The sequence below is a fragment of the Flammeovirgaceae bacterium SG7u.111 genome, assembly GCA_034044135.1.
Classification (GTDB): Bacteria; Bacteroidota; Bacteroidia; order Cytophagales; family Flammeovirgaceae.
Map to the genome: position 1 here is coordinate 1,478,259 of CP139021.1, position 115,343 is coordinate 1,593,601.

Below are 115,343 nucleotides of genomic sequence, written 5' to 3' on the forward strand. Positions count from 1 at the left end.
TGCTGCGGAGTCAATCGCACATCAATAGGGTAGTGCTTTCGGGAGGAGTATTCCAAAATAAACTCTTGCTCGAGTGGGTGGAAGATGCCCTTTCGGAAAATAATTTTGATGTGTACAGCCATAGCCAAGTTCCCTTCAACGACGGTGGGCTCGCACTTGGGCAATTAGCCATTGCATCTAAGCGTTTGGCTGAAATTGAACGCTTGAAAGAGGTAGGAAATATTCAACATGCTTAGAGGCTTTTGAATGGATAGAGTGATTTTACAAGGTCGGAAAACTATAGCTTTCCGACCTTGTATTTTTCAATTAGCACATCGAATAATTGGAATATCTCATTATCACTCTTTCATTACCAAATAGCTTGTTTGGTCCGATATATAAAAAATCGCTTGTCAGCTAGCATGACTTAATTGGAAATAGTTAGAACTAGTATCCAGCGACCAGTAACCGTCAGCAATGGTTAAAGGTGGAAGAATTGAGTGTCATTAAAACAATTGGTCATTTGTTTATAATGTGTTTACTTCATCCTGATGTAAATATCCCCATGCATATTTTTGAACATACACTCAGGACCGCCGCCGTTCACATCTCCATAAATCCATTTGTCTACTACATATTTTGTGTAGTTTTTACCTGATTTTTTCTCCACCTTGGGTTCCGACTTTTTCACCTCCATCTTAAAGTCGCTATACACCTGCCCCCAGTCCGATTTTATTTTGGTAGTAAGTTTTGTGTCTTTGGGTAGCGTCACATCAATTTTTCCATTGAGGCTCACGAAGGCCATGGGCGTTTCGGCAGTCACACTTTTGAGCGTAGCTATCACAGGTCCGTTCACCGTGTTGGCCACCACCGAGCCCGAAACATCTTGAATATTTATACCGCCGTTTACATTTCCCGCTTCTATTTCCCCTTCAATGTTCGTGATTTCGATATCCCCGCCATTTACCGTATTCACATCTAAGTCAAATTTTCTGGGCACCATTATATCAAAAATCAACTTTTGCTTTCTCGCTTCGCTATTCACTCTCACTTCGTTGTTTTCTTCGTACACCGTCATGGCGAAGGTGTTGTTCTCAATTTTGTAAAATCCAGTTGGCGCCTCGTCCTCTTGTTCCTCCTCTTCAGCTTCGTCTACGTTTTTTCGGGTAGAAACTTTGATCAAAACCTCTTGTCCATCATAACCTGTCACTTTTATAGAGCCATAGATTAGGTCAACCTTGAGCTTGCCTGCTTCGCCCGGTTTGGAAAGGGGAATGGTCAGTTCCTCTATTTTTTCATCTTGGGCAACTGCCATCAATTGCATTGCCACCATAGCTAGTATCAAAAAAAACTTGTTCATGTTTATTTGTTTTTAAAAGTTGATTATCAATGTTTTGTGGTTTTTAATGCTTTGTTTTTAAAAACCATTATGTATTTTTCTATAAAATACGAACTAGGGCTTCGAGCTTGTGAATGGAATCAATATCGAATGAACCAGTAATCAGAAACAAGAAACCCGCATCACATATATATTTCCATGCTGCTTTTTACCTTGGCTTTTACCGCCTCATTTACCCCTTCCTTCTCCAACAACCTTTTGAGATATTTGGGCGATTTTTCTGCCTCCATCAGCAAAATGGCATCCACCAGTGCCGACTGCACAAGGGGCGATTCTTGCTGTTCCAGCGCTTTTATCAGCCCCAGGCGCACTTCGGGAAACTCTGTCATGGTCGTGAGCATTTCCACCGCTGCCAACCGCACATTGGGGTTGGGGTCTTTGTCCAGTGTATGCAGCATTGCCTTCACCACTTTCAAGCTCTTGTCATCTATGTCATAAACAATATTGATTGCTTGTAGCCGCTTGCTAGCCGACTGCTGCTCCAGCATGCTCAAAAACACCATTTCCTTCATCGACTTTATCTCTTCCGAAAGTACCACCACCGTTTCCTTATTGCTTTTCATGGTGAGGGAATGTCCCAAGTGCAAGCCCACAAAAAAGATGGTGATACCTGCCACCAGTTGCAGGGCAAGTTTGTTTTGCCATATGCTCCAAACGCCTTGTAACAGTTTGCTAAAACCATTTTCTTTTTTGGAAGCAACCCCTTCTTTGTATCCATTGAGCATGGCGTAAAACCCATCGCCCATCGCCTGTGAGGGCTCGGGAGTTTTTAGGTTTTCCATACCTTTCCACGTTGCTTTTAGGCTGGAAAATTCTTGCTTAAATTCAGGGTGGCTGTTGAGGTATTCATCAAATTCAGCCAATTCTTTCTTATTGAGCTCGCCATTTAGCCAGGCTACCGCTTGCTCTTTTGCCTTTTCATAAGTCATAATCCTTATTGATATTTAGTTGGCAATAAATCTTTTTCAATTCTTTGAGGGCTCGGAAAACTTTCACCTTCACGTTGCCCACCGAGTCGCCTGTTATCTCTCCTATTTCTTTGTATTTGAGCCCTTGGTACTTGCTCAGTACCAATATTTCCCGCTTGTCTTGGGGTAGCATGCCCAGTGATTTATTGAGTAGGTCAATGTCGTCTTGGTCCGAAATAGTATCCACTACGTTCGACATATCGGGCAATTTATCTTGCCAAAAGTCGATATCTTGATGGTGCGAGGCGCCATTTTTCTTCAGGTAGTCGAAGCCGTTGTTTCGGGCTATACTGTACATCCAAGATGAAAAAGCCCCTTTTCCATTGAATTTCTTCCTGTTTTTCAAGATTTTGTAAAACGTATTTTGTACCAAGTCTTCACTTGCCTGCGCATCGGCGGTGAGGTGATAGAAATAGGCAAAGACCTTGCGGTTGTACCGCTCAAAAAGCAGCCCTAACTTGTTAAGGTCGCCTTCCTTCACTTTGGTCATCAGGGCTATGTCAGACAATGAATCCAATGAATCGTTTTCTAGTTTATAGTTAATCGCTTATTTCTAAATTGCTGCTAATCAGGCTTGGCTCTTGCTAAAAGTTAATAGCTGTAACAACATTTATTGAGTGTTGTATATTGATGGAAGAACCCCAACTGGCCTATGCGAAACCTCTACAATATTTCAACATCAACAGTAAGACTGGGGGTCGCGCAAAAGGTTACAACTTTACCAAGAAAATATTTTTGTAAAGCAATAGAGTAGCGGTTAAAAGGGGGGAAATGCATGCTGGGAGAATCGCCAAGTTTTTGTGGTTATATTTTTTACAGCCGATTTATTTAGTAAATTTGGTAAGGAAAATCAGTGCTCCTAAATTGATGACCACATCAGAGAGCCTTTTTACAGCTTAGATTCCCTATGTTTCCATTTTTTTATAAGTGCTGCTGCTCCCATTTAGTTAATCTTTAAATTTTTAAATTCTTTTTTCAAGATGGATATTTATGTTGGAAACCTTAGCTTCAAAATGGCTGAGGACGATTTGGCATCGCTTTTTGGCCAGTATGGTAATGTAATTACCGCAAAAGTAGTTTCTGATAGAGAAACAGGTAGATCTAGAGGTTTTGGTTTTGTAGAAATGGACGACGAAGATGGAAGGGCGGCAATAGAAGGCCTACATGAAACTGAAGTAATGGGAAGGCAAATTATTGTAAACCAAGCTAGGGAGAAAAAGCCTACGCAAAACAGGGGGAGATATTAATGGAGTTGACTACAAAAGGAACAGTAAAGTTTTTTAATGAAAGTAAAGGTTTTGGTTTTATCCGAATAGATAACTCGACCGACGAGCTTTTTTTCCACATTTCGGGCATGTCATCAGAATCTTTAGATGCAGATGATAGGGTAAGTTTTGAAACTGTGCAAGGAAAAAGAGGCCCTCAGGCAACAAACGTGAAGCTTATACGCAACTAGTGGTAAAAATATTTTATGGAGAAGCCTTCCCGCCAAAGTGGGAAGGCTTTTTTATGCAGAACTTGTTTTTTGTCGATTGATTCCTAACTTTGGTGCTGTAAACTTTAGGGGTGCTGATATGTTTCGGCTGAGATAACACCCTTCGAACCTGATTTAGGCTAGTACCTGCGCAGGGAAAAGTTCAAGTGTCTATATTGTGCCATTTCCTATGGTTCAATTTTTCGCGGTTCACTTTTCGAATAGGATTCCTCCCCCTTCAGTTTACAGCTATTAAAGCCCTTAAAAATATGATAACTGTAGACGTAAACAATCAGAATTATTCCTTTGAAGAACCCGTAAGCCTTGGTAAACTACTTCAAGAGTTGGAAATCAGTGCCAGCGGAATTGCTGTTGCTGTCAACAACCGCGTGGTTGCTCGTTCCAATTGGCAAGAATTCTTGCTGGAGGAAGGATGCAAGGTGCTGGTGGTTCAGGCTTCGCAGGGAGGTTGAGTTACGTTGAGTTTGTTCATGAATAGCAACAAAGAATTACTCGATAAAATAGTGAAAACTCATAAGCGAAAACACCATGAAAACCGAACAGATTCCTGCTACAAACGCAATTAGTAGAGACCCATTTCCCAATTCAGAAAAAATCTATGTAAATGGAACATTGCATAAGGACATAAAAGTGCCTATGCGCAAAATTAGTCTGAGCGATTCCGTTGATAAGTTTAACGGCACTCGAACTTCCAACGAGCCTGTGTTGGTATATGATACCAGTGGTCCTTTTACCGATCCGCAGGTGGAAATAGACGTTCGGGAAGGGCTTGAGCCTATTCGCCAAAAGTGGATTACGGACAGGGAAGATGTAAGGCAGCTCGACGGCTTGTCTTCAGAGTATGGAAGAATGCGTGAAGATAACAAGGAGTTGGATAAGCTGCGCTTCAACCGTATAAGAAAGCCTTTGAAAGCAAAAGAAGGTAAGAATGTATCGCAAATGCATTATGCGAAGAAGGGGATCATTACTCCAGAAATGGAGTTTATTGCCATCCGCGAAAACCAGAAGTTGCAGGAAATCAAAGAAATAGCTTCCCAACATCCGGGCGAGAGCTTTGGGGCAAATATCCCGAAGGAAATCACTCCCGAATTTGTACGAGAAGAAGTAGCGAGAGGCCGGGCGGTTATTCCCAACAACATCAACCATCCTGAAAGTGAACCCATGATCATTGGGCGAAACTTCCTCGTAAAAATCAATGCAAACATTGGAAACTCGGCAGTGACCTCTTCTATAGAAGAAGAAGTGGAAAAAGCCGTGTGGGCTTGCCGCTGGGGAGCAGATACCATTATGGATCTTTCAACAGGTAAAAACATCCATGAAACCCGGGAGTGGATTTTGAGAAATTCCCCTGTGCCTATTGGTACTGTACCTATCTACCAAGCGCTAGAAAAAGTGAATGGCAAAGCGGAAGACCTTACGTGGGAGATTTTTAGAGATACCCTGATAGAGCAAGCCGAGCAGGGAGTAGATTATTTTACGATCCATGCTGGGGTTCGCCTAAAATATGTGCCCCATACTGCCAAAAGGGTGACGGGAATCGTTTCCCGAGGAGGGTCAATTATGGCAAAATGGTGCTTGGCTCATCACAAAGAAAGCTTTTTGTACACGCACTTTGAGGAGATATGCGAGATAATGAAAGCCTACGATGTAGCATTTTCCCTTGGTGACGGATTCCGTCCAGGAAGCATTGCCGATGCAAACGACTATGCACAATTTGCGGAGTTGGAAACATTGGGAGAGCTGACAAAAATAGCGTGGAAGCACGATGTGCAATGCATTATTGAAGGGCCTGGCCATATTCCTATGCACATGATAAAAGAGAACATGGACAAGCAGTTGGAAGAATGCGGCGAAGCGCCATTTTACACCTTGGGACCACTGACTACCGACATTGCACCGGGTTATGACCACATCACCAGTGGAATTGGTGCAGCGATGATTGGTTGGTACGGATGTGCCATGCTTTGCTATGTAACCCCCAAAGAACACCTGGGCTTGCCAAATAAAAAAGATGTGAAAGACGGGGTGATCACCTACAAAATAGCCGCCCATGCAGCCGATTTGGCGAAAGGCCACCCGGGTGCGCAACATAGGGACGATGCCATGAGTAAAGCAAGGTTTGAGTTTAGGTGGGAAGATCAGTTCAACTTGGCGCTTGACCCAGATACAGCAAGGGAATTTCACGACGAAACGTTACCTGCCGAAGGTGCTAAAGTGGCACATTTCTGTTCTATGTGCGGCCCTAATTTCTGTTCCATGAAAATCACGCAAGATGTGCGAAACTATGCCAAAGAGCATGGATTGGAAGATCAGGAGGCAATAGAGGAAGGCATGAAGAAGAAGTCGGAGGAATTTAAGGAGAAAGGAAGCGAAGTTTATTTATAAAAGAGCAAATACATGTTGGTTTTGTTTACAGCTGAAAAGCTTTTTGAAAAGGAAGGTGCTCAAATAAAAGAAATACTGGAAATGGGTGCTGCGGTATTGCACGTAAGGAAACCTGGTATTTCTAAGGAGGAAATGTATGCTTGGTTGCAGCAGTTTCAGCCTGAGCACCTTGCTCAAATGGTTCTTCACCAGCATCAGGAGTTGGCCGATGAGTTTGTTGTGAAAGGAGTGCATTTGCCAGAATATACAAGGAACTCTCTGGCAGGCTCGCTTGAAGAATATATGGACAAGTACCAAGGAAGAGGGTTTACGGTGAGCACTTCTTTCCATGAAATAGAAACATTGAAGAGCTTCTCAAACTTCGATTACTGTTTTTTGAGCCCTATTTTTTCTTCTATTTCCAAAAGCAACTACGAAGGTAGACACTTTGAAGTAAAAGGTTTCGCCCAAAAAATAATTGCACTTGGAGGGATTACGCCAGACAAGTTTTCCCTGATAAAGGAGATGGGATTTGCAGGGGGAGCAGTGCTTGGGGCAGTGTGGGGAAGTGAAAATCCTGCCTTAAGTTTTGAGGAGATTTGGAAAGGATATAAGCTTGTGTTTGATTGATATTTTAGAAAGAATGATAGAAAAAGCGATGATTTCAACAGTACATTATATCTCGCAAGGGGCTGATGGTGAGATGCATTTGGGGAATATAAAGCGAATGCTTGGTGCAGGTGCAAACTGGATACAGCTAAGGCTAAAGGACGTGCCCAAAGCGGAAGTATTGGCAACGGCTATTGCAGCGAAAAAACTGTGTAAAAATGCGGGTGCAACACTCATTGTCAATGATTTTCCCGAAGTGGCTAAAAAAGCGGATGCAGATGGGGTGCATTTGGGAAAGTCCGATATGAGCCCTGCCGAGGCTCGAAAAATACTGGGGAAAAACAAGATTATTGGAGGCACGGCAAACACCATTGAAGACTGCGAACGGCTCTTGGAACAGCAGGTGGACTACATGGGTGTTGGACCTTTTCGCTTCACTACTACAAAGAAAAACCTGAGCCCGATTTTAGGAATAGAGGGCTATCAACAGCTGATGGCACAAGTATTGGCAAATCCCAAAGCTGTTCCCGTAATTGCCATTGGAGGGTTGCTTTTGGACGATATGCTTGGCCTAAAAGAGTGTGGGGTTCATGGGGTAGCTATTTCAGGAATGCTGACTAATTCGGAAAAGCCCGAAGAGGAAATAAGTAGGATTATGGAGTTATTCGGATCATTATAAGTTTACTTGGTAATTCAAGTAATAGGAGGTTTTAAGATTGATAGTTAGGAGGTTAGATGCTAGAAATTAGAGGTTAGAGAACTGACATGCTAACTTAGGGTCAGTATTAACGTTTTCTCGCCGTGTAGGACAAGCAACTTGAGACGGTCTTTTAAGAGTTTAGGGCAAAGAACCCCGTGAGGGGTTCCATTATTGTAGAAATGTGAATTCAAATAGAAACCAACCCCGTATGGGGTTGCAGAAACCTAAATCATCGCAAAAATCCTGCAACATCCCGCTGAAATACGGTACAGGCTCTACGGCGTTGTTTGATGACTTGGTTACCAAAAACATACAATAGTGAAACCCATACTGGGTTTTACCTAAGTTTATTAATAGCTTGACCTCAAGTTACATTGTCAGTTCAGAGTTAGAAAAAATTCAAAAAGAGTGTTTTTTCTAACTTATAGCCTCCAGCTTCTAACTTCTTTTAAACTATTAAAATCACCAATAAATTTACGTTTTTCAGAGGTTGCAAGTAGAGTCATAAAGAACCACTTATTCAAACCAGAATAATTTATGGAAACATTAAAAATTGCAGATAAAACTTTTACATCGAGGCTATTTACCGGAACTGGGAAGTTCAGTAGTTCGGAGCTGATGCAGGAAGCCGTGTTGGCTTCGGAAAGTGAGCTGGTTACCGTAGCGCTAAAAAGGGTAGAGGCTGGCAACCAAAGCGACGATATGCTTTCGGTGCTCAAGCACGAGCGGATCAACTTGTTGCCCAATACTTCTGGGGTGCGAAATGCCGAGGAAGCAGTTTTTGCTGCCCAAATGGCAAGGGAAGCGTTGGGTACAAACTGGGTAAAAGTGGAGATTCACCCAGACCCGAAGTATTTGCTGCCAGACCCCATTGAAACGCTCAAAGCCTGTGAAGAATTGGTGAAATTAGGTTTTGTGGTGATGCCCTATATCCATGCCGACCCTGTGCTTTGCAAACGCCTAGAGGAAGTAGGGGCGCAGTGCGTGATGCCACTTGGAGCACCCATAGGTACGAACAAAGGGCTCAAGACCTTGGATTTTCTGGACATCATTATAGAGCAAAGCAACGTGCCAGTGATAGTAGACGCAGGCATTGGAACTCCTTCCCATGCTGCGCAGGCAATGGAAATTGGCGCCGATGCCGTGCTGGTGAATACGGCAATAGCAGTTTCGCCAACTCCAGTACTGATGGCCAAAGCATTTAAACTAGCCGTGGAGGCAGGGAGAATGGCTTTTGAAGCAAAATTGGCCGTGGTCGGAAAAGAGGCCGAGGCAAGTAGTCCGCTAACCCAGTTTTTGTATGATTAGTATTAATGAAATAGTTGATTCTCAGGATTGGGAGGGCGTTTTGGAAAGTATCTTTTCCAAAACGGAAAGGGATGTGCAGGCAGCTTTGGCAAGTTCCAAACTAAACTTGGAAGATTTTAAGGCGCTGATTTCCCCAGCGGCTCGGCCTTACCTTGAGCAAATGGCGGTAAGAAGCAGGGCGATTACAAGAAAGCGCTTTGGCAATACCATGCAGATGTACGCACCTCTGTACCTCAGCAATGAGTGCCAAAATATTTGTACCTATTGCGGTTTTAGTTTAACCAATAAAATTCCCCGCCGAACCCTGTCAGACCAAGAAATTTTGAAAGAAGCGGAGTTTTTGAAGGCAAAAGGGTTTCAGTATATTTTGCTGGTAACGGGAGAGGCTAACCAAACCGTGGGGATAGATTACCTTGCAAATGCAATTCGCTTGCTTAGGCCACATTTTGTCAATATCTCTATTGAAGTGCAGCCTTTGAGCCAAAGCGAATACGAACTGCTCATTGCCGAAGGTTTGTACGCAACGTTGGTCTACCAAGAAACCTACCGCAGGGAGACCTATAAAATACACCATCCCAAAGGGAAGAAATCTAACTTTGACTACCGCTTAGAGACGCCCGATAGGTTGGGAAGGGCAGGTATTCATAAAATTGGTTTGGGAGCACTTTTTGGCTTGGAAGATTGGCGGGTGGATAGCTTTTTTACCGCATTGCACCTGAAGTACCTCCAAAAAGCCTATTGGAAAACAAAATATTCCATCTCTTTCCCCCGCTTACGGCCCTTCAGCGGAGGCTTAGAGCCCAAAGTAGAAATGACCGATCCGGATTTGTTACAACTGATTTGTGCCTACCGGATGCTGGACGAAGACGTGGAACTTTCCCTCTCTACACGGGAGAATGAAAAGTTTAGAAACCATGTAGCCCAGTTGGGGATTACCTCTATGAGTGCCGAGTCCAAAACGAATCCTGGTGGGTATGTGATAGAGCCACAGTCGTTGGAGCAGTTCGAGATTTCCGATGAGCGAAGCACCGAAGCCATCGCCAGCATGCTGAAGGAAAGAGGGCTAGAGCCCGTGTGGAAAGATTGGGAAAAAACGTGGTGATAAAAGATTGATATACTGTAAAATAAATAACCGAGTATTTTAATGGGAATCATTATTTTGATTTTTAGACCCTGCTAACGGTTGCAAGTTACGGGTTTTAAGAAATAAAGCTTCTAGTTTTAACTAGGTAATTTGTTCGGAGGGTGAGTGGAATTAAAAGGCTCTAAAGAGTAAATTTCCACTAGCTTTGTACCTTCATAAAGGAGTGGCCTAAACCGAAAGACTATCTATCGATGAATTTAAAAAAACTAATTCCTGAATTAGTGTCAGGACTCAAGGATGCGGGATTTGATGCAAATCCAAAAGAGATACAGAGTACGAGTATCCCTCAAATTAAATCTGGGGCTGACCTTTTTATTGTCTCGCCCGAAGGGTCCGGTAAATCAACCGCCATTGTAATAGGTGTAATTCAGCAGCTAAAAGAAGCATTCGAAGATGTTCCCCGGGCTATCATTATGGCAGCTACAAAGGAAAAAGCTTTTGAGCTAGAAGCACAGTTTGAGCTTCTTGGCAAGCATACCAACTTAAGGACATTCACCGTGTTCGACAAGGGCATTTTGCAGTATCAGAAAGATACTATTTACGAAGGGCTGGATGTACTTATAGGAACACCAAGGCGTCTGAACGAACTGTTAAAGGCGACAGGAATCCCCCTTTCCCAAATCAAAATGTTTGTGGTGGACGATGTAGCATCTTTTACCCTTGATAAGTACACCATGATCTATCGGATAGCAGACAACATTGAGAAATCACAAATGATCTTGGTGGCAAATGCCTGGGATAAAAAGTTTGAGAAATTGACGGACAGGATAATGAAAAGCCCGAGAATTATTGAGGTTGGGTAAAGAACCTGCAAACTTTTGAAGCCTTGTAGCGAAGTAACAACGTTACTCCTGAACCATCTATAATCCAGCTACAGTAGGATTAATAAATCCTACTGTAGGGCTTCGTGATTGCAAATCACGAAGAGCGGGTTGTTCAATTAACTTTAATTGCTGTTCCAACTTCGGGAAGTCGAAATATATTGATAGGAAGTGCAACCCGACTCTTTTTTGGATCATAATAGTTATAGCCTCTTGTTTTTAGCTTTTAATTGTTATATAACGTTTTGGCGTATAGGAGTGTGCGCGTATTACAGAGGATTTATTAATGACTTATAATTGAAATGTAAATGAAGAAATTATCAACACTTTATAAAAAAGACCCTAACGATTTAGGGCGAGTAATTAATGAGGTTAACCCACAAAATGAATGGGTATTTAAATATGGAATACCAACACGAAAGTTTGACGGAACTTCTTGTGCCATTATTGATGGTGAACTTTACAAAAGGTTTGACTTAAAGAAAGGTAGAACTTTACCACCAAACGCAATACCTTGTCAAGAACCTGACGAAAAAAGTGGGCATCATCCATATTGGGTTAAGTGCGAGCGAGAGGATAAAAGCAATAAATGGCACTTTGTAGCCTTTGACGCTTTAGAAAATAAAGAAGAAAGTACTTATGAACTTTGTGGTAAAAAAGTGCAAGGAAACCCTGAGAAGATAGAAGGGCATCAACTAATAAAGCACGGGTGTGAAGTGTTGGACATAACAGATTTTACTTTTGATGGGTTAAAGTCTTTTTTGGAAGTAACCGATATTGAAGGAATTGTATTTCACGATTCTAAAAGTGATAAAATGTGCAAGATTAGAAAGTCTGATTTTGGAATACGCAGGAAGTAGTATGCCTAATGGTCTAGTAAAAGAATAGTGCGGTTAAGCAACTAACCCAATGTTTTCTTGTTGTTTTGGGCTATACTTAAAAAATCCCTACCCCTCAAACAAAAAGCCTAGCGCATTCTGTAGCGAGGCATTGTGGTTATCGGTTTTCCAGATGGCGAAGAGATGGGTGCGCTGCGGTATATTCACAAGCTCTATGGCTTTGATGCGGAGCTGGTAGCCTTCTTGAAGAGAGGTTCCTGAAATGTGCAGTTGCAGCGAAATATATATCCAAGCAGCTTTTGGGTACATGAAAAAATCGCCATTGCCAGTGGCTTACAGCCAATAGTGCAATTCAACAAGCTTGGAGGTGTTTATTATGGTCTGTGCGCCACAGACCAAGGGGTTGGAAATTGGGAACAGGAGGTCATTGCCAATAAGCTGAAGCAGAAAATCCCGATACAGTGAGCTATTTTCATTTCTATGATTCTTTCTGGTTTTCACCACCTGTCCATTGAAGTAGATGGTTTGCCCCGATTTGGAAAATTCTACCTTGCCAATCCAAGCAGCTCCTCTGTCGCTTTGATTGCTGCTTATCTCTTAAGTATCTTGCGAGTGATGTTTGAATTAGTACCAATTACTTTAATAAAATAAAGTCCAGATTGGAATTCTGAAATATTTATTTCTGTATTGTCACTGGTGATGAATCCTGTTTTCACTTCATACCCATTGATATTGAAAATCTTATAAGTGGTATAGCCTTCCCAATTATCAGTATTAGCTACATGAACAGTAATTGTATTTGTTGTTGGGTTTGGGTATATGATAATTCCATTTGCTACATCAGTAATGATTTTATTTTCATTATTTAAACTCTTTGCTTTTCTACTTCCACTACTGCTTAGATCACTCAAGGAAGGGTTTAATATTCTCAATTCATTAGTAGTTGAAGCATTTCGAATACATAATCTAACCCAATGGGCTTCTACTGGAATATCAAAAAGTTTTTGATGCTTACTCCATTTATCTCTATACCAGTCAGTTCCACAATCATCAGAAGTTACATTACTAAAATAGGAATACCAATATTTATAGTAGCTAGACCATGACAAGTTTATATTTTGATCAACTTCTTCATCAGTGAGCATATTGAAATTATCATCTAGGAACTCGATACCTAAAATACCATAGTAGGTATCTGTTTCAGTAGTTTTCAATAATGCAGAAAATGATAAATTATCAATATCACTTACATTAATAAGATCATTATAATATACAGGTTCATTAATTGTAACGGTCATAGGGTAAGGCTCTCCCCAGTTATATTTATCTAAAATATTATTGGGAACATCGTCAATAATCACTGGGACATTATCTGTGTGATCAGTTTTTAATGACAAGTTATCAAATAGTAGTTCATTGTCGTATCCCCAATTTCTGATATATATTTTAATTGAAGCAACTGAGTTTTGAAAGCTAAACTCTCCAATGTGTTTGTACCAATTGTGATCTATTTCACTTATATAGAAGTAATTCATATTCAAAGCGGATGAATAAGCAATATTGTTAACGACGTCTTTCGTAAATGCTATTCCATCTTCATTGAAACACTGTATTCCTATTAAGGCTTTGTTATGTCTTGATGGGTCTATTATTGGAAGTTGCTCTTTGGCACTTACCTCAAAGGTATAATTAATGTTTGTAGTGACGGGTATTCTTTTAGATGTGTTGATGCTTTTATTGTTACCAAGCTTCACTGAAAAGTTTCCATTGATCATTGGAGCATCTGATATCAAATAGTTTGAATTGTAATTATAAAATAAAGTTGATTTCGAACTAGTCAAATTATTATTATCCAGATAAATGTTACGCCAAAGTATTGTATTTTGAGTATTCCAATTCCTGAGGAAGTATTTGACTTTTACAGTTCCTAAAGGAGGTATAAAATTAATACTGAAGTTTTGGTATTCTGTATTGGGTGTTAAATAAGAATACCAACTATTGAAGTATGATGAGTAATTTAGTTGAGTTGAATATGGAGGTGTATTGATTACATTGCCATCATTGTCATAAAAAATGATCCCAAAAAGGGCACTATTGTTATAGTTATCGTTTTCAAGTTCCTTTACCTGAAATCTCATTGTATAACTATCGCTTTCCTGAACAGGAATAAATTCTGAGAAAATAGAGTGTTGATTCGATGTTTGAATCTCTATTTCTCTATTACGAGACTGTGAAAATAAATTATTCACCACTTCATGATTTCCTTCCCAAGCAAATAGTGATCCATCGGATTCACTTAAGTTTTCGAAACCTCCATTAATGATTACCCCTCTCCTGCTACTTTTAATAAACCCATATAAATTGTTATAATCTTGGCGTTTTGAAGGGTTTGAGGAATAACAGTTATTATAATGTGCGCCCCCATCGTCATAATATAATTTAGAGAAGTTGACATAGCCCAGCTTGTATCCGTAATCAAAGTAATCGTTTATCCTACTGTAAATTTCATTGTTTTTAGTATCTAACTCTCTTGACTCAATATTGAATCCGAAATTAGAGGGTTCAGCTATTGAAAAAGCTCTTTTTATATGGTCACGACCTTGATTTATTAACTTAGTCTCATCATTTGGTTTGGTATCAAAAAAAGCATTCGGTTGAAACCATAAAACATCAAAAAGGTCTACTATATCATTACTGTTATAACTATTAAATATTTTCTTACATTCATTTGAATCTGCCCTGATGTGTGGAGAGCTAAAAAACTTCCAATCTTTTGATTTTATAGCGCTAGCTGCATAACTTAAGAAATAATCATAAGCTTCTGCATCTACATCTTCATCTATAAAATAGATACCGGCAAGCTCTATTTTTGAATTAGGATTATTTGATTTCCACCTATTGAATTTTACTTCAATCGAATCCAAATACCATTGTATTGTACTTTGAATAGTTTCTTTTTGTTCAGGGGAGTTTTTGTAAAGTGATTGATCTACTTTTGGTAACGTTAATATTACTTTTGTTTGCGGAATAGGTAGTCCAAAAGTACTAGAAACATAAGTTTTAGCATTATGTAACTCATCTAATAAAGCGGTTCGATCATCGTACAAAAACGTATCTGCCCCTTGAGCTCTTTCGAATGAACCTTGTTCCAATAAGTTATTTTCTGGTCCTCCTTCAAATTTTGAATTGCTATCAGGTATAAGAGCGCTGTCTCCCTTGTTGAAATAATAGTTGTCAATTAGAACTTTATTTCTTTTATCATAATTGATGATGTGAACATGCATATATACAGCCTTTGAAGGTGGCTTTATCTTCACTAAGAAGTTTTTTTTCCAACCGTTGGTTAGAGGCACATCAATAAAGTGATAGTTGTAGCTAAGACTGAAATGTAATGTATCAGCTAATGAATTGGTTGGTTCTATTTTTTCTCCTATATAAATTTTTTTATCATTATCATCGAAAAACTCAATAGCTACTCTTAACCCTTTGGGAATAGTGCCGATAATCACGTCATTTAAAGGCTTATAATCAAAAGTAAGTTGATATAAATAGGTGGAGTCTGTTTCAATATTTTTATTTGATATCGCATAATGACTTCTGTTATCAAGTAATCCGCAAGTGTCCCCATTATACGTTGTAGTCGAAATAATTTTTGTTTTTGTAAAAATATTATCGAGATAATATTCCATATCAGACCGGTCATAGCTTTCAGAAAAACTACCTGTATTATAATACAAATCAGTAAGTACAAAAGCATCGATCAATGTATCTTTTGGTGTACCGTCGGTATCCAAATAATAAATGTATGGGATAAAAGCCTCCCGAGCGCTCTTTTTGTTCGCACGATGTGTAAATAAATGGAAGTGCGCATTAGAGATTCCTAATTCCGTTCCTATATTAGTTCTTTCAGGGCTTTGACCTGTAACAGGAATAGGAAACAAAATAATAATTGATAAAACACAGCTTAGGACTAGCTTTATAATAGAATGAAGCATCTTGTTAGAATAAAAAATTAAAAATATGATATGCAATATGCTTAAATACTTTTAAGTAACTGAGCTTTCGCTCGGATAAAATTTTGAATTGATTAAAATCTGATTAGGCGGCTATCTTTGTATTTATGGAAAGACGAGATGCATTTGAACTTTACACCGATTATTTGGTAGCTAACCAAGGTTTAGCTACTTCTACTGGCTTGTCAGCCCTATTAGATGAAAACCTTAAACATGATTACATCAGTGACAGTCTCGCACAGCAAGGTTTAGATCAAAAAGCCTTTTGGAAAGAGGTCAAACCTTTTGTCCGCAAAATTGAAAACGAAGAAAGTGTTATTTCCATTGATGACACCATCATCAAAAAGCCTCACAGCACTGAAAACGAGGTGATCAATTACCATTTTGACCATACCACCGGTAAAAGTACAAAGGGCATCAATTTACTTAACTTTCTGCTCAGCAGTGAATATGAGCAGCAAATTGTCAATAGCCCTTTAGCTTACCATGTTGTGCGCAAGTCACAGGCTTACAAGGATAAAGATGGAAAAACCAAGTATAAGAGCGAAGTCTCCAAGAATGAAGTTGTATTAGAACAACTCAGGTGCCTGACTTTTCTCAACCAAGTCAAATACAGGTACATCTTGTTTGATTCTTGGTTCTCTAGCTCAAAAAGCTTGAAATACATCCACACCAAACTAGAGAAGGTATTTGTTTGCCCTCTCAAGAGTAACCGTTTGGTTGCCTTGGATTTACAGGACAAGAAAGAGGGTAAGTTTGTCAATGTGTCTACACTGTCATTTGACTCCCAAGAGCCTCTACAGGTCTATGTCAAGGGCTTGGAATTCCCTGTCAGCCTAGTTCGAGAAGTCTTTAAGAACAAAGACCGCTCAACAGGAGTACTCTATCTGATTAGCAATGACACCTCACTCACTTACGATCAGCTCACTACAATCTATCAGAAACGATGGAAAGTAGAGGAGTTCCATAAATCACTCAAACAAAACACCTTGCTCGGTAATTCCCCCACTAAAATGGAGGTGGGCCAGTGTAACCATATTTTTGCCTCTATGCTTGCCTACGTGCAGTTAGAACGCCTAAAAGTTAAAGAACGACTGAACCACTTTGCCCTAAAAGCAAAGTTTCATCTTGTGATGCTTAAAGCAGCTTTTGACCAGTTACAGGTACTTAAAGCTGCCTAGGTCTTAATATAAATCTTCACCTTCGCAAATATTGAATAAGCGAAAGGTCAGTTAAGTAAAAAGTTATATAAGCAAATGTAATAACAATGATTTGAAAAATAATGCCCTATCTTATTCAATCTTTCCCCTCACTAATGGTGTTGAAGCGCATTTTCCTTAACTTCTCACTTTCTTACAAAAAACGAATTATGATTTCAGCAAATAATGTATCTCTTCAGTACGGAAAGCGCGTGCTGTTCGAGGATGTAAATATCAAGTTTGTGCCGGGCAATTGCTATGGTATCATCGGTGCAAGCGGGGCGGGAAAATCCACGTTTCTCAAGATTTTAGCAGGTGAGACTGATCCGCACACGGGCTCGGTTTCCATTGAGCCGGGCAAGCGGATGGCGGTCTTGTCCCAAAGCATGCCTTTGACGAAACTCCCGTGTTGCAAACGGTAATCATGGGGCACAAGGTGTTGTGGGACGTGATGCAGGAAAAGGATGCAATTTACGGCAAGCCTGATTTTCGGAAGCAGATGGCCTCCTTGCTTCGGAGCTAGAGGCAGAATTTGCGGACATGGACGGATGGAATGCTGAGCCAGATGCAGCAGCGCTCCTCAGTGGTAGCGAAAAGGTAAGGGTATTGCTTGCCCAAGCTTTGTTTGGCAACCCGGATATCCTCATTCTCGATGAGCCTACCAACGACTTGGGTGTGCAGACCATTTCTTGGTTGGAAGATTCCCTCTACTAACTCCAAACGTAGCTTCCCCTTTAAGTTATACTGAAAGATAACTTACAAACCTAACTTTTTCAACTTAATAACAATGTTTTGTGATTATTTAGGGCTATACTATAAGAAAGTTTGCCCCTCAAACAAAAAGTCCAAAGCATTCTGTAGCGAGGCGTTGTGGTTATCGGTTTTCCAGATGGCGGAGAGCTTTGTGCGCTGCGGGATATCCACAAGCTCTATGGCTTTGATGCGGAGCTGGTAGCCTTCTATCAGGGTAGTGGGGACAATGGCGATGCCCAAGCCGTTTTCCACCAGTTTGAAAATAGTGAAAGCATGCACCGACTCGTGGGAAACTACGGGGTCGAAGCCTTGGTCTTGGCAAATACTTGTTACCATGTTGTAGTATTCATTGCTATAGTCGCTGGAAAACAGGATAAACTTCTCGTCTTTGAGCTGCCCAATGTGCTCAAACTTCTGGGCAGTCATAGGATGTGCAGCGGGCAGCACTACCGAAAACGAATCCTCATGCACCACTTTCGATTGCAGCCCTTTGGGGAAAGAAGAAATCCGCACAAAACCCAAGTCTAGTTTGTCCTTGAGTAATAGCTCTATTTGCTGTAGGTTGGCAAGCTCTTGCAGCGAGGTGTGGATATCGGGAAATTGGCTATTGATCCGCAGGATAAGCTCGGGCAACACATGATGGATGGCAGAGCCTACAAAGCCAATCCTTACTTCCCCAGAGTCTCCCTTATGAATTAATGAGGTCTGCTTTTTGGCAAACTCCAAGCGGTTGAATAGGTAATCGACCTCCGTTTTTAAGTACGTACCTGCTGGTGTCAGCTTTACTGATCGCTTGGTTCTTTCGAACAGTTGCGCATCAAGTATTTCCTCCATTTGCTTTATCTGTCGGCTCAATCCCGGCTGCGCTATGAACAGCCTTTCCGATGCTTTTCGGTAGTTCAATTCCTCTGCCAAGGTCTTAAAATATTTGAGGTGCCTAAGTTCTATCTGATAACTCATGGTTATTAACTAATGATTTAAATGGTATTTAGAGGTATTAAAAATACAGCTTAATTTTGGGATAACGATAAACAAGAAAAACTTTACTATACATGCAACCACCCTTTGAATACGGAAGTCAGCGTTTGACCTCGGGCATCGCACTTAAAATTGCCCGAGGAACGCTCGCTGGCGTAATTACGCCGGCAGTAGCCTCACGTGTGCAGGCTAGCTACAATCATGTAAAGCAAATTGCGGCAGGCGAACAGGCTGTTTATGGTATCAATACAGGTTTTGGCCCGCTTTGTACCACCCGTGTTTCTGCTACCGATCTTACCCGTTTGCAAAGTAATATTCTAAAGAGCCATGCCGTGGGAGTAGGAAAGCCGCTCGAAGCAGAAGTGGTAAAGCTCATGATCATCCTGAAAATCCATGCTTTGGCACAGGGCTATTCGGGCATTGCCCTCGCCACGCTAGAGCGCATGCAATGGCTGGTGGAAAATGAGGTGCTTCCCCTCGTGCCTTCCCAAGGTTCGGTAGGGGCATCGGGCGATCTTGCGCCTCTTTCCCATTTGTTTTTGCCCCTCATCGGGCTCGGAATGGTCACTTTCGAAGGAAAAACTGTGGAGGCAAAAGAGGTGCTGGCCAAATTCGGTTTGCAGCCCATCGAGCTTTCTCCCAAAGAGGGGCTTGCCCTCATCAACGGAACGCAATTTATAGCGGCTCATGCGGTGAAGGTGGTGGAACGCTTGCACACACTTATGATGTGTGCAGATATTACCGGGGCAATGATGATAGAAGGCTTGAAAGCTTCGGTGAAGCCTTTTACGCAAGTGCTTCATGAATTAAGACCTTTTCCTGCCAACCAATATGTAGCAGGTTCTATACGCCAATTATTGCAGGGTTCGGAAATTTTAGCATCGCATGCGGGCTGTGCCAGGGTGCAAGATCCGTACAGCTTGCGTTGCATTCCTCAGGTTCATGGCGCATCGATAACTAGCTGGCTGCACCTAAAAGAAGCGGTGGAAATTGAGCTCAATTCTGTAACGGATAATCCGGTGATCATCGACCGAGCCAACACCATCAGCGGTGGCAACTTCCACGGGCAGCCTTTGGCATTGCCCATCGATTATGCCTGCTTGGCAGCTTCGGAAATAGGGAATATCTCTGACCGTAGAGTCTACCTTGCTCTCGAAGGCGATACGCCGGGCGTGCCCAAATTGCTGATGAAAGAAACGGGTACAAATTCTGGTTTTATGATTGTCCAATACACTTCCGCTGCCTTGGCAAGTGAAAACAAAGGCTTGTGTTTTCCTGCAAGTGCCGATAGTATTCCTACCTCGCTAGGGCAGGAAGACCATGTGAGCATGGGCTCGATAGGGGCAAGAAAAGCGCTTCGAGTGATTGAAAACACGGAGAGGATAGTGGGAATAGAACTTATGTGTGCTGCACAGGCTATGGACTACCACCGCCCGCTCCAGTCAGGAAAAATCATGGAAGCGGTGCATGCCCATGTGCGAAGCAAAATTCCCCACATAGAAGAGGATCAATTGATGTCAGGCTTTTTGGAGGCGGCAGTGGAAATGGTACGAAACGGAGAGCTACCCAAAATTGTCCAGTCTGTAGCTGCTCAAGAACAAATTGATTTTGAAATTCCTCATGTTTCAATTTATGAGGAGTATTAATTAGTTGCCAGTGATAAGATATACTTTTTCTAAATAGGCGGGGCTTCCTGTGCAGCTTTAGCGGTATTAAGCCCCGTTCAAAAGCAAAACGATTTGGCTTTAGCCTAAACTAAAAACTAGTAAACAGCAATCTCAGCTTCGATCCGTAAGAAAAAATAGGTAGAAAAGAAGCCGAAATTCTTACAAAACATAATTAATAAAGCACAAGGCATGAAAAAACTAATAGGTCCTTTCAGGCAAGTATTAACCATGAGGCATCTGCCGCTACATGGCAAACTGGCGGACGCTCAGCTGGAAATTATAGCAAGTGCAGGAATTTTGGTGGAGGGAGAGATGATCGAACAAATCGGTAATTTCCAAACCTTGCAGTCTTCTTTGAAAGAAGGGGAGTATGAGCAAGTCGAAGTACCAAAAGAGGCTGTTGCACTTCCCGGTTTAATCGATGCGCATACCCATCTTTGCTGGGCAGGCTCTCGCGCCGATGATTATGCTCGCAGAAATGGTGGCATGTCCTATTTGGAAATAGCTGAAAAGGGTGGTGGCATTTGGAGCACTGTCAAAAAAACACGGTCTGCAAGCCAAGAAGAGTTAGTCAAGCTGATGCTAAAGCGGGAATGGGAGCACCTTTCTCAGGGCATCACCACTATAGAAGTGAAAAGTGGCTATGGGCTATCCGTAGCCGAAGAATTGAAACAACTACGGGCTATAAAAACAGCTACCAAGCATTGCAAAGCCGATTTAATACCCACCTGCCTTTCCGCACACATCAAACCAAAAGACTTTGAGGGGACGCATTCGGAATACTTGGATACCATCAGCAAAGAGGTTTTCCCCCTTCTAAAAGCAGAAGGCTTGGCTCAGCGTATTGATGCATTTGTGGAGCAAGGGGCTTTTTCCTCCGAAGACATCGCTCCATATTTTGAACTAGCAAAAGCTGAAGGGTTTGACTTGGTGGTGCATGCTGACCAATTTCATGTGGGCGGAACGGAAGTAGCAGCCAAGTTTGGGGCAAAAAGTGCCGATCATCTGGAAGCAAGCACCGATAAGGAAATTGAGATTCTAGTAAAGTCAGGTGTAGCAGCGGTTGCCCTGCCCGGTGCATCTATGGGCTTGGGCTGTGCCTTTACCCCGGCTAGGAAAATACTGGATGCAGGAGGCATACTTGCCATCGCCAGCGATTGGAATCCGGGTTCTGCCCCCATGGGCGACCTCATGATGCAAGCAGCAGTGTTAGGGGCTTATGAAAAACTTTCCAATGCAGAGGTGCTGGCAGCTTTGACCTACCGTGCAGCACATGTGCTTAGCTTGGAAGACAGAGGCAAATTGGAACAAGGCTTTCTTGCAGACTTTGTCATTTATGAAACCGCTGATTTTCAAGAAATACTTTATCAGCAAGGCAGAATGCGACCTGCACAAGTGTGGAAAATGGGAGAGTTAGTGATGTGTTAATTGTTTGAGGTGTTGATATGCTAATGTAGAGACGCAATTCATTGCCTCTGTGATGAGAGAATGAGGAAATTTGATGATGAGAGGATGATTTGATCGTCAAGCTACCAGTAACTAGAAACCAGAAACAAGCAACGGTCAAAATATTATATCGAGAAATAAAAGTGTCTAGTAAGAACTTAAAGCTCGTCTAAAACCAGTTATATCATGAACTTCAAAGAACAAATCCTTCAAGGAATACCGGCTACTTTACCACCAAAGCAAAGCCCTGATCCTTCGCTGAGCCATGCGCCCAAGCGGAAAGATATTCTATCCTCCGAAGAAAAAATATTGGCTATTCGAAATGCATTGCGCTATTTTCCCAAAGCTTGGCATGCCGTTCTTGCAGAAGAATTTATGGAGGAGCTAACCGCTTACGGTCGCATTTACATGTACCGCTTCATGCCAGAATATGAAATGTACGCTCGCCCAATTGATGAATACCCAGCCAAATGCAGGGCAGCGGCATCCATCATGTTGATGATCCAAAACAACCTCGACCCAAAAGTGGCGCAGCACCCACAAGAGTTGATTACTTACGGAGGAAATGGGGCAGTTTTCCAGAACTGGGCACAGTACCTGCTCACCATGCAGTACTTGGCGGAGATGGAGGAAAACCAGACCTTGCACATGTATTCTGGGCATCCCATGGGGCTTTTTCCATCCTCGGTAAATGCGCCCCGTGTAGTGGTGACCAACGGAATGATGATCCCCAACTATTCCAAACCGGATGATTGGGAGCGGTTCAATGCATTGGGCGTGACCCAATATGGGCAGATGACCGCAGGCTCATACATGTACATCGGTCCGCAAGGAATTGTGCACGGAACCACCATCACGTTGATGAATGCCTTTAGGAAAAAATTGGGTGGCGGATCGCCAGCGGGGCATGTTTTTTTGACATCGGGGCTGGGTGGAATGAGTGGTGCTCAGCCGAAGGCGGGGAACATCGTTGGTTGCATCACGGTCTGTGCCGAGGTGAACCCCTTGGCAGCAACCAAACGACATGAACAAGGCTGGGTAGATGAGCTCATAAATGACTCCGATGCGTTGGTTAAGCGAGTACGGACAGCGCAGCAAAAGAAGGAAACGGTGTCCATTGCCTATGTTGGAAATGTGGTGGATGTGTGGGAAAAGTTTTTGGAAGAAAACATAGAAGTAACGATTGGTTCAGACCAAACTTCCTTGCATAATCCGTGGTCGGGCGGATATTATCCGGTAGGGCTTTCTTTTGAAAAAGCCAAGGAACTTATGGCAACTTCGCCAAGCCAATTTAAAGAAGCCGTGCAGCTTTCGCTTAAAAAGCAAGTTGAGGCGATCAATGCGCATAGCGAGCGAGGAACATATTTCTTCGATTATGGGAATGCATTCTTGTTAGAAGCCTCTCGTGCTGGGGCAGCCGTGAAGGGCGAAGGAGGAAAGGAATTTAGGTATCCTTCTTATGTGCAAGACATTTTAGGACCGATGTGTTTCGACCTCGGTTTCGGACCTTTCCGCTGGGTATGCACTTCGGGCGACCCAAAAGATTTGAGGAAGTCAGACCAAATTGCAAGAACGGTTTTGAGTGAAATTGCCGCTACTGCTCCCGAGCAAATCCAGCAGCAAATGAAAGATAATATCCAATGGATTGAAGAAGCAGAAGCTAATCAGCTGGTGGTAGGTTCACAAGCACGGATTCTTTATTCTGACACCGAAGGGCGTACCAAAATTGCCCTAGCGTTCAATGCTGCTATTGAAAAAGGAGAAATTTCAGCCCCAATTGTACTCGGCAGGGATCACCACGATGTGAGCGGAACGGATTCTCCTTTTAGGGAAACCAGTAATATTTACGATGGAAGTCGCTTCACGGCAGACATGGCTATCCACAATGTAATTGGCGATGGATTCAGGGGTGCTACTTGGGTGTCTATCCACAACGGCGGCGGAGTAGGCTGGGGCGAGGTGATCAATGGAGGCTTTGGAATGTTATTAGATGGTTCAGAAACGGCAAGTGCCAACATCCGCAATATGCTGTTCTTCGATGTGAACAACGGGATTGCCCGTAGGAGCTGGGCCAGAAATGAAGAAGCACTGTTTGCTATTGAACGGGAAATGGAGCGTTCCCCAGGCTTGAAAGTAACACTTCCCAAATTAGTCGACGATGATGTACTTAAAAAGTTGAAAATCTGATGAGCTATTATTCACCAGCAACACCTGAGGTTTGGTCGGGCAGGACAAGTGGGCAAGGGTATTATTACCACGAGCGTATTACCTGCGCTGATTTGGAAACGTGGATCGCAACTGAAGAAACTGAGAAACCAGTGGCAATTCTCGGTTATGCTTCCGACGAGGGAGTGCGGAGAAACCAAGGCAGGGTAGGGGCGAAAGAAGGACCTGCGGTGATCCGTGAGCGACTGGGAAAATTTGTTTGCCATGCCCCAGTTCAAAAGCCCATAATCGACTTTGGAGATGTAGTTTGTGAAGGGAATGAGCTGGAAAAAGCCCATGAGTTGGTAAGTGAAAAAGTACAGCAACTATTGGCTGCCGGTTGCTTTCCCATCTTGCTTGGTGGCGGGCACGATTTGGGCTATGCTCATTGCCGAGGCATCTTCGAGTATTTGAAAGCTGAAAAGCCAACTGCTAAAGTAGGGGTAGTCAATTTGGATGCTCATTTTGACCTAAGAGCTGTATCAGGCGAGCGTAACTCGGGCACGCCTTTTTACCAACTCAGCGAGGAATATCCCAACATCGATTACTTATGCCTAGGAATCCAGCCCCAAGCCAACGATCCTGATTTGTTTGCCTATGCTCACTCAAAAGGCCATGAATACTTGACGGAAGAGGAGTGTAAAATAGCCAATTGGAAAGCAGTCAACGAAAGGCTAGAGAAGTTTGCCACAGGGGTAGAGTTTCTGTACCTCACCATCGATTTAGACGGATTTTCCTCTGCTTATGCTCCTGGGGTAAGTGCGCCCTCACCCGTAGGCTTGGAACCTAACTTTGCCAGAAAAGTCATTGAAGCTTTGCAAAAGACAGAAAAGCTCATAAGTACAGACATCGTTGAATTAAACCCACTTTTTGATCAGGATTTGGCAACAGCTCGCCTTGCAGCTTGGTTGGTGAATGGGTTGGTGGTGGGAAATAGTCTATCTCCTAGGGTAGATCCTATCTCGAATTCCTAGAAAATACCCTTCAATTTTATAGGTCATAAACATGCCTAATGAAATGCTGATAGAAGAAGTAAGGACGAAATACAGGTAATCATTATAATACAAATCGTATTTTACCTGAATATCCGACACGCAAATATTTACAAGGCTGTGAATGATATAAATAGAGTAGGAAAATAAACCAACCTTGCTTACAGCATCTACCAGCTTTCGGGAGAGAAATTTGTCCAAGTAGCTGTTGATATTGGGCGTGAGCAGGAAGAAGGAAAGTACGATGGAAAATGAAATATAAAGCAGGCTAAAGCCTACGGTTTTCACAAAGAAAGAATAGTCTCGGTTGATAAATCCTGTCCAAGAAAAACCTGAAACCGCTAGTATGATGAGTAGGTATTTGTGCTTTTTTATAAATGCCCTAAACGGTTCTTTTTTAAAATAATAAAGATAAGAAACGAGGACTCCTGTCAGTAACGAATCGATCCTGAGGTGGGTCATGGTTGTGTTTCTTGCCCACTGCTCGGGGTACAAAAGGTTGCTTGCCACCCTCAGCATTATAAAAAACAACATTAGTAAAAAGGAGAATGCTAAAACCCTTTTCAGGTACCGATCTTGTTTTTTTTCAATGAGCTGTTTTAAAAAACCAGTACTGATTCCTTTCCAAAAAACGAAGGCTATACCAAAATAAAAATGTTCTTCTACAGCTAATGACCAACTTGCCCCGTATGCCCAGCCCCAAGCCGAAATATAATTTTGCAGAAAGAACATGTCCCCTAAAAATGGGACGAAAGCGAAGCGGTCGAGGTCTATAAGTAAAATAAAATAGAGGCTGTAGGTGAGGTAATAAATGGGATAGATTTTAAAACCACGTCGAATAAGAAACCTAGGAAAATCAATATTCCCGTATTTGTCATATTCTTTGAACAGCAATTGGGAAATGAAAAAACCACTTAAAACAAAGAAGAGATCTACCCCAATCCAGCCCATTGTCTTCAGCCATTTGTTTGGTCCAAAATGTCCGCTGAGAACTAAGATAATTGCCAGCCCCCTTAAAAAATCAAGTTCCCTAAGCCGTTGTTTCATTCTTATCTAAATGTTAGAAATTGGGTTGCCGATTTTTTGTAATTGAATTTTGGTGAGGAGAAAGGTCGCCTGCAAGTTAATGAATTAGGATTAATAACTATTCCTGCAATGTTTATAGCACTAAGCTAGGAAAGAGAAGGTTTTAACGAACTATTTACTTTGAGGCTTGATGTATAAATAAAACTGAAAGTATAGGACTGGACAATGCTGATGAGCAGCATTTTACTTAACTTCGCACTTCGTTTAAAAAAGAAGCTATGATTTCAACAAATAATATCTCCCTCCAGTACGGTAAACGTGTGCTGTTTGATGAAGTAAATATCAAATTTGTCCCGGGCAATTGTTATGGAGTAATTGGTGCCAATGGTGCTGGAAAATCTACGTTCCTCAAAATTTTATCGGGTGAGATCGATCCTAACTCGGGTTCGGTCACGATAGAGCCGGGTAAAAGGATGGCGGTGCTTTCGCAAAACCATTTTGCCTTTGACGAAACTCCTGTTTTGCAGACGGTGATTATGGGCCACAAGGTGCTTTGGGAGGTGATGCAGGAAAAAGATGCGATCTATGCTAAGCCTGATTTCTCGGAAGCGGATGGTCATCGTGCCTCGGAGCTAGAAGCGGAGTTTGCCGACATGGACGGTTGGAATGCTGAATCTGATGCAGCAGCGCTCCTTAGCGGGCTGGGAATTGCCGAAGAGAAGCATGAAAAATTGGTAAAAGACCTCACCGGTAGCGAAAAAGTAAGGGTACTTCTTGCCCAAGCGTTGTTTGGCAACCCGGATATCCTTATCCTCGATGAGCCTACCAACGACTTGGACGTTCAGACCATTTCTTGGTTGGAAGATTACCTGTTGGATTTCAAAAATACCTTGATAGTGGTGAGTCACGACCGTCACTTCTTAGATACGGTGTGTACCCACGTGGTCGATATCGATTTCAAACAAGTGAAGCTTTTCACGGGTAACTATACGTTCTGGTACGAGTCTAGCCAGTTGGCGCTCTCTCAGCGTTCGGCTGCCAACAAAAAAGCAGAGGACAAGAAGAAAGAACTTCAGGAATTTATTGCCAGGTTTAGTGCCAATGCTTCTAAGTCGAAGCAAGCGACGGGAAGGAAAAAGTTGTTGGAAAAAATCAACTTGGAAGATATTCAGCCTTCTAGTAGGAAATATCCAGCCATTATTTTCAACCAAAATAGGGAAGCTGGTGACCAGATCCTCGAAATGCACGATTTCAGCAAAAAAGGGGAGAAAGGCTATCTTTTTAAAAACCTAGATTTGTTTGTGAACAAAGGTGATAAGATTGCCGTGGTGAGTAATGACAGCTTGGCGGTAACTACTTTTTTCCAAGTGTTGATGGAAGAAAAAGAAGCTGACGAAGGCGAGTTCAAATTTGGACCGACTATTACCAAAGCCTATTTGCCTAACGATAACTCTTCTTACTTCGAATCGGACGACAACCTCATCGATTGGTTGAGAGAATACTCGGAAGGTGAAAAAGACGAAGCGTATATCCGTGGATTTTTGGGTAAAATGCTTTTCTCAGGGCAAGAGTCGTTGAAGAAATGTAATGTGCTTTCTGGAGGGGAAAAGGTGAGGTGTATGGTCTCTAGGATGATGTTGCAAGGAGCAAATTTACTCATCTTAGACGAACCTACTAACCACCTTGATTTGGAATCTATCACTGCATTCAACAACTCTTTGGAAGAATTTCCAGGTACGGTTTTGTTCACTTCGCATGACCACACCTTTACGCAAACCATTGCCAACCGAGTGCTTGAGTTGAGACCAGACGGTTTCACCGATTTCCTAGGCACGTACGATGAGTTTTTGGAAAAAAAGAAACTAGAAGCAGCGAAGTAGGAGGATTTCTTACTTCAATTATTTACCGATGACATCGCCTCAAAGCGATGTCATCGTTTTTTTTATCCAATCAGTGCCCCTCCCTTCCTCAACCAAATATCGTTTGTTTATGCACACAGGTAGTTCGGTAGGGTCGTGCGTTACAAAAATCAGTGTTCTATCCTTCGCATACTTATCAATGAGTGCGAGGAATTTCTTTGTTAGTTGTTGGTCAAAGTGCTGGCAAGGTTCGTCGAGAATGAGGAGTGGAGCATTTTTGAGGAGTACACCTATCAATACTGCCACTCGCTGGTTTGCCGCCGAAAGCTCGTGCAGGGTTTTCTGCCTTTTGTCCGATAGATCAAATAATTGTAACAGGTCTTCCTGAAACTGCTGTTCTTCAGAAGTCAATATTCGCTTTTTGTAGGGGTGGAAAATAAGGGTTTGGAGGCTCTTTTCCACCGTCAGCGACTTGTTGAAATAGCGGAACATTTCCGATGAATAATAACCGATGCTTTCCTTTATGTCCCAAATGGTTTCCCCAGTCCCTCTTTTCCGATCGAAAATTGAGATATTATTGCTGTAGGCTTGAGGGTTGTCGGCATACACCAAGCTAAGTAGCAATGACTTACCAGCCCCATTATTCCCCATCAGTTGCCATTTCTCTCCTTTGGCTACGCTCCAGTTTACCCCATCTAAAATTAATCGGTCTTGGTACTTCACATTCACATCTACCAGTTTGAGTGCATGGGTGAAAGGTCGGTTACGCTGTTCGGGTATTGGAAATGAGATGGCTGGAACTTCTATTTGGTTTTGAGTAGGAAAACCTTTTTTGATCCCCGAATAAATGACCTTCTCTTGTTGGATAAGCATGCAATGCGTAGCGAACGGAGGTGCTTTTTCTCCCGAGCCCACCGTCACAATGGTTGTGCCCTCGTCCGCTATGTGCGAGAGAAGTTGATTGACAAGTGCGCGCCCTTCCCGATCTAACCCTGGGTTAGGATCCTCAATAAACATGATTTGAGGATTCAACAGCGCTGCTTTTATGATACACGCCTTTTTGTATTCCCCAGTTGAAAGCATATTTAGCGATTCCTGCATCAGCTTGTCGAGTCCCATAAGCCGAAGCATTTTGGCCATGAAAGCATTATTTTCTACATCCAAAAAGTCCCTCAACTCAATAATGTCTTCGTTATCGGTTGCCTGATATCGTTGTTGGTAATACTCGCCCGTTTGCCCGTAGTTTGTGGAAAAGCGAACGGTTTTAATGAATTTTTTAACGAACAAAAGCCCCTTGTGCAAATGCCCATTTTCTTCCAAGGAAATAAGGGTATGAGGCAAGAACTTCTTCCCCTCCAGCCACTCAAAAAGGTTGGTGACAAATAAGCCCGAATCGGAAGATAAGTACCAATGCTGACCAGCCGAAACCTCAAAGCCGATAGCTGCTTTTTCCGAATCAGTTGGGGGAAAAGTTATGTTGAGTTTGTTCATGGTATTTTTTTTGACTAAATCATTTTGATTTTCCTCCCAAAATCTCCCCTCCCTTCATCACCAGTTTGATTTCTCTTAGCTTGCTGATGTCTTCGCTTGGATTTCCTTCAACCACAATTAAATCGGCAAAAAGCCCGGGTTTTACCAGTCCGAAGAACTGATCCATTTCGAAAGTTTCTGCATTGACGGAAGTGACAGATTTCAAAACGTCCAATGGCAGCATTCCATAGTCCACCATCATTTCCAACTCCCGCACATTATCTCCGTGAGGGAAAACACCTACATCGCCGCCGGCAACTATCGTTACTCCCGCCTCAAGAGCTAGCTTAAAAGATTTCTTCTTATTAGTAATTCGCTCAGGTTCGGGGTCGGTTCCTTTCTTCCAGCCATTGTATTGCATGATGGCATCGCCTGCCGCTAAGGTAGGGCACAAGGCGACATTGTGTTCTTTCATTAGTTTGAAAATGACTGCCGTACCGCCATCGCCATGCTCAATGGTGCTTACTCCAGCTAAAATAGCTCGGCGCATCCCTTCTTCGCTGGATGCGTGTGCAACTACTTGCCTGCCGCTGCTTTGGGCAACTTCAACAATTAGCTCTAATTCTTTTTGAGTGAAAGTAGCGCTTGCCGTCCCGTGTAACCCCCAGCGGTAATCTGCATAGACTTTTACCACATCTGCTCCGTGACCAATTTGGTCTCGCACCACTCTGGTAAGATCGTCGATGCCATCGGCAGGTTCTGCGCCGAGGGGCACTTCTACGTGCTCGGCAAAGCCTTTGGGGCCATAGCTTCCCGTGGTGACGATCGCTTTGCCAGCCACGATCATTCGCGGCCCAGGGATGATCCCTTTATCAATACTTTCCTTCAGCCCCACATCCACATAGGAAGCTCCTTCCGAACCCAAGTCCCGAACGGTGGTAAAGCCAGCAGCCAAGGTTTTTTGTGCATGAACCGCTCCTCGGATGGCTCTTTCTGCGTAAGATTCTTTCAGCACCTGATCGTTCCAAGAAGTTTCATTATAGGGGTGGAGCAGGAAATGGGAGTGTCCTTCGATCATGCCCGGCATCAACGTTCCCTCAGGGAAGTCGAGCACCTTGCAACCTTTGGGAACATCGATTTTCGAAGCTTCGTCAAAGGCGATGATTTTATCTTCTTTTATCAGTACAACTTTGTTTTCATGAAAGGCTTTTCCATCAAAAATGGCTTTCGCTTTTATCAACGTATAGTCTGATTCTTGTGCTAGAACATGAAAACAGAGTAATAAAAAAAGCGCTAGAGCGGCAAGGGTATTTCTAAAAAATAGCATAGCTAAATAGAGGTTTGTGGTCTGGCGCTCAAGTTAGCAAACAAGTGGGGAAAGCCGAACCATTTTTTTTGATTGTTGTTAAACAATATATTTTTTAAATCAGGTACAATGTTTGAATTGGTCTTTAATATGGATTTCACTGACTTAGTTAACTTTTTGAACCATTAAAACCTAATTAACCATGAGGAAATCGAAATTTTTAGTACTGCTTGTTCTGTTTTGCAATCCACTTTTTGGGCAAGTCGATTTTATGAAATCTGATTCTTTAAGACAAGAAGCATTGGGTTTGCTGATGTCAAAGGAATATAGGAAATCTGCAGAAAAGTATAAGGAATTATTAAAGGATTATGAAGGATACATAAATAAATCTGATTGGTATAATACAGCTTGTTGTTATGCTTTGGTAGGAGATGTCGAAAAATCCTTTTATCATTTGTTAGTATTAGTTGAAAAAAACTACAAAGGTTATAATCATATTACAACTGATTCTGACTTAGCTATTCTTCATTCAGATAAACGTTGGAATGACTTGATATCCAAAATAAAAGCGAATAAAGAAGAAGCTGAAAAATACTATGATAAACCTTTAATAGCGATACTTGATTCCATTAGAGAGGAAGACCAAAAGTATAGGAGACAAATGGATGAAATGAGGAAGGAACATGGTACAGATTCTGAAGAATGGGAAGTACTTATTCAAAATCTCCAAGAAGCTGATTCTCTTAACTTCTTGAAGGTGTCGAAAATATTGGATGAACGAGGTTGGCTTGGGACAAGCGTCATAGGAGAGGCAGGTAGTGTTACTTTATGGTTAGTTATTCAGCATGCAGATCAACTCCCCGAAAAGCAGCGTGATTATTTAAAGTTTTTAAGAGTGGCAGCAGAAAAAGGGGAGGCGAGTCTATCCAATTTGGCTTATTTGGAAGATAGAGTAGCTAAGAATTTTGGCAATAAACAGGTGTATGGCACTCAAATAACACAAGATTCTATTTCGGGCGAATTCTATCCGTACCCAATGATAGATCCTGAAAATGTTGATAAAAGGCGCATGAAGGTGGGTGTAGAACCTATGGGAAGTTATTTGGAGTTTTGGGGAGCAACTTGGGATGTAGACAAATACAAAAAAAGAATGGCCGAGTTGGATGCGGAAAAAGAAGATTAACCTGTGTTTTTTCCAACTACTCTTATAGCTTATGTTTATACAAGAGCATGGGTATAAACTTTTTCATATTTCCTGTCTTGGTTGGTGACTGCGAAGATGCGGTGGACAACGCCCTAATTACAATAATTAGCTAGAAATACTTCAAACTCTTCCCTAGAGCCGTTGAACGTGTTTATATCTGCCCAACCTTCTACATAGGCTAATTTTCCTTTATGCGAATGTTGCCAAAACAGCCACTTTCCACTCAATTTCTCATCTTTTCGAAATGAGCAGAGCCATATTTTATTTTTACTCACACCTTTTATATAGGAGTTGAAGCCCAACAAGTTTGTATAAATAATCATTTTACACCCCGTTTGCTTTTCTACATAATTGATGAACTTTTCGATAGCTCTTCTAATTTGTTTTTGTGATTTCAATGCATTATTTCCCCAGTCTTCAACATCTATCACCAGCGGCATTTCATACGTTTTACCTTCTATTACCGACAAATAAAACTGAGCTTGTTTTATAGGAGATGTATTAAATTTGAAGAAATGATAAAACCCGATCCTTACAGAATTGCTATGCGCTGATTGGTAATTTTTTTCAAGGTTTTTATCTTTTAGGTCTGCTCCTTCACTTGCCTTCAAATAGACGAAATCGATGTTGTCGTTTTTTAGCTTCGCAAAATCAACTTTTCCAGAGTGGTGAGATAAATCTAGGCCAGTAACGGGGTAGATTTCTTTGTCGATAGAGATTCCCTCGGGTTCATATGTTGCCTTGTGGTTGATATAGGTATACCCTAAGACGAGAATTCCTATGACAACCACTATGTGTATAATCTTTCGCATCAAACTTTTTCTGGATTGTAATACTCCTACAAATCCTTCTTGAAATCATACTTCAATGAGGATTTGCAAAGTTACGCCTTCTTTACATTCTCCATAATTCATATAAAATAAACAATGCAGATAGAATAGTTGATCCTGTTTTAAAGTTGTAAAAAGAGAATTGAGATAAACTATCGTAGTCGCTACGCAATAAGATCAAACAATTCAATAACTAATTTTCATATAAACGACAAACTAATGAGTATCCGAATCAAAGAAAGACTAACGCTAACGCTTTTAATTACACTGATGTCCTCGCTTTTTTGGTCTTGTTCCGAAGATCCTTCTGAAGAGAAAGAAAGTTGCACAGATGTGAGCAAGTACGTGTTTGAAGAACAAGATGGCTTGGTGGTGATAGAGATTGAAAATACAGAAATAGGAGAAGGCTGGGTCAAAAAAACGGATGTAGCTGGCTTTACTGGCACTTCGTATCTTCAGTGGGAAGGGGGCAACCAAAATAATTCGCCAGGCAAGGGCCTGATGAAATTCAATGTCAACATTACAACTCCAGGTACATATCGTTTTCAATGGAGATCGAGGATAAATGAAGGGGATAGCCCTTCTGAAAGTAACGACGCTTGGTTGCGTTTGGCGGATGCCACTGATTTTTATGGTTTGAAAAATGAAAGCATCGTCTATCCTAAAGACACGGGTAAAACCCCTAATCCTAAAGGTTCATCCAAAGAAGGCTGGTTTAAAGTATATCAGAACAAGCTAGGGGAATGGGATTGGAAGGCAAAAACGAGCGACCATGACGCCCATGATATCTTTGCCACCTTTGAAAAAGCGGGTAGGTATACTATCGAAATTTCTGGTCGCTCCAATGGGTTTGCCATTGACCGAATTGTATTGTACCTCGATACGGTAGAAAGTTCTGTGGCAACGGATACAGATCAAGCTGCCAGCAGTGTATTTTGTCAGTAAAAGAAGTTTTTGGAATGAAAAACGCCCGTTTCATACTAAATGAGGCAGGCGTTTTTTTTAGTCCGAATTTAAACTACGCTGCCAACTGGCCGGAATGTTCGTTCCGTCCAAGCAAGGGTAGCATGTGAAATCATAATGCTACATCATATTTTGTTGGGCAAGAATTAATACTTTTTCTCCTTTTTCAATCTCTTTTCCGCTTTCTTCTCTTTCGGAGTTTTGGTAGGTTCTTTTTTTACACTCTTCTTGGCATCTTGTCCTTTTCCCATTGTTGTACCTGTTTAAATGTTTGTTTTTGATTTTCTGGGACTTAGCCCAGCCAAAGGTATGGATGTAAATCTGATTTCCAACACTTGAGGGGAAAAGGAGTTTTTTTTAATTGAATGGTAACAATATATAAGATAGTATGTGTTGAGATGGAAGTTACCCCTTCATATCAGTCAAACGTACCTCCAAAACCACGTTTTTTAAGTTTTTATTGATAATAAATCCTACAGTTTGGCTGATTTTTGTCACCTCTTTTTCTTGATTAATGTTGTTACTTTGTGTAGAGTAAAGTTGATTTATTCTATCTGCCAAAGAAGCTGTTTGAAAATTGTATAAAAAGTATTTTTCCAGACACTTTCTAAGTGCGAGATACTCTTTCATCGTCATTTTTTTTAACTAAAATCCCAGTTTTTAACATGGAAAGCTTAAAAAGCAAAGCCCTGTTTTACCACACAGATGATAAACCAGGAAAAATAGAGGTGATCCCTACCAAATCGTACCATACCCAAAATGACCTATCGCTTGCCTATTCCCCCGGTGTTGCCGCACCTTGTTTGGCAATTGAGCAAGACTATGAAAATGCTTATAAATACACGGCAAAGGGAAACTTGGTGGCGGTAATTTCCAATGGTTCTGCCGTTCTTGGCTTGGGAAACATTGGTGCGATGGCTTCTAAACCTGTAATGGAAGGCAAAGGAATGCTCCTGAAAATCTACTCGGACATCGATGTGTTTGACATAGAAATGGATTCGCAGGATACGGAAGAATTGATAAAAGCGATAAAAATCATTTCCCCTACGTTTGGGGCTATCAACTTGGAAGATATAAAAGCGCCCGAATGTTTTGAGATTGAAAAACGGTTGAAAAAGGAACTGGATATCCCCGTGATGCACGACGACCAACACGGAACGGCCATCATCACTACGGCTGCGCTTATAAATGCTTGTGAGCTTGCCGGAAAAGCTATTGATAAAGTGAAGGTGGTGGTAAACGGAGCAGGTGCTGCAGCTATTTCCTGTGCCCAAATGTTTATTGCCGTTGGGGTTGCCAAAAGCAATATTTTGATGCTAGACAGCAAAGGCCCTATCACCCTTTCCCGCGAAAACTTAGAAGAAACCAAACAGTTTTTTGCGGTAGAAACCGAAGCGACAAACTTAGCCGAAGCAATGGCTGGTGCTGATGTGTTCATTGGTCTTTCGAAAGGGAATATTGTTAGCCAAGAGATGATCAAGAGCATGGCTCCGAACCCAATTGTGTTTGCCTTGGCCAATCCTAATCCTGAAATTAGGTATGAAGATGCCGTTGCGGCAAACAGCGATGTGATTATGGGAACAGGAAGAAGCGACTATCCTAACCAAGTGAATAACGTACTTGGGTTTCCCTATATATTCAGGGGGGCGCTCGACGTAAGGTCAACCCAAATCAACGAAGAAATGAAGCTTGCCGCAGCGCTTGCGTTGGCAGAATTGGCAAAAGAGCCTGTGCCCGATGTAGTAAAAGAAGGTTACAATGATCCAACACTTTCCTTCGGAAAAGACTACATCATACCCAAACCTAACGACCCTAGGTTGATCTATACCGTTTCCCCAGCCGTGGCAAAAGCTGCTATCGACTCGGGAGTGGCAAGAACGACCATAGAAGACTGGGATGCTTATAAACGTCAGCTGGAATTGAGAATGGAAAAATACAGGCAACAAAAGCCTGATCCAAGCGAATTATTAGACTCTTCGGTAGTGTAATTTTACCTTTTCTCCTTGCCAGCACGCTCAGGCTGGCAAGGGGAAAGCTGTTTTTAGTACTTTATGGTTTCAATTGATGGGGGGCATGTATTTGGATAAATAAATGTATTTTATACATTTTATGATTCAAATATGTAAATTTGAAAACAAAACTTTTGTTTTTACCCATTTAACTTTGATAGAAAATGAAAAAAATCACCATCCCCCTACAAGGATATTTCGCCTGGAACCAACCCATTTTACTATTTCTCCTTTTTACAGGATTATTCACTACAGAAGTAGCTTTTTCGCAAGTAAAACAAGCCGATACAGACGGAACTTGGATATCTGATAATGGAAATGGGACATTTACCAACCCCTTGTTTTACGAAGAGTTTTCCGACCCGGATATGATCCGTGTAGGCGACGATTATTACCTCACGGGTACTACCATGCACACCATGCCAGGCCTGCCCGTCCTGCATTCCAAAGACTTGGTGAACTGGGAGCTGATTAGTTACGCAGCTCCTCGCTTAGATTATGTTCCAAGGTTAACTATGGAAAACGGTGAGGATTTTTATGGACAAGGCATTTGGGCGCCGTGTATCCGTTTTCACCAAGATACTTTTTACATTTTTTCGAATGTAAACGGCTACGGTACACAGATTTACTATGCAACCGACCCGAAAGGTCCATGGGAACACAAAACTATGAATGCCAAGTTGCATGACCTTACTATTCTTTTCGATGATGATGGAAAAATCTATGCCGTTTGGGGATACAACGAAGTGAAAATGGTGGAGCTTACCTCTGACCTAATGGACGTAGTCCCAGGTACGGAAAGAGTCATTATTGAAGGAGGAAGCGGTGCAGGCGAAGGAAGCCATATTTATAAGATAGATGGGAAGTATTATATCACGAATACGAACTACGATCCTGTTTGTTACCAGGTCTGCCTTCGATCAGATAACCCTTATGGACCTTATGAGGTAAATGTGATGAGTGCCAAGGAGAACTTTGGTGTAGCACAGCGTTTACGCGTTTTCAATACCGCAGGTGGCCCTCCTTATAATATTATCGGATACCCTGAAAATCATGTCGGTTGCATTCCCATGCACCAAGGCGGGATTGTTCAAATCCAGTCAGGAGAATGGTGGGGGTGGTCTATGTTGGATCATAATTCCATAGGCAGGGTTACGGGAATATCACCAGTGACTTGGGAAGATGGATGGCCATATTTTGGGCTTCCGGGCAACTTGACTAGAAATCCTAGAACTTGGATAAAACCCAATACAGGATTTACCTCTGAGCCAAAAGCGCTTTTCGAACGAGACGATAACTTTAGCGGCACAGAGCTGAAACCTATTTGGCAATGGAATCATACGCCAGTAGACAAGAAATGGTCGCTGAAGAAAAGGAAAGGCTATTTGCGCTTGTCTTCCCTTCCTTCGGAAACCTTTTGGCATGCACGAAATTCACTCACGCAGCGAGCAATCGGACCAGAATCCTATGCCACTACCAAGCTAGAGGTTGGCAAACTGAAAGAAGGGGATATTGCAGGGTTGGCCATCTTGAACTTGCCTTATGCTTGGTTGGGTGTTGCCAAAACCGAAGACGGATTAGCACTTCAGTTCTACAACCAACAAGAAGAAAAGTTGATTACGGAGGAAATGCCACAAGAGGAAATTTGGCTACGAGTTTATGGAAACTTTGATACTGATATTTCCACATTTAGCTACAGTTTTGATGGTGAAAACTTCACCGAAATAGGCGGCGAAGTACTGATGCCTTACCAGCTAAGAACTTTTCAAGGAATCCGTTATACGCTTTTCAATTACAACACTTTGGGCAAAGCAGGTGGCGATGCCGACTTCGATAGCTTTATAGTAGACGAACCTCGCTACAAAGGACTTACCCGGCCTATTCCTTATGGAAAAACAATCAGCCTAGAAAGTGTAGCCGATAGCACTACTTTGGTAAACTGGCGAAACCACCTCCGCCCAGTTGATCTGAAAAGCCCGTTTGCCCAAGGAAATGCCTCCCACTTTAAAGTGCTTGATCGAGGAAACGGACGCTTTGCCCTGCAATCGGTAGCAAATGGCAGGTTTGTAACTGTGAAGGGAATGGCAGGAATGGCCGAGGTACGTATGGAGGAAGAAGACCAAGGAGATGCTTCTACTTTTCAGTGGGAAGATACACTCACCGGGGACATTATGCTGTTATCACTGTTCAACCATCGCTATGTGGCGGTTGATCCGTATGCGGGCAACCTTTGCAATGCCAATGCCCGTGGCGCTCGCCCCGACCACAAGGCTGGCGCATGTTTTTCTTGGAAAATAGTGAAAGAATAATATCCACTTAACCTAATAGTCCAATCATTACCATCGCAGCAGAAGCTGCGATGGCTTTTTATTTTTAATGCGCACAGTTGTGCTCTTTGCCGTGGTGTTCATGTTGGGTACAGCTCTCTCCCGAATCATCGATATTCCCTTCTAGGTAGAACTCAACTACTTGAAGTATATCTCCACTACAACCCCGATAAACATCTATTCCATGATTATTCAGCTTAGTCAATGCTCCATTTCCCATGTTTCCGGCAAGCATCACGCTCACCTCATTTTCTTTCAATAGCGATATGATATTGCTTTTGCAACCACACCCTTGCGTAGACGGAAATACCTCAAAGTGCTCGACTTTGTTGTTTGAGCCAACGGTGAAAATACCGTATGCTTCACAATGGCCAAAATGATCTTCAACTTGCCCATTTCTTGTGGGAACTGCTACTTTCATGATTCCTTATTTTATTTGGTAAATGATTTCTTGAATTTTCTTTTCTGTTTCGGGAATGATCATTTGTACATTATGGCTTCGGAAAGCTTCTATTACTTTGGCTCCAAAACGACCTGAAACGGCTGATTTTATCCCTATTTCAATTAAAAGAGATGCAGCTTCATATCCTACATTCTCAATTTTCTGACGGGCTGAGTTTTCTACAAATTCGCTTCTTTTGGTTTCATCATCGTAGATACAAAACCACTCACACCGCCCAAAGTGATGGGCTACGAATGTGTCCAACTTGTTGTCATTTGCTGCTATGGCATACTTCATTTCCTCAGCTTGCTTTGGTGATTGTTTTTTCTTTGCAAAATGGGCAGGTTTCTGGGGCATTTTGGACCAGCGTAAAAGTGATGTTGCAGGCTGCGCATTTATACCAACTAGCGATATCCACATTTCCTCCTTCAAACCGAATGGCGCTCCCTTCTATAAATGCTTGTGCTATTTTACGCCGCACGCTTTCGTAAATGCGCGTGAATGTAGGGCGGGAAACGGCCATCAGTTTTGCGGCTTCTGCTTGGGTGAGCAATTCATAATCACAAAGCTTCAATGCCTCGTATTCTTCAAAGTTGACCAATACAACTTTTTCATTGTTAGAATGTCCCCCTTCTGGTCTGAAACCGCAGAAATTTGGAGGCATTTGTACCGACCTATTCTTTTTAATGCGTGCCATTGCTCCATTTTTCAAGCAAAAATAATGAACATATGTTTATTATTCAAAAATATTACGAACATATGTTCATAATATTTATACCTTTGGTCATCTATCTTATTTCGAAACAACTATGAAAGAGCAAATAAAACTAAGTGAAACGCGCCAGTTTAAAGCTGTTTTTCCAAATACGCTTAATGCAAACGAAACACTATTTGGCGGTCAGGCGCTCCAGTGGATGGACGAAGTTGCCTACATAACAGCCACCCGGTTCACACGCCAACGAATGTTCACGGTCAATACTGAAAATATCAAGTTTTTGAAAGCGGTGACTCCTGATTCTATTGTGGAAGTAATAGGGCGAGTAGAAAGGGCTGGCTCATTAAAACTGAAAATAAAAGTAGAGATCTTTGTAGAAGAAATGTATGGTGACAACCGAGAAAAAGCCATAGAAGGGGTTTTCGTTTTTGCAGCCCTAAATGAAAAAAGGCTTCCCTTAAGAATTGACTATGCTAAGGTCAAAAATAGAGTAGCTCATGTGAACTAATATATACCAAACGTGGCTAAAGAAATTTTTGATGCGTACCTCAAGCTCTGTTTTGTATAACTTATGAGGAAAGTAAGTATTATGCAGTTTAAAGAATGTCCTCCAACTCTTAAAAGTTTTGGTTTAAGTAAAAGTTCTAAAAAACTAAAGTGATTTTTCTATATTATCTTTAGGAGGATAACCTATAAGAGATGTATGTGGTGCAGTGTAACTACGATTGTGTGTATGTAAAAATAACAAAAAATAAATGGATTACTTTAGCATAGGCAGATCAAATGATATTGAAATAATCGGATACTATCCACAAACTTCAAGAATCTCTCGAACTGGGTTTCATATTGATGCGTTTAATTCGGAAAGACAAGTTAAACCTGATGAATTTCCTGCTTTCGAACCTAATTTTGCTTTAGATATTCACCCAAATGCTATCGAAACGGATGTTCTTGACAGTGCAGTATTGGACTTTGGAATTATAATTAGTGAAAAACTAAGGTCAATCCTTAAAGAATATAACCTTCCTCCACATCGATTTTATCCGATAAAGGTTTTTAACTCTTCCAAATACTACTATTGGTTACATTTTATATCTAAATCTGAAGACTTTATTGATTACGGCAAAACAGAAATTGAAATTTATATCAATAGACCACCTTTTAAAACCGATTCGATTAAATTATTCAATTCTCAAAGAGAACTCCTAGAAGCCAAAAAGGCTTTACCTTACAACAAGGCCATGAAATACAAAAATATATTCTTGAGAAGAAACTTCTCTGAATACGATTTGTTCGAGATATCTGGAGCTCAATATTTCACGATGATTAGCAAAACTTTAAAAGAGCGATTTGATATTGAAAAAATAACAGGTCTAGAATATTTAGAGTATAATAAAATACAAAAATATCTTTAACACGGTGTATAAGGTATTTGATGGTTTCGAAAGTTTATTGCTTTTTAAAGCCTGCTTGTTATATACTAAAGGTTGGTTTTAATGTAGAATGTTATTTTCAAAAGAATACTAAATGACCCAATCCGAACTCATAATTTTAAACTTTACAGAAATAAGGAGAAAAAGTATAATACTGTGGAATGGACTTCCCGAGAGCCATTACGATTGGAGACCTGACAAGAATGCAATGAGTGCGATAGAAATGATAAGGCACGTATTGGAAGCCGATTATGGATGGAACATTATTGTCAACCAAGGTGATATGACAAATTATAAATCACCTTGGGAAAACCGACCATTTGTAAGTGTGGATGATGAACTTGGATTTGCCAAACCCTATCGAGAAAGGTTCTTAGAAAGTGTTAGGCGGTTTTCGAAGGAAGAATTAGATACAATCAAAATTATTCATCCAGGCAATGGTAAAGAGAAAGTACTTGGAAAATATTTATTGCGGATCGGGTATCACGAATCTATCCACGCAGGACAATTCCTTTCATATTTAAGAACAATGGGGATTAAACGCCCAGAAATATGGGACTGAGAATAAAAAACTATAGCCAACAAAAAGGCTAAGCAAACATGCTTCATGGCATGGTAAACGGGAACGTTTTATCTTTCAAACCAAATGCACTTAGACGATGAAGTTTGTGACAAAACCAATGCGGTCAAGACCTGAGCAGACGATCAGGGCTGAGGGGGGCATGAATATTCTGGCACATATATATACATACAGAAAGTGTTTTGAAACACGGGGGCATATACCTCTTACTCCTTCTTATTAAACAAATCAGAAACTATAATTATGAATCAAGTTATTATGTTTTTATTAAGTGTTTTTCTACTAACATCATGTATAGATAAAAAAATGATGTCAAAAAGTATTTCACTTAACGATATTACTATAAACTGGTATCACTATAGTTATTTAACAAATGATAGTGATGATTTTATTGAATTGGATAATGGCAATATGTCGGTTATTATTTCGAAAACTTTTGAAGGGAAAATAAGAGATATTTATGTATCAAACGACACCATATGTATAAAACATTATGAGAAAAGAAAATTGCACGAGAATGAATTCCTTTTAAAAGGAGATATTTGGGGGTATAAAATACACTACGAAACTGTAATGTCGCCGTCGCAAATCAGATCGCTGAAAAAAGATTAAAACCCACTAGTCTTATGGTTTATGCAAGGGTATGTGTATAGTTTTTTTCATATTTCCTGTCTTGGTTTATGACCGCATAGATCTGAGCGAGACGTTTTGGCTTGAGGAACTATAGTAACAAGTGGCTCTAAAAACTATTTAAAATGAAATTGAGATTCTCAAATATCGGCAGCACATTTACTCTAGGCTAGAGAAGTGCTTCTCATTTGGAAAAAGAAAACTCACAACACAAACTCCTTCACCACTTCCTCCGCCAAGCCAAACGACAAGGTCATGCCAGCCCCACCAAGTCCGTTTACCAGCAGTACATTGGGTTCGGGCTGGAGGATTAGCTCGGTTTTTCCATTGGGTAACTTGGGATAGGTGCCTTGCCAGCGCTGTGCTATTTTTTTAAAACCTTAATAACAGCTTCTTTATCTTTTTCTACGGATAGCTTAACAATATAAACTCCAGATTCTCCTAATAAAGTAAAATCAACAATTTCCTTATTGGAATATTTTTCTTTTAAAACAATTCTTCCTTTTAGGTCTGAGACCTCAACATCTATATTTTGAAATGTTTTTCCAAAATCAATGAAAACATCACCTACAGTGGGGTTAGGGTAAATAATCAGCTCATTTGAAATTGAGTTCTCTAATATTCCTACTATGTTTACTGCAATGCAAGTTGACGTATCGATACAACCATTTTCTGTTACTTCAACAGCATAATTCCCAACTGATTCTGGTGTGAACTTCTTACCAATCTCTCCGCTAATCGGCAAATACCCCCTGTCACAATCCAACCATTGGTAAGAAGCACCGCTCGCCCTTGCAACAAGTGAATAGCCATCAACAGCTACTGACGCATCAGCTGTATTGATGGTCAAGTTTAATGTAACAATAGAGTCACAACCAACCGAGTTCGTTAGAGTATAAGTAGGGAATGGGGTCGATTCATGATAGGTCACTCCATCGATCCAAGTATAAGGTTCACAACTAGTCAAAATATCACTGCCATATGTCGGGTAGTTGATCGTCAAATCCAAGGTGAATATAGAATCACAACCAACTGCATCGGCTAATAAATAAATCGCCGAGTCAGTTGATTCAGTATATGTAATGCCATCTCTCCAGATATAAGGTTCGCAAGTTGTGATTATGTCATTTGTCTCAATTACAGAAGTACATTTTCCTAATTTCAAAATAAAAATGTCGGTAGTTGCCACAGAACTGACTTCTGTTTTTTTAGAAATTGGATTGAATGAAGCTGTACTTCTATAATAGCCTGTTATGCTTGCATTACCAACATTATCTATAGATATAGAAGTTCCTCTGTCCTCTTTGTTACCACCAAACCGTTTTGCCCATATTAAGTTACCCTCTGAATCCAACTGTAAGGCGAATGCATCATCATCTCCTTCAGAAATAAGTGTTCTGCTTCCAAATTCGACGTTTCCTCTAAAAGTACCCGCTACATATATATTCCTCGCAAGGTCTGTGTCGATTGAATACCCTTTTTCATATCCTCCTCCATCAAACCTTTTCGACCACTGGAAAGCTCCATCTGAAGTCAGTTTTACGACAAAAACATCATGATTGCCTAAAGAAACCAAGCTATCTAAATTAACTTGAGGGTCAAAATCGATTTCTCCTCCAAAGTATCCCGTCACATAAATATCACCATGATTATCTGCTGTTATCGCCTGCCCTACTTTTGAACCATTTACATCTCCTTTACTCCCAAAATGATTGACCCACAAAAGCTTGCCACTTTTACTTAATTTTAAGGCAAATGCTTCAATAACATCTGGAGTACTTATCTTTTTTAGTGACCCTAGGCTTGGGTCAAAATCTACCACTCCTGTAAAGTGTCCTGTCAAATAAACGCTTTCATCATCACTAGCTGCAATTGAAGCCCCAACTACAGAGCCACTTCTGTCCCCAAGCTGGTTTAACCAAATAATATCTCCATCGGTATTTAATTTCATTATAAAAGCATCTATGATACCGTCAGAAGTGATGCTTGTGACTTCATTATAATTTGCTGTACTGGTAAAATTTCCAGTTAACAATAAATTCCCAGATGGATCTGCCGTAATTGACTTCACTTGGTCTGAGCTTTCACCACCGAAACGTTTTGCCCAAACAAAATCCCCTTGGTTATCAAGCTTTACGATAAATACATCAATAAAGCCTGCAGTAGTCATCTCAAATATACCAGGCCCTGGGTCAAAATCTGTTTTATTTTGGAACTCTCCCGCAATAAACACATTACCATCGTCGTCTGTGGTTATAGAATTTGCATGACCCCAACCTAAGTTTTTTGCCCATTTATAGCTACCATTTGGACCCAATTTCACCACATAGGCGTCTCCATAACTTGAAGTAAGTTCATTAACTCCAGGCCCAGGGTCAAAATCTGCAGTACCATAAAAAAAACCAGTAATGAATATGTTCCCTAAATTATCATGAGTGATAGCATGCCCGTAATCAGACTCATTTCCTCCTATACTTTTTAACCATTCGAGTTTTTGAGAAAATGAGTTTTCAGTAAAGAAAGCCAGCAATAATGCTACGGTTAGTATATTTTTTTGCATAAAAAAAACAAGTATATTTAATCAAAACGTATTATTGAACTTATTGCTTAATCACCCTAATAACAGCTGATTTCCCCTTCTGATCAGCCAGTTTTATGATATAAACCCCAGAACTACCTGATAAAGAAAAATCAATAATATCGGTATTAACAAACTTTTCTGTCAGTACTATTCTTCCTTCCATATCCAAGACAACAACATCTATGTCTTGCAAACGAGTCCCCAGACTAATGGAAACATCACCATCCGTTGGGTTGGGATAAATGGTCAGTTCATCTGAAATACTATTTTCCACAATTCCAACTACGGCAACAGGAACACATAAAGAAGTATCGACGCAACCATTTTCTGTTACCACAACCGCATAGCTACCAATAAATTCTGGCGTGAATACCTTACTTGTTTCTCCGCTGATTGGCAAATAGTTCCTCCAACAGTCCAACCATTGGTAAGCAGCCCCATTTGCCCCTGCCACTAGTGAATACTCGTCCATAGTTACCGATGTGTCAACCGCATTAACTATTAGGTTCAATGTCATTAGAGAGTCACAACCCATCGTATTGGTAAGGGCATATACAGGAGCATTAGTTGACTCAAAATAAGTCACGCCATCTACCCAAGTAAAAGGTCCACAATTCGACACAGTATCTGCTTTTCGGGTGGGATGATTGATTCGTAAATCCAATGTAGCAACGGTTTCGCAACCTACAACATTTGTAAAAACATATCTTGGAGTATCAGTTGATTCGGTATAGGTAGTACCATCTATCCACGTATATGCATCACATGCTGATATTTCATCTTTAATGGTTGTTGAGAAGATGGAGAGATGAAGGTTGATAACAGAATCACACCCATGCTGATTTGTAAGTGTGTGTGTTGGTGAATTGGTAGATTCAGAGTACGTGATACCATTTTGCCAAGTATAACTGTCACATGCTACTACAGAATCAATTGTGGTTGAATTTAATATCGTCAAGTTCAACACATAGGTCAAACCACAACCATTCATATCAACTTCCGAATAAGCAATCGAATCATCAGACTGAGTATAAGTTTTCCCATTGATCCAAGTATAACTATCACAAATGGCAACAGTATCTCTTCTTACTATGTTGATAGGGCAAGACTCTAGCTTAAAAACAAAAGTATCATTATATTTTTCAGCTTTAGCTTCCTCTCTCAAATAGCCTGTATTTGTATCAATAGTCCCTTCGAAATTCCCAGTAATAAAAACGCTTCCATCTTGTCCTACCTCTATTGCCTGCCCTTCCTCCCATCTTTTACCACCTATATGTCTGACCCATGAAGTATTTCCAGATTTGTCCAGCTTTAATACATACACATCCCTGTAATCAATATAATCGCCAGCATTTAATTCATAATCACCAAAATAAGCTTTTTCCCAAAAGTCTCCTGCTAAATAAATATTGCCATTATGGTCAGTTACAACCGAGCTTCCATAATCAGAATTTAAACCACCAAATTGTTTTACCCATAAGAATTTCCCTGAATTGTCTAACTTTAAAACGAAAGCATCTGTTTCAGAACCAATATTGTAAGAAGCCAGTAATGAAACTGTAGAGTCTGGATCAAAATCAACGAGACCGGCAAACTCTCCAGCAACAACTATATTCCCCAAATGGTCGGTGGCAATGGAATGCCCGTAATCATAGTGATTTCCACCAAAAGTATGTGTCCAACAAAATTCTCCCTGATTATTCAATTTCATAACAAAAATATCATACCCTTTGGATGTAGCGAATTTAGCTTGGCCAATCTCAGGGTCGTTTTTGGATGTGCTATAATAATAACCAGCTATAAAAACATTTCCTAAAGAGTCAGTAGTGATGGACTCACTACTATCTTCACCACTACCCCCTTGCTGTTTTGCCCATAACACGTTTCCTGCAGAATCCATTTTTAGTGCAAAAATGTCGTAGTTATTATAATTTCCATATGTAGAAACTTTTCTATTAAAAAAATTGGGACTGCCTTTAAATCTTCCAGTAATCAATAGATCTACCGATGAAGTGAGTGTGATTGCTGTAGAGATCACTATATCACTACCATTCAACTGTTTCAACCAACTTATATCTCCACTTGAATTCAGCTTTAGTACAAAAGAGTCTGCAAGTGCAGTTGCCGAAATAGTTATTGAGTCAAAATCAGCATCGCTTTGAAACTCTCCAACAACAAATACATTGCCCAATGAATCGGTAACAACATCATTTCCAATATCCTCTCCACCTCTCCCACCAAACCTTTTAGCCCATTGGAAACCTCCCTGTGCATCAAGTTTTACTATAAACCCATCACTAGCACCTTTTGATGATAATTCTGCTACATTTGGACCTGGATCAAAATCTGCTGTACCGCTAAATTTTCCCGTGATGTAAACATTATTAGACGGGTCAACAGAGATGGAACTTGGAATAATGCTTTCATCACAAGTCAGCATATTAGGCCATTCGACTTTTTGAGCGACCAAATTTACTTGTAGGAAAGTACTAATAATAAACAATATGATTTGTTTCTTCATCGCCACTAAAACATAAAATTATATTACCAAAATAAGTTTAAAAAATAACGTAAAATACAATGTTCAGAATATATTAGCTTTCTGATAAGTTCTAAGAAATCACAATCTATACACTTATTGAAACTACATTTAAAGTTAACAACCAACTTTTTCATTGAACTTAACAAACCGCCTAAAAAACTTTAGCTAATCGACAATGCCTCCTAATTAAAAAGTTTACCTGAAGATCGTTTTTTGTAGGTATTTATTAGATTCAACCCCGACAAATAAATAAAAAGGAAGAGCAAAATTTCATTGCCCAATAGTCGTGAATTATAGGGTAACTTTTGTGGTTTATTTCCATGGTTCACAACACAAACTCTTTCACCACTTCCTCCGCCAAACCAAACGACAAGGTCATGCCAGCTCCGCCTAGACCGTTTACCAGCAGTACATTGGGTTCGGGCTGGAGGATTAGCTCAGTTTTGCCATTGGGCAACTTAGGATAGATACCTTCCCAACGTTGGGCTATTTTTAAGCCGTAGGTATGGTAGAATGTTTCCAAATAGGTAAGGATAGCCCGGTCTATTACCTCTTCGTTGAAAGGAAAGTGTTCGCTTCCATTCTTATGTGAGTCGCCGATCACCAGCTCCCCTTGGAGGTTTTGTGCCAGCATTACGTGGATGCCGTATTTCTTTTGTTCAGGCCATTCCTTGTCTAGCCTTTTCCTCAGCTTTTTTACCGAAGGGCACTTTTCAAAGGCTTTGTAATGCCGAAAGGTAAGCCCTCCACAGAGCGTTGGCCCTAGCTCAAAACCTTGAATAGGCACTGTCCGCATCATTTGCAGCTTGCATTTGGTTAAGCCAGCTTGTTTCAACTGTCCGGGGTACAAGGTTTCAAAGTCGGTTCCAGAGCAGATGATAACTTTTTGGGCAGTAAATTTCTGGTCAAAAGTAGTCACTTCTGGTAGGTTGATCCCCGTTACTGTCCTTCCAAAAAGGAAATCTACATTCAATTCTTCGGCTAGGAAGTCGGCAACTCCTTGGATGGCTTCCCGTGGGTCAACGGTCATTTCTGTTCTGCTCATCAAGCCTCCTTTCAAATTGGATGGGTTTACATGTGCATACCGTTTTTTCATTTCTTTTCTCGAAAGCATTTCCACTTCGTAAGGAGCATCCTCCGCATAGTCTACAAACTCCTTCAGCACTTCTAGTTCGTCAGGGTGGTAGGCGAGTAAAAGCGAGCCATTTTTCTTATATCCTATTCCTTGTTCTTTCAGTATTTTCTTCCATATTTTCCTGCTTTTCAATGCCCTGTCCAGCATTTTTCCTTTCTTCATCCCAATAGGCCAGACCAAACCAAAGTTTCTGACAGATGCCCCGAGGGCAAACTCGTTTCGCTCTATTACCAACACACGAAGTTTGTTTTTAGCAGCCTGATAAGCGTGTGCCAAGCCAACAATTCCTGCTCCTACTATTATTACATCATACTTTCTGCTCATGCTACTTGTATAGTTTCAACATGCCCTACAATCAAAAGCTCAAAGCAAGCACTTTCCCCCTAACAAATCGATTTATACATGTTACCTTTCATTGAATAATAGTTTATGAATTTGTCGCTTTTTTTTAAGTCCAACGGCTTCTTATTCACCTATCAGTACTTATCTTTAACCAAAGCCCAGTTTAAAACTTTCTAACTATTATCCGATGACTATTCACAGAACAATTACCCACTTCTTCGCCATCTTCTTGGCTGTTGCACTATTTTCTTGTTCCACCCCTAAAAAAGAACTTCCAATAAAGGTCGATACCGATCAGCTACTGAAAGAAGCAGAAGCCAACCTTTCGGCGCAAATCATCACCGTGACCGACTCCTTTTGCGAACGTTCGGCAGGCAGCCCCAACGACTTTTACTCAGAAGGAGATTACTGGTGGCCAGATCCTGAAAACCCGGACAGTGCCTACATCCGCCGAGATGGCATGACCAACCCCGAAAACTTCACCCTTCACCGAGAATGGATGGTGCGCTTTAGCAAAATTGCGGGCTCGCTGGCTTCGGCTTATGTGATTACGGGAGATGAAAAATACCTCAATGCACTCATTCCTCATTTGGAGGCCTGGTTTATGAACCCAACAACTAAAATGAAGGCCAACCTGATGTTTGGACAGGCCATAAAAGGCAGGGTTACGGGCAGGGGAATTGGCATAATAGATACCATTCATCTGATAGAAGTAGCCAAAGCGGTGCAGTTGCTCCAGCGCAGTGAGCTGGGGAAAACTACCGACCTGAGCGGGGTAGTAAAATGGTTTGAGGAATACCTCCAGTGGATGACCACGCACGAATACGGGCTTGCCGAAAGGGACAATGGCAACAACCACAGCAGTACTTGGGCACTGCAAGTAGCCGCATTTGCCGACCTTACGCAAAATGAAGAACTAAAGGAGTATACCCGAGAAATGTACAAAACGATGCTGCTCCCCCAGCAGATGAATAGCTTGGGAGGTTTCCCCCTTGAGCTCAAGCGCACCAAGCCTTACAACTACTCGCTTTTCAACCTCGATGCGCTGGCTACCACCTGTTTCATCCTTTCCACGCCCGAAGAAAACCTGTTTGAATACAGTACGCCTGACGGACGAAGCTTGGCTTTGGGCATGGAATTTATGTACCCTTTCATTGCCGACAAATCGGGGTGGACTTACGAGCCAGATGTGCTCTACTGGGACGAGTGGCCGGTAAAACACCCGAGCTTGCTCTTTGCCGGAATCAAGCTCGGCAAGCCCTCGTACCTCGCCTTGTTCGATCAATTAACCTTTGAAACCAACACATTCGAGGTGCTGCGTAACATGCCCGTGAGGTATCCGCTAATTTGGGTGGCGGAGAAATAAACACCTTAGAAGCTGTTTTGAAATGTATCTTCAAAATTCTTATGTGCTTCTTTTGGCGCATAATTTCGACTAGCCGTCCGCGATAAAATCTCCGCAGATAGCTCCGCTCCACGGCGGCCACTATCTTTGTCGATTTTGCCTTATTCTGCATCCAAAATAAGCGATAACAATTTTTAAATATAATTCCCAAACAGCTTCTTAGAGGCGAACTGATTACGACTCTACTTTTTAATTCCGAAAAAGCGCTGGACTTTGGTAATGGTAATGGCATGCTCTTCCGTCCCAGTATTTCCTATCAAGAATGCCAAAGGCTGCATCCTTGGGATAGATTCGCAGGCTATTTTGATCATCCCTATCACGGGGATGACGATGAACATGCCTGGCAAGCCCCAAATTACCCCACCTAGCAATACGCCCAATATGATGAAAAATGGGTTGATATTGGTTTGTCCACCTACTATATTGGGGGTAAGTATATTGTTTTCGGTAAACTGGATAATGATAAACTGGATTACTACGCCCAAAGCATATTTTGGAGAATCGGTTGTGAGCAAAGCAACTAGGAGGGGTACGGAGTAGCCCAAGATAGTCCCAAAGTAAGGGATGAAATTGAGGATGGCAGCTATTACGCCCAGTAAAACAGCGTACTTTAGTCCCACTATCATGAAGCCCACCGAATTGAGGATGCAAAGGATACAAACCACTAGGAATACACCCGACATGTATTTTTTGGTGATAGAAGAAACTTTGGTGATGGTGTCTTCGGCAAGAAGGTGTTGTGTATCGGGGACAAGCTGTAAAATAAATGCACTGAATTTATCGCGGTAATATAAAAAGAAGAATACATACACCGGCATGATAAAAAAAGTAAAAAGTGTATTGGTTGTGGCCGCCAGCATCACTGCAATATTAGCAGAGCTTTGCTCAAAAAAACGTGTCAGCACTTCTTCATAAAGCTCTTCTGGAGGGGCTGTTATGCCAAACATACTTTCTACCGAAGTTATGATCATTTCTATATTGCTGTAGGCTTGGGTCTTGAGCGTGGGCAGGTCTCCCAAAAAGACCAACATCTGCCTATAAATAAAGAATAGTACGCCATACACCACCAGCAATCCAATAATAATAGTGAGGATATTTGCCAAAATGCGGGGCACTTTGCGCTTTTCAAAAAAACGGGCTAGCGGATATAACAAAAAAGCAAACAAAATCGCCAAACAGATGGGGTAAAGAAAGTTGCGGAAAGTAGTGAGGAAAAAATACAATAATATCCAAAACAACAGCGCAATGGTCGCTTTGGTCATAATAGGCATAGGCAAGTTTTTTGAAGACATTTTCTTAGTTTTTCCTTTAGTAATAGTTGTCCAGTTAGAGCATATTTAAATGTTAAGCTTTCAGGCAAAAACGATCAGGTTGAGATTCAATAATCGGACAAGTTCACCGTGGTCGTTTGTAGCAAAATAAGTAAAATTTAAACATGCTATTAATACCCTTTTTGGCGGTTAAATGCATAAGCTACCGCTGGCCGAAGATAAATATAAACTAGTTAGAATAGGACTTACTTAACAGCTATTATTCTACTCCAATACCGATTGCCTACATGTAGGATTAGAATTCCTAATGGAGGGGGAATAATGGGGCATTACTTTAGAAAACTAGTCTAGCGATATTTCCTTCACTGTGGGCGTGAGCACTTTTTCCCAATATTCCAAAAACTCCTCATCCGAAATGTCTGCTGCTAGCCCTCGCTTATTCTTCATTTGTATTGGAAAAAATTCTTTGGCATGCTGTTGGGCAAATTCAATTTCTTTGGGTGCTTCTGGGTATTTTCCCTTATCCGATTCTTCTAACCAAATATCTAGCTGGGCCCGCATTTCCACCATTTTTTCAGCGTATGCACTGTCCTCGGCAAGGTTGTTCAATTCCCAAGGGTCATTTTGTATATCGTAAAGCTCCTCGTAAGGTTTTGTTTCTGCCATAAACTTGGCTTGGTCTGGTGTAAGCTCCCCCCGCTTGTGCAGCACTTGCATGAGCGTGAGCACGGGGTATGCATGCTTTTTATAAAAATTGAATTGCGTATAAGGCTTTTCGGGGTAGAAATTTCGGATGTACTTGAACTGGTTGGAGCGCACTGCCCTAATCCTATCTACAGTTTCATCTCGCCTATCTCTACCAGAAAATACATATTTCCTTGGCTGTGCATTTTCACCCAAAAATGGTTTGCCTTGCATGTAATCTGGAACGGCGATCCCTGCCAAGTTCAAAGCCGTAGCGGCAAGGTCGAGGTTGCTGGTTACGTTTGGCTCTACAGTTCCCGCCTTCGCTTTGTCGGGGAAGCGAATCATTAGTGGAGTTTGAATACCGCCATCATACATAAATTGCTTTGCCCGCACATGTGGCCTGCCTTGGTCGCCAAAGAAAAACACAATGGTATTTTCAGCAAGCCCATCCTCTTCTAGTTTTTGCAGTACTTTCCCAACTTCTACATCTAGCAATTGGATAAATTCCAAATACAGCGCCCAATCTTGGCGGCTCACGGGGTGGTCAGGATAATAAGGCGGTACTTTTACTTTTGCCGGATCTACTGGGTGCGTGGGGTCTCGCTTAAAATCTCGGTGGGGGTAATGGATTTGGATTTGGGCAAAAAAGGGCTGTCCTTCAGTGCGTTGGTTCCAGTTAGTCCCATCAAAAAGGCTATCGGCAAAGAAGTTATAATCTTCTTTGCCAGGCTTGTCCCAATTTTCAAAGCTTGCATTGCAGGTAAAATAACCAGCTTCCCTAAAATGGTGCGTAACGGGTGCTACATGTCCCGGCAAGGGGCTTCTGAACTGCGTACGGTGCTGGTGGCTATTGATACTTTGGGGGTACATCCCCGTAATCAGCGTAGACCTGCTGGGCGAACAAACTGCCGAAACCGTGAAGAAGTTTGTATATTTTTGGCTCTCTGCAGCCAAGCCATCCAGATTCGGCGTATGCACCAATTCCTCGCCGTAGCAGCCCAAGTCAGTACCAAGGTCATCGGCAACTATCCACAAGATATTTGGGCGATTATCTGCTTTTTCATTGGGCTGGCAAGCCACAAAAAGCGATATCAAAAGAAGGTTAAAAGTTAATGTGATCATTCGTTTCATCTGAAAAAAAGCAGGTTTGATTGGTAGCTCAAACTAGCAAATAAATCTGGTAGAGCCAAGGTATGCCTTGCCTAGTTTTTTAGGTACGAATTGTTAAACCTCTATAGGCATCACGGTTTTCGAAGCATGTAGAAGAAAAGGAGTACACCAAGGAATATAGCGGTAGATAAACCCAATAGGCTAATAAATGGAATCCCAAAAAAATACGGCATATTTTCCGAAAAGGGCATGCTTATGCTGATGGCAGAGGAAACCAACAAGCCCATGATAATCAGTGAAATCACTAATTTGTTGGTGGCAAAATCTATTCTATCGAGCAGGGGTTCGTAGCCGTGGTGGTCTATGTTTAGGTGCAGCGTCCCTTTCCGCACTTTCCTTACTATGGAGCGGATCTCGAAAGGAAGGTTGTAGAGCAAGGAGGCAAATTGGGAAGATGTATAATACAAGTCCAAGCCAATAGCCTTGAGGGAATATTGTTCTTTTACTACTTTTACCCCGTATGGCTTTATGAATTCCATTACTTCAAACTTTGGATGGAGTTTCTTGCCAATCCCTTCCAAAATAGCCAAGGCTCTTAAGATCAGAAAGACGCTGCCTTGTACTTTCAGCTGGTAATTGTAGATGATTTTTTGCAAACGCCCCGTCAATTCGGACATGCCCTCATCTTCATTGGCGAAGATTACCATGTCTTCTATCAGCTCCACAATGTCCATTTCAAATTTGCGGTCATCATCCACATCGCTGTCGATGGCGAGCCTGCGGAGGTTGAGGGCAATGCCTTTGGCATCTTGAGAAGCGAGTCCAATGAACACTCCCGAAAAAGCAAACTTTTGCTGCTGCGTGAGCTTGCCCACCATCCCAAAATCAATCAATACAATCTCTCCGTTGGGGCGCACCAGCACATTGCCAGGGTGCGGGTCGGCATGGAAATAGCCAAACTCAAAAATCTGTTTGAGGTAAATATCTAAGCCTTTTTCGGCAATTTTTTCGGGTTCTAGCCCCCAGCTTGTTAGCTGCTCTATATTGGTGATTTTACACCCGCTGATAAACTCGATGGTCAGTACCCTGTTGGTGGTGAAATCGCGGTAAACCTTAGGGATGTAAAACTCTTTTTCTTTCTTATAAAGCTTTTTGAAATTGAGTAGGTTAGCCGCTTCTATGTTATAATCTAGCTCTTTGTACATGCTTCGCTCAAAAGCATCTACAATGTCGAGCGGGTTGAGAATACCTGCTTTCTTGAAATATGTTTCCGCCAAGCGGACAAATTCTCGGAGCAAAGCCAAATCGGTTTTTACCTTTTCCTTCACGCCCGGCCGCTGTACTTTCACCACTACATCTTCGCCTGTTTTGAGCCTAGCTCGGTGCACTTGCCCTATGGAAGCCGAACCGAGTGGCACTTCGTCAAAATAAGCAAAAAGCTCTTCAATTGTCTTCCCAGTTTCTTCCTCTACTATTCTCCTTGCCTCAGCTCCTTCAAATGGAGGAACTTTGTCTTGGAGGATAGCAAACTCGGCAATAAGTGCGCTAGGTAGTATATCTGGGCGGTTGCTCAGCAGCTGGGCAAGCTTCACAAAGGTTGGTCCCAGCTCTTCTATCACCATCCGGATTCGCTCCCAGCGGGTAAGCTCAAACACCGAAATATCGGAACGGGTCCATGCTACTCGCTTTTTGGCAGAGATGAACTTTCGGAGAGCCGTATTCACTACAATATCCTCAAACCCATAGCGACCAAGCACCTTTATCAATTCCCGTAACCGATTGATGTTCTGTACTGTTTTATCAAAAAACATATTGCATTGACTGGCTTTGTGATGAGTTTGAAAGAGTCTTTATACACTAACTTGACTAACCAAATATAGTAGGGATTTCCCTATTGGAAAGAAGAGGTTAGAAGATAAACGTTGGAGGTCAGACAATGAAAGGTAAAAAACAAAAGCTCTGTGTAAATGTCATTTCTAACTTCTAGTCTCCAACTTCTCTTGTCTAAACCTAATTAGTCTATCAAAAACTAGCAATCTAAAAAAAAGTGTTAGTTAGGATCGCTACTACTAGTTCCAAATGTAGGATAGACTACTTGTTTATCATAAAAAATGAGGAAGTATGTGGAGGATCTGTTGATAATAGGGAAGCAACCCCTCAGTCCTCCGGACAGCTCCCCTTATCTGTGGAGCTTCTATTAAGAGAAATACCTGAAATACTAGGAAATGTTTCTTGAAGTAAAATTGTTTTTGATTTCTTCTAGAATAGCTTCTATTGCTTCAAATACAACTTTATTTTCAAACCGAATAACTCTTATGCCATGAGAATTCAACACCTTCGTTCTTTCTTCGTCATATTTCATCCCCTCTTCGGTAAAGTGCCCAGCTCCATCAAGTTCTACAGCAAGTTTTTCTGAGGGACAGTAGAAATCAATGATATAGTTTTCAATACTAAACTGTCTGCGAAACTTTCTTCCTTCTAGCTGCTTTCCTTTTAAAAATCTCCACAAATGAACCTCAGCCTTGGTAGAGTTATTTCGAAGCTGCTTTCTAAAACCTTTTAGTGCTATCCTGTTGTTGATTTGGTCAGTATATTGCATAACCTGAAAACGCTCATACTCACCAAATTCTTTTTTTTATTTCCCCTCCTTAAAAAAGGAGGGGTGTCCGAAGGACGGGGAAGTTCTACTTCTTCTCGTGAAGGCCGCATTCTTTTTTGGATTTGTCTTCCCACCACCATCTGCCGGCGCGGAAGTCTTCTCCTTCTTTTACGGCACGGGTACAAGGCTCACAGCCAATGCTTGGGAAACCTCGGTCATGCAGTACGTTGAATGGTACATTTTCTTTTTTGATGAACGCTTTTGTATCCTCAAAGCTCCAATCGAAAATAGGGTGGAACTTGATAATTCCCCTACCTGCATCTAGCTCTACGTTGCTCATGTCTTCACGGTTAGCCGACTGATCGGCACGGATACCTGTGATCCAGCAACCAATGCCATCGAGAGCCCTGCCTAGTGGCTCAACTTTCCTCACACCGCAGCATTCTTTTCTGTTTTCTACAGAGCGGTAAAAACTATAAGGTCCTTTTTCGGTAAGTAAAGCTTCTACTGCATCACCTTTGGGCGCATAGCTATGGATAGGTTTTCCGTAGGAGTTCACCGTGTCTTCCCACGTACGGTAGGTCTCTTTGAACATCCTACCCGTGTCGAGTGTGAATACTTTTATGGGGATGTTGTTTGAAAAAATAAGGTGGGTGATGGCTTGGTCTTCCAAACCAAAACTGGTGGAGAAGGCAATTTTGCCTTCAAAGCGCTCTGCCAATTTCGTCAGAGCCTCTACAGAACTTAGACCAGCGGTCAATTCTTTAATTTCGGCAACTAGATTTTCCATGGGTTTAGTGTATTATGCCACTTAGGGCGCATTTTTATAATAGAGGGCGTTTCGTCCGTCTTTGCTGGTTAGTTGTGGTTATTTTGCCTTACATAATCGGGCTGCAAAACTAAGTTTTAGAGCTGGCAATGAAAAACCAAGGGGGGATTTTCCTGCTTAGCCCTCAATTATTCCTGTTCACTTGTTTTTTGTTCTTCCCAGCCATTTTTTAGCCTATCTATGTCTTGTCTGAAGAGCATTAAATCTTAGAAAATCATGAACACACAAAAGATAATTCCAGTTTCAATTTTCCAAATTATCATTGGTCTAGGATTAGCACTTTTGTTAGGGAATCTTAATTTTTTGATTGGTTTTACTGCCAATATAGGAATATATATAGGCTCATTTACAGGAGTTTGGCTTGCCGGCTTGTTGCTTTGGGCCACTAACAAAAAACTATCGATGGACGGAGCCATGATTGTGCTGCTCATTACTGTAGCCAGTGCCTCCGTAGGGATTTTATTGGCAAATGCCCTTTCGCTTGGAGTCTGGAATTTCGTCCTGCCTGTTATCAGTAGTGTACTAGGTTTTTACATTGGTTATTATGAATATGCTTTGCGCAGGCATGCTTAAAAGCGCCTTTATACTTTTAAAAGCTAAACTTTTGCCTCTTTTTTGAGTTTCTTTGCCAAGGTTTATTTTTTAATTAAACACACAATTACAAAAGAAATGGAATTAGCAATAGGAGACACAGCGCCAGCATTTGAGGGAGTTGACCAAAATGGAAATACGGTAAAACTGGAAGATTTTAAAGGTAAAAAAGTAATCCTCTATTTCTACCCAAAAGATAATACTCCGGGCTGTACGGCACAAGCCTGCAACCTGCGGGATAACTACAAAGAGCTTCAAGATAAGGGCTACGTAGTATTGGGCGTAAGTTCCGATTCTGAGAAATCGCACCAAAAGTTTATCGAAAAGCATGAATTGTCTTTCCCGCTTTTAGCAGATATCGAAAAGGAAATACACGAGCAGTTTGGCACCTGGGGCGAGAAGTCGATGTATGGAAGGAAATACATGGGCACGTTCCGAACCACCTTTGTGATAGACGAAGAAGGCAAGATAGAAAACATCTTCAAAAAGGTAAAAACCAAAGATCATACTGCCCAAATTTTGGGAGCGTAGGTTTGGCTATTGGTCTAGCTTAAGAGTATGTTTAAATTTTACCTGTTTCGCTTAAAAACTTAAATTTTAAACATACTCTAAAATGAATTCAGGTTTAGAATGTATTCTTCTCCAGGTAGCCACCACTGGCCTACTAAAAAAATAGCATGAAGCCAGGCTCCATGCTATTTACTATTTCAGTCTTTCGAAACGGTAACTTTGTCTCAGTACAAATCTTCTGATTCTTATTCCATAGAAGCTTCTACTTTTGATTTTGCCATCAATTTACACATTTCCACCATGCTGATGAACTCAGCGCGGTAGCCTTCATTATCGTCTCCTTTAGCACCTTTGGCAAGTTGCATCGCTAATTCGTAGGTTGCATCGCTTTTGAATTCCGATTCTCTCAACAGCATTCCGAAAGCGGCAACTGATGCGGAGAAGCGGAAGTTGTCACTTGTTTTGTTCAGAGCAGTTTTGCTGTTTTTAAGAGTTTGAGAAAGCAAGATGCTTTTTTCTCCATCTGGTTTTTTATAGCGGAGTTTTACGGTCAATACCTCACCTTTAGAAGCCGAGGAGGTTTTCTCTACTTTTTGGTATTTCAATTCGTCTACCGATTTGATGAAGCTGCTTTCAACTCCCACAGGGATGATTTCATACAAGGCGGTAACAGTATGGCCTGCGCCAAGTTCGCCAGCATCTTTGGTATCGTCGTTGAAGTCTTCGCTTTTTAGCATGCGGTTTTCATAGCCAATTAGGCGGTAAGCTTGTACCTCTGCAGGGTTAAATTCTACTTGGATTTTCACATCTTTGGCTATGGTGAAAAGAGTTGCTCTCATCTCTTTTACAAATACCTTGTTTGCTTCTTTGATATTGTCAATATAGAAGTAGTTTCCATTACCAGCATTGCTGATTTGTTCCATTCTTCCATCTTTATAGTTGCCCATCCCAAATCCGCAAATAGTGAGGTAAATGCCTGATTTTCTTTTCTCTTCTATCATTTTTACCAATTCTGAAGTAGAAGAAGTGCCAATGTTAAAGTCGCCATCAGTCGCCAAGATGATACGGTTGTTTCCATCTTCTATCAAGTTCTCCATCGCAATTTTGTAGGCAAGTTTTACCCCTTCGCCACCAGCAGTAGATCCACCCGCTTGGAGGTTGTCAAGAGCACGCATGATGGTGCTTTTTTCAGTAGCGGGAGTAGATGGCAATACACAGCCAGCAGCACCGGCATAAACTACTATGGCTACTTTGTCTTTGTCGCTCAACCCTTCGAGCAAAAGCTTGAAAGATGACCTTAGCAAAGGTAATTTGTTTGTGTCTTCCATTGAGCCAGAAACGTCGATTAAGAATACCAAGTTAGAAGGGGCAATATTCTCATAATCAAGATCTTTGCCTTGTAATCCTATGTGTACCAATTTATGCTTTTTGTTCCAAGGGGCTTGAGACATTTCCGTAGTTACGGAGAAAGGATGCTCGCCTTTAGGAGCTGGGTAGTCGTAATCAAAATAGTTGATAAACTCTTCTATACGAACAGCGCTTTTATAAGGCATTTGGCCATTGTCTATGAACCTGCGGGTATTGGTATACGAAGCATTGTCTACATCAATAGAAAAGGTAGAAAGAGGATTGTCAGATGGTGTTTGAAAGGCATTTTCTATGATTTGGTCATATTCTTCGGTATTGAAACTTTCACCTTCGCTTGCTATTTCATCTATCTCTATTTCTAAAGCTTCTACTATTGTTTCTTCTTCTACTTCCATATCCATGGCTAGCTCTTCAATAGCAGGTGCGTACACCTTTTCTTCAGACTTGAGCATCTTCCTCCTGCTTTGGTTGAGTTTTTTCTCTTTCATCGCTCGTTGCTCATAGGCAACGGTGGGTTGTGGTTTGCCTGTAGGGTGAACTTGGTCTGCTACCTCTTGTTTTCCCGTTTGGGCTTCTTTGGTACAAGAACTTACTGTGATTAAAAATAAGCCTAGAAAAAAGCTGAATTTGCTGAATGTCGATTTCATTTTATTTTGATTTTGTATGAATACTTTCTGTGTTTGAAATAGAGATGTGTGATTCATAAAAAATCCATAAAAATAAAACGAGGATTTTTTGATAAAATAGTTAAGTGATTGATTTGTAGTAATATAAATTTTTTTTATCAAAAAAAAGCCATCCCTTTTTGGGGGATGGCTATATATCTTAGTTGAAAATGCTTCTGTTATGCAAGTTGGGCCTCTGATTGCTTATCCATTTTTTCGAAAAGTTCGCGTTGGATTTGCCTAGCAGTTTTGGTAGACCCATCGGGACTCCAGCCTGGAGGGCCAAAAATGTACATAAATGAATGCTTTAAATTTTTAGACTTCTTTACATCCTTGGCTATTTCCTTGAACTCGTGAAAGGCTATCACAAAAGGATTGTAACTTTCTGGGGGGTGCAATACGCCAAATTTAGGTTCTATTTTTTCGTCGTATTGGTGGAAGGTTCCATATAATCTATCGAAGATATTGAGAAAACCTCCGTGGTTCTTATCTAAGTATTCGTAGTTGCATGAGTGGTGTACTTGGTGTTGGCGCGGAGTGTTCATGAATTTTTCCAAGAAACCCAAGTGGGGAACTGATTGGGTGTGAAGCTGGAACTGGTACACCGCTTGTATGCCCAAGCATGTCACAATCATAAGAGGCTCAAAGCCAATTACAGCCAGCCACATCCACGAAAGAGGCTTGTAGAAAAGCGTGAACCATCCGTTGCGAATCCCTGATCCGAAGTTGAAATATTCGGAAGAGTGGTGGACAACGTGTGCAGCCCATAAAACTCGTACTGTATGGCTCAACCTGTGATGCCAGTAATAGTTGTGGTCATCTAAAAATTGACAGATGATCCAAACATACCAAGCATAACCGAACGATTCGTAGCCAAACCAAGCCATACGAAGCGGCTTGAAAAGCTCGAAGGTTGCCCAAAATAGTGCAAATGTTGCAGCTTTGGTGAAAATTGCCAAAATAGCAGCACCACCTCCCATTGATATACTGGCAAACAAATCGTTCCAGTAATAGAGGTGTTTCTCGTGCTTTAGGCTAAGCACAATTTCTATTACAATAAAGGTTAGAAAAAAAGGTACTGCGTAGGTTAGTGGGTTGGTTACTTCCATTTGAAGCCAATTATTACTTTTAAAAGATTTTACTAATTAAATCATTGTATTGCTTCAAATATAAGGTAGGTCTTGAAGCATCCAAAGTTATAAGAAGGAAAACTCAAATTCCTACTAATAAGTTTAGGCTTTTTTGAGAAATTGCTAAAATAAACTTTTGGTTTGAGCCCGAAGAAAAGCCCTTTCTGGAGGAAATTGGGGTTGTTAGTTTTGGATTTTGCTGCGTATAAGTATTGTGAAGGTATATTCTAAGATGGGTAAAATACGAAGTCCAGCACGAGTTAACGTACTGGACTTACAAAGCATGATTGCTCGTGTTATTTATTTGTGGTTAAAAGCCTCTGATATTTTTTGCAGCATTTCTGTATTTTCCATCTTGGCACTATCGGTTGCCAACTGCTCATATTTCGCCATCACCGATTTTTCCTCTTTTTTGATTTTATGGTTGTTGATTGCGATACTTCCCGCACTCATGAGGTTGACTGTCAATAAAAATGCTCCAAATATTCGTAAACTTCTTTTTTTCATGGTAATAGCTGCATTTGTTATTTTTTGTACTACGAAGATGGGGAATGTCGCCTTCTTTTTAGAAAGAAAACCAGTGAGCAGGAATAATTTGGGGTTGAACAGGAACGTGGAAAGATGAGCTAATCCACCATGGAAAGTAGAGAGGGGATTGGTCTAGTTTTAAAGCAAAACAGCCCTGTGAATAAGTGTTTTGCTATCCATAGGGCTGTTTTTATTACTTTAGTTTCCCAGTTAATAAATAGCAGGGAATTTACTTGGATCAAGTTCATGCATAAGTGCATATACAGCATCAAATATATCTTCTACACTTGGCTTAGAGAAGTAATCGCCATCGCTAGAGTAGGCTGGGCGGTGATCTTTTGCCGAGATACAAACAGGTTGGGAATCGAGCCATTGATAAGCTTTTTGCTCATGCAATACCTTTTGCATCATATAACCCGTTCCTCCTCCCGAAACATCTTCATCGGCGAAAATGACCCTATTAGTCTTCTTAACTGATTCAAGTATGTTATGGTGAATATCGAAAGGCAATAAAGATTGGACATCAACCACTTCGCAATTAATACCAAGCTCGGCTAACTGAGCAGCTGCATCCATTACTATGCGGCACATAGAGCCATAGGTTACAATGGTAACATCTGATCCTTCCTTTATAACCTCAGGAACACCGAGAGGAACGGTAAACTCACTGATATTGGCAGGAAGTCTTTCTTTGAGACGGTAGCCGTTGAGGCATTCTATGATAAGTGCTGGGTCTTCTGCTTGGAGCAAGGTGTTGTAAAAACCAGCTGCTTGGGTCATGTTTCTGGGTACAAGCAGGTAAAGTCCTCTAAGGCAGTGGAGCAAAGTGCCTATGGGTGAGCCTGAATGCCAGATTCCTTCTAACCTATGCCCCCTAGTTCGGATGATAAGCGGTGCTGTTTGCCCCCCCTTGGTGCGGTATTGCAAGCAGGCTAGGTCGTCGGTCAGCGTAGCTATTGCATAAAAAATATAATCCAAATACTGGATTTCGGCAATTGGACGAAGACCTCTTAAGGCCGCACCTATGCCTTGCCCAATAATGGTGGTTTCTCTTATGCCCGTATCCATCACTCTTAGTTCTCCATACTTTTCTTGAAGCCCTGCAAAGCCTTGGTTTACATCGCCAATTTTACCGAGGTCTTCTCCAAAAGCAAGTACACGAGGGTCACGCTGCAACATGGCATCGAAACAGGCTTGCATCACTTCTCTTCCATCAACAGTAGGGCTGTCAGCCTCGTTGTAGACAGGTTTTATTTCTGGTACTTTGAGCGCCGAACTTTCATACTCGTTATATAGGAAAGAGCTAAATCTATCGTAGTTGGTTTCTTTTGATTTTTCCAGCCAATCGAGTAGTTTTTCCTTTACAGTTTTTGGTTCATTTCTCAGAACCCTCAGCGCTTTTTTTACAGCCCGCACATTATCAAGCCTAATTGGGTTGAGGGATTTTTCTAACTCTTTTTTAATCTCAGCAACTACATGGATATGGGCAGATTTGCTGGCTTTAGCTGCATCGGAAAGGAGCTGGAGGGTTTCAGTCTTTTCCTTTTTTAGGGAATTTAGGTATGCGTTCCAAGCGCTTTTTCTAGCTGCTTTTGCTTTAATTGCGGCGGCTTTTTCCAGCTCGTCGAGTTCTTCTGGTGTGGCTATTTCATTTTTGAGGATCCATTCCCTCATTTTCAAATTACAATCGTACTCTTTTTCCCAATCCAGCCTTTCTTTTGACTTGTAGCGCTCATGGCTACCCGAAGTAGAGTGCCCTTGTGGTTGGGTCATTTCCACCACGTGAACCATTACGGGCACATGTTCTTCCCTAGCTATTTCAGTTGCTTTTTCGTAAGCATCGAGCAAGGCAGGGTAGTTCCAGCCTTTTACCTTTATAATCTCCATTCCTTTTCCCTGGTCATCTCGCTGGAAGCCTTTGAGTATTTCAGATATATCGCCTTTGGCCATCTGGTACTCATTGGGAACGGAAATGCCATAGTTATCATCCCAAATAGAAATAACCATAGGCACTTGCAATACGCTGGCCGCATTGATGGTTTCAAAAAACATACCTTCGGCAGTTGAGGCATTGCCAATTGTCCCAAAAGCAATCTCGTTACCATTTTTGGAGAATTGTTTCAAATGATGAAGCTCGGTATTTTGGCGAAAAAGTTTTGAGGCAAAAGCTAGGCCAAGTAACCTGGGCATTTGACCAGCAGTAGGAGAGACGTCAGCAGAAGTATTTTTCTGATCGGTGAGGCTTTTCCACTTGCCGTTTTCATCTAAGCTTCTTGTGGCAAAATGGGCATTCATGCTCCTTCCGCCAGAAAATGGGTCGGCTTCTAAATCGGTATGGGCGTAGAGTTGGGCGAAGAATTGTTCTATGGTAGATTCACCGATGGCAAACATGAATGTTTGGTCGCGGTAGTACCCCGAGCGGAAGTCGCCGTTTTGGAAATAGCGGGCCATAGCAACTTGAGCCACCTCTTTTCCATCTCCAAAAATCCCAAATTTTGCCTTGCCCATAAAGACTTCTTTTCTGCCTACAAGGCTTGTTTGCCGACTTTCGCAAGCAATGCGGTAGTCGTTCAGAATGTCTTCTTTGGTAATTGAATGTGTTTGTTGGGTTATTGGTAATTCCTGCACAGCCATCTTGTTAATATGTTTTCGTTGTTGAGTCCACGGCAAGCAAATTTAATAAAAAAGGAGGATTTGGCAGCGGATTTCCTAACAAGGTATTTAATGGGGCAGTCTGCCTTGTGGGATAAGTTCTCTCCTTTTGTCCTTTGCGGTGTTGTCCAGTTGGTACTGGGAATGGTGTTGAACTATACCATTATATTAACCATATTTTGCTGAGAAGGGTTTGGGTGTGTGGGGAATTCTTAGGTAAAAGTGTATGGATTTTACGCTAGTTTATGTTGAGATGGGCTTTCACTATCTTTGGTATTATTTCTTGATTTTGGGTGGTATGAGATAGGGAACTCCTCTTTTGGGAATTTTCGTCCATTGAGAAATTGCCCAATAAAAGTACTACGTACAAAGCAGTGGTAACTCACCAAAGTAGAAAGTGCAGTTACGCTTACCACAATAATAAATTTTAGTACTGCTCCAATTTGGACATGTAAAAGGCTAAGGCTTAAGAGCGCGACAATAGGGTAGTGAATAAGGTAAATCCAATATGAAGCATCGGAAAAGTAACGCCCTGCCTTGCTGGGAGAAGATAAGTAGCGTTGGAACAGTCCGAGTATTCCCCAGAGCATATTCCAAGTAGCGATGGCGGCTGTAAGTTCTTGTACCAGAATGTAAGGGAAAGAGTTAGAGTCATGATAGGAAACAGCCAAGAAAATGAAAAAGGAAGTGGTACCAACAGCAACCTTATCCCAAGGAAAGCTAGTGAGTTGGTAAAGGGTCTTTTGGTTTTTATAAAGAACCCAGCCGAGCAAGAAGGTAGTGAAATAGTAGCTTGATGTTTTGAACGCCAAAGGAGCATCAACCAAAGCCCAAAAAATGTTGAGCCCCGTAGTTATGGCTATGGGAATTGCCATATGACCAGTAGTGTTTTCCGAAAAGAATAAAAATAGGTTGTTTAACTTCAACTGGGTTGAAGATGAGAAGAGCTTGCAATAAATGAGGTTGAGTGAAATAGCGGCTATGTAAAAGGCAATGAGGTAATACAAAAACCAAAGGTGGTATACCCTAGGTGGCCAGAGTAAGCTAAGCACCGACTCAGTGTCATTTGCTCCACTCGATTGTGGGTTTATAATGAGATGGAAAGAAATTCTTAAAATAGGGTAAGTGAGAGGTAAGAACACTGTGAAAGGTAAGGCTATACGGTTGAGCCTGTTCTTGACCATAAAAGAAAACCCTTTCCTTTTGAAGAGAAGCGCTCCAAAAAAGCCTGAAATAAGAAAGAAAAGTGGCATTCTGAACAAGGTTATCAATGATTTGATTATATCGAATAAGAAGAGGCTTTCTGGATCGTGCAAACCTTGAAACCCTTTCACAGGAGTGATCATATAAAAAGTAGCCGCATGAAGCACAATGCCCAGTTGCATCATTATAGCCCTAAGCGTATCAAGTTCATGGAATCTTTTCTGAGTAGAAGGCTCAAGGTTATTATTATTTTCTATAGTAGATTCCATCTTTATAAGGATGTTCTGAGTTTCATATGAGATGACTGATGGTTATCAAAAAAATTTCTTGTGCATCAAGTTAAAAAAGTAAATGACAGGTATGTCACTGGAGTGTGTATGGTAAATCTAAAACAGGGCTTTTCGAACTGCTAACTGTTAAATTTAATAAATGTGAAAGGGCGGGTTATTTATTCATTTGCCACCTATTTCTACGGGAAAAATATCAATGTATAAGTGGAATAGAGCTATCATATCGTTTTGTGTTTAATTAACACGTGTTTTTGTTAAACAAAATAATTAAATGTTGAGTTACACTCAAAAAAAAACTCAATGAAAACTCTTATTACAGTAATTCTCACAGTATGGGTAGCATTGCCCACTTTTGCCCAAGACAATCCTCAAATTATCAAAGTAGAGGTATTTGGTGTAGAAAAATCCAATGAGCTCATTTTCATGGCTTTATATGATAGGGATGAGGCTTTTTTGGAAGTTCCGTTACAAACCATGATAGCTAAAGTAGGAGAGGAAGGCAAAGCCGTGTGGGAGTTGGTGCTTCCTAAGGGTATGTATGCAATCAGTATTTTCCATGATAAGAATAATAATGGAATGCTTGATAAAAACATGCTTGGTATTCCCAAAGAAAAATTCGGTTTTTCTAAAAACCCTCCTTTAGTTTTTGGTCCTCCAAGTTTTAACGATTCTGCTTTCAATGTCCAAAATGGATTAGATACCGTGCAAATTAACCTAAGAGGTTTGTAGGCTGAGGTAGAATTGTATGGAATAGTAAAGTAGCCACTACAATGTTGATATTTTAATTGACCAGAATTGATCTCTGATCAACTATTTCTCTTTTTTTACTGAAAAGGCACATCATTTATTTTTTATTTTTTGTTTAGTTTTTAATGCGAATATGGACTTAGGAGAATTTTTTTTCAACAAACTTCTTCTCCGTATTTATACTTACAAATTGATTAGTATATTTTTTATAGTAGACATGAAATGTTATATTGGGTACACTAATGTCACTAAATAGTGATATTCATAAAAACTCAATATATTTTTGATTTTTATGCATAGAATTGTATTTTATTGGCTTATTTCTACAATCAATTGCATAATATCAAGTGCTTTTTTTTAAAAAAAATAATCGATGTTTGCTTATCTCATCTAATATCTTCATATTTGGGCAATCTTATTACCTAGTAATTAATACTTACTACCTACTTTAACACCATTAATAGTTATACTACCTTTTAATAATTATGAATTGAGTGATTTTTTGCCAAGCAATCCAATTATTATCTGATTTAACTAACTAAAATCACCCACTCTCACCTATCAAATCCTAGTGTTCGCATAAGCGAAAATAAGACTGACTAAAAGATATAATCAAGACCACGATTTAGTATTACTAATTAACTATAAAGAAATTTTCTTATCTGAGAGGGTAAGGGGATAAGGGGTTTTTACGACTCTTAACAACGTAAATCAATTATTTAAACTACAACAGTCACTTATGATGATCAAACGATTACTATTGTTGATGACACTTAGTGTCATTTGGCTGAGCGCTTCTGCACAAGAAAAGACCATTTCCGGAACGGTCATAGCAGAAACCGATCAATCTCCACTCCCGGGTGTTAACGTTTTAGTAAAGGGTACTTCAATTGGTACTATCACCGACATTGATGGTAAGTTTACCCTTGCAGTTCCTGGTACAGCATCTACGCTGGTTTTCTCTTATATTGGTTTTGAATCTCAAGAGGTTGAGTTGGGCTCTACTACATCTTTCAGCATTTCTTTGAAGGATGATGCTAAAGAGCTTACTGAAGTTGTTGTTACAGCTCTTGGTATTGAGAGAGACGAACGTTCTTTGGGTTACGCTGTTACAGAGGTAGGTGGCGAAGATTTGTCAACTGCTCGTGAATCGAACATTGTAAACTCTCTTTCTGGTAGAGTTGCTGGTGTTCAAGTAACAGGAACTCCTACTTTTGGTGGTTCTGCTAATATCAGGATCAGGGGTGTAAATTCTGTTACTCAAGGTAACGGTCCTCTTTTTGTTATCGATGGTACGCCAATCGACAACTCAAACAGAAACAGCTCAAGTACCCAAAGTGGTGCTGGTGGCTACGACTATGGTAACGCTGCGTCAGATATCAACCCAGATGACATCGAATCTATGTCTGTATTAAAGGGTGCGAGTGCAGCTGCTCTTTACGGTTCTCGTGCTGCTAATGGTGTGATTCTGATCACTACTAAAAGTGGTAAAAGTAGAAAAGGTATTGGAGTAAGTTTTAACGGAGGTGTTACTTTCAATCAAGTGTACAACTTGCCTGATTACCAAAATGAATATGGTGGAGGTTACAAGCAAGAATTTGACCTTTACGAAGGTGAGCCAGTAGTTAACTATGCGGCTGATGAAAGCTGGGGACCAAGAATGGATGGTCAAATGGTTCGCCAGTGGTATAGCTGGTATGAAGATGATCCTAACTATGGAAAACAAACTCCATTTGTAGCGCATCCTGATAACATTAAAGATTTCTACGAAACTGGCGTTACTCAAAACTACAACATCTCACTAGATGGAGGTAATGAAAAGAGTTCGTTCCGTATGTCTTATACTTACTTGGATCAAACAGGTACTATTCCAAACTCTTCTCAGAAAAGAAACAATGTTACATTTAGGGGAGATACTAAATTGACAGATAAATTGTCAGCAGGTATTTCTGCTACTTATGTACGTACCGATACATATGGTCGCCCAAGTACTGGTTATGGTGCTGGTGCTGGTAATGTAGTTACTAGCTTCAACCAATGGTTCCAACGTCAGATAGATATGGATCAACTTAAGAACTACAAAACTGCTGATGGTATTGACCGTACTTGGAACATCAAGTCTCCAACTGATTTGGATCCATTGTATTGGGAAAACCCTTATTGGGTATTGAATGAAAGTCCACAGCAAGATTACAGGGAAAGAGTATACGGTAATGCATATCTTGGATATGAAATCATCCCTAATCTTACTGTAAAAGGTATCTTCCGTACTGATTTCTACACTGACCGTAGAGAGGAAAGGGTTGCTCCAAATTCTATCCCATTGGAAATGTACTCTGAAAGTGTACGTAACGTAACAGAGAACAATTTTGAATTTTTGGCTCAGTATAGCAAAGATATCACTCCTGACTTCTCTCTTTCAGCTATGTTTGGTGCAAACCATAGAAATCAGATCTACTATAATAACTCAGCTAATACAGAAGGTGGGTTGAGTGTTCCAGGTTTCTATAACATAGAAGCTTCTATAGATAGACCATCTATCACTGACTACAGAAGTGAAAAAGTGGTTAACAGTATCTATGGTAGTGCAAACTTTGGATGGAGAGACCTTGTGTATGTAGATTTTACAGCTAGAAATGACTGGTCATCTACACTGCCTATCGATAAAAACTCTTATTTCTACCCATCTGTTAGTACTAGTTTCGTATTCTCAGAGCTTTTGCCATCTAACAATATTTTATCTTTCGGTAAAGCAAGAGTTTCATGGGCTAGGGTAGGTAATGATACAGATGCATATAACCTGTACAACGTTTATGGAACAGGTAATAACTACGGTAGTAATCCTGCTTTCTACTTACCAAACACGTTGAACAACGATCAATTGAAACCTGAGCAGACTGACTCATGGGAAGCTGGCTTGGACTTGCGCTTCTTTAACTCTAGGGTTAATCTTGATGCGACTTATTATAGCTCAGTATCGACTGATCAAATTCTCCAACTTGATGTGTCTAACACAAGTGGATACGGTGCTGCATGGGTTAATGCTGGTGAAATGACCAACAAAGGTGTGGAATTGATGTTGAACGTAGTGCCAATAGAAACTGCTAGTGGTTTCAGATGGGATGTTACATTCAACTATGCTAAAAACGTCAACCAAGTAGTTGAATTGGTAAAAGATCCTGAAACTGGTGAGGATATCTTGACAAACTACGTGATTGGCTCTTGGGGACCTTCAATCAATGCAACTGTAGGCGAGAGCTATGGTGTATGGAAGGCTGAGGACTTTGTATACCACGAAAATGGTATGCCAATAGTTGATGATGAAGGGTACTTTGAGTACGAGCCGAACCAACAATTTGATAGCTACTTGCCCGATTGGAGAGGTGGTATGTTGAATAGCTTCAGCTACAAAGGAATTCAATTAAGTGCATTGATAGATATGCAAAAAGGTGGAACCGTATATTCTGTATCTAACCGTTATGGGGATTACTCTGGAATGTTCACTTCTACTGTAGGAAACAATGATAAAGGAAACCCACAAAGGGATCCAGTTGATGAAGGTGGTGGAGTTCGTGCAAATGGTGTATTTGCAGATGGTACTCCTAACACTGAGTATTTATCGGCTCAGGCATACTGGAAATGGAACAGGAATATTAGAGGTGGTAACTATATCTATGATGCTAGTTTTGTGAAATTGAGAGAAATCAAAATAGGTTACTCTTTGCCTAGCTCTTTGACTAGCAAAACTCCATTTAAAGGTGTGACCGTATCTTTTGTAGGAAGAAACTTGGCTATCTTAAGCAAGAATGCTCCTAACATCGATCCAGAGTCTGCATATGGTTCAGGTAACATCCAAGGATTTGAGAATGGGCAACACCCAACTTCTCGTTCTATGGGCTTTAACTTGAACTTCAAGCTTTAAGATAACAAGGACTTATGGTAGCTAGGATTTTCCTAGTTACCATGCCCTAATCTTTCAAACATCTTTTTTTGAAATTTTAAAAGTGTATATAATGAGAAAAAATATATTAAAACCCATTCTCTCAGCTTTACTAATAGTATCTGTCCTAGGGGCTTGTACTAGCGAGTTTGAGGAGATGAATATTGATCCAAACAGTGCGTCTTCAGTACCTACAGCTTACTTAATGACACAAGCTCAGAGGTCTGCAATAGATGAAATTGATGGTAGCTTGAGTCCATTTATGGCTGCACTTTATTGCCAGCACTGGTCACAAACGCAGTACACAAGTACTAGTCGTTATGAAACGGAAATTAGAAGCTTCAATTCTTTCTACTATAGCTCTCTAGCTGATTTTGAAGAGATCATCCGTTTGAATACTGATGAAGCAACAAAATTAGAAATGCAATCATCTGGACCAAACCACAACCAAATTGCTGTGGCAAGGATCATGAAAGCATATGAGTTCCAAAATATCACCGATACTTGGGGTGATGTTCCTTATTCTGAGGCATTGCAAGGTCGTGGCGATTTTACTCCAGCTTATGATACTCAAAAGGATATCTATACAGACCTAGTGAAAGAAGTGAAAGAAGCGGTAGCTCAAATTGAAGTAGGTGAACCAATAGCAGGCGATATCATCTTTGAAGGTGATATGGCTATGTGGAAGAAGTTTGGAAATGCCTTGTTGATGAGAATGGGTCTTAGAATGTCTGAAGTAGATGCAGCAGCAGCAAAAGCTGCTATTGAAGCTGGTATGGCAGGAGCTATTTCTAGTAACGATGACAATGCTTTATTCCCATACTTGGCAGATGCTAATAACTGGAACCCTATCTACGATCACTTCGTTGAGCGTACTGACTATGCTATCAGTGACATAATGGTGGATGTGATGAAAGGGTTAAGTGATCCTAGGTTGGATGTGTATGCAGACCCAAATGATGCTGGAGAAATCGTTGGTATGCCATATGGTGTAAGTGATGATATTGCAGGTTCTATTACAAACGCATCAATTTCATTCCCTGGTGCAGCTGTGCGTGGCGCTGAGTCTAAAGGCTTGATCATGACATATGCTGAAGTATTGTTCATCAAAGCTGAGGCTGCTGCAAGAGGTATGATAGCTGGAGATCCTAAGGCCCTATATGAAGAAGCAATTGCTGCTTCTTTCGACCAATGGGGTGTAGACATGCCTGCAGGTTACCTTACTCAAGCGGATGTTGCTTATGATGCAGCTAACCCTGTTGAGTCTATAATCAACCAAAAGTGGATTGCTTTGTATATGCAAGGTATGGAAGGATGGTCTGATTTCAGAAGAACTGGCTACCCTGAATTATCTCCTGCTCCTGCTGCTGCTGCTGGCAGATCTATTCCTAACAGAAGAGCTTATACTAACGACGAGTATAGCTTGAACGAAGAGAATGTAGTAGCAGCTGTTGCAAGACAAGGTGCTGACGATATGGCTACCAAAATGTGGTGGCAAAAATAAACTAATCATTCTTGATTAGTTAAAAAATTATACTCAGAGCTCATAATCTCTTAGCTCTGAGTTGCATTACAATAATTGTAATCTGTTTCAGTGGAATCCCCTGCAATATTTTATTGTAGGGGATTTTTTTTGTTACATGATATATGAGAGGAGAGTAGGAAAATTATGCTTTTTTAAGGAGTAGGATAAAAATAATCAGTGATAAACGTTCTTAAGTAGTGGATGAAAAAAGCTTTGTTAAGCTGGATTCTTCGGAGAAATAAGGGGGGCTGAAGTCTTGAACATGAGCACGGCTGTGCTGTTAAAGCAACATAGGAGCATGCGTAGCAGCAGAGACGCCATTTGGACAGGTGGGGAAGGTGTCTAGGTATCTTACAGGATAAGAACAAAAAAAGTATCCATGTTAAAGATTTACTAAAAAGGTAAGAAACAAAAAAGGTCTGAAGAAAAACTCCTCCAGACCTAATCGTCAACTTAATTGATTTATAGAAAGTCTATTGTTACTCTACATTATAAACCTGCTCTTTTACATCGTTTCCACTGCTTATGCGGATAGTGTAACGTCCTTTGTTCAAGGTGCTCATGTCAAATACATTACTAAAGTTTTCAGCACTTACAGATTTGCTATAAAGCGCTTTCCCTTCATCGTTTAAGATCGAAAGCCTCACTGGGCTAGTAGCATGTTGGAATGCAACTCTTACTTTGTTGTTTAAAGCTTTTTGAGGCAAGAAAGCTGAGTAGTTGCTTTTTGTTTCGCTACCCACGTTCACACGGTGGATAGTAGTGTAATCAGCAGCAACTATTTTTACTACATACTCACCGTTTCCAACTTTGCTCATATCATAGTTCCTTTTTTGGAGAGCTTTGTTGTTGTTTACATCGGTAAATATCAAGTTCATTTCCTTGTCGTATATTTTTACAGTAACTCTCGCTGCATTGCTTTGCTCATAAGCTACACGGATTTTTTGAGAGTTATTCACAGCATATATGCTATAGGCGAAGTCTGAAGTAGCGCGAATGCTAGAATGTACCTTACCATCTACAGGGCTGGCAACAGCCATACCTGACATTAAAAACATAGCAACTACTAAAGCTTTGATGGCAGATAATGACAAATTTTTCATGGCGATAATTATGTTTAAAGTGTGTTTTATTTAAATAATTGATAAAAAGGATGTTGTGAAATTCTTAATTTGTTACTCTTGCTTTTATAACGTGCAATTATCTTATAGGTTGCGTATAATTCAAAATATTATTCTATAATTATTTGAATTAACATTTAATTAATTTTAGATAAAATGATATAAAACCAATATAACAAAGGTGGTGTATTTAAAATAATATCGACTGAATTGATGAATTGATAAAAATATCAGCCAGAAATTATAAATAATAAAATTTGTGTGTTTTTGAAATTTCTTTTTTAGCAAAAGAAAACCCGCCCTTCGAGCGGGTTTTAGTCTTATCAAACGGGAAAACGAGAGTTTATATTCAGTTATTATTATTTCAAAGTGTATTCTTGTGTGGTGGTTTGTCCATCGCTGCTCATAGTCACTGTATAAGTACCAGACTTAAGCGTAGAAAGGTTGAATACACTGCTAAAGTTTTGTTCTTTCATTGTCTTGCTATAGATGCTTTTTCCATCCTTGTTTGTAACAGAAACATATACAGGTTTTGATGCATGCTGGTAAGCAATCCTTAACTTGTTGTTGGTAAGTTCTGGAGACAAGTAGCCTGAAAAAGGCATCGCTTCTTTTTTGCCTACATTCAGCCTGTGGACTGTAGTATAATCAGCAGCTACAATTTTTACGATATACTCTCCATTGCCCAAAGCACTCATATCGTAATTTCTTTTCATGTAGTTCAAATCTTTTTGAATATCATTATAAAGGAGGTTCATCTTGTTGTCAAATATTTTCACAGAAACCTTTCCCTTGCCATATTTTTCGTAGGCAACTCTTATTTTATTTGAGTTCAAAATTGGATATATGCTATAAGCAAATTTAGAAGTGGCTTTTATTTTTTCACCATCTTTTCCTTTTATAGGATTAGCCATTGTGAAAGAGGTCATCAAGATGGTAATGGCGATAAATAAGGCTTTTACAGAATTAACAGCAGTTGAGTTCATATCGGTGTAATAAGTTTTTTAAATAATTAATTTGACGAGAACCCTAGTTTCAATACAAGTGCCAAAAGAGTTAAAGTATTGATAATTAATCATATACAGTTAATAGTGCTATTTTGACCCTCACATTAAGTGTACGAAAATGTTCACTTGTGTATAAGGTCGGACGATCTTTTGCAATTGCCAAAGCAGTTTTGTTTCCTTCCATAGCCCAATTAGGGGGAGGCTTTAAGAAGGGAATAATAAAGGGGAGGTGTATCAATAGGTTTAAACAAGTATAAAATGGTATTATTTCAATATATTGTATTTAGTACCTGTTTTAGTGTCCGCAGGCGGGAAATAGGTCAAAATAAGGTGAGTCTGGGATTAGCGGATTATTATATAGATTGTGAAGGTAATAGTTGTTCCGTATTTGAACCCGTATAGAATTGAGCTTGGGAAGAATTTTACGTAAGCCTTATATATAAGAGTAGCTCCCTTATCTTTTCCATGGTTTTTAAGTATTTTCCACTTACACCTTATATAGAAGGTGTTTCAAGCCATACTTTGGATAGTCTTTGTATATGTCTCTAGCACTATCGAACCTGGCTTTTGAATAAGGTCTCAAATCAATTAAGAAGTAAATAGTAGAAGTGTAACTTATACTTCTACTATTTACTTCTATTTTTTTTCTTTCGATTATTAGACTAAATTCGCTCAAATTCAACCTATTTATAACGAAATAGCATCCCACACATATGAGTGCTAGAATTATCACATTTGCGACACAAAAAGGAGGGGCTGGGAAAAGTACATTGTTAATGCTTACTGCTGCTGCTTTTCATAACAGAACCAATAAGAAGGTTTTGGTAATTGACTGCGATCCGCAGAAGTCGGTAAAGGATATGTACCAACACGATGAGAGTGAATTTTCTTATGATGTGATCGCTTACAACTGGAAAAAACCTCGTCCAGAGGTCAATTTTCAAAAAACATTGGCCATAGCCGAAAAAAAATATGACCTTATCTTCATTGATGCTCCGGGTAAAGTAGAGGGCAAGGAGGTTTATTTCAGTATTTTGATTTCCGATATAGTTATGGTGCCTGTGGTGGGGAGTATTTTGGACTTGAAGGCTACGGTCAACTTCCTGAAAACTTTGCCAACTATCCGAGAGATAAAGGAAAATGAAGGATTTGTACTAAATGTGTTCGGAATAGTAAACAAAAAGGACAATACAGTAGAGTACCATGACTTAGAGCAACTGAATGGAATAGGGGGGCTACAGCTTTTCGATTCATATATTTCCAACTTGGCTAGGTACAAAAGAGGTATTTCCACTGTGAACGACATCACAAACCAATATGATGAGAATGATGAGTTCAACCAGTATTATGAGGAGTTTAAGCGCAAGTGCTTGGTATAGATAGCAGTTAGTACGAGGCAAGCCTTTAGAAATACATGTTCTTGATGATATTAAACCAATGAGGAGGTGATAATTTTCCTACTTGCGAAATAGACATAAAAACTTTAGTTTTCTTCTTATATTAATACGAAGGTGTACGTAGGAAATGAAAAATAGAAACAGAGAAGATCATGAGCAACAAAAAATCAAAGTCGGATTTAATATTCGAAGCACTAAAGAAAAACGAAAGTAGGGGAAATAAAGCTGATTTGGGCTCGGAGCAATTGCTCAATTTTACCAACTTAGATATTGACTCCATAAAGCCAAAAAAAACTCAAGTAGAATATGCTTCGGTAAAGATAAAAGTAGAGCTTTTTGAGCGAATAAAATTAATAGCAGAGTCGTACGGAATTAAGCAACCAGGAAAGTTTATAAGCCTGATTTTAGAGTCCTATTTGAAGCAGGCAGAGGGCGATGAAAATGAATAAGGCTGAAGAAAGAAGAGAGGTCCTGAATTATGTAGGTTTTAAGCATTGATTTTGTTTTAAGCCTATTTTAATTGAGAAAAGTAGCATAAATTGCATTCGAAAAATAGACCATACCTTAACCATCATAAATAACTACCAAATTTATAGCTGCTCAAATGTATTGAAGTGATTTTATTGTCCAAAAGCGTTCGTGAATTCGAATGTTTTTCTGGATTTTTCTAAATGTAATATTAGCTTTAAAGCAGTTCATATTTTAAATATTTCAACAATGCTAAGGGAGAGTTTCCAACAAAAGAGAGAGTTAAAGGCCAGAGATATAAAGGGCGACCTAGTGGTTATAGGAGGCGGTATGTCCGGTATTTGCTGTGCAATTACGGCAGCTCGCGCTGGCATTAGGGTAGTACTTATCCACGATAGGCCTGTGCTAGGAGGCAATGCCTCTAGCGAGGTGAGGCTTTGGGTACAAGGAGCTACCACCCATATGAGCAATAACAATAGGTGGGCAAGAGAAGGTGGGGTGATCAATGAAATTTTGGTCGAGAATCATTTCAGAAACTCAGATGGGAATAGCATTATCTTCGATACTATTTTGCTTGAAAAAGTACTGGCTGAGACCAATATTACCCTGCTGCTTAATACTTCGGTATATGAATTGAAAAAAGATGGGGAGGATAAGATTAAGTCTTTAAAAGCTTTTTGTGGGCAGAATGCCACTTTTTATAAGATCGATGCTTCTTTTTATTGCGATTCGTCAGGCGATGGAATAGTTGCCTACCTTTCTGGGGCATCTTTTAGGATGGGCGCCGAGCCAAAAGAAGAGTTTGATGAAGATTTTGCTCCAGATGCTTCGTTTGGTGAGCTTCCAGGACACAGTATATATTTCTATACTAGAAAAACATCAAAGCCGACCACTTTTGTTGCCCCAGCTTTTGCAAATAAAAATATAGATAAAATACCTCGTTTTAAGAGTTTTGACATCAATGAGAAGGGTTTCAAGCTTTGGTGGATAGAATACGGGGGAAGGCTCGATGCCGTTCAAGATACCGAAACCATTAAGTGGGAACTTTGGAAGATCGTGTTTGGGGTTTGGGATTATATCAAAAATTCGGGAAAATATCCTGAAGCAGAATGCCTTACGCTCGACTGGGTAGGGTCTATTTCTGGAAAAATGGAAAGTCGTAGGTTTGAAGGTTTGTATATGCTTAACCAGCATGATATCATCAACCAAACTAATTTTCCCGATGCTGTTTCTTATGGGGGATGGCCGATAGACCTGCACCCATCAGATGGGATTTACAGTAATTCTCCCAAATATTGTCAGTGGCATTCTGCTGGTCTATATCAAATCCCTTACCGTAGTTTGGTGAGCAAAGACATTAAAAACTTGTTTTTGGCAGGACGTATCATAAGTGCAACGCATGTAGCATCTAGCTCGATAAGAGTGATGGGAACTTGCTCGCAAAATGCCCAAGTAGTAGGAATGGCCGCTGCACTTTGCAAGAAAAACAATGCGATGCCGCATGATTTTGTAGGAGGGCCTAACTTGAAGCGTTTACAAAAAGAACTTGTAAAAACAGGTCAATACATTCCCGGACTTCAGTTGGGCGACACGCTCGATTTATGTGCTAATTGTGATATTACAGCATCTAGCAGTTTAGCGTTGGCAGAGCTTCCTGCCGATGGCCCTTGGCTCAAGCTCGATCGTTCAGTCATTCAAATGATTCCTTTTGATAAAGGCAGTTCGCCAAGTTTTACGGTAACTGTAAAGGCTGCGAAAAAATGTGAATTAGAAGTACAGCTACGCCAGAGTGAAAAAGCATTGAACTTCACACCTGAAATCACGCTAGAAGTACAGTCGGTTGAGTTGGAAGCTGGTGAGACTGAGGTCAGTGTCAATTTTATGACTACCCTCACAAAAACAGGCTACATTTATATTTGCTTTGCCAAAAATGAGGACGTAGAGGTCAGGTGCTCTAATCAAAGAGTTACAGGTTTGCTCACACTTTTTGGTCAGGAAAAAAATGAAACGCAAGGTGGGCTGATCAAGAGTGATAGAATAGGGGACTTTGAGTTTTGGAGTCCAAAAAGGAGACCAGCAGGGCAAAATTTAGCTTTTGAAATAAAACCTGCTTTGAAAGTTTTTGCGGCAGGAGAAATGAGAAACGGAATAACGCGCCCCGCAATTATGCCTAATGCATGGGTTGCCGACCTAAAAGACAAACAGCCAGAGCTACACCTCAAGTGGGAAGAACCACAAACTATCCGGAAGATTAGGATGGCTTTCGACACGGATTTCGACCACCCAATGGAGTCGGTTTTGGTAAGTCACCCAGCCAATATCTCTCCTTTTGTGATTAGGAATTACCAAATTCTGAACGATAGGGAAGAGATTATTTATGAGAAAAAAGGAAATTACCAGACAAGGAATATCCTGAATTTTATGGATAGCCCACTGGTTACAAAAGAAATAACAATACGTTTTGAGCATCCATCGGAAAATATACCTGCCGCTGTTTTTGAGATCAGGTGTTATGAAAACTAGCATCGAGTAAGTGAGAAATAGGGTTTTGTTTTTCAGCTTTCTTCACGCTAGCACAGCTTGGTGCTTCTTTTCGATAAAAATGAATGGATGATTTCTATAGTAATACCTATTTATAATGAGGAAGAAGTCCTCCACCAGCTCTACGAACGAGTAACGGCAGCTAGCCCAAGTTGGAAGGAGGATTATGAGCTGTTATTGGTTAACGATGGCTCAGTAGATGCATCGTTGGAGATTATGCAGGGCTTGGTAAAAAAGGATAGCAGGGTGAAGGTGATCCAGCTTTCCCGAAACTTTGGTCACCAAGCGGCAATTTCTGCAGGAATTAAGTCTGCCGCAGGAGATGTAGTGGTGATTATGGATGGAGACCTCCAAGATCCTCCCGAAGAACTCCACCGGTTTTTGGACAAATGGCGTGAGGGCTACGATGTGGTATATGCCATTCGCACCAAGCGAAAAGAGAATATATTTAAGAAGACAGCCTACTTTTTCTTCTATCGTCTGCTAGGTTTCATTAGCGAAATTCCCATCCCACTCGATAGCGGGGACTTCTGTGTAATGGATAAAAAGGTGGTAAAAGCACTCAACAACGAACTTCCCGAGAATATCCGATTTGTTCGCGGTTTGAGGGCTTACGCTGGTTTCAAACAAATAGGAGTCGTTTACGAACGCAACAAGCGAGCTGCCGGAGAGGCAAAATATACATTCAAACAGCTAATGAAACTTGCTCTGGATGGCATTTTTGGCTTTTCTACCTTCCCTCTCCGAGTCGCAACTTATCTAGGTTTTATCATTGCCATTCCTTCTTTTTTAATAGGTGTGTTCTTCGTGGTGCACAGGCTTATTGGCTTTAAAATATTAGGCTATTCCCCAAGTGATACGCCCGGTTTGGCAACGTTAGCCGTGGGCATGTTTTGCCTGAGCGGGGTAATGCTCATTATCTTGGGGATTTTGGGAGAGTATGTGGGAAGAATCTACATCGAAGTAAAAAAAAGACCTTTTTATATAGTAGAAGATATTTTCACAGGGAAACCTCCTTCTAAAGAAAAAGAATAGATATGCTCCAAAACCAAAAACTAACTTTTCGGCTTTGGTTTTGGTTTGACTTTTTTCTCATCTTCTATTTCCATCCTTGTTTTCTTATCTGTTATCCAGAATTTCTCAGGGCGCTCTTTGTACCTTAGTCTAAACCCTTTGAGCCTAGTTTCGGGTTCTAGCATCAAGTGCGTTGGCGTGAATTTAGCATTAGGGGCTTTTCGTGCCGAAATGCTTAGCAGTTGACTGGAATCGGCAAAAGTCATGAGCATATTGGCACATTCTATTTTGTTCATTCCCATCAATAAACTGTCTCCTTGCAAGCTAAAATACAGCGTTTGGCTATTTCCATTTACATATAGCCAATCCAAATCTTTACCTTTCACCTTGGCTGTAATCTCTCTTCCTTTTATCTGATTGTAGTTTTTTAAAGTATCCTGCTGGATAACAAAAGCATTTTTCTCAAGGAAAAGTGAATCGATTGTCTGGTTAGCTATATAAGCAACTATTTTTTCAGCTTTTATCTGGTTAAACCCATTCCATATTACTGGGTCTTGGAACAGCGTAAGGGTAGAGTCGTTGTAGTCATATACCAGCGAGTCGCAGATGCCTTGCATTTCATTGCTGTAAATTTTTACATTGGCATAGGCATGCAATTGCCTGATATTATTGATAGTATCATTGATTGTTAAGAGCGTATCAGCCGCAAGAAATAAGGAATCGGTAGTACCAAACGGTCGCTTCATGTAGGGATAACCATATACTTTGGAGTTGCTGTATTCTTGTTGGTAACGTAGCTCGTCCCCATAAACCGTGGCAAATTCTTGCTTGCTATACAGCTCCACATTTCCCGAAACAATGTTATAGTCCGTTAGCTTATCTCGCTTCAAGAGGTCACCTTTTAGGGAATAATCTTTCGAATCTACGGTGGTATTACCCTCAAAAGTGGTCTTTTCGGTTACGGTGTTGTATTTTCCTTTGGAAGCTTTCAGCACGCCGTCGGGCGAGGTGATCGTTGTAAACCCTTCAAAAAAAGCATCTTTGGTTACGGTAAAATACCGCAAAGAATCTGTTTCTAGCCGTTGCCCCTTGTCCCTGTCCACCATCACCACATCGGTTTTAAATGCGATCATTTCTTGGTTAGGTCGGTAATATCCCTTTTTACTACTAAGGTTCATCTCGTCGGTCACCAAGTTTCCCCCGGTTAGGTAGTAGGCATTCCCCGAGTTCATATCGTAGTAGAGGTGTTGGGTTTTTAAGGTGTTGGCACTATCTACCAATACCACATTGCCTCGTAGTTCGGCTATGCCCGAGGTAGAGGTATAAAACAACGTATCGGCAGTTACCCGCTTTTGTGGATTTTCCTCGATGATTACATTGCCATACGCCGCCATATCTTCGGTTTCGGGGTTTTGCGTAGCGAGGTCACAATACAGCATGGTGGAATCGCGCTTAAATACAACCCTAGGAGCACCTGCGCCAGGTTTTACATACCTTAATCCGTCTTTGAAAAATATACTGCCAGCCTTTATTAGCTCCACTTTCGTATCATCTGACTCTCCCTTTTTTGGCTTGCCCTTATCGTCTTGGGCAATTAAAACAGAGGAGGCGAAAAACATCGCCATAAGACCGATAAAAGCTACTACTTGTATGTGTGTCCTGAACATTGATAAAGTCTTGTTTTTAAGCATTTCTTGGAGCGAACTCAAAAATGATTCTCCAATTTAGTTAACGCTTCTTCAAAAAATACCTTCAAATTTAGACACTTATTACTTTCCTAAAGTCAAAAATTAATTTATATATGGTTAAAAAAAGATAAAAAAGCTTTTCGAGAAGAATGATAACACTTTTTAAACGATTTATTCAGAAGGAAAACCTAGTGGGGCGAAATGAAAAAATATTGCTGGCAGTGAGCGGCGGTATAGATTCTATGGTAATGCTCGATTTGTTTGAGAAAAGTGGCCATGATTTTGGTATAGCCCACATGAATTTCGGACTGAGAGGCGAGGTTTCCGATGAGGACGAACTGTTTGTGCAAACAGTGAGCCAACGATGTAGAAAGGTATTTTTTACTAAAAAAGTAGCTACAGAAAGCTATGCCAAGGAAAAGGGTATTTCCACCCAAATGGCTGCCCGTGAGCTGCGCTATGCTTGGTTTGATGGCCTCATGGAGCAAGAAGGCTATGATCTATTGGCAACAGCCCACCACCTCAACGATTCGGTGGAAACTGTGCTTTTGAACCTGGGAAGGGGAACGGGCATAGCTGGTATGAAAGGGATTTTGCCCCAAAAAGGGAAAACTATCCGTCCTTTGCTATTTGCCACCCGAATGCAGATAGAAGGCTACGCAAAGGAAAACAATATTACTTGGCGGGAAGATGCTTCCAATGCATCCATTAAGTACGACCGCAACTTGGTCAGGCACAAGGTGGTACCTGTTATGAGGCAGCTCAACCCCTCTTTTGAACAAGTAATGGGGGAGAATATCGAAAAGCTCCGAGGGGTCGAGTCATTGTTTGGAGAATATGTAGAGTTGCTGAGAGAGAAGCTGGTAAGTACTGAAAATGATATGGAAAACCTTTCCATCGAACTGTTACTTGCCCAAAAAGAACCTAAAGTGTTGTTGTATTATTTGCTAAAGGAAAAGGGCTTCAACTTTAGGCAAATGGATGATGTGTTTGAGGCCTTGGAGAGCGGTTCGGGCAAGATGATACTGAGCCAAAGCCATCGCCTTTTGGTAGATAGGGAAGAACTGAAAATAGAAGGATTGGGGCAAAAAGAACAGGGTGAAATCAGGATAAGTCCAGAAGAAACCGCATGTACAACTGACGGACTTAGTTTTTCTTTCAAAAAAGTGGAGATGCAAAAATTGGAGGGTATTCCCCGCGACCCGAACATAGCTGCTTTGGATGTTCAGAAAATAACCTTTCCCCTAACCTTACGAACTTGGCAGGAAGGAGATTGGTTTGTTCCCCTCGGCATGAAAGGCAAGAAAAAGCTCAGTGATTTTCTGATAGACCAAAAAGTAGATCGCTTCCAAAAGGAAAAAGTAAAGGTGCTTTGCTCGGCCACAGGCGAAGTTATATGGGTAGTGGGCAGGAGGATTAGTGAAAAATTTAAGTTGACCAAAAGTTCTAACCATATTTTGTTGGTAGAAGTAACAAAAAACTAGTGCCGAGCAATTGTTTTTTGCCCAAGCACTCGTATAATTGGGTTCGGCTGGGCTATTTTGCTTCAAATAATATTGAAACTAATCATATGAAATTCTTCAACCCCTTCAAGAAAACCTATTCCAACGATGACAAAGCCATGTTTCGGTTTTTGCTGAAAAATGTCTTGTTCGAAAAACTGGAGCCAGGTGAACTTGCCGAGTTTTTGCCCTATATCCATGAGCGTACCTATAAAAAGGACGAGGTGATCTTTTTTAGGGGAGACCCTAGCCAAGCTTTGTACATCATCCATGAAGGAGAAGTGGGGCTCAACCTCGATATAGAGGATAATTTTGAAGAACTTGTGAGATTAGGGTCTACCCAAAGCTTTGGAGAAAATGCTCTTTTAGAATCAAAAAACAGGATTTACAATGCGGTTTGTACTTCCGACAAAAGCAATATTTATGTAATAGCCTCCACCAACATCCAAGAAATATTTGACCGCAACGTGGACGTACAGGCAAAGATAATGACCGCCTTGGCAGAGTACTACAACAAATACACCGTGAATCTCTTCAGGGCTTACCAAGAATCATTCGGCTTCTTTGATATGGGCAGGGCATTTATGAAGGGGTAGGGGGTAACTATTCTATTTCCCAATTATGTCCTGTACCTCCTTACTTGTCACAATTGACTCGTTGGTAAAGGATCGTAACCTTCTGGGTTTTTCAAGGAGAAATGGTTCGGTTCTTCTTTAGGGAATGAAGGTTCTAAGTTCGGTTGTGCTATTCCTACTTTGTCCAACCGATAGCTCTTTGGTACTCACAATTCCAAAGAGCTACTGTAGTGATAGGGATTTTAAAAGCCTCTACCTACCGGTCGATTATATGGCTTTTATGGTTGTATTAAAGTGAAATAGTGTTTTGCTAGTTTGCCTTCGTCTTCTTTGGAGATAGGTGGGACTTGTATCCGCTGAGATGTTAGATGGAGCATTGTATCTGATTGATCAGCGATTTGATATTTTGTATTTTCTCCAAGAATAGTTGTGATGAGTTCATTAGTACTTTGTCGGTATTTGCCTTTATATTTTTGGGTTGGAATCTCGGCCGTAAGGGATGAACTTTGTTCGGCACTGTCTTTCAATACCGTTACATTGTATTGGTTTTGTTGGATTTTCACAGTGTAATTACCTTTCTCTGTAAAAGACCAGGTGGTTTTGCTAAAGGGTATTTGTGTTTCCCCTCTTATGTTATCAGTAATGAAAACGACAGAATCAAGTCTCCATTCCCCAACTAAAGTGGAGAGTGAAGTAGTGGGTTCTTCTTCTTGTATTTGTACATATTCATACACTGAGTCATCTGGTTTTTTCTTATTACAGCTGACCATTAATAGGATCATTAAAAATAAACTAGGTACTTGCTTGATAGTTAGTAGATTTTCTTTAATATGTGCCATGTTTTTGAGTTAAACTATGTTGTTTTTTAGGGCTAAGTAATTGTGCAAATATAAAGATAAACTGATTTCCCTTAGAGATAGGTCGTCAAAGTTCATCTCGTTTTTTATTCCCGAAAAGTATCAGGAGTACTGGTACTTATTCGAATAGTTTTTTAATCTGCAAATTTTCTGCTACATCAATTGCTGTTTTGCCGTTTTTTGCTTTTATCGTTGAATCCGCTCCCAAATCAATCAGTAGTTTTACGGTTTCAGCATATCCAAATTCGGAAGCCATATGCAGAGGTGTATAGCCACTATTTGTTATTTTATTTATTTCAGCACCATTAGATATCAAGTAACTGGCTACTGTTGTTTGTCCATGAGTTGCGGCTGCATGTAATAAGGTATATCCATAAAACCTGCTCGCATTCACATCCAATCCTAAATCAACAAGTTCCTGCACGATTTCAAGATGCCCCATTGTATCTTACCATTTTTATGTCTGCTCCAGATTTGATAAGATATTTTAGGATTTCAATATTGCCATTTGCTGCAGCTACGAAAAGGGGTGTTTTGCCAATATTATCGGCTTTGTTGACATTTGCGCCTGAACCAATCAATTGTTTCACTATACTAAAATAACCTTGTTCTGCTGCCTTATAAAGAGGAGTTATTCCACTATTTGTTACTTTATTCACATCTGCCCCAGCGGCAATAAGCAAGCGTGCAATTTCCAAATCCTTTAGAAGCAAAGCCGTATAAAGCGGGGTGCTTCCATTATAGGTCGCTTTGTTTATATCTGCCCCTGCCGCAATAAGAAACTTAACTAATTCTTTATTACCCATCAGGGATGCTAACCACAGCGTGGTTTCGTGTTTCAACGTCGTGCTATTAGGATCTACACCGGCAGCCATAAGTAGCTTGGCAATTTCTACTTGCTTGTGGTGTATTGTTTGATGTAAAAGTGCCTCCCCAAATACCATTTTATTCGGGTCAGCGCCAGCATCAAGAAAAAGCTTCACGGCTCCTGCCTTTTCATTTATTACTGCCCAATACAGTGGTGTTCTTCCATATTTATCCTCTTCTTTATTAACATCATAACCTGCTTCAATTAATTGTTTTATGATATCAAACCGACCTTCATCTAATGCAATAGAAAGCAACATGTCATCCTTGTTTTCATCTGTTTGGTGAGCGCCTGCGGCAGTCAATAACTCAGTGATCGAGGTATTCTTTTTTGAGCTGGCCAAATCCAAAGCCGATTCTCCATGAGCAGTTAACACATTAATAGCTGCTTTTGCAGTAAGTAGTTGTTTTACCACTTCCTCCTGATTTTTGTAAATAGCAGTGTACAATGGGGTTTCTCCTCTTGTATTCTGTGCATTTAACTCGGCTCCAGAATCAATGAGAAGATTTACTACTTCTGTATTTCCAGCTTTAGATGCTAAATAAAGCGGTGTTTCACCTTGATTAGTCCTGCTGTTTATGCTGGCTCCGGCAGCAATTAGTATTTCAACAATTGCTACATGTCCTTTAAGCGAAGCTTCGTGCAAGGCGGTTTTTCCATCGGAACTTAATAGGTTAATATCGGCCCCTAAACCCAGCAACAGTTTTACCATATCCGTATGCCCTGAGTTTGATGCCATTGATAGTGCTGTTTTTCGGTAAATATCTGTATCGTTGATATCTGCACCAGCCGCAAGTAGTAGTTTAAGGATTTCGATACGGTTGGCTTGCGCTGCCCCATGGATAGGTTTGGTCCCTCCTTTGGCCACAGCAGAGACCTCTGCTCCTGAGCTAATAAGAAGTTTTACTATTTCTAGATGTCCTTTGTAACATGAAAATAAAAGGGGGGTAAATCCTTTATTACTCCTTGTATTTACCTTTGCTCCTGAGGCAATCAGTTGTTTCACCAAATCCAAGTGTCCCTTATCGGATGCTATTAAAAGTGGAGTATTGCCTTTTTCATTTGTTAAATTCACGTCGGCTCCTTTGCTTATTAGGTATTGCGCTACTGCCCAACGTTCTTCTTCTGTAGCGGTATATAAGGGGGATTCTCCCTTGGTGTTATACTGGTTTATATGAGCACCCGAACGAATGAGTGACTTTACTATATCTAAATGTCCGTAATGTGAAGCCCAAAAAAGAGCTGTCTGTCCATCAGTATCTATTTTATTCAGATCGGACTCTTTCTTGATGATCTTTTTTGTTTTTTTACTGTCAGGACTTTCTTTTTTAATATGGTTTATCAACTGAAAATAGGTAGAATCCTGCCCAAGACTGGTTGTACAGAAGTAAAATAAAATAAAAAGGGTTGAGAGGGTGCTTTTCATGTATTGACTGATTGGATTCATTACAAAATTTGGTATGAAATGGTTAATTATTCCAGAAGGTTTTTTTTAATCTCTCCATTTTCTGCCTTGTCAAGTGCTGTTTTACCATTTTTGTCTTTTATATTGGACTTAGTTCCTAAGGAAAGAAGGTGTTCAACAATTTCTTTATGACCTCTAGGCTCGGTGGAGAGGTATGGCACCTTTGTTATCTATGATATTAGGATTTGCCCCTGTCTCAATTAGGAGTTTTACTATTGTTAAGTATCCTCTACCAGCTGCTTGGAATAGGGGTGTTTTTTCTTTTAAATTAGGCTTGTTGACATCAGCTTCAGCGCCTGAAGTCAGCAATTGCTTTACAATGCTTGTATGGCCATTAATGGATATCAAAAGAAGAGGGGTCATGCCTTTAGCGTCTTTATAGGTAAAATGGGCTCTTTTTTAATCAAACTATTTATGATTTTAGAATCGGGGAATTCTTTTGTGCTTTCATTTATCAATTGACTATCAATTTCCTCTTGTCCAAAACTGTAGAAGTAAATAAGAATTGGTTCTTTATGAATTTACTTGAAACTGGTATTTTGCAAATACAAAGTAAATCATCTTGATGAAGTTGTCTTTAGACCGAAACCCTCTAGCAACCCGTTTAATGATTTGAATTTTAGAATTGAGCCCCTCTAAGATACCGTTATTAATCTTAGATTGAGCGTATTGAACAATTCCATCAAAATGGCTTTTAATCGATTTAGTGATCGGATTGGTTTCCATGGTTTCCTGGGCGAGGTCCATAATGAAGCACAGTTGGGCTTTTAGCTCTTGAAATTGATCTTTCCGATAAAAAGTACCTATCCTTTCCATTGATAGTTCAATTTGAGCTTGAAAGCAATAAGCCTTTTCCCCAAGTCGATCTAGATGTTTGTAGAGAAGTTTGATCACATGCCATTTGTCAAAAGTAACCTTAGCCTGTGGAAAACACTGTTTGGCCCCCTTGATGAAGGCAGGGGACATATCAATGGAAATTTCTTCTACTGCTTCTGGATAGGGATGATCTTGCTTAAATCGGGCAACACATTCAGAAGATCTACCTTCGTAACTACCGAGTAGTTGCCAAGTATCTAGATCAAAAAAGCTGGTGATGTATCCATGTCCCTTACGGGTAGGGGTTTCATCATAAGCAATCCTAGAGGCTGTATGCTGGCTATAGTAGTCATCTTCAAGATGTTGGGTATAATGATGATAAATATGCTCAACCCGTTGGACTCGAATGCCAAGTGTCCTGGCTACTGCCGTAAAACAATGGTGGATATGCATCAAACGCATGACTTCTTGCTCAAACATAAGTGTGAACCGCGAATAATCTCTAGAAAAGGAAACCTCTGCCTTAGATAGTTTACCGGTATCCCTATCTTTGTATATAGGAAGCTTACAATGGATAAAACAGCGGTATTGAAAAAGCTTTAAGTGTTCCCAGGTACGGTCGTAATAGCTATGAACAGAGCATTTTTTTGGGGTAGCTTCAGGTGAAACCTCTAAATATAGATGTACGGTGTTGCTAGGCTCGTCACGTTCTGCTAGAACTAACTCAAAAGGTGGTAGAACAGGAAGTAAGTCACTAAATTGAGATAGAAAATTCATCGTTTTTTGAATACAAAGATAAGCGTTCAAGTAAATTCATAAAGAGCCTAAGAATTAGAGTAGTGGTTGCCTTCATGGTTTTGCATTGATTTATCGGCTTGGCTTTTTTGATTTTAACCAAATGAAGTGATGTTTTAATCGACTAATTTTTTAATTGTTGGATCATTAGTCATATCAATGGCTTGCTCGCCGGTAATGTCTTTTATGGTGGGGTCTGCTCCTTTGGAAAGCAGATATTTTACTATTTCTGTCTGTTTGGAAAGGCATGCAAAATGGAGGGCCGTTCTTCCATCATTATTCGTCTTATTTACGTCAACACCAGCCTCGATGAGGTACTTTATGGTTTCCAGTTTTCCAGAAAGTATGGCTGATTGGAGCGTCGTCATTCCATAGTATCTTTCGATGGTATGTACATTGGCACCAGCATCTACCAATTGTGTTAGGACTCCCATATTTCCCTTGGATGCTGCAATATGGATAAGCGGTTGGTCATTGGTACTAGGTGTATTTATATTTGCTCCTGCAGCTATGAGTAGTTTCACCATTTCTGGCTTGCTTTCATTTACAGCTATGTACAAAGGTGTTTCCCTATTTTCATCTGCGGCGTCGATATCTGCCCCCTCTTTAATCAAATAACTAACCACCTCAGCTTGCCCATTTTCCATGGCTGCGTATAGAGGAGTTTGCTTGCCCCTCCTTGGCGTGTCGATATTCGCACCTGATTTAAACAAGTATTGTGCAATTGCCAGATGGCCCTTTTCTGAAGCTTTGAAAAGAGGTGTTTCTCCATGCATATTTTGTTTATTTACATCGGCACCTTTTTGAATCAAAAGTTGAACTACCTCTAAGTGATTGTGCTGTGCTGCAACAAAAAGAGGAGTGTTATCAAATAAATCGACTTGGTCTACCGGTGATTGGTAAGCTAACAATAGCTTGGAAATTTCTACATGCCCTTTTTCTGCTGCAAGTATCAACGCGGTCCTTTCCTCTTTGTATTTGAGAAGAACATCTGCCCCCTTTGTTAGCAATAGGTTGACCACCTCGGTTTGGTTTTCAAAAATGGCATTGTAAAGCGTTGTTTCGCCCAATTTATCTATCTTATTGATATCGGCTCCAGCAGCTATCAATATTTCCATTATTTCTAGATGGTTGTTATAAGCTGCTGCAAAAAGAGGAAATACACCACTTTTACCTGCTAAATTTACCGATGCCCCTTTGGAAAGTAAGTATTCGACTATGGGTTTGTAACCTTGTCTGGCAGCCATACAAAGGGGGCTAATTTGAGCTACCTGATTAATATCAGCCCCTGCATTAATCAGTAATTCAACTATTGCTAGGTCATTCTGCTCTACTGCCATCAAGAGAGGTGTATAAATACCCTCGATAACATAATTGATCTTTGCCCCTTTTGATAGCATTAATTCAATAACCTCTTTATAACCTCTATCAACTGCAAAAAATAGTGGCTTGTATCTATTGTCTATTGGCTTGTTCACATCCGAACCTGCCATAATCAGCATCTTGGCCATTGCCTCATGTTCACTTTTCAATGCAATGGTCAGGGGAGTAAAACCATCCTTATTTATTTTGTCAATTTCAGCTCCTGATTCAAGCAAATATTCGATTATCGTTAGATGACCTTTGGAGGATGCCCAATGTAGGGAAGTGTTTTGAAGATCATCTTCATAATTGATATTGGCTCCATTCTTAACCAACTTTTTAATGACCATAATGTCAGGGTCATCTTTTTTCACTTCCTTAATCAACCGAACGTGTATGGAATCTTTTGAAATGCAGCTAACTGTAAACAAGAATAGCGCTGAAAAGGTGAATAGGGCGGTAATAGACTTTTTGTATAAATGCATCTGAAATATTGACAAAGCTGTTTGGTAGTTGGAAAATGCTTGGCACATTTATCTTGTTATTGGTGATTTTCCTGATTACAAAATTATGTTTTTTCTTTATATTAAATAACGAGCTTATGAGCTTGCGTACCTATAAAATAATTTAGTATTGAGAATCAGGTTTTTATGTATGGATGAATTATTTTTGAGCAAGCACTTGGAAACTCTCGACCTCACTTTGTGGCAATGTCGGTAATTAAACATTCTCCTACCTATCCTTCAGCCTATAGCCAAACCTAATCGAGCTCCAGTCCTGGTTGATAGAAGCAACTTTCGAGTCTACCAAGCCCGTGGTGAGGGTGAAATTGCGGACATGGTGTTGGTTGATGTCGGTTGGGATACTAGAGCCTCCTTTGGGGTAGCTAACCCAAAACATCCCCGTTTTTTTGAGTGCAGATTTATACTGGGGTACTATCTTTTCCAGCTCGGAAAAGCTGGTCACAAACAGGTGGATAAAGTCAGCCGATTCGGGCACAATTTCCTCCAATTCTTCCAAGTCGTCAGGCAAACCGTCGAGCATGCCAAAGTAATAGTCAGGCTGATTGTAAAAAAGCAGCTTAAAGCCTTTTTTGTACCCTAGCTTTTTGGTGAGAGGCGTTTTGGAATAGTCTGATGCCATGGCTGAATCTTGTTTTATCAAATTTCTGAGTATTCTAACTTCATCAATTGATTCGGTTTAAGATATATATATTCTCTTTTAGGGTCTATTATGATATTAAACCTCTTCAATAAATCACCACCCAATACACTTACCTGTTGTCTGCCAATTGATCCTTCAAAAAAACCAACAGGTATATTTTTAAAATCAACTGTACCTATTGAAAACTTGGGCAATTTTCCTTTTTTCGATTTTAAGATATTTCCATAGGAATCTTTCAATTCTTTTTCAGCTTTAATTTCTATTCGTTCGCTTATTTTACTTTCAGCTGTAAACTTATCATCAAATAAGATGGTTCCTCCATAGCCCGAGTGAATAAGAAAACGATTGAGATAACTATCACTTTCAATTGAGCTTACGCCTTCAATAAACATAAATTCATTTTCAAAAATCAAAGATGTTTTTAAATAATCCTTAGCTTGTTCTGGGAGTGTTTGGTGTATAGTTATTTCACTTTTATCAAAATTGATTTCTATAGCATTTCCTTCGAATAGGTCTGGCCCAAACTTTCCATCTGTAGCCGGCCCTGAATTTTCATTTTCCCATATTGGAATGCTATCCCATTGTAAATTGCCTATATCTAATTTATTGTTTTTACTATACCTAGAAGTGGCATTTCCTCCCCAACTGTTTACTTCATCTGTATGATCCCAAGTTATATTCAGCCGTTTTGTAGCTTTCTTGGTCAAGGTCATTGAGCTTGCCGCTGTATGAAACATTAAATCAACGGTGTCGCTCTTGTTTAAAATAGCCTCTATAGAAAGGTTGTTATGTTCGGTTAAAACAAAGGGAATAGTAGTGCCCCCATTGTCTTCTTGTATTTTCGGTTTTTGACAAGAATAGAGTAAAATACCAACTAATAATATTCCTAATTTACCAATCATCTTTGTTCTAATTTGTGGTTTTGTGCATGCGGCTTGAGAATGGTGAATATAACGCAAGAAGTTGAACAAAGAACAAAAAAACTCCAAGGGATTCCCCCTTGGAGTTAAAGTTTGAATTTTCGGGAAATAAAACTAATCAGTATAGTGCTTAGTTTAGAATAAGCTTTTGACGATTGATATTTGTATTTTCTAATTCAATAAAATACATGCCTTTCGTCAGACCTTGCAAGTTTAATTGCAGATTTCGCATACCTTGTACTACTTTTTGGGTAAATACTTTTTTGCCTGTTAGGTTATAAATATTAATTCTATCATCTTGAATTAAAGTAGGTAAGGATACATTCAACTCTGAAATGGTAGGGTTCGGATAAACTACAAAATCTTCACTAGCTAGTGGGTCTGATAAGCTAGGTTTTGATACAGCCGCAAATCTTGATGCAGCTCCACCGTCTTCTACCAAACTCATACTTAACACTGCCATCTCGCCATACGCATCTCTTGCCTCATCATTTTTACCATCTTTAAACTGGCTTAAGAATACGGATGATTGAGTATAACAACCTAACTTGAAGTACCCAATGCTATAAGGTACGTCCCATGAAAAATAGAAATCGCCACTACCATCTGTTCTATCTAAGTTTATAATATCTACTTCCATGTCTTTGCCATCACGAGCAGGAATATTTACCGAGACCCTTAAACGCTCACCTAAAGCATAGTCTACTGAATTGCCTTTGGTGTTGTAATCTTCATTATATACTATATATAAACCATCACTTGAATGGTACTGTACACGTAATGCCTCGTCACCTGCTGTAGAACCAGTACCTCCTTTTACTTGTACCACACTGATTTCTGGTTTCTCAACTGGTAAGTGCGTCACAATTAAATCAGCCGTTAAAGATTGCTCATTATTGAATGACCACTCCCCATCTTCACCATTATAGCGCTGTCTTAATTCGCAACGAGGATAGCCTGAGTTTTCGGTAGTTACCCCTGCACAATGCGCTCTAAATACTACGGCATCAAAAGTTTGAGATGAACCAATAACATTAAATGAACGCACTTCAAAGTAATCTGCTAATTCATAGCCAATTAAGTTGCCATCTTTAATTTCCTCTGGATCTCTCAGTCTATCATCATAATTGGTGATTTCAACGGGGCTGTTGCTGTCATCACCATCTTCGTTGAATGGTAAAGTCAATTTCCATCTATCTAGACTTGGTAATATGTCGGAAGGAACATCAGCATTACCACTTCCTGAACTTTTGTAAGTAGCTGTTACGCTTACATTTGCCGAAGGCATAGTTACATTGGTAGAGGAGGAATTTATATTGGATAGGTAAGAAGTATTACCCGTCCATTTATCAAATACTTGCCCCGAAGGAGCTGCGTCTGCAGAAATAGAAACACTAGCTCCAGCTGCATAGCTACCATCGCCTGAGCCACTGTTTACAGTCAACTGATAAGTAGTTGGGTTAGTCCCTCCTGATAATGCCCATAATTCAAAGTCATCAAATCTGCCCTCTGCACTATAATAAGCACCGTAAATAGTGATGCTGCTTGCGCCACCTGAGTTAAAAGTTACTTCTAACTGAGTCCAGTCGCTATTGCTACCAGTGGTGGAATAATCGCTACTGCCTACTTTTGCACCTATTTGCCCACTACCTGTAAGGTAAGCAGTTAATCTATAATTGCTATTGGGAGTCACGCTTACAGTTTGTTCAAATCCGCCTCCTGAGCCACTCACTTTAGCCGCCTTTGAACCTGAATTAGCAACGCCTGAAATTGCCGAAGGGTCGCTATCGCTCCAACCACTCCAATCACTTTCAAAGCCAGGGTTATCCAATGTCACTGGTACTGGATTCCCTACCACATCCTTGTAAGTAGCTGTTACGCCGATATTGCTACTAGGCATGGTTACGGAAGTAGATGCATTATTTACATTGGCTAAGTGGCTTACATCTCCTGTCCATTGGTCAAACTCCTGACCTGATGGGGCAGCATTGGCGGAAATGCTTACATTAGTACCTTCAGTATAGTGACCATCACCCGATCCATTAGTTACTGTTAATGTATATTCAGTTACAGGTCCATTGCTTTCATACCCCCAAACTTCTACTTCTGAGAGGCTAGTCCATCCATTTCCACTTGAATTGCCATAGCCTGTAATTCGTACATATTGCGCAGTTGTATTACCAAAATCAATGGTTTCAAAGTCAGCTGTAGTTCCTGAACTAGTAGTTTGCGGTACGATGGTGGTATAATTTGTTCCATCTGAAGAAACAGCAACTGAATAATAAGTACCACGGGTATCACCTTTGAAGAAGGCGATTTTCAAGAAATCGATTACATGAGTACTCCCTAGATTTAAATCTATGTTATGAGTACCTTGTGCTGACCATCGAGTATCAAGATTGTCATCAGTTGCATTCTCCTTACCATTGCCTATTTGCTCTCCACTGGCAGTGCTAGACAGTACTGGAATGTTAACCGATTCTGCTGAACCTTCATAGGCAAATACCTCAACCTCAGCTAATGATAAAGCATTGGTGTCATCTAATTGAACTTTAATAGTGTTACCTGATGCTCCATCTGCATTTACTGTAATAGATGGGTCGGGATAAGAAGTAAAAGATTGGGAAAAAGTAGTGTTGCCACTGCTATTAATAACAGATACGGTAAAATTGGTCAATCTGTCTTGGCAGCACGAATTGGTTCTGTTAAATAGGTTGATATTCCCTATACTTTGAGTAGTCCCTAAGTCCACTTGCCACCAAGGGTTAGCTTCATTGGCTGTGTGTGTTACTGAACCATTAGCCCAGCTACCACTGGTATTGCCATCAATAGCACGAGCTGCCGCACCACTATATGCTGTAGATGATTGTGTAGCTGTACCATTTAAAGCTAAGTTAACTTCGCCTGCCTGTGCAAATATATTCTGCCAGCAGAATATAACTATTAGTAATGATAGTAATAAAGGTTTTTTCATGTTCATATTTATTTATAGTTTATAATAGAATTTAAAATCGAGGGTGCATAGTAATGAGTACTGCATTGTTAAAACAGAACCTTTCCTTATTAAAAAGAAGATAAATGGGGCTACAAATAGCTAGTTCATAAGTGACCAATACTTGTGATATGAATAGCTTGACCTAGATGCTTCTAGGGGGATTTGGGATAGAGCCTTTTTCATTTTCTATTTAAATTGTTGTAGTAAAATTGATTTTATAAAACGCTGAATTTTGTTCGCCAAAACTGGATGCCTAGCCGCTGGTCAACTGGAAGTTGGTTGGAAGGGTGCTGGTAAGTGGTTAACCAATTATACTAGAATAATAATTACGATCCAAGCTTTTTTTAAAAAAAGGATTCATAAATACCATTAATACAAAAAGGAAGGATATGGGGATGACTATTCTGTCTCTCAACTTTAATTTTTTTAACTATATGAAAAACAGTTACATAGATACAGGTTGTGATTACATCTGCTAGTGTTTGGGTGGCTTGTTTATCGTTCGGCTTCCTAGTTGGTCAATACTTATATTTATAGACCTTGTAAATTTTGACCTTATTTTAGCTGCCACTAAACAGATCAATAAAAAAATGTATATAAAATAAATCTTATGCACTTTCCTTTCCATGAGATGTGCTCTTGCTCTTTCATATAGTGGAGCTGAAGAGTATTCAGATGAGTTTTTCTATTTCCCTAAAAGTTGTTCGTTGCTATAATGCTTGGAACTACCATGCTCTTTTAGCCAATCCAATTCGTTAACCCACTTTTTTTTATGTGTAAAATCTGCTTTATTGCCCTCATAAAGAAAGATACTGACCAATTTTATGCATATCCAAAATGAAAAGAAGAAATGTTATGTCACTGGGAAATAGATAAACTAGCTCCATTGATAACAGGAGGGCAAATAGGTTTTGCACCACATATGGATATGGGCAGCTCGTTACCGAGGTTGCATGTTTCGGTGTTGGTGGAAGAATTAGGTGATATTTAACACAACACGTCCATAGTTGAAATACAAGCTAGTAACAACAGTGAATTTTGCTTTTGTAACTCACACTGAACTGTTTTTAAAAGTCGTTTGTGTATGGGACATTTGGTTCCATACACAAACCACGGTTCTTACATTCTTACCTTACTTGTACTCTTCCAACATAATTTTCATCATTTGCTCTGCGGATACTTTTGCCTTTTCCTTTATAAAATCTCGTGGAGTGTTATCGCCTATTTCAAAAACAAGTGCCTCTGCCCCAAATTCTACAAAGAAAAAATTTCTAGAAACCCATGTAGGCTCTAGGCGTTTGGTGGGTTTTACATTAGGTTGGTAACCTGGTATTTCGGTTTCAACTCCTGTGAGCCATTTTGTGGTAAACCCGGTTAAGTTGCTAGAAGCTGTATCGGGCAGGGTATAATATATATCGTCCCATGTAGAATGGAAATCTATGGCAAAGTAAAATTTACCCTTTCCATTTTTGGTTTTCTTGTGCATAAAATCCTTTACTGCCGAGGTTTCGGGCTGGTTAAAATCAGACCAATCTCTATTAAGATCGATGCCACCAATGTTATGCCTCCAATGGCCATTGTCTACGCCGTCGGGGTTCATCAGCGGGACAACGTATATGTCGTATTTCTTCCTGAATTTTTTTGCCAGTTTTGTATCTACCGTCAGGTTCTCGACAAAAGATTTCATGGATAGGTAGCCAGTGACCTCTGGGGGGTGTTGTCTCGAAATCACGAGGATCATTTTTTTGTCTTTGCCACTGCCGATATGCATGCATTTTATCGGTCTTCCCTGTCTACTTTTTCCTATCTCTTCCGCAGAGATAAATGATGCTTTGCTCATCTCATCTATCCAGCCAAATACATGCTTGCTGGTTTGGAGCTCCTGGGCGGCTACCCAAAGTGTATCCGAGCTGGCATCCAAATGTAGCACGGCCGCTTCCGATTGGGAACTACCGCCAAACTTTTCTCCACCTTTTCCTATTTCATGGACTTTGGTGGAATCTAATAAAGACCAGTTAATGCCATCTTTGCTCAGTTTTGGATAATAGCGGTGTTTTCCGTTCTGATAAGTGAGCTTCACCACTACCTCTTCAGGTGCATCGCTCCAAACTTTGAAAGCGTACCACGCACTGGAATTGATTGGGACATTTTCCGCAGAGATAACAGCGATGAGCGTATCGTTTTCCCCTTCTATGATGCCGTTTAATCGACCGCCCTGAAAGTCGTTGGAAAAGTACACGCCCTTTTTCACTTCAACAATCCCTTTCCATTGCGGAATAGTAGGCCTTGAAGTAGTGATGGGAACATTTGAGATAGGGGCTTGCCCTTTGTATTTTGCTTCTTGAGCAAATGCAACAGACGAGATCGTCAAAAAGAAGATAATTAAATATTTCATAGTAGTGGTTGTGGTTGAATGAATGTGAACTTAAAAATAATAATAATTACCTGTAAACGACCTATAAGGTGAAAATCCATCATCAGAGAGAGGCTTTTTACCTAATTCCCTGCCCTAGTGGAGTGCATCATTTTCAGTTTCCATCCATCTTTTGTTTTTATAGCCAATGCGCTTTCCAACCATTGGGCTTTCCCTACTAAGGTATCGGCACGGGTAAATTCAGCATAATTATGATAGGCAATTTGAATGGATTCCCCATATTTATCTATGGAAATATAGTCCATTCTGTTTATTCTCTTAGCCCTATCAGTTCTGGCAAGTTGTTTACGCATATAGGCTTTTATACGGTCGTTGTCCCAGATTTTTCCTTGCTCTAGTATGATAAAATCATCGGTATGGTATTTACTGATTTTAGTAGAATCTACACCGGCCCACAGATCATCAAAAGCCCCTTGGATAAGGTCTTTCGCTATTTGTGTTTCTTCTGTATTTATTGGTTCCTGACTTTTGTTGTTTTCTTGAGCTTGGCAAGCAGCCAATAAAAGTGTGATGAACAGTATGCTTTTTATTGATTTCATTTTTTTCTTGATGTTGTGGAATAGCTGTTTTACTATAATATCCTAAATATAGTAAGGAGAATGGTTTTCAGGGAAGGAAGTTCAGTAAACAGGGTTGTCAAACGGTTGGCGGCAGGTATTTACAGTTGTTTCTTCAGGTAAACCATATCGATAAGTTGTATTCCTTCTTCAACTATTGGATGGTCATAATTGTCGGTGAAAAAATTCTTGATTGAATGGGATTTTTCAAACCCGCAGTTTTCATAAAATGACAATATTGTCGGAGTTTCACCAGTCCCAACAAGCATTGTTTTGTAGTCGTTTTTGTAATAATCTGAGATGAATTTTATTAGAGCCGTCGCATATCCTTTCCCCTGATATTTTTCATAGGTAGCTAAGTTTTTCAATTCGCAGGTTTCTTTGTCTATGGCTAGAACAACACAAACACTTTTCAAGTCATCGTCGTATAGCGTGAACATGTCGCCACTTTCCAAATACCTGTCAATCATATCCTCTTGCTCGTCTGCTAAGAGCAATAAATCGAGATGCTGTTTCTTGTTATTGGTAAGTTTCTCTATTCTCATTTTTTCTGACTTCTAGTTTTCAGCCTCTCTTAAATACCGAAACGTTGGGACGTCGTACCGTTATCCATCACCCTAAATTAGGTTTTCTGGGGCATCAAATAGCCTTTTAGACCTATAAGGTTTTCAAAACCTTATAGGTTTACATTTTGTGCAACACCTTACGGAGTTGTCTTTTCACTTACTTGTTGAAAGTAGGATGAAATTCACGTGTTCTGCTTTTGAAAACTTTGTCCTTCAGTTGGGAATATAGTATTGGACCAATTAGTGGGAAAATGATAATTAGCCAAAACCAAAGGGTAGTTGACCATGGCTCTTTTCTTCTTGATTTTGTGATGTCAATAACTGCCCATAGCCAGAGAGCAATAGCTAAGATGATAAATCCGAGTATGAATAGTGTTTCCATGTTGTGTGATTTATTGTCCAATGATTGTTAAAAGCGATTTTCCAACTTTATCTATTATCTAACACTTTTATAAGTATTTGATGATCAAATGTCAGTGTTGCTGGTGCGAACCTCTGGTTCGCATCCCCCAAAGGGTTTCCTAACTATAGGGAGATTTTTATGAGAACTTCAGCGATGGGGGCGTCGAAAACGACCCCATCGTTCCGCTGTTTGTAATAAATCCCCGTTGTTGTAAATTAAGGTTTATGGCTTATTTATATATAAATATAGCGTAGAAGAATAGGGTTTCCTAGGAAGAAAAGGTTTCTTTTTCCAATAAATAGGGAAGTAGTATTTTCAGCACTATTCCTACAACTTATAGGTGTTTATAAACTCTTCCGAATATCCATGTTGCACTTTTTCGATGATTCCTTTTTCATCAATCAAGATAAATATAGGATAGCCGTATATACCATATTGTTCGCCTACTTCTTTTGCATTAATGAGGGCAGGAAAGGGAATGGGTAAATTTTTCATGTGTTTTTCCATTCGTTCCTTTGAATCTACCGGATTTATATACAGCCATGTGACGTCTTTATTCAATTCAAAATCTTCTTGATTTATATGTTTCATCGTCTCCATACAGTAGCCACAATTGATAATCGAAAAATCCAGCATGACTTTTTTCCCTTTCAGCTCCTCAAGGCTTACGCTATCTCCGTTCATACTTGCCAATTGGAAGGTGGGTGCTACTTCTCCTTCGGCTAGCGTTGGCTTCCTTTTTCTACGCCCGTAAGAAGTTATGTAGTTCTCAGGTTCCTTATAAGCGAGATTCTTGGGTATTGGCGCTAAGTTGTAGTTAGAATAATCCTTAGAGATCAATTGAATAATCGTACCATCCTCATCAAATGATCTTAGTTCAAACCTATCAATTAAAGAAGTCTCTTTATTAATAACTGACCTTTCGCTTATTCAATATTTGCGAAGGTGAAGATTTATATTAAGACCTAGGCAGCTTTAAGTACCTGTAACTGGTCAAAAGCTGCTTTAAGCATCACAAGATGAAACTTTGCTTTTAGGGCAAAGTGGTTCAGTCGTTCTTTAACTTTTAGGCGTTCTAACTGCACGTAGGCAAGCATAGAGGCAAAAATATGGTTACACTGGCCCACCTCCATTTTAGTGGGGGAATTACCGAGCAAGGTGTTTTGTTTGAGTGATTTATGGAACTCCTCTACTTTCCATCGTTTCTGATAGATTGTAGTGAGCTGATCGTAAGTGAGTGAGGTGTCATTGCTAATCAGATAGAGTACTCCTGTTGAGCGGTCTTTGTTCTTAAAGACTTCTCGAACTAGGCTGACAGGGAATTCCAAGCCCTTGACATAGACCTGTAGAGGCTCTTGGGAGTCAAATGACAGTGTAGACACATTGACAAACTTACCCTCTTTCTTGTCCTGTAAATCCAAGGCAACCAAACGGTTACTCTTGAGAGGGCAAACAAATACCTTCTCTAGTTTGGTGTGGATGTATTTCAAGCTTTTTGAGCTAGAGAACCAAGAATCAAACAAGATGTACCTGTATTTGACTTGGTTGAGAAAAGTCAGGCACCTGAGTTGTTCTAATACAACTTCATTCTTGGAGACTTCGCTCTTATACTTGGTTTTTCCATCTTTATCCTTGTAAGCCTGTGACTTGCGCACAACATGGTAAGCTAAAGGGCTATTGACAATTTGCTGCTCATATTCACTGCTGAGCAGAAAGTTAAGTAAATTGATGCCCTTTGTACTTTTACCGGTGGTATGGTCAAAATGGTAATTGATCACCTCGTTTTCAGTGCTGTGAGGCTTTTTGATGATGGTGTCATCAATGGAAATAACACTTTCTTCGTTTTCAATTTTGCGGACAAAAGGTTTGACCTCTTTCCAAAAGGCTTTTTGATCTAAACCTTGCTGTGCGAGACTGTCACTGATGTAATCATGTTTAAGGTTTTCATCTAATAGGGCTGACAAGCCAGTAGAAGTAGCTAAACCTTGGTTAGCTACCAAATAATCGGTGTAAAGTTCAAATGCATCTCGTCTTTCCATAAATACAAAGATAGCCGCCTAATCAGATTTTAATCAATTCAAAATTTTATCCGAGCGAAAGCTCAGTTAATAAGTAAATGATGCTCTATATATACCTTAATTCCCCTTTGCACGCTATCTGTATCAACTAGGAAATAATCTCCGTATACTAACTCATTAATAGTAGTGTCTTTTTTATACTTCCATTTTTGCTGTAATAAAATTACTGGAGACCATTCGGTGTCACTGCCGTTTAAAATTCTTTTCTTAAAAGCTTCTTCATCCTCAAATTGATCTTGGGTATAAATCTCAACGACTTTATCTTCGTGACCGAATACTTTTTCTTCTCTCTTCAAAAAAGTTAAGTCGTAATATTCTTTAGAAATTGATATAAAATCATAGCCAATTAAGCTTTGGTCGTTTTCAGAAAATTCATTTTGCCTATTTACTGTATCCACTATTCCTATCAGGGGGTTAGGCCATATACCAGTTTCGTCATAGCTGATATACTTAGCTTGCGCGAGTTTTTCTTTTGCTTCAGTTAAAAGATCTTTTTTTTTGCCCACAAGCAGTTGTGAGTAGGGCTAGAAGAAATAAGAAGATGGGATTTTTAATCAATTTCATGTTGAAAGAGGGTTGGGTTAATAACAATTTGTGCTATATAAAGGATTTCCTCTTAAATATATTGTAAAAAATATAACTAAACAATTAGTTGTGAAATTTTGTGCTTTGGTAAATAATGGAGAACATTATTTTTTGTATAAACATCAGGTTTGTCCTTTGCTTGGTTGCTCTAGTTTTTCTAGCGTGGAAAAAATAATTGCTCCTTGTTTTTGTAGGGTAGGCTTTTGGTATTTCTAATAGAATTTCTCTTTTCCCTCAGGTATTTCTAATTATTTCCTATTTTTAAAATTAGTACTTACAATAAATGAAGATGAAAACACAAATACACCTATGAACAAAAAATCAGTGGCGGCGAAGCCCGTCAACATCAATTCAAACAAAGCAAATCAGTTTGATGCCATAGTAGTAGGCGCAGGAATGAGCGGAGGCTGGGCAGCCAAAGAATTCACCGAAAAAGGATTTAATACACTTGTGCTAGAGCGGGGGAGAGATGTGGCGCATGGGAATTATCCCACTGCCAACATGGAACCTTGGACTCACAAGCATGGAATGGCTCTAGACCCAAAACTGGTAGAGGAAAACCCCATCGTGAGCAAATGCTACAATTTTAAGACTGAGCACCAAGATTTCTTTGTGAAGGACAAGGAGCAGCCGTATATCCAGGTCAAGCCTTTCGACTGGATAAGGGCTTACCAAGTAGGAGGGAAATCTTTGCTGTGGGCACGGCAGGTGCAGCGCTGGGGCGAACTCGATTTTAAAGCCAATGCCATGGACGGAAATGGCGTAGATTGGCCCATTCGCTACGAAGATCTTGCGCCGTGGTACAGCTATGTGGAGAAGTTTATTGGGGTGAGCGGAACGAGGGACGGGTTGAACCAAATTCCCGACGGAGAATTTCTTCCTCCCTTCGAAATGAACTGCGTGGAAACGTTCATGAAAGAAAAGGTGGAAAATACATTTCCCGGAAGGAATTTCATCATTGGGAGGACGGCAAACATTACCCAGCGGCACAACGAGCGTGGACCGTGCATGCTGCGAAACCGGTGCGGAAGAGGCTGCCCGTATGGCGCTTATTACAGCTCTAATTCTTCTACGATTCCTGCGGCCAAAAAAACGGGTTATATGACCCTGCGTCCTCATTCGGTGGTGCATTCCATTATTTACGATGAGCAAAAACAGAAGGCGATAGGGGTGAGGGTGATAGATGCCAACACCAAGGAGGCGGTAGAGTATTTCAGCAAAGTGATTTTCCTAAATGCCGGAACGCTCAATACCAATGCTATTTTGTTCAATTCTAAGACCAAACGCTTTACCGAAGGGCTGGGCAATGAGCACGATGTGCTTGGCAGGTACCTGATGGACCACGATTACAGGGGACATGTAGTAGGCGTGCATGAAGGTTTCCAAGACAAATATTACAGCGGGCACCGTCCAACGGGTTGCTATGTGCCAAGGTTCAGAAATATCAATGGTGATAAGCAGCATAACTTTGTGAGGGGCTATGCCATGTCGAGTGGAGCATCTAGGGGAGCGGGTAACCAAGATCTGAACGATGCTTCTTTTGGAGAAGGGCTTAAGGAAAAGCTATTGGCTTTTGGGCCATGGGGCTCAGGCTTTGGACCTATGGGCGAGCACTTGCCTTACTACGAAAACCGAGTGACATTGAGCAAAACTCAAAAAGATGATTGGGGCATGCCTTTGCTAGAGCTTGACTGCGAACACAAAGAAAATGAAAATAAGATGCTGGAAGATTCGCTGAATACAGGTGCGGAAATGCTGGAAGTGGCCGGGTTTAAAAATATCCAAAAGATAAAAAGAAAGGATTGGAACGCGGGGCTAAGTATCCACGAAATGGGCGGCGCTGTAATGGGCAAAGACCCTAAAACCTCTATTCTCAATAAGTTCAACCAGCTGCATGATGTAAAAAATGTATTTGTTTCCGATGGGGCGTGCATGTCTTCTTCGGCTTGCCAAAATCCATCATTGACCTATATGGCTATGACGGCACGGGCTTCTAATTATGCGATAGACGAACTCAAAAAAGGAAACCTCTAAACCGAAAAGAATATGAACAGAAGAGATATATTAAAGTCAGTAGGTTTGATAGTAGGAGGGACGATAGTTGGCGGCCAGGCATTTTTGGTGGGCTGTAAACCTGACACCAAAACAGATGGCATCCTCGATACCGACCAGATTGCCTTGCTAGATGACCTAGGGGAGGTCATTCTTCCCAAAACAGCAGGCTCCCCAGGAGCGAAAGAAGCAAAAGTAGGGGCATTTATGAACAACATCGTCACCGATTATTATACCCCAGCCGAGCAGCAAGTGTTTTTGCAAGGAATAGCGGACCTGAAGTTGGTAGAGTTTTCTTCTCTCCCGAAAGAAGAAAAGGTGAGCTATGTAGAAGGGCTGGAAGCTGAAGCGAAAGAAAATCCTGAAACGGTTTATACCGATGAAAAAGGGGAGGCAACCGAAACGGCTAATGCGTACATTATGATGAAGCAATTGACGATCTGGGGCTTTTTGGCTTCGGAGGTGGTGGCTAAAAATGGCTTCAACTATTTGCCAATTCCGGCTAAGTACGACACTTGCGTGGAGGTAACGGCAGGTGTGAAACCGATGTACGGTAACCCTAGCCCAGGGCAGGCTCTTGGTCTGGTAAAGAGGAGTTTGGACTTGAGTTGATTTATTTTGTGAATTTATAAAAGAAAGGAGGCTGTTTCATGATGAACTGCCTCCTTTTTGTTTTGGGAGGAATTGAAATTAATTTACTGATTTTCATTGGTATGGGCAGGTGTTTTCCTTATAAATACATAAGGGTTATTTCATTTCTTGTGTTTCTATTGCTTACTTTTAGTTAAGTAAATATTTCACCTTTTGTGCCCCATTAGCTATCCATTATGAAAATGAAAAACCTGTTTTTTGCCCTTGCTATTTTTTTAGCAATGATCAGTTGCCAGTCAAATAAAACATCCGATGATTCTTTGCAAATACGTCTTTCGGTGGAGCCTGCACTTGCCCAAGAATTGGATTATCCTCTAGGCAAATTAAAATCCCAATTGACCCAACAAGGAGTTGCTCTTGAGCTTACGGATGCACAGAGCAGCGATGCCCAACTCTCACTTTCATTGATCTCACCAAAAGAAAAAGAGCCAAATGATGGGTTTGAGTTGCTTAAAAATGAAGAGGGTTTTTCCCTAAGTTCAGAATGCTCTCGTGGTTTGCTTTACGGTTTATTGGAAATAGCCAATCAGCTAGAAAGCGGAAGTAAATGGAGCGAGCTGGCGGGAAAAAAGTAGATGCCCATTATCCGTTCCGAGCCATCAAGTTCAACTTGCCTTGGTTTTCGTACCGAAGTGGAGAAAACCTTTCCCTCCACATGGAAACCTGCCGCGATATTAAGTACTGGGAAGCTTTTTTGGAGATGATGGTGGAAAACAAGTTCAATACCCTCACGCTTTGGAACATGCACCCCTACATGTTTATGGTGAAGTCTGAGAAATTCCCTAAAGCCTCTCCTTTTACAGATGAGGAAATGGCGGAGTGGCAGCAGTTTTGGAAACAGCTTTTCAAAATGGCAAAAGATCGAGGAATTGATACCTACATAGTGAACTGGAATATTTTTGTTTCGGAAGAATTTTCTAAAGAATATAACACCGCAACGTATTCTGGGAGCGCTAACTTTTTGGGAGAAGGGGAAACCAACCCGATTGTAGAAGAATATACACGGGAAATGGTGACCAAGACCATCAACGAATACGAAGACCTCACGGGGATTGGCTTGACCTTGGGCGAACGCATGGGCGGTATGACCTCCGAAGAACGAAGAGATTGGGTGGATAGGACGATCATAGCTGGAATGAAAGCGGCAGACCGCAAGACCCGGTTGATTTACCGCGCACCGCTCTCAGCAGGGAAGAAAAACCATGGAACGGTAAGTGTGGCTACGGAACAGCTCACCCGCGATGCGGTGGAAAACTTAGGCATGGACGAGAATGTTTGGATCGAGTTCAAGTTCAACTGGTCGCATGCGCATTCTTCGCCAAAGGTTTCTATAGTGCATGGTGGGATGCTCACCGATACCTATTGGGAGCCTGTTTCGGATAAGTACAAAGGGGTGTGGACTATGCGTAACGAGGACTTTTTTGTGATGCGCTGGGCTCAACCCGATTTCATTCGAGATTTTATTGGCTACAATAGCCAAGAATATATCGGTGGTTGCCTCATAGGCTCGGAAACGTACATTCCGGCAAAGGATTATTTTACCAAAGAAGAGTTCAGGAAATGGGATTACGCCTTTGAAAGGCAATGGCTATTTTACAAGGTTTGGGGTAATTTGTTATACGATAGTGCTACCCCCGACAGCTATTTTGCTTCGGCATTAGCCTCAAAGTTTGGTTTGGAAGATGGTACTCAACTATTGGAAGCATGGAAACTTTCTTCTATGAATGCCAACCGCTTTGCCTCCTTTTTTAGAGGTACTTGGGATGCAACTATCTACACCGAAGGCTTCACTACGATCAATGGAAAGTTCATTGATATTAATAAGTTTATTGGGCATCCCGTGCTCGATTCTTCTTATGTGAATATTGCCGATTTTGTAAGGGGGAAATACAACGAAGAAAAGCAAATTGATCCTTGGCAGTTGGCGAATCTTACAGAAGAAGAAAGTAAAAAAGCCTTGGCTATTATAGAAGAATTGCGGAAAAACGGAGTATCGGAGGAATTGGAAATTGAGCTGACCGATATTGAGTTTTGGGCGAATTATGGGCTGTACTTTGCAGCGAAAATAAATGCTGGCGCAGCCTTGGAAGAATGGCGGATAGGAGAAGAAGAGTATGGGCAAAAAGCTGCCGTAGAGTATTTGGAAGGAGCTTTGGAAAACTGGAAGAAAATGGTAGAACTGGCAGAGAAATACAATGTGGGCGTAATACCCTACCAATTTGACCAAGAGTTTTCGTGGAGAAAGCATATTCCAGATGTAGAACATGATATCAAAATAGCCAAAGAGAATATAGTTTCGGATGAAAAGATTGATTTGAGGTAATTGGTTTGTAGGAGTTGGCTTTCAGTTTTCTATATTTAAGTAACTGAATACACTGTAAACATAAGTAGCCGAGTGTTTTTATTAAACTCATTCTACCAATTTTTAAGCATTGCTGATGGTTACTAGTTGCGGGTTGCTAGTTACTGGTTTTGCCAAATGAAGTTTTAAATTTCAACTGGGTAAATATTGAATCACTGAGTGTTTTTTCCTTTTAAGTACCTGCCCATATAAAATCAGCTATTCGGCATGGAACTTTATATGACTGAAAACAATCAGTTTCTTAAGTCCCGAAGGGACGATATATTTATAGTAAGGGCAAAAAAATAAACCAGCCCTGAAGGGGCGACATACTTATTTCGCCCCTTCAGGGCTGTACCCTAAGCTATTTGTGGCTATAAACATGTCGCCTCTTCGAGGCTTTGGACTGAGCAAAATAAGGCTCTGCAAATGTAACCTTACAGACGAGCTACTCTTTTGAAGGACTTTTCATTGTACGTTTTCATTTGTGCACTTACTTAAAAGAAAAACACACTTTTTTAAAACTAGCAACCAGTAACTAGCAACAATCAACTATGGTTATAAATCAATAAAAAGATTTTTAAAAAAGGAATGAATACTTAGTCTACAATGTACTGAACATGAAGTGAAAAGAAACTACTTATGAGAACTGAAAAGATCAACCGCAGAAAATTCTTAGGCTCGGCAGCAGTAACTGCTGCCACATTTACCATCGTCCCAAGCCATGTGCTGGCTGGTTCGGGAAAAGTTGCTCCATCTGATAAGGTGATCGTTGCCCAGATTGGCTGTGGCACAGAAGGCTTGCGAGAAATGCCCGACATTCTTCTAAATGAGCGAACACAACTGGTGGCAGTTTGTGATGTAAACAAATATTCCAACGGTTACCTCGATTGGTCGGCAGATGGCTTGCTAAATGATATTCGGGCAACATTGGGCGATCCTCAATGGGGCTCTCATCTCAAAGGTATTCCTGGAGGGCTGGATGTGGGGAAAGATTTTGTCGAGAAATACTATGCGAAAAACAAGCCTTCGGGCAAGTACAAGGGCTGCAATGCGTATGAAGATTTCCGAGAGCTGCTTGCCAAGGAAAAAGATATTGATGCGGTAAAGATCATGACTCCCGACCATTTGCATGCTACCATAGCACTAGCGGCAATGAAGGAAAAGCTGCATGTGATCACGCACAAGCCAATAGCCAACCGAATGACAGAGGCAAGGCTAGTGATGGACAAGGTAAGGGAAACAGGGCTAAAAACTCACTTATTGGCTTGGAACGAACGCCCCGAATACGAGCTGATGCTCAAGTGGGTGAAAGATGGCGTAATTGGAAACCTCAAAGAAGTGCATAACTGGTCGTTCAGGCCTGTGTGGCCAAAGTGGACGACTGTTCCGACGGATACACCGCCCATTCCAGATGGCTTTAACTGGAACCTTTGGCTAGGTCCTTCGCAAGATAGGCCTTACCATCCAAACCTTACCCACAATGTGTTTAGGGGCTGGTACGAGTTTGGGGGAGGCAGCATGGCCGATATGGGGCATTATAGCCTTTTTCCATTCTTTCAGATTTTTGGTATCAAAACGCCGCCTATCAGCGCGAAGGCTTATGGAAATACGACCAGTACCTCCACCAATAATGTTTGCCATAGGGTCAACAATGTAGATGCGTATCCGGCGGCATGTATGTTCAGGCTTCAGTTTCCCAAGCAAGAGACGCTGCCTGCTTTTGACCTTTACTGGTACGATGGTGGCATGAAACCTTTTGAGCCTGAGGAGTTGCTGGAAGACGGCCGGGAAATAGCTCCCGAAGGTATTATGCTAGTAGGCGACAAAGGCAAGATTTTGGGCGGCTTCAGGGGAGAAAATCCAGAGATTATCCCTTTGAAGAAAAAGGAGGCGTACCAAGAGCAACGAGAGCTAGGGGAGGTAGTGAGGGAAAGACGTTCGGATACGTGGTCGAGGGCAATATTGGAGGGAAAGGAATCGCCGGGAAGCTTTTTGGAAGCGGAGTGCATCACGGAGACCATCAACCTAGCAACGGTGGCTTTACGCACGGGCAAGAAAGTAGATTACGATTCGAAAAATCTCAAAATAACCAATGTAGAAGAAGCCAATAAATTCTTGACACGGGAATACAGACCGGGTTGGGAGTTGAAATAAGCTACTTAAACATGAGGATTTAATGAAACAGGCTTCTGTTAGGAAGCCTGTTTTTTTGTGAACTATGATCAATCGTTTTTTCCTTCTAAGCCAAGCTTTCTCTACAAAACTCTAAGCATTTCCCTACCTCTTTCACCGCATCGGATCCTTCGGGAATTTGGTATTCTAGCTCGATAGTGCCGGGGAACTTATATTTCTGCTCGCTCATAACTTTCAGCAATTGAGGAATAGGCGTATCTCCTGTTCCCCAAACCAAGTTCTTTTTCCCATTAGCCTTGTTTTGCCTGTCTTTCATGTGCATGCTGTAGATATTGGAATGGTTCTTTTTTATGAATTCGATAGGGTCATACCCGGCTGCCACATAATGTCCCGAATCGAGGTTAATGGCGTTGTATTTCGATTGGGAAAGTGCTGTGTTCCAAAAAGTAGGGTTTTGCTGTTCATGGCCGTGGTAGGCAACTCTTATTTTATGCTTTTTAGCCATAGTCCCCAATTTCAGCGTATGGGCATCATCGCTGGGATGTTCGAGCGTAACATGGCTTGCGCCCAAAGCCTTTGCAGCTCTCATTCCGAAATCTATTTCGGCATCTGTATTATTTTTACCAAAAGCACGTGGTTTGAACCCATAGATACTCACCCCGGCATCTTTGTACATTTTTTTGAACTGCTCAAATTTATCCATAGAAGCCGTTGCACGCCACTTAGCTGCTGCTTTGTTGTGAGCACTTATTTGTTTTTTCATTTCGGCAAACTCTTTTTTTTCATCTTCGGTTAAACCTCCTGCGCTCTTCTGCTTGCCTCTCAATCTATAATAGGTTTCTCTATCTATCGTGCTTTGGGGCATTCCAGCGAAGCTTTCGGCAGGTTCACCCATTAATTCTACTGCGCTGATACCGCTATCTGTAATGTATTTCAGGGTAGCCTCCGCACTTTGGTCAGGCATGCTTCTGAACGAGTACGTGATCACACCAATTTGAACTCCTTTGATGACAGAGTTGGGCTTGTTGTAGTTTTTGATGATGGCGGGTGCGCCCAAAATAGGCTTTGGGAAAAGGAGGAGTCCTGCTGCAATAGCAGAAGAGGCTTCGATGAATTTTCTTCGAGATACTGGAGTCTTTTTCGTTTTCATATTTAGTAATAGTTATTTGTGAATGTGTTTTCTGATTCTTATTGAATGCAAAAATTTCAGTAATTTAGGAGTAGGAAGGGAATTTACCAATTTCTTTTTGGAAGTACCTGTTTTGTTTGGTGGTACAGTGGTTTGGTAAAGCAAAACATCCCGATCGCTTCAAGCGATCGGGATGTTGATTTTTTTTAATCTTCTTCCAAAAACTTAGGAGCTTTGCTCCTTCTTTCCATAATTAAAGTATCTCTCCATTTACCTTTGTGCTTGGCTATTTTTTCCCTTACGCCCACTTTTCGGAAACCTGCTTTTTCGTGGAGGCGTTGGCTGGCAAGGTTTTCTGGGAACATGCTTGCTTGCAGCGTCCAGATGCCCGCATCTTCAGCTGTTATGAAAATGGCATCAAATAGTTTATACCCTAAGCCCATGCCTCTGAATTTTTCTCCAATATAAATACTGACCTCTGCCACACCTTGGTACACGCAGCGGCTAGAGACGGGGGAAAGGGCTATCCATCCGGCTATTTTATTTTCTACAATGGCTACCAAGCGGCACTCTTGCAGGTGCGATTTGTCCCAACTTTCCCAGCCTGGGCTGCCCGAGTCAAGCGTGGCATTTCCAGTAGCGATTCCTTCGAGGTAAATCTTTTCTACCGCTTCCCAGTCTTCTTCTGTTAGAGGTTTGATGTTGATTGTTGCCATTGAATAATCTTTTAAATTAGACTCGTTTTTTAACTTCTCCAAACGCATACAACAACTCGCTGGCAATTTGGTCGGAACGCTCGCTATACTTTCTTGTTTCCAGTTTTGTGCCGTCAAAAAGCTTGGGGTCTTCGTAGGTCAGCTTGATGCGCTTTTCCGCTCCAGGGATAAATGGGCAATTTTCGTCGGCATGGTTACAGGTCATGAGTGCGGCGAAATTTTCCTTTGGGTTTGCCTCGTCATCATAGACTTTAGAGAAGGTAGTGAAGGTGTTTTCGGGCTCGCCAAAATCTACTTCATACACAGGGTTTTCGCCTTCTTCCACTACCATGATAGAAAAACCTGCTCGACGCAAAGCCTCCACAGCGTTGACGTTGAAAGCAGTAGCTTCTGTTCCGCCAGAGTAGGTCGTTACCTTGGGTATTTGGTAATACGCCGCTGCAGTTTGTGCCCAAACCTGTGAAAGGTGGCTTCGACGGGAATTGTGCGTGCAGATGAAATTCAAGCGAACTTCTTCTCCGTTTTTCACTTTTCCAACCACATATTCCATGAGTTCTTCGAGGGTGGCTTTGCGCTCGTCGGTCAATTGAGCTTGGAGGGCAATCGCTTTGTTTACCGTTTCTTCAAGTAAGGCAAAAATCATGATTTTGGGTTTAGTTGAGGTGTCATCAAAAACTACCCTTTCTCAAAAGTAAAGTTTGAGAAAGGGCTACAAAGGAAACGATAAGTCTTAAGAACAACAAGTAGGTCCGCAGCAAGCTTCCTCAGTTGATTCGTTTTTTTGCTCAGTGCTTTGTTCTGTGTTGCCTCCGGGTTTTTGGGCGTATACCGTGATACTAAAAATCCCCGCATCTTCTTTCATAAATTCTTCTACTTCTTTTTCCGAGAGGTATTTTTCCAAGGTTTCTTTGGGTAAGTTGATCTTACGTTCTTTCTGGATTTGTACCGCTTCGAAGCCCGTGCTGTTGATGATACCCATGTATTCTTCTATGGGCAAGGCACCCGATACGCAGCCCGCATACATCGATGCCTCTTTGCGCAAGCCCGCTGGTAATTCTGCTTTGGTCACAATATCGGAGATGCTGAAATGCCCGCCGGGCTTCAAAATACGGAAGGTTTCGGCTACGGCTTTTACCTTGTCGGGTACGAGATTTAGCACGCAGTTGCTCACTACCACATCCGCTTCGCCTTCGGCAATGGGCAAGTTTTCTATTTCCCCCAACCTGAACTCAACGTTGTTGAAATTAAGCTTTGCAGCGTTTATCCTCGCTTTGTCAATCATTTCGGGGGTCATATCCACACCAATTACTTTTCCCTTTTCTCCCACTACCTGTCTTGCCACAAAGCAATCGTTTCCTGCGCCCGAACCTAGGTCAACCACGGTGTCGCCTTCTTTTATCTGGGCAAATTCGGTGGGCAAACCGCAACCCAAGCCGAGGTCGGCATCGGCATTGTAACCTTCTAGGTTGGAATAGTCCTCGTTGAAGTTGGCATATTCTCCTGTTGGACTTCCGCAGCAGCTTTTTGGTTGTTCTTTTACTGCAAGTTTGGCGTATTTTTCTCTAACTACTTTTTTGATTTCATTGGGTGTCTCCATTGTCTTATTTGTTTATTGTAATATAACGATGAATAAAAATACTGTAAACTAACTAGACGAGTGTTTTTAATTATACTCTTCTCTTGAATTTTTAGATATTTCTGATGGTTGCGGGTTTAAAAAAAATCTTTGGTTTTTTAATCACATAAATATCTGATTAAAAGTATGTTTAAAAATTAAAATATAGTGCCCTCTCATTTCCTTGCCTTTTAGTTTGTTCATTCGTTTTATTGCTGAGGAAATAGAAGGACTAACCCCTACCTTCTATATTATCCGCAGCATTCTTTCTGGAAAGAAGCGAGCATTCCGCCGAGCAGCTGCTTGGCTTCTTCCCAGTTTTCCTCGTTTACGCAGTAGCAAACTTTGGGGGGATCGATGTCCCCTTTGATGATGCCGATGCGCTTGAGTTCTTTGAGGTGCTGGGAAACGGTGGACTGGGAAAGGGGCAGTACATCTACCAAGTCGCCACAGATGCATGACTTATTGGCAACGATGTAGTTTAAGATAGCTACACGAGCCGGATGGGCAAAAGCTTTGGCATATTCCGCAATCTTATTTTCCTTCTCCCCGAATACTTCTGTTTTGGTAATTCCCATGGTTAGTAATCTTTTGTAAATTATATATTGCAATATTACGATTAATATCAATTCAGTGCAAGTAAAGTGATAAATTATTTTTGGTAGAGGCTTGTGGTTATGTGGTCAATGTGTTGATATACAGGTGTTAAAAAAAGATGTGGAACGGTGAGAAAGTCAGGAAATGAGTAGGCAGAGGGGCAAGGTTAAGTCTGGAATGAGGGTAAAGAGGGAGTGGTGAGAGGTTTTCTTTTGGCTCGTTTTATAGCAAGTCCACTGCTCGAACCGATAGGTTCTTTCTTTCTGTTTGCTGAATGAACCTGTTTTTTTACCGCCTCTTCTATTTCCTTCCTATTTTCACCCTTTCAAAAAGAAGCGGAACACATGAATATTATTTTATTTGAGCAAGAAGAGCTGGGGCAGTTTTTACCCCTACGAGATGAACGGGCGAGGCATATTATGAAGGTGCTTGGCTTTGGGGTAGGAGATAGTTTTGATATGGGCTTGGTGAACGGGGCTAGGGGAAAGGGCAGGTTGGTGGAAATTTCGGAAGAGGGGATGAAGATTGACTTTGCCTTGGGTGAAGAAATTCCTAAACTACATCCCATTACGCTGCTTATGGCGTATGTGCGACCAGTAAATGCACAGCGAATACTCCGAGATGTAACAACGCTAGGCGTGGAGCGGATCATGCTTTTCCAAGGAGAAAAATCGGAGAAATCGTATGCTTCGGCGAAAGCCTATTCGGCTGAAAATCTCAAAAATTATTTGAGAGAAGGGGCGGAACAAGCTTTTTGTACCCAAATTCCAGTTCTTAACCAGTACAAAAACTTGAGGGAATGTCTAGATGCTTTACCTGAGGGCACACCGCTTTTTGCCTTGGATAATTACGAGGCGAGTATCAGGTTGTCGAAGGTTGCGCCTAAAGAAAGCTCGGCTGCGTTGGCAATTGGTCCAGAACGGGGCTGGTCGGCTAAGGAGCGGGATTTGTTCAGGGAAAAGGGCTATGCGCTAGCCAGCTTAGGGGAGCGGGTGCTTCGAACGGAGACGGCTTGTGTCGCTGCTGTTTCGGTGTATTTGGGGAAGCTGAGAGTGGTTTAACTATTAAAATGAGGAGTGTTAGTTGGGTATGAGGTAAAGTTTCCGATCCATATTTTTATATCAGGTTCGTTTTCTATTTCCCAAGAAACGCATTGATTTCAAAATTATCAAGCATTGAATTCAAGTTTTCGCAGTGAGTTGGTAAGAGCCCGAGTTCTTTGCCCATTTGACTTAGTAGGTTTTTCTTTGAAATCTCATTTTCCCTCAAATATTTGATAGAAATAGCTCCTTCCGATTTGGAAAGTTTTTGCCCCGAAGCGTCGAGCAGGAGGGAGTGGTGTAAAAATTGGGTGTGCAAGAAGTGCGATAGGTCGAGCTTTTTAGCCAAAAAATGCTGAGCAGAGGTTGATGAAACTAAGTCTTCACCCCTTACTATAAAGTTGATATTGTAATACAAGTCATCTGCCAAGGAGGCGATTTGGTAGGAGGGGAGCCCATCTTTTTTCTTCACCACAAAATCCTTCATTTGCTGCGTTAGAGGGAAGGTCGGTTGTGGACTTTTTAGATCAGGGACAGAATAGTTTTCTTCTTTTAGGGTGATAATTCGCCAAGCGTGGTTGGGCGTATTAAAGGGTTTGGCTAGCGATCGACAAGTTCCAGGGTATTGCCCGTTTGTGCTCGCTTTTTTAATTTGAGAACGAGAGCAGTCGCAGGAAAACAACATACTTTTGGATTTGAGCTGTTCCAAAAGTATGTTGTAGTTTTCCAAACGAAGATGTTGGGAGAAGTTTTGTTGGAAATCTGAAACATCAGATGGACCTTCATCTGGCTCAATCCCTAACCAGTCGAGGGTTTGGAAAATATCTTCAAGGTACTCGGGGCGTGTCCGAGCTGCATCTATATCATCAATTCTGAGTAGGATTTTTCCTCCCTTTTTTTTGGCTATTAGCCATGTTAAAAGGAAAGAAAATGCATTCCCTTGGTGTAAATAACCACTGGGAGTAGGGGCTATTCTCGTCCGTAAGATTTGGGCTTTCAACTTAATAAGCAGCTTTGTAGTTGATGGTGATTTTCATTTCAGTAAATGTTCCCTCTGTTACTTCAATGGGGTTTATTTCTCCTTTTCCGTTGGAAATACTGGCAAAAAAGCCACCTTCTTCTTTGGTGAAAACCGAATAAGTGCCGACTGGTAGCCCTACTTTAAATGAGCCGTCTTCACTCGTTTTTACCACTTTTACAGGCTTGGATGGGATGCTTGGGTAAAGGCTGTTTTGGAGGCTGGGCAAGTCCGTCATTTTTATCACTTCAAAAATATGGATTTCCCTTTTTATACCTTTTTCTGGATTAGCTGAAGAGGGCTTGTCGGGACCTGGCATCATGTTGCCTTGCACCCAAGAGACGGAGCCGATTATTCCTTGGTTTTGTTGGGTGTTCATATCTTTGGTAGCTTTACACCCTACAGAAGCCAGTAGGAATATCGAAAAAAGTATTCTTTTTATAGAAGTGGTCATATTAGATTCATTTTTGTTGAAAAAGTATAGCACTACCCCAACATATGCAACTTACTCAAGAAATAAAAAAGTTTATTTTAGAACATCAGGATGAAGATCCTTTGAAGCTTTTGCTTAAGAAAGAGGCTTATCCTGATATTCCCATGCAGTTTGCCGTAGAGCAAATTTTAGGTAGAAAAAAAGCAAAAACTAAGTTGCCGACTTGGGTAGAAAATGAGGGGATTATCTATCCCGCAAAGCTTTCAATGGAACAATGTTCTTCTGAACAAACGGCTAAGTACAAAGCGGATTTGGTAGTGGGGAAATCACTTTTGGACATGACTGGAGGCTTCGGGGTTGATACTGCTTTTTTTGCAGAGAAGTTTGAAAAGGTAGTGTATGTAGAAAGAAACGAGGCTCTTTTTGAAGTTGCAAAGCAAAATTTCAACACGTTGGGACTTGCGCATGTTGGAGGGGTTTGTGGCAATGCAGTGGATTATTTACAGCAAAATAAAGAGCAATTTGATGTGATTTACCTTGATCCTGCTCGGCGAGATGAGCATGCCCAAAAGGTTTTCCAACTAGAAGATTGCGAGCCAAATTTGTTGGAAATAAAGAGCCTTTTGCTTTCTAAGTCTAAAGAAGTTTTGGTGAAGCTCAGCCCAATGCTTGATATAAAAAAAGCCGTTCAAGCACTCTTCCCTTCGGAAATTCATGTGTTGGCGGTAGATAATGAATGCAAGGAAGTACTTTGCAAGCTGGATCAAACCAAGGTTGTAAACCCAAAACTGGTTGCGGTAAACCTGAAAAAGAATGGGAAAATGGATCTTTTTGAAGGTTATTTAGATGATGAACGAGCTTATTCACCCGTATTTTCTGAGCCGCTACAGTATATTTATGAACCTAACGTAGCTCTTTTGAAAGCAGGTTTCTTTAATAGTGTGGCTAAAAAGTACCAATTAAACAAACTTCATCCGCACACACATATTTATGCATCAGAGCAATTGATAAATGAGTTTCCAGGTAGGATTTTTGTGTTTGAAAAGAGTATTGGGTTAAACAAAAAGGTGCTTTCTAGAGAAATATCTGGCAAAAAAGCCAACATTACCGTAAG

General features: G+C 40.8%; 96 protein-coding genes, 2 pseudogenes and 1 riboswitch (2 of these 99 cut by a window edge). Of the genes and pseudogenes, 45 read left to right on the forward strand and 53 right to left on the reverse strand.

The features are described from left to right. Nucleotides 1-236, forward strand: the end of a protein-coding gene (locus R9C00_05785) for a Sua5/YciO/YrdC/YwlC family protein (protein ID WPO36952.1). The gene continues 1,792 nt to the left of window position 1, outside the view; 236 of the gene's 2,028 nt are visible here — the last part of the coding sequence; its start codon lies off the left edge, out of view; it ends in the stop codon at nucleotides 234-236. Nucleotides 237-517: 281 nt separating this feature from the next. On the opposite strand, the gene R9C00_05790 is transcribed toward R9C00_05785, so the two are convergent. The 3 genes from R9C00_05790 to R9C00_05800 all read right to left on the reverse strand — a co-directional run bounded on the left by R9C00_05790 (nucleotide 518) and on the right by R9C00_05800 (nucleotide 2,863). Further along, nucleotides 518-1,339 carry a hypothetical protein gene (locus tag R9C00_05790; protein ID WPO36953.1) on the reverse strand — a complete coding sequence of 274 codons (822 nt, stop codon included), beginning with the start codon at nucleotides 1,337-1,339 and terminating at the stop codon, nucleotides 518-520. Between the two features lie 161 nt (nucleotides 1,340-1,500). Next, a complete protein-coding gene (locus tag R9C00_05795; protein WPO36954.1) occupies nucleotides 1,501-2,307 on the reverse strand; it encodes a HEAT repeat domain-containing protein in 807 nt (268 codons plus the stop codon). Continuing rightward, on the reverse strand, nucleotides 2,297-2,863 hold the full coding sequence (locus tag R9C00_05800) for an RNA polymerase sigma factor (GenBank protein ID WPO36955.1): 567 nt from the start codon (nucleotides 2,861-2,863) through the stop codon (nucleotides 2,297-2,299). Before R9C00_05800 ends, R9C00_05795 begins: the two co-directional genes overlap by 11 nt. 463 nt (nucleotides 2,864-3,326) lie before the next feature. Between R9C00_05800 and R9C00_05805 the strand changes: the two genes are divergently transcribed. From R9C00_05805 to R9C00_05850, 10 genes are all read left to right on the forward strand, one after another. After that, entirely contained in the window at nucleotides 3,327-3,593 is a 267-nt protein-coding gene (locus R9C00_05805) for an RNA-binding protein (GenBank protein ID WPO36956.1), read from the forward strand. Then, the gene (locus R9C00_05810) at nucleotides 3,593-3,802 is read left to right on the forward strand and encodes a cold shock domain-containing protein (protein WPO36957.1); all 210 of its coding nucleotides are present in this window, start codon (nucleotides 3,593-3,595) and stop codon (nucleotides 3,800-3,802) included. The genes R9C00_05805 and R9C00_05810 overlap by 1 nt, the downstream gene beginning before the upstream one ends. Nucleotides 3,803-3,898: 96 nt before the next feature. After that, nucleotides 3,899-3,995, forward strand: a riboswitch (TPP riboswitch). Nucleotides 3,996-4,089: 94 nt separating this feature from the next. Continuing rightward, the gene (gene thiS / locus R9C00_05815) at nucleotides 4,090-4,293 is read left to right on the forward strand and encodes a sulfur carrier protein ThiS (GenBank protein WPO36958.1); all 204 of its coding nucleotides are present in this window, start codon (nucleotides 4,090-4,092) and stop codon (nucleotides 4,291-4,293) included. 76 nt (nucleotides 4,294-4,369) lie between these two features. Then, entirely contained in the window at nucleotides 4,370-6,226 is a 1,857-nt protein-coding gene (gene thiC / locus R9C00_05820) for a phosphomethylpyrimidine synthase ThiC (GenBank protein ID WPO36959.1), read from the forward strand. Nucleotides 6,227-6,238: 12 nt separating this feature from the next. After that, complete coding sequence (locus R9C00_05825; GenBank protein WPO36960.1) at nucleotides 6,239-6,835, forward strand: thiamine phosphate synthase; 597 nt, start codon at nucleotides 6,239-6,241, stop codon at nucleotides 6,833-6,835. Nucleotides 6,836-6,863: 28 nt separating this feature from the next. Continuing rightward, nucleotides 6,864-7,493, forward strand: coding sequence for a thiamine phosphate synthase (locus tag R9C00_05830; protein ID WPO36961.1), 630 nt, complete (start codon nucleotides 6,864-6,866; stop codon nucleotides 7,491-7,493). Between the two features lie 558 nt (nucleotides 7,494-8,051). Further along, on the forward strand, nucleotides 8,052-8,822 hold the full coding sequence (locus tag R9C00_05835; GenBank protein ID WPO36962.1) for a thiazole synthase: 771 nt from the start codon (nucleotides 8,052-8,054) through the stop codon (nucleotides 8,820-8,822). Then, nucleotides 8,815-9,924 (forward strand): 2-iminoacetate synthase ThiH, encoded by a 1,110-nt coding sequence (gene thiH / locus R9C00_05840; GenBank protein WPO36963.1) that lies wholly within the window; start codon nucleotides 8,815-8,817, stop codon nucleotides 9,922-9,924. The genes R9C00_05835 and thiH overlap by 8 nt, the downstream gene beginning before the upstream one ends. Nucleotides 9,925-10,157: 233 nt before the next feature. After that, nucleotides 10,158-10,769, forward strand: a complete 612-nt coding sequence (locus R9C00_05845; GenBank protein ID WPO36964.1) for a DEAD/DEAH box helicase — start codon at nucleotides 10,158-10,160, stop codon at nucleotides 10,767-10,769. Nucleotides 10,770-11,095: 326 nt separating this feature from the next. Beyond that, nucleotides 11,096-11,647 (forward strand): hypothetical protein, encoded by a 552-nt coding sequence (locus R9C00_05850; GenBank protein ID WPO36965.1) that lies wholly within the window; start codon nucleotides 11,096-11,098, stop codon nucleotides 11,645-11,647. Nucleotides 11,648-11,734: 87 nt separating this feature from the next. Here the strand turns inward: R9C00_05850 and R9C00_05855 are convergent, their stop codons facing one another. Further along, nucleotides 11,735-11,935 carry a hypothetical protein gene (locus R9C00_05855; GenBank protein WPO36966.1) on the reverse strand — a complete coding sequence of 67 codons (201 nt, stop codon included), beginning with the start codon at nucleotides 11,933-11,935 and terminating at the stop codon, nucleotides 11,735-11,737. Nucleotides 11,936-12,216: 281 nt separating this feature from the next. Then, entirely contained in the window at nucleotides 12,217-15,657 is a 3,441-nt protein-coding gene (locus R9C00_05860; protein ID WPO36967.1) for a DUF4855 domain-containing protein, read from the reverse strand. A gap of 89 nt (nucleotides 15,658-15,746) precedes the next feature. On the opposite strand from R9C00_05860, the gene R9C00_05865 reads away from it, so the two are divergent. Both R9C00_05865 and R9C00_05870 read left to right on the forward strand, forming a co-directional pair. Continuing rightward, nucleotides 15,747-16,820: a transposase gene (locus tag R9C00_05865; GenBank protein WPO36968.1), complete on the forward strand. Its 1,074-nt coding sequence runs from the start codon at nucleotides 15,747-15,749 to the stop codon at nucleotides 16,818-16,820. Nucleotides 16,821-17,008: 188 nt separating this feature from the next. Next, nucleotides 17,009-17,546, forward strand: a pseudogene (locus tag R9C00_05870) (ATP-binding cassette domain-containing protein). A 105-nt stretch (nucleotides 17,547-17,651) separates the two neighbouring features. Here the strand turns inward: R9C00_05870 and R9C00_05875 are convergent. Beyond that, the gene (locus R9C00_05875; GenBank protein WPO36969.1) at nucleotides 17,652-18,551 is read right to left on the reverse strand and encodes a LysR family transcriptional regulator; all 900 of its coding nucleotides are present in this window, start codon (nucleotides 18,549-18,551) and stop codon (nucleotides 17,652-17,654) included. Nucleotides 18,552-18,643: 92 nt separating this feature from the next. On the opposite strand from R9C00_05875, the gene hutH reads away from it, so the two are divergent. The 4 genes from hutH to hutG all read left to right on the forward strand — a co-directional run bounded on the left by hutH (nucleotide 18,644) and on the right by hutG (nucleotide 24,861). Continuing rightward, nucleotides 18,644-20,215 (forward strand): histidine ammonia-lyase, encoded by a 1,572-nt coding sequence (gene hutH, locus R9C00_05880; GenBank protein WPO36970.1) that lies wholly within the window; start codon nucleotides 18,644-18,646, stop codon nucleotides 20,213-20,215. 210 nt (nucleotides 20,216-20,425) lie between these two features. Further along, nucleotides 20,426-21,664, forward strand: a complete 1,239-nt coding sequence (hutI, locus tag R9C00_05885; GenBank protein ID WPO36971.1) for an imidazolonepropionase — start codon at nucleotides 20,426-20,428, stop codon at nucleotides 21,662-21,664. 204 nt (nucleotides 21,665-21,868) lie between these two features. Then, nucleotides 21,869-23,869 carry a urocanate hydratase gene (locus R9C00_05890; GenBank protein WPO36972.1) on the forward strand — a complete coding sequence of 667 codons (2,001 nt, stop codon included), beginning with the start codon at nucleotides 21,869-21,871 and terminating at the stop codon, nucleotides 23,867-23,869. Further along, entirely contained in the window at nucleotides 23,869-24,861 is a 993-nt protein-coding gene (hutG, locus tag R9C00_05895; GenBank protein ID WPO36973.1) for a formimidoylglutamase, read from the forward strand. The genes R9C00_05890 and hutG overlap by 1 nt, the downstream gene beginning before the upstream one ends. Here the strand turns inward: hutG and R9C00_05900 are convergent. After that, nucleotides 24,826-25,926: an acyltransferase gene (locus R9C00_05900; protein ID WPO36974.1), complete on the reverse strand. Its 1,101-nt coding sequence runs from the start codon at nucleotides 25,924-25,926 to the stop codon at nucleotides 24,826-24,828. The two genes, hutG and R9C00_05900, sit on opposite strands and share 36 nt — an antisense overlap. Before the next feature lie 257 nt (nucleotides 25,927-26,183). Here R9C00_05900 and R9C00_05905 point away from each other — a divergent pair, with 257 nt between their 5' ends. Continuing rightward, entirely contained in the window at nucleotides 26,184-27,785 is a 1,602-nt protein-coding gene (locus tag R9C00_05905) for an ATP-binding cassette domain-containing protein (GenBank protein WPO36975.1), read from the forward strand. Nucleotides 27,786-27,824: 39 nt separating this feature from the next. On the opposite strand, the gene R9C00_05910 is transcribed toward R9C00_05905, so the two are convergent. Both R9C00_05910 and R9C00_05915 read right to left on the reverse strand, forming a co-directional pair. Then, a complete protein-coding gene (locus R9C00_05910) occupies nucleotides 27,825-29,255 on the reverse strand; it encodes an ATP-binding cassette domain-containing protein (GenBank protein ID WPO36976.1) in 1,431 nt (476 codons plus the stop codon). Between the two features lie 19 nt (nucleotides 29,256-29,274). Next, nucleotides 29,275-30,561, reverse strand: a complete 1,287-nt coding sequence (locus R9C00_05915) for an amidohydrolase family protein (protein WPO36977.1) — start codon at nucleotides 30,559-30,561, stop codon at nucleotides 29,275-29,277. A 181-nt stretch (nucleotides 30,562-30,742) separates the two neighbouring features. On the opposite strand from R9C00_05915, the gene R9C00_05920 reads away from it, so the two are divergent. Then, nucleotides 30,743-31,723 carry a DUF6624 domain-containing protein gene (locus R9C00_05920; GenBank protein WPO36978.1) on the forward strand — a complete coding sequence of 327 codons (981 nt, stop codon included), beginning with the start codon at nucleotides 30,743-30,745 and terminating at the stop codon, nucleotides 31,721-31,723. Nucleotides 31,724-31,836: 113 nt separating this feature from the next. Here the strand turns inward: R9C00_05920 and R9C00_05925 are convergent, their stop codons facing one another. Next, nucleotides 31,837-32,556: a GH25 family lysozyme gene (locus R9C00_05925; GenBank protein ID WPO36979.1), complete on the reverse strand. Its 720-nt coding sequence runs from the start codon at nucleotides 32,554-32,556 to the stop codon at nucleotides 31,837-31,839. 237 nt (nucleotides 32,557-32,793) lie between these two features. On the opposite strand from R9C00_05925, the gene R9C00_05930 reads away from it, so the two are divergent. Next, nucleotides 32,794-33,519, forward strand: coding sequence for a hypothetical protein (locus tag R9C00_05930; GenBank protein WPO36980.1), 726 nt, complete (start codon nucleotides 32,794-32,796; stop codon nucleotides 33,517-33,519). 423 nt (nucleotides 33,520-33,942) lie between these two features. Here the strand turns inward: R9C00_05930 and R9C00_05935 are convergent, their stop codons facing one another. Next, complete coding sequence (locus R9C00_05935) at nucleotides 33,943-34,167, reverse strand: hypothetical protein (protein ID WPO36981.1); 225 nt, start codon at nucleotides 34,165-34,167, stop codon at nucleotides 33,943-33,945. Nucleotides 34,168-34,202: 35 nt separating this feature from the next. On the opposite strand from R9C00_05935, the pseudogene R9C00_05940 reads away from it, so the two are divergent. Then, nucleotides 34,203-35,465 (forward strand): annotated as a pseudogene (locus tag R9C00_05940) (malic enzyme-like NAD(P)-binding protein). 245 nt (nucleotides 35,466-35,710) lie between these two features. Further along, the gene (locus R9C00_05945) at nucleotides 35,711-37,855 is read left to right on the forward strand and encodes a glycoside hydrolase 43 family protein (GenBank protein ID WPO36982.1); all 2,145 of its coding nucleotides are present in this window, start codon (nucleotides 35,711-35,713) and stop codon (nucleotides 37,853-37,855) included. A 64-nt stretch (nucleotides 37,856-37,919) separates the two neighbouring features. Here R9C00_05945 and R9C00_05950 read toward each other — a convergent pair whose 3' ends face one another. The 3 genes from R9C00_05950 to R9C00_05960 are packed head-to-tail and all read right to left on the reverse strand — an operon-like array spanning nucleotide 37,920 to nucleotide 39,012. Continuing rightward, a complete protein-coding gene (locus tag R9C00_05950) occupies nucleotides 37,920-38,294 on the reverse strand; it encodes a NifB/NifX family molybdenum-iron cluster-binding protein (protein WPO36983.1) in 375 nt (124 codons plus the stop codon). Nucleotides 38,295-38,300: 6 nt separating this feature from the next. Further along, on the reverse strand, nucleotides 38,301-38,612 hold the full coding sequence (locus R9C00_05955) for a NifB/NifX family molybdenum-iron cluster-binding protein (GenBank protein WPO36984.1): 312 nt from the start codon (nucleotides 38,610-38,612) through the stop codon (nucleotides 38,301-38,303). 4 nt (nucleotides 38,613-38,616) lie between these two features. Continuing rightward, on the reverse strand, nucleotides 38,617-39,012 hold the full coding sequence (locus R9C00_05960; GenBank protein ID WPO36985.1) for a DUF134 domain-containing protein: 396 nt from the start codon (nucleotides 39,010-39,012) through the stop codon (nucleotides 38,617-38,619). 112 nt (nucleotides 39,013-39,124) lie between these two features. On the opposite strand from R9C00_05960, the gene R9C00_05965 reads away from it, so the two are divergent. The 3 genes from R9C00_05965 to R9C00_05975 all read left to right on the forward strand — a co-directional run bounded on the left by R9C00_05965 (nucleotide 39,125) and on the right by R9C00_05975 (nucleotide 41,025). Further along, a complete protein-coding gene (locus tag R9C00_05965) occupies nucleotides 39,125-39,538 on the forward strand; it encodes a hotdog domain-containing protein (GenBank protein ID WPO36986.1) in 414 nt (137 codons plus the stop codon). A gap of 247 nt (nucleotides 39,539-39,785) precedes the next feature. Further along, entirely contained in the window at nucleotides 39,786-40,445 is a 660-nt protein-coding gene (locus tag R9C00_05970) for a hypothetical protein (GenBank protein ID WPO36987.1), read from the forward strand. Nucleotides 40,446-40,557: 112 nt separating this feature from the next. Continuing rightward, nucleotides 40,558-41,025, forward strand: coding sequence for a DinB family protein (locus R9C00_05975; GenBank protein ID WPO36988.1), 468 nt, complete (start codon nucleotides 40,558-40,560; stop codon nucleotides 41,023-41,025). Between the two features lie 1,012 nt (nucleotides 41,026-42,037). Here R9C00_05975 and R9C00_05980 read toward each other — a convergent pair. The 3 genes from R9C00_05980 to R9C00_05990 form a co-directional block, all read right to left on the reverse strand. Then, on the reverse strand, nucleotides 42,038-44,233 hold the full coding sequence (locus R9C00_05980) for an SBBP repeat-containing protein (protein WPO36989.1): 2,196 nt from the start codon (nucleotides 44,231-44,233) through the stop codon (nucleotides 42,038-42,040). Between the two features lie 40 nt (nucleotides 44,234-44,273). Beyond that, the gene (locus R9C00_05985) at nucleotides 44,274-46,775 is read right to left on the reverse strand and encodes an SBBP repeat-containing protein (GenBank protein WPO36990.1); all 2,502 of its coding nucleotides are present in this window, start codon (nucleotides 46,773-46,775) and stop codon (nucleotides 44,274-44,276) included. 346 nt (nucleotides 46,776-47,121) lie between these two features. Next, entirely contained in the window at nucleotides 47,122-48,255 is a 1,134-nt protein-coding gene (locus R9C00_05990) for a TIGR03364 family FAD-dependent oxidoreductase (GenBank protein ID WPO36991.1), read from the reverse strand. A 205-nt stretch (nucleotides 48,256-48,460) separates the two neighbouring features. On the opposite strand from R9C00_05990, the gene R9C00_05995 reads away from it, so the two are divergent. Continuing rightward, complete coding sequence (locus R9C00_05995; protein ID WPO36992.1) at nucleotides 48,461-49,639, forward strand: alginate lyase family protein; 1,179 nt, start codon at nucleotides 48,461-48,463, stop codon at nucleotides 49,637-49,639. Between the two features lie 221 nt (nucleotides 49,640-49,860). Here R9C00_05995 and R9C00_06000 read toward each other — a convergent pair whose 3' ends face one another. The 5 genes from R9C00_06000 to R9C00_06020 all read right to left on the reverse strand — a co-directional run bounded on the left by R9C00_06000 (nucleotide 49,861) and on the right by R9C00_06020 (nucleotide 56,135). Then, nucleotides 49,861-50,970: an AI-2E family transporter gene (locus R9C00_06000; protein ID WPO36993.1), complete on the reverse strand. Its 1,110-nt coding sequence runs from the start codon at nucleotides 50,968-50,970 to the stop codon at nucleotides 49,861-49,863. A gap of 321 nt (nucleotides 50,971-51,291) precedes the next feature. Continuing rightward, nucleotides 51,292-52,767, reverse strand: coding sequence for a sulfatase (locus R9C00_06005; protein WPO36994.1), 1,476 nt, complete (start codon nucleotides 52,765-52,767; stop codon nucleotides 51,292-51,294). Nucleotides 52,768-52,877: 110 nt separating this feature from the next. Continuing rightward, on the reverse strand, nucleotides 52,878-54,557 hold the full coding sequence (locus R9C00_06010) for an AarF/ABC1/UbiB kinase family protein (GenBank protein ID WPO36995.1): 1,680 nt from the start codon (nucleotides 54,555-54,557) through the stop codon (nucleotides 52,878-52,880). 407 nt (nucleotides 54,558-54,964) lie between these two features. Continuing rightward, on the reverse strand, nucleotides 54,965-55,345 hold the full coding sequence (locus R9C00_06015) for an endonuclease domain-containing protein (protein ID WPO36996.1): 381 nt from the start codon (nucleotides 55,343-55,345) through the stop codon (nucleotides 54,965-54,967). Between the two features lie 85 nt (nucleotides 55,346-55,430). Then, nucleotides 55,431-56,135, reverse strand: coding sequence for a phosphoadenylyl-sulfate reductase (locus tag R9C00_06020; protein ID WPO36997.1), 705 nt, complete (start codon nucleotides 56,133-56,135; stop codon nucleotides 55,431-55,433). Nucleotides 56,136-56,390: 255 nt separating this feature from the next. On the opposite strand from R9C00_06020, the gene R9C00_06025 reads away from it, so the two are divergent. Then, nucleotides 56,391-56,747: a hypothetical protein gene (locus tag R9C00_06025; GenBank protein ID WPO36998.1), complete on the forward strand. Its 357-nt coding sequence runs from the start codon at nucleotides 56,391-56,393 to the stop codon at nucleotides 56,745-56,747. 96 nt (nucleotides 56,748-56,843) lie between these two features. Then, entirely contained in the window at nucleotides 56,844-57,296 is a 453-nt protein-coding gene (gene bcp, locus R9C00_06030; protein WPO36999.1) for a thioredoxin-dependent thiol peroxidase, read from the forward strand. 224 nt (nucleotides 57,297-57,520) lie between these two features. On the opposite strand, the gene R9C00_06035 is transcribed toward bcp, so the two are convergent. The 5 genes from R9C00_06035 to R9C00_06055 all read right to left on the reverse strand — a co-directional run bounded on the left by R9C00_06035 (nucleotide 57,521) and on the right by R9C00_06055 (nucleotide 65,090). Further along, entirely contained in the window at nucleotides 57,521-59,290 is a 1,770-nt protein-coding gene (locus R9C00_06035; GenBank protein ID WPO37000.1) for a VWA domain-containing protein, read from the reverse strand. A 197-nt stretch (nucleotides 59,291-59,487) separates the two neighbouring features. After that, nucleotides 59,488-60,417 carry a sterol desaturase family protein gene (locus tag R9C00_06040; GenBank protein ID WPO37001.1) on the reverse strand — a complete coding sequence of 310 codons (930 nt, stop codon included), beginning with the start codon at nucleotides 60,415-60,417 and terminating at the stop codon, nucleotides 59,488-59,490. Between the two features lie 321 nt (nucleotides 60,418-60,738). Then, entirely contained in the window at nucleotides 60,739-60,945 is a 207-nt protein-coding gene (locus R9C00_06045; GenBank protein ID WPO37002.1) for a hypothetical protein, read from the reverse strand. 231 nt (nucleotides 60,946-61,176) lie between these two features. Continuing rightward, nucleotides 61,177-63,600, reverse strand: coding sequence for a thiamine pyrophosphate-dependent enzyme (locus R9C00_06050; protein ID WPO37003.1), 2,424 nt, complete (start codon nucleotides 63,598-63,600; stop codon nucleotides 61,177-61,179). 251 nt (nucleotides 63,601-63,851) lie between these two features. Further along, nucleotides 63,852-65,090, reverse strand: a complete 1,239-nt coding sequence (locus R9C00_06055) for an acyltransferase family protein (protein ID WPO37004.1) — start codon at nucleotides 65,088-65,090, stop codon at nucleotides 63,852-63,854. A 321-nt stretch (nucleotides 65,091-65,411) separates the two neighbouring features. Between R9C00_06055 and R9C00_06060 the strand changes: the two genes are divergently transcribed. The 3 genes from R9C00_06060 to R9C00_06070 all read left to right on the forward strand — a co-directional run bounded on the left by R9C00_06060 (nucleotide 65,412) and on the right by R9C00_06070 (nucleotide 71,302). Further along, nucleotides 65,412-65,840, forward strand: a complete 429-nt coding sequence (locus tag R9C00_06060; protein WPO37005.1) for a DUF2141 domain-containing protein — start codon at nucleotides 65,412-65,414, stop codon at nucleotides 65,838-65,840. 757 nt (nucleotides 65,841-66,597) lie between these two features. Further along, entirely contained in the window at nucleotides 66,598-69,780 is a 3,183-nt protein-coding gene (locus tag R9C00_06065; GenBank protein ID WPO37006.1) for a SusC/RagA family TonB-linked outer membrane protein, read from the forward strand. A gap of 91 nt (nucleotides 69,781-69,871) precedes the next feature. Continuing rightward, the gene (locus R9C00_06070) at nucleotides 69,872-71,302 is read left to right on the forward strand and encodes a SusD/RagB family nutrient-binding outer membrane lipoprotein (GenBank protein WPO37007.1); all 1,431 of its coding nucleotides are present in this window, start codon (nucleotides 69,872-69,874) and stop codon (nucleotides 71,300-71,302) included. Nucleotides 71,303-71,802: 500 nt separating this feature from the next. Here R9C00_06070 and R9C00_06075 read toward each other — a convergent pair whose 3' ends face one another. Together R9C00_06075 and R9C00_06080 are read right to left on the reverse strand one after the other, a co-directional pair. Further along, a complete protein-coding gene (locus R9C00_06075; GenBank protein WPO37008.1) occupies nucleotides 71,803-72,426 on the reverse strand; it encodes a hypothetical protein in 624 nt (207 codons plus the stop codon). Between the two features lie 377 nt (nucleotides 72,427-72,803). Then, a complete protein-coding gene (locus tag R9C00_06080; protein ID WPO37009.1) occupies nucleotides 72,804-73,430 on the reverse strand; it encodes a T9SS type A sorting domain-containing protein in 627 nt (208 codons plus the stop codon). A gap of 734 nt (nucleotides 73,431-74,164) precedes the next feature. Here R9C00_06080 and R9C00_06085 point away from each other — a divergent pair. From R9C00_06085 to R9C00_06100, 4 genes are all read left to right on the forward strand, one after another. After that, nucleotides 74,165-74,830 (forward strand): ParA family protein, encoded by a 666-nt coding sequence (locus R9C00_06085; protein ID WPO37010.1) that lies wholly within the window; start codon nucleotides 74,165-74,167, stop codon nucleotides 74,828-74,830. Nucleotides 74,831-75,000: 170 nt separating this feature from the next. Continuing rightward, nucleotides 75,001-75,297 (forward strand): hypothetical protein, encoded by a 297-nt coding sequence (locus R9C00_06090; GenBank protein WPO37011.1) that lies wholly within the window; start codon nucleotides 75,001-75,003, stop codon nucleotides 75,295-75,297. Between the two features lie 268 nt (nucleotides 75,298-75,565). Then, entirely contained in the window at nucleotides 75,566-77,839 is a 2,274-nt protein-coding gene (locus R9C00_06095) for an FAD-dependent oxidoreductase (protein ID WPO37012.1), read from the forward strand. Between the two features lie 87 nt (nucleotides 77,840-77,926). Next, nucleotides 77,927-78,892, forward strand: coding sequence for a glycosyltransferase family 2 protein (locus tag R9C00_06100; GenBank protein ID WPO37013.1), 966 nt, complete (start codon nucleotides 77,927-77,929; stop codon nucleotides 78,890-78,892). A gap of 20 nt (nucleotides 78,893-78,912) precedes the next feature. Here the strand turns inward: R9C00_06100 and R9C00_06105 are convergent, their stop codons facing one another. Next, nucleotides 78,913-80,538 (reverse strand): OstA-like protein, encoded by a 1,626-nt coding sequence (locus R9C00_06105; GenBank protein WPO37014.1) that lies wholly within the window; start codon nucleotides 80,536-80,538, stop codon nucleotides 78,913-78,915. A gap of 170 nt (nucleotides 80,539-80,708) precedes the next feature. Between R9C00_06105 and tilS the strand changes: the two genes are divergently transcribed. Further along, the gene (gene tilS / locus R9C00_06110) at nucleotides 80,709-82,043 is read left to right on the forward strand and encodes a tRNA lysidine(34) synthetase TilS (protein WPO37015.1); all 1,335 of its coding nucleotides are present in this window, start codon (nucleotides 80,709-80,711) and stop codon (nucleotides 82,041-82,043) included. A gap of 86 nt (nucleotides 82,044-82,129) precedes the next feature. Beyond that, the gene (locus R9C00_06115) at nucleotides 82,130-82,657 is read left to right on the forward strand and encodes a cyclic nucleotide-binding domain-containing protein (GenBank protein ID WPO37016.1); all 528 of its coding nucleotides are present in this window, start codon (nucleotides 82,130-82,132) and stop codon (nucleotides 82,655-82,657) included. Between the two features lie 257 nt (nucleotides 82,658-82,914). On the opposite strand, the gene R9C00_06120 is transcribed toward R9C00_06115, so the two are convergent. From R9C00_06120 to R9C00_06160, 9 genes are all read right to left on the reverse strand, one after another. Beyond that, complete coding sequence (locus R9C00_06120; protein ID WPO37017.1) at nucleotides 82,915-83,475, reverse strand: hypothetical protein; 561 nt, start codon at nucleotides 83,473-83,475, stop codon at nucleotides 82,915-82,917. Between the two features lie 136 nt (nucleotides 83,476-83,611). Further along, nucleotides 83,612-83,935 (reverse strand): ankyrin repeat domain-containing protein, encoded by a 324-nt coding sequence (locus tag R9C00_06125; protein ID WPO37018.1) that lies wholly within the window; start codon nucleotides 83,933-83,935, stop codon nucleotides 83,612-83,614. Continuing rightward, nucleotides 83,922-85,808, reverse strand: a complete 1,887-nt coding sequence (locus R9C00_06130) for an ankyrin repeat domain-containing protein (protein WPO37019.1) — start codon at nucleotides 85,806-85,808, stop codon at nucleotides 83,922-83,924. The genes R9C00_06125 and R9C00_06130 overlap by 14 nt, the downstream gene beginning before the upstream one ends. A 153-nt stretch (nucleotides 85,809-85,961) precedes the next feature. Next, complete coding sequence (locus tag R9C00_06135) at nucleotides 85,962-86,189, reverse strand: ankyrin repeat domain-containing protein (GenBank protein WPO37020.1); 228 nt, start codon at nucleotides 86,187-86,189, stop codon at nucleotides 85,962-85,964. A 150-nt stretch (nucleotides 86,190-86,339) separates the two neighbouring features. Further along, nucleotides 86,340-87,419 carry a transposase gene (locus tag R9C00_06140; GenBank protein WPO37021.1) on the reverse strand — a complete coding sequence of 360 codons (1,080 nt, stop codon included), beginning with the start codon at nucleotides 87,417-87,419 and terminating at the stop codon, nucleotides 86,340-86,342. Nucleotides 87,420-87,553: 134 nt separating this feature from the next. Beyond that, nucleotides 87,554-89,284: an ankyrin repeat domain-containing protein gene (locus R9C00_06145; GenBank protein WPO37022.1), complete on the reverse strand. Its 1,731-nt coding sequence runs from the start codon at nucleotides 89,282-89,284 to the stop codon at nucleotides 87,554-87,556. 247 nt (nucleotides 89,285-89,531) lie between these two features. Then, nucleotides 89,532-89,942 carry a DUF3052 domain-containing protein gene (locus R9C00_06150; protein ID WPO37023.1) on the reverse strand — a complete coding sequence of 137 codons (411 nt, stop codon included), beginning with the start codon at nucleotides 89,940-89,942 and terminating at the stop codon, nucleotides 89,532-89,534. A gap of 17 nt (nucleotides 89,943-89,959) precedes the next feature. Further along, nucleotides 89,960-90,865 carry an aspartyl protease family protein gene (locus R9C00_06155; GenBank protein WPO37024.1) on the reverse strand — a complete coding sequence of 302 codons (906 nt, stop codon included), beginning with the start codon at nucleotides 90,863-90,865 and terminating at the stop codon, nucleotides 89,960-89,962. A gap of 148 nt (nucleotides 90,866-91,013) precedes the next feature. Beyond that, nucleotides 91,014-93,863, reverse strand: a complete 2,850-nt coding sequence (locus R9C00_06160; GenBank protein ID WPO37025.1) for a polysaccharide lyase family 7 protein — start codon at nucleotides 93,861-93,863, stop codon at nucleotides 91,014-91,016. A gap of 865 nt (nucleotides 93,864-94,728) precedes the next feature. Here R9C00_06160 and R9C00_06165 point away from each other — a divergent pair. Then, nucleotides 94,729-94,869: a hypothetical protein gene (locus tag R9C00_06165; protein WPO37026.1), complete on the forward strand. Its 141-nt coding sequence runs from the start codon at nucleotides 94,729-94,731 to the stop codon at nucleotides 94,867-94,869. Nucleotides 94,870-95,010: 141 nt separating this feature from the next. Here R9C00_06165 and R9C00_06170 read toward each other — a convergent pair whose 3' ends face one another. The 7 genes from R9C00_06170 to R9C00_06200 form a co-directional block, all read right to left on the reverse strand. Further along, nucleotides 95,011-96,273, reverse strand: a complete 1,263-nt coding sequence (locus R9C00_06170; protein WPO37027.1) for a M14 family metallopeptidase — start codon at nucleotides 96,271-96,273, stop codon at nucleotides 95,011-95,013. Between the two features lie 101 nt (nucleotides 96,274-96,374). Next, on the reverse strand, nucleotides 96,375-96,851 hold the full coding sequence (locus R9C00_06175) for a DUF4440 domain-containing protein (GenBank protein WPO37028.1): 477 nt from the start codon (nucleotides 96,849-96,851) through the stop codon (nucleotides 96,375-96,377). A gap of 119 nt (nucleotides 96,852-96,970) precedes the next feature. Beyond that, on the reverse strand, nucleotides 96,971-97,414 hold the full coding sequence (locus R9C00_06180; protein WPO37029.1) for a GNAT family N-acetyltransferase: 444 nt from the start codon (nucleotides 97,412-97,414) through the stop codon (nucleotides 96,971-96,973). A 178-nt stretch (nucleotides 97,415-97,592) separates the two neighbouring features. Further along, nucleotides 97,593-97,817, reverse strand: a complete 225-nt coding sequence (locus tag R9C00_06185) for a PLD nuclease N-terminal domain-containing protein (GenBank protein ID WPO37030.1) — start codon at nucleotides 97,815-97,817, stop codon at nucleotides 97,593-97,595. Between the two features lie 348 nt (nucleotides 97,818-98,165). Then, a complete protein-coding gene (locus R9C00_06190; protein ID WPO37031.1) occupies nucleotides 98,166-98,678 on the reverse strand; it encodes a TlpA disulfide reductase family protein in 513 nt (170 codons plus the stop codon). 125 nt (nucleotides 98,679-98,803) lie between these two features. Further along, a complete protein-coding gene (locus R9C00_06195) occupies nucleotides 98,804-99,877 on the reverse strand; it encodes a transposase (protein ID WPO37032.1) in 1,074 nt (357 codons plus the stop codon). A 62-nt stretch (nucleotides 99,878-99,939) separates the two neighbouring features. Beyond that, nucleotides 99,940-100,422, reverse strand: a complete 483-nt coding sequence (locus R9C00_06200) for a hypothetical protein (protein WPO37033.1) — start codon at nucleotides 100,420-100,422, stop codon at nucleotides 99,940-99,942. A gap of 388 nt (nucleotides 100,423-100,810) precedes the next feature. Between R9C00_06200 and R9C00_06205 the strand changes: the two genes are divergently transcribed. The 5 genes from R9C00_06205 (at nucleotide 100,811) to R9C00_06225 (ending at nucleotide 107,702) form a co-directional block, all read left to right on the forward strand. Next, complete coding sequence (locus tag R9C00_06205) at nucleotides 100,811-102,535, forward strand: GMC family oxidoreductase (GenBank protein WPO37034.1); 1,725 nt, start codon at nucleotides 100,811-100,813, stop codon at nucleotides 102,533-102,535. Nucleotides 102,536-102,547: 12 nt separating this feature from the next. Then, nucleotides 102,548-103,165, forward strand: a complete 618-nt coding sequence (locus R9C00_06210) for a gluconate 2-dehydrogenase subunit 3 family protein (GenBank protein ID WPO37035.1) — start codon at nucleotides 102,548-102,550, stop codon at nucleotides 103,163-103,165. A 215-nt stretch (nucleotides 103,166-103,380) separates the two neighbouring features. Continuing rightward, on the forward strand, nucleotides 103,381-103,779 hold the full coding sequence (locus R9C00_06215; GenBank protein WPO37036.1) for a hypothetical protein: 399 nt from the start codon (nucleotides 103,381-103,383) through the stop codon (nucleotides 103,777-103,779). Continuing rightward, nucleotides 103,752-105,527 (forward strand): hypothetical protein, encoded by a 1,776-nt coding sequence (locus R9C00_06220; protein WPO37037.1) that lies wholly within the window; start codon nucleotides 103,752-103,754, stop codon nucleotides 105,525-105,527. Before R9C00_06215 ends, R9C00_06220 begins: the two co-directional genes overlap by 28 nt. A 660-nt stretch (nucleotides 105,528-106,187) precedes the next feature. Beyond that, nucleotides 106,188-107,702 carry a Gfo/Idh/MocA family oxidoreductase gene (locus R9C00_06225; protein ID WPO37038.1) on the forward strand — a complete coding sequence of 505 codons (1,515 nt, stop codon included), beginning with the start codon at nucleotides 106,188-106,190 and terminating at the stop codon, nucleotides 107,700-107,702. Nucleotides 107,703-107,787: 85 nt separating this feature from the next. On the opposite strand, the gene R9C00_06230 is transcribed toward R9C00_06225, so the two are convergent. The 5 genes from R9C00_06230 to R9C00_06250 all read right to left on the reverse strand — a co-directional run bounded on the left by R9C00_06230 (nucleotide 107,788) and on the right by R9C00_06250 (nucleotide 111,719). Continuing rightward, the gene (locus R9C00_06230) at nucleotides 107,788-108,831 is read right to left on the reverse strand and encodes a TIM barrel protein (GenBank protein ID WPO37039.1); all 1,044 of its coding nucleotides are present in this window, start codon (nucleotides 108,829-108,831) and stop codon (nucleotides 107,788-107,790) included. 185 nt (nucleotides 108,832-109,016) lie between these two features. Next, complete coding sequence (locus R9C00_06235) at nucleotides 109,017-109,526, reverse strand: GNAT family N-acetyltransferase (protein WPO37040.1); 510 nt, start codon at nucleotides 109,524-109,526, stop codon at nucleotides 109,017-109,019. A 16-nt stretch (nucleotides 109,527-109,542) separates the two neighbouring features. After that, the gene (locus R9C00_06240) at nucleotides 109,543-110,169 is read right to left on the reverse strand and encodes a protein-tyrosine-phosphatase (GenBank protein WPO37041.1); all 627 of its coding nucleotides are present in this window, start codon (nucleotides 110,167-110,169) and stop codon (nucleotides 109,543-109,545) included. An 87-nt stretch (nucleotides 110,170-110,256) separates the two neighbouring features. Beyond that, on the reverse strand, nucleotides 110,257-111,123 hold the full coding sequence (locus R9C00_06245) for an arsenite methyltransferase (GenBank protein WPO37042.1): 867 nt from the start codon (nucleotides 111,121-111,123) through the stop codon (nucleotides 110,257-110,259). Nucleotides 111,124-111,392: 269 nt separating this feature from the next. Then, the gene (locus R9C00_06250) at nucleotides 111,393-111,719 is read right to left on the reverse strand and encodes a metalloregulator ArsR/SmtB family transcription factor (GenBank protein WPO37043.1); all 327 of its coding nucleotides are present in this window, start codon (nucleotides 111,717-111,719) and stop codon (nucleotides 111,393-111,395) included. Nucleotides 111,720-112,082: 363 nt separating this feature from the next. Between R9C00_06250 and R9C00_06255 the strand changes: the two genes are divergently transcribed. Next, complete coding sequence (locus R9C00_06255; GenBank protein WPO37044.1) at nucleotides 112,083-112,799, forward strand: 16S rRNA (uracil(1498)-N(3))-methyltransferase; 717 nt, start codon at nucleotides 112,083-112,085, stop codon at nucleotides 112,797-112,799. A gap of 73 nt (nucleotides 112,800-112,872) precedes the next feature. Here the strand turns inward: R9C00_06255 and R9C00_06260 are convergent, their stop codons facing one another. Continuing rightward, on the reverse strand, nucleotides 112,873-113,778 hold the full coding sequence (locus R9C00_06260) for a glutamate--tRNA ligase family protein (protein ID WPO37045.1): 906 nt from the start codon (nucleotides 113,776-113,778) through the stop codon (nucleotides 112,873-112,875). Nucleotide 113,779: 1 nt separating this feature from the next. Then, complete coding sequence (locus R9C00_06265; GenBank protein WPO37046.1) at nucleotides 113,780-114,175, reverse strand: carboxypeptidase regulatory-like domain-containing protein; 396 nt, start codon at nucleotides 114,173-114,175, stop codon at nucleotides 113,780-113,782. A 119-nt stretch (nucleotides 114,176-114,294) separates the two neighbouring features. On the opposite strand from R9C00_06265, the gene R9C00_06270 reads away from it, so the two are divergent. After that, a protein-coding gene (locus R9C00_06270; GenBank protein WPO37047.1) for an RsmD family RNA methyltransferase crosses the window boundary here: on the forward strand, nucleotides 114,295-115,343 show its 5' portion. 127 nt of this gene lie beyond the right edge of the window; 1,049 of the gene's 1,176 nt are visible here — the first part of the coding sequence; its start codon is at nucleotides 114,295-114,297; its stop codon lies beyond the right edge, outside the window.

What these genes read in the sequence shown, in the direction of transcription:
- R9C00_06255 (WPO37044.1), top strand. Translation starts at nt 112,083, where the DNA reads ATGAATATTATTTTATTTGAGCAAGAAGAGCTGGGGCAGTTTTTACCC.
- hutG (WPO36973.1), top strand. Translation starts at nt 23,869, where the DNA reads ATGAGCTATTATTCACCAGCAACACCTGAGGTTTGGTCGGGCAGGACA.
- R9C00_05790 (WPO36953.1), bottom strand. Translation starts at nt 1,339, where the DNA reads ATGAACAAGTTTTTTTTGATACTAGCTATGGTGGCAATGCAATTGATG.
- R9C00_05890 (WPO36972.1), top strand. Translation starts at nt 21,869, where the DNA reads ATGAACTTCAAAGAACAAATCCTTCAAGGAATACCGGCTACTTTACCA.
- R9C00_05995 (WPO36992.1), top strand. Translation starts at nt 48,461, where the DNA reads ATGACTATTCACAGAACAATTACCCACTTCTTCGCCATCTTCTTGGCT.
- R9C00_05965 (WPO36986.1), top strand. Translation starts at nt 39,125, where the DNA reads ATGAAAGAGCAAATAAAACTAAGTGAAACGCGCCAGTTTAAAGCTGTT.
- R9C00_06035 (WPO37000.1), bottom strand. Translation starts at nt 59,290, where the DNA reads ATGAAATCGACATTCAGCAAATTCAGCTTTTTTCTAGGCTTATTTTTA.
- thiC (WPO36959.1), top strand. Translation starts at nt 4,370, where the DNA reads ATGAAAACCGAACAGATTCCTGCTACAAACGCAATTAGTAGAGACCCA.
- R9C00_06010 (WPO36995.1), bottom strand. Translation starts at nt 54,557, where the DNA reads ATGTTTTTTGATAAAACAGTACAGAACATCAATCGGTTACGGGAATTG.
- R9C00_05830 (WPO36961.1), top strand. Translation starts at nt 6,864, where the DNA reads ATGATTTCAACAGTACATTATATCTCGCAAGGGGCTGATGGTGAGATG.
- R9C00_06210 (WPO37035.1), top strand. Translation starts at nt 102,548, where the DNA reads ATGAACAGAAGAGATATATTAAAGTCAGTAGGTTTGATAGTAGGAGGG.
- R9C00_06000 (WPO36993.1), bottom strand. Translation starts at nt 50,970, where the DNA reads ATGTCTTCAAAAAACTTGCCTATGCCTATTATGACCAAAGCGACCATT.
- R9C00_05900 (WPO36974.1), bottom strand. Translation starts at nt 25,926, where the DNA reads ATGAAACAACGGCTTAGGGAACTTGATTTTTTAAGGGGGCTGGCAATT.
- R9C00_05795 (WPO36954.1), bottom strand. Translation starts at nt 2,307, where the DNA reads ATGACTTATGAAAAGGCAAAAGAGCAAGCGGTAGCCTGGCTAAATGGC.
- R9C00_06150 (WPO37023.1), bottom strand. Translation starts at nt 89,942, where the DNA reads ATGGCATCAGACTATTCCAAAACGCCTCTCACCAAAAAGCTAGGGTAC.
- R9C00_06120 (WPO37017.1), bottom strand. Translation starts at nt 83,475, where the DNA reads ATGGCACATATTAAAGAAAATCTACTAACTATCAAGCAAGTACCTAGT.
- R9C00_06225 (WPO37038.1), top strand. Translation starts at nt 106,188, where the DNA reads ATGAGAACTGAAAAGATCAACCGCAGAAAATTCTTAGGCTCGGCAGCA.
- R9C00_06265 (WPO37046.1), bottom strand. Translation starts at nt 114,175, where the DNA reads ATGAACACCCAACAAAACCAAGGAATAATCGGCTCCGTCTCTTGGGTG.
- R9C00_05915 (WPO36977.1), bottom strand. Translation starts at nt 30,561, where the DNA reads ATGCTATTTTTTAGAAATACCCTTGCCGCTCTAGCGCTTTTTTTATTA.
- bcp (WPO36999.1), top strand. Translation starts at nt 56,844, where the DNA reads ATGGAATTAGCAATAGGAGACACAGCGCCAGCATTTGAGGGAGTTGAC.
- R9C00_05865 (WPO36968.1), top strand. Translation starts at nt 15,747, where the DNA reads ATGGAAAGACGAGATGCATTTGAACTTTACACCGATTATTTGGTAGCT.
- R9C00_05920 (WPO36978.1), top strand. Translation starts at nt 30,743, where the DNA reads ATGAGGAAATCGAAATTTTTAGTACTGCTTGTTCTGTTTTGCAATCCA.
- R9C00_06170 (WPO37027.1), bottom strand. Translation starts at nt 96,273, where the DNA reads ATGAAATATTTAATTATCTTCTTTTTGACGATCTCGTCTGTTGCATTT.
- R9C00_06165 (WPO37026.1), top strand. Translation starts at nt 94,729, where the DNA reads ATGTTATGTCACTGGGAAATAGATAAACTAGCTCCATTGATAACAGGA.
- R9C00_06220 (WPO37037.1), top strand. Translation starts at nt 103,752, where the DNA reads ATGGAGCGAGCTGGCGGGAAAAAAGTAGATGCCCATTATCCGTTCCGA.
- R9C00_05825 (WPO36960.1), top strand. Translation starts at nt 6,239, where the DNA reads ATGTTGGTTTTGTTTACAGCTGAAAAGCTTTTTGAAAAGGAAGGTGCT.
- R9C00_05975 (WPO36988.1), top strand. Translation starts at nt 40,558, where the DNA reads ATGACCCAATCCGAACTCATAATTTTAAACTTTACAGAAATAAGGAGA.
- R9C00_05850 (WPO36965.1), top strand. Translation starts at nt 11,096, where the DNA reads ATGAAGAAATTATCAACACTTTATAAAAAAGACCCTAACGATTTAGGG.
- R9C00_06250 (WPO37043.1), bottom strand. Translation starts at nt 111,719, where the DNA reads ATGGGAATTACCAAAACAGAAGTATTCGGGGAGAAGGAAAATAAGATT.
- R9C00_06085 (WPO37010.1), top strand. Translation starts at nt 74,165, where the DNA reads ATGAGTGCTAGAATTATCACATTTGCGACACAAAAAGGAGGGGCTGGG.
- R9C00_05925 (WPO36979.1), bottom strand. Translation starts at nt 32,556, where the DNA reads ATGCGAAAGATTATACACATAGTGGTTGTCATAGGAATTCTCGTCTTA.
- thiS (WPO36958.1), top strand. Translation starts at nt 4,090, where the DNA reads ATGATAACTGTAGACGTAAACAATCAGAATTATTCCTTTGAAGAACCC.
- R9C00_06055 (WPO37004.1), bottom strand. Translation starts at nt 65,090, where the DNA reads ATGGAATCTACTATAGAAAATAATAATAACCTTGAGCCTTCTACTCAG.
- R9C00_05935 (WPO36981.1), bottom strand. Translation starts at nt 34,167, where the DNA reads ATGAAAGAGTATCTCGCACTTAGAAAGTGTCTGGAAAAATACTTTTTA.
- hutI (WPO36971.1), top strand. Translation starts at nt 20,426, where the DNA reads ATGAAAAAACTAATAGGTCCTTTCAGGCAAGTATTAACCATGAGGCAT.
- R9C00_05950 (WPO36983.1), bottom strand. Translation starts at nt 38,294, where the DNA reads ATGAAAGTAGCAGTTCCCACAAGAAATGGGCAAGTTGAAGATCATTTT.
- R9C00_06235 (WPO37040.1), bottom strand. Translation starts at nt 109,526, where the DNA reads ATGGCAACAATCAACATCAAACCTCTAACAGAAGAAGACTGGGAAGCG.
- R9C00_05980 (WPO36989.1), bottom strand. Translation starts at nt 44,233, where the DNA reads ATGCAAAAAAATATACTAACCGTAGCATTATTGCTGGCTTTCTTTACT.
- R9C00_06195 (WPO37032.1), bottom strand. Translation starts at nt 99,877, where the DNA reads ATGGAAAGACGAGATGCATTTGAACTTTACACCGATTATTTGGTAGCT.
- R9C00_06160 (WPO37025.1), bottom strand. Translation starts at nt 93,863, where the DNA reads ATGAACATGAAAAAACCTTTATTACTATCATTACTAATAGTTATATTC.
- R9C00_06025 (WPO36998.1), top strand. Translation starts at nt 56,391, where the DNA reads ATGAACACACAAAAGATAATTCCAGTTTCAATTTTCCAAATTATCATT.
- R9C00_06135 (WPO37020.1), bottom strand. Translation starts at nt 86,189, where the DNA reads ATGACCCCTCTTCTTTTGATATCCATTAATGGCCATACAAGCATTGTA.
- R9C00_06095 (WPO37012.1), top strand. Translation starts at nt 75,566, where the DNA reads ATGCTAAGGGAGAGTTTCCAACAAAAGAGAGAGTTAAAGGCCAGAGAT.
- R9C00_06140 (WPO37021.1), bottom strand. Translation starts at nt 87,419, where the DNA reads ATGAATTTTCTATCTCAATTTAGTGACTTACTTCCTGTTCTACCACCT.
- R9C00_06185 (WPO37030.1), bottom strand. Translation starts at nt 97,817, where the DNA reads ATGGAAACACTATTCATACTCGGATTTATCATCTTAGCTATTGCTCTC.
- R9C00_06245 (WPO37042.1), bottom strand. Translation starts at nt 111,123, where the DNA reads ATGGAGACACCCAATGAAATCAAAAAAGTAGTTAGAGAAAAATACGCC.
- R9C00_06060 (WPO37005.1), top strand. Translation starts at nt 65,412, where the DNA reads ATGAAAACTCTTATTACAGTAATTCTCACAGTATGGGTAGCATTGCCC.
- R9C00_06145 (WPO37022.1), bottom strand. Translation starts at nt 89,284, where the DNA reads ATGCATTTATACAAAAAGTCTATTACCGCCCTATTCACCTTTTCAGCG.
- R9C00_06005 (WPO36994.1), bottom strand. Translation starts at nt 52,767, where the DNA reads ATGAAACGAATGATCACATTAACTTTTAACCTTCTTTTGATATCGCTT.
- R9C00_05875 (WPO36969.1), bottom strand. Translation starts at nt 18,551, where the DNA reads ATGAGTTATCAGATAGAACTTAGGCACCTCAAATATTTTAAGACCTTG.
- R9C00_06205 (WPO37034.1), top strand. Translation starts at nt 100,811, where the DNA reads ATGAACAAAAAATCAGTGGCGGCGAAGCCCGTCAACATCAATTCAAAC.
- R9C00_06070 (WPO37007.1), top strand. Translation starts at nt 69,872, where the DNA reads ATGAGAAAAAATATATTAAAACCCATTCTCTCAGCTTTACTAATAGTA.
- R9C00_05835 (WPO36962.1), top strand. Translation starts at nt 8,052, where the DNA reads ATGGAAACATTAAAAATTGCAGATAAAACTTTTACATCGAGGCTATTT.
- R9C00_06040 (WPO37001.1), bottom strand. Translation starts at nt 60,417, where the DNA reads ATGGAAGTAACCAACCCACTAACCTACGCAGTACCTTTTTTTCTAACC.
- R9C00_06105 (WPO37014.1), bottom strand. Translation starts at nt 80,538, where the DNA reads ATGTTCAGGACACACATACAAGTAGTAGCTTTTATCGGTCTTATGGCG.
- R9C00_06045 (WPO37002.1), bottom strand. Translation starts at nt 60,945, where the DNA reads ATGAAAAAAAGAAGTTTACGAATATTTGGAGCATTTTTATTGACAGTC.
- R9C00_06155 (WPO37024.1), bottom strand. Translation starts at nt 90,865, where the DNA reads ATGATTGGTAAATTAGGAATATTATTAGTTGGTATTTTACTCTATTCT.
- R9C00_05855 (WPO36966.1), bottom strand. Translation starts at nt 11,935, where the DNA reads ATGTACCCAAAAGCTGCTTGGATATATATTTCGCTGCAACTGCACATT.
- R9C00_06065 (WPO37006.1), top strand. Translation starts at nt 66,598, where the DNA reads ATGATGATCAAACGATTACTATTGTTGATGACACTTAGTGTCATTTGG.
- thiH (WPO36963.1), top strand. Translation starts at nt 8,815, where the DNA reads ATGATTAGTATTAATGAAATAGTTGATTCTCAGGATTGGGAGGGCGTT.
- R9C00_06050 (WPO37003.1), bottom strand. Translation starts at nt 63,600, where the DNA reads ATGGCTGTGCAGGAATTACCAATAACCCAACAAACACATTCAATTACC.
- R9C00_05990 (WPO36991.1), bottom strand. Translation starts at nt 48,255, where the DNA reads ATGAGCAGAAAGTATGATGTAATAATAGTAGGAGCAGGAATTGTTGGC.
- R9C00_05985 (WPO36990.1), bottom strand. Translation starts at nt 46,775, where the DNA reads ATGAAGAAACAAATCATATTGTTTATTATTAGTACTTTCCTACAAGTA.
- R9C00_06230 (WPO37039.1), bottom strand. Translation starts at nt 108,831, where the DNA reads ATGAAAACGAAAAAGACTCCAGTATCTCGAAGAAAATTCATCGAAGCC.
- R9C00_05970 (WPO36987.1), top strand. Translation starts at nt 39,786, where the DNA reads ATGGATTACTTTAGCATAGGCAGATCAAATGATATTGAAATAATCGGA.
- R9C00_06130 (WPO37019.1), bottom strand. Translation starts at nt 85,808, where the DNA reads ATGAATCCAATCAGTCAATACATGAAAAGCACCCTCTCAACCCTTTTT.
- R9C00_05810 (WPO36957.1), top strand. Translation starts at nt 3,593, where the DNA reads ATGGAGTTGACTACAAAAGGAACAGTAAAGTTTTTTAATGAAAGTAAA.
- R9C00_05930 (WPO36980.1), top strand. Translation starts at nt 32,794, where the DNA reads ATGAGTATCCGAATCAAAGAAAGACTAACGCTAACGCTTTTAATTACA.
- R9C00_05960 (WPO36985.1), bottom strand. Translation starts at nt 39,012, where the DNA reads ATGGCACGCATTAAAAAGAATAGGTCGGTACAAATGCCTCCAAATTTC.
- R9C00_06180 (WPO37029.1), bottom strand. Translation starts at nt 97,414, where the DNA reads ATGAGAATAGAGAAACTTACCAATAACAAGAAACAGCATCTCGATTTA.
- R9C00_06215 (WPO37036.1), top strand. Translation starts at nt 103,381, where the DNA reads ATGAAAATGAAAAACCTGTTTTTTGCCCTTGCTATTTTTTTAGCAATG.
- R9C00_05910 (WPO36976.1), bottom strand. Translation starts at nt 29,255, where the DNA reads ATGAACAAACTCAACATAACTTTTCCCCCAACTGATTCGGAAAAAGCA.
- R9C00_05905 (WPO36975.1), top strand. Translation starts at nt 26,184, where the DNA reads ATGATTTCAACAAATAATATCTCCCTCCAGTACGGTAAACGTGTGCTG.
- R9C00_06090 (WPO37011.1), top strand. Translation starts at nt 75,001, where the DNA reads ATGAGCAACAAAAAATCAAAGTCGGATTTAATATTCGAAGCACTAAAG.
- R9C00_05805 (WPO36956.1), top strand. Translation starts at nt 3,327, where the DNA reads ATGGATATTTATGTTGGAAACCTTAGCTTCAAAATGGCTGAGGACGAT.
- R9C00_06175 (WPO37028.1), bottom strand. Translation starts at nt 96,851, where the DNA reads ATGAAATCAATAAAAAGCATACTGTTCATCACACTTTTATTGGCTGCT.
- R9C00_06075 (WPO37008.1), bottom strand. Translation starts at nt 72,426, where the DNA reads ATGAAAAATTTGTCATTATCTGCCATCAAAGCTTTAGTAGTTGCTATG.
- R9C00_05955 (WPO36984.1), bottom strand. Translation starts at nt 38,612, where the DNA reads ATGAAGTATGCCATAGCAGCAAATGACAACAAGTTGGACACATTCGTA.
- R9C00_05945 (WPO36982.1), top strand. Translation starts at nt 35,711, where the DNA reads ATGAAAAAAATCACCATCCCCCTACAAGGATATTTCGCCTGGAACCAA.
- R9C00_06125 (WPO37018.1), bottom strand. Translation starts at nt 83,935, where the DNA reads ATGGGGCATCTTGAAATCGTGCAGGAACTTGTTGATTTAGGATTGGAT.
- R9C00_06015 (WPO36996.1), bottom strand. Translation starts at nt 55,345, where the DNA reads ATGCAATATACTGACCAAATCAACAACAGGATAGCACTAAAAGGTTTT.
- R9C00_06020 (WPO36997.1), bottom strand. Translation starts at nt 56,135, where the DNA reads ATGGAAAATCTAGTTGCCGAAATTAAAGAATTGACCGCTGGTCTAAGT.
- R9C00_06080 (WPO37009.1), bottom strand. Translation starts at nt 73,430, where the DNA reads ATGAACTCAACTGCTGTTAATTCTGTAAAAGCCTTATTTATCGCCATT.
- R9C00_06240 (WPO37041.1), bottom strand. Translation starts at nt 110,169, where the DNA reads ATGATTTTTGCCTTACTTGAAGAAACGGTAAACAAAGCGATTGCCCTC.
- R9C00_06100 (WPO37013.1), top strand. Translation starts at nt 77,927, where the DNA reads ATGATTTCTATAGTAATACCTATTTATAATGAGGAAGAAGTCCTCCAC.
- R9C00_05845 (WPO36964.1), top strand. Translation starts at nt 10,158, where the DNA reads ATGAATTTAAAAAAACTAATTCCTGAATTAGTGTCAGGACTCAAGGAT.
- tilS (WPO37015.1), top strand. Translation starts at nt 80,709, where the DNA reads ATGATAACACTTTTTAAACGATTTATTCAGAAGGAAAACCTAGTGGGG.
- R9C00_06115 (WPO37016.1), top strand. Translation starts at nt 82,130, where the DNA reads ATGAAATTCTTCAACCCCTTCAAGAAAACCTATTCCAACGATGACAAA.
- hutH (WPO36970.1), top strand. Translation starts at nt 18,644, where the DNA reads ATGCAACCACCCTTTGAATACGGAAGTCAGCGTTTGACCTCGGGCATC.